118 protein-coding genes, 4 tRNA genes and 3 pseudogenes (1 of these 125 only partly in view) are annotated in these 112,863 nt (G+C 66.9%); 70 read left to right on the top strand and 55 right to left on the bottom strand.

The features are described 5' to 3' along the window. On the top strand, positions 1-313 hold the 3' end of the coding sequence (dxs, locus tag PGN37_RS13665; protein ID WP_335331563.1) for a 1-deoxy-D-xylulose-5-phosphate synthase. The gene continues 1,601 nt to the left of window position 1, outside the view; the window shows 313 of its 1,914 coding nt (coding positions 1,602-1,914); its start codon lies beyond the left edge, outside the window; the stop codon is at positions 311-313. A gap of 6 nt (positions 314-319) precedes the next feature. Here the strand turns inward: dxs and PGN37_RS13660 are convergent, their stop codons facing one another. Together PGN37_RS13660 and PGN37_RS13655 are read right to left on the bottom strand one after the other, a co-directional pair. Next, the gene (locus PGN37_RS13660; RefSeq protein ID WP_335331562.1) at positions 320-1,603 is read right to left on the bottom strand and encodes a ribonuclease D; all 1,284 of its coding nucleotides are present in this window, start codon (positions 1,601-1,603) and stop codon (positions 320-322) included. 6 nt (positions 1,604-1,609) lie between these two features. Beyond that, complete coding sequence (locus PGN37_RS13655) at positions 1,610-2,191, bottom strand: DUF3000 domain-containing protein (protein WP_335331561.1); 582 nt, start codon at positions 2,189-2,191, stop codon at positions 1,610-1,612. 85 nt (positions 2,192-2,276) lie between these two features. Between PGN37_RS13655 and hemE the strand changes: the two genes are divergently transcribed. The 5 genes from hemE to PGN37_RS13630 all read left to right on the top strand — a co-directional run bounded on the left by hemE (position 2,277) and on the right by PGN37_RS13630 (position 7,358). Then, a complete protein-coding gene (gene hemE / locus PGN37_RS13650; RefSeq protein WP_335331560.1) occupies positions 2,277-3,341 on the top strand; it encodes a uroporphyrinogen decarboxylase in 1,065 nt (354 codons plus the stop codon). Beyond that, entirely contained in the window at positions 3,338-4,678 is a 1,341-nt protein-coding gene (locus PGN37_RS13645; RefSeq protein WP_335331559.1) for a protoporphyrinogen oxidase, read from the top strand. The genes hemE and PGN37_RS13645 overlap by 4 nt, the downstream gene beginning before the upstream one ends. 22 nt (positions 4,679-4,700) lie before the next feature. Further along, positions 4,701-5,405 carry a hydrogen peroxide-dependent heme synthase gene (hemQ, locus tag PGN37_RS13640; RefSeq protein ID WP_335331558.1) on the top strand — a complete coding sequence of 235 codons (705 nt, stop codon included), beginning with the start codon at positions 4,701-4,703 and terminating at the stop codon, positions 5,403-5,405. A 185-nt stretch (positions 5,406-5,590) separates the two neighbouring features. Then, complete coding sequence (locus tag PGN37_RS13635) at positions 5,591-7,042, top strand: EAL domain-containing protein (protein WP_335331557.1); 1,452 nt, start codon at positions 5,591-5,593, stop codon at positions 7,040-7,042. Further along, positions 6,930-7,358 carry an EAL domain-containing protein gene (locus PGN37_RS13630; RefSeq protein ID WP_335331623.1) on the top strand — a complete coding sequence of 143 codons (429 nt, stop codon included), beginning with the start codon at positions 6,930-6,932 and terminating at the stop codon, positions 7,356-7,358. The genes PGN37_RS13635 and PGN37_RS13630 overlap by 113 nt, the downstream gene beginning before the upstream one ends. Here PGN37_RS13630 and msrB read toward each other — a convergent pair. Genes msrB through PGN37_RS13610 form a run of 4 tightly spaced genes read right to left on the bottom strand, consistent with a single transcriptional unit; the run spans position 7,352 to position 11,413 of the window. Beyond that, positions 7,352-7,762, bottom strand: a complete 411-nt coding sequence (gene msrB / locus PGN37_RS13625) for a peptide-methionine (R)-S-oxide reductase MsrB (RefSeq protein ID WP_335331556.1) — start codon at positions 7,760-7,762, stop codon at positions 7,352-7,354. The genes PGN37_RS13630 and msrB overlap by 7 nt on opposite strands. Before the next feature lie 9 nt (positions 7,763-7,771). Continuing rightward, the gene (aftC, locus tag PGN37_RS13620; RefSeq protein WP_335331555.1) at positions 7,772-9,028 is read right to left on the bottom strand and encodes an arabinofuranan 3-O-arabinosyltransferase; all 1,257 of its coding nucleotides are present in this window, start codon (positions 9,026-9,028) and stop codon (positions 7,772-7,774) included. 37 nt (positions 9,029-9,065) lie between these two features. After that, positions 9,066-10,616 carry an alpha/beta fold hydrolase gene (locus PGN37_RS13615; protein ID WP_335331554.1) on the bottom strand — a complete coding sequence of 517 codons (1,551 nt, stop codon included), beginning with the start codon at positions 10,614-10,616 and terminating at the stop codon, positions 9,066-9,068. Between the two features lie 23 nt (positions 10,617-10,639). After that, entirely contained in the window at positions 10,640-11,413 is a 774-nt protein-coding gene (locus PGN37_RS13610; RefSeq protein ID WP_335331553.1) for a pyrimidine reductase family protein, read from the bottom strand. 34 nt (positions 11,414-11,447) lie between these two features. Here PGN37_RS13610 and zapE point away from each other — a divergent pair, with 34 nt between their 5' ends. Further along, positions 11,448-12,509, top strand: a complete 1,062-nt coding sequence (gene zapE, locus PGN37_RS13605) for a cell division protein ZapE (RefSeq protein WP_335331552.1) — start codon at positions 11,448-11,450, stop codon at positions 12,507-12,509. On the opposite strand, the gene PGN37_RS13600 is transcribed toward zapE, so the two are convergent. The 4 genes and pseudogenes from PGN37_RS13600 to PGN37_RS13585 all read right to left on the bottom strand — a co-directional run bounded on the left by PGN37_RS13600 (position 12,485) and on the right by PGN37_RS13585 (position 14,809). Next, positions 12,485-13,021 (bottom strand): GNAT family N-acetyltransferase, encoded by a 537-nt coding sequence (locus PGN37_RS13600; RefSeq protein WP_335331551.1) that lies wholly within the window; start codon positions 13,019-13,021, stop codon positions 12,485-12,487. The two genes, zapE and PGN37_RS13600, sit on opposite strands and share 25 nt — an antisense overlap. Further along, positions 13,006-13,503 carry a hypothetical protein gene (locus tag PGN37_RS13595; RefSeq protein WP_335331550.1) on the bottom strand — a complete coding sequence of 166 codons (498 nt, stop codon included), beginning with the start codon at positions 13,501-13,503 and terminating at the stop codon, positions 13,006-13,008. Before PGN37_RS13595 ends, PGN37_RS13600 begins: the two co-directional genes overlap by 16 nt. Before the next feature lie 68 nt (positions 13,504-13,571). After that, positions 13,572-14,291 carry a Clp protease N-terminal domain-containing protein gene (locus PGN37_RS13590; protein WP_335331549.1) on the bottom strand — a complete coding sequence of 240 codons (720 nt, stop codon included), beginning with the start codon at positions 14,289-14,291 and terminating at the stop codon, positions 13,572-13,574. 31 nt (positions 14,292-14,322) lie between these two features. Next, positions 14,323-14,809 (bottom strand): annotated as a pseudogene (locus PGN37_RS13585) (SRPBCC family protein). 76 nt (positions 14,810-14,885) lie between these two features. Here PGN37_RS13585 and PGN37_RS13580 point away from each other — a divergent pair. Next, the gene (locus PGN37_RS13580) at positions 14,886-15,248 is read left to right on the top strand and encodes a helix-turn-helix transcriptional regulator (RefSeq protein ID WP_335331548.1); all 363 of its coding nucleotides are present in this window, start codon (positions 14,886-14,888) and stop codon (positions 15,246-15,248) included. Here the strand turns inward: PGN37_RS13580 and PGN37_RS13575 are convergent. The 4 genes from PGN37_RS13575 to PGN37_RS13560 form a co-directional block, all read right to left on the bottom strand. Further along, entirely contained in the window at positions 15,241-15,666 is a 426-nt protein-coding gene (locus tag PGN37_RS13575; protein WP_335331547.1) for a hypothetical protein, read from the bottom strand. The two genes, PGN37_RS13580 and PGN37_RS13575, sit on opposite strands and share 8 nt — an antisense overlap. Before the next feature lie 247 nt (positions 15,667-15,913). After that, positions 15,914-16,114, bottom strand: coding sequence for a three-helix bundle dimerization domain-containing protein (locus PGN37_RS13570; RefSeq protein ID WP_335331546.1), 201 nt, complete (start codon positions 16,112-16,114; stop codon positions 15,914-15,916). A 104-nt stretch (positions 16,115-16,218) separates the two neighbouring features. Continuing rightward, the gene (locus tag PGN37_RS13565; protein WP_442932930.1) at positions 16,219-16,512 is read right to left on the bottom strand and encodes a hypothetical protein; all 294 of its coding nucleotides are present in this window, start codon (positions 16,510-16,512) and stop codon (positions 16,219-16,221) included. 50 nt (positions 16,513-16,562) lie between these two features. Then, positions 16,563-16,808: a hypothetical protein gene (locus PGN37_RS13560; protein WP_335331544.1), complete on the bottom strand. Its 246-nt coding sequence runs from the start codon at positions 16,806-16,808 to the stop codon at positions 16,563-16,565. Positions 16,809-17,282: 474 nt separating this feature from the next. Between PGN37_RS13560 and PGN37_RS13555 the strand changes: the two genes are divergently transcribed. The 16 genes from PGN37_RS13555 to PGN37_RS13480 all read left to right on the top strand — a co-directional run bounded on the left by PGN37_RS13555 (position 17,283) and on the right by PGN37_RS13480 (position 29,300). After that, entirely contained in the window at positions 17,283-17,462 is a 180-nt protein-coding gene (locus PGN37_RS13555) for a hypothetical protein (protein WP_335331543.1), read from the top strand. Between the two features lie 183 nt (positions 17,463-17,645). Next, a complete protein-coding gene (locus PGN37_RS13550; protein WP_335331542.1) occupies positions 17,646-18,827 on the top strand; it encodes a tyrosine-type recombinase/integrase in 1,182 nt (393 codons plus the stop codon). Positions 18,828-19,033: 206 nt separating this feature from the next. After that, positions 19,034-19,282, top strand: coding sequence for an excisionase family DNA-binding protein (locus PGN37_RS13545; RefSeq protein ID WP_335331622.1), 249 nt, complete (start codon positions 19,034-19,036; stop codon positions 19,280-19,282). Continuing rightward, positions 19,282-19,563 (top strand): DUF6011 domain-containing protein, encoded by a 282-nt coding sequence (locus tag PGN37_RS13540; protein ID WP_335331541.1) that lies wholly within the window; start codon positions 19,282-19,284, stop codon positions 19,561-19,563. The genes PGN37_RS13545 and PGN37_RS13540 overlap by 1 nt, the downstream gene beginning before the upstream one ends. Further along, positions 19,560-20,303, top strand: a complete 744-nt coding sequence (locus tag PGN37_RS13535) for a bifunctional DNA primase/polymerase (protein WP_335331540.1) — start codon at positions 19,560-19,562, stop codon at positions 20,301-20,303. Before PGN37_RS13540 ends, PGN37_RS13535 begins: the two co-directional genes overlap by 4 nt. Next, positions 20,300-21,562 (top strand): DUF3631 domain-containing protein, encoded by a 1,263-nt coding sequence (locus tag PGN37_RS13530; RefSeq protein WP_335331539.1) that lies wholly within the window; start codon positions 20,300-20,302, stop codon positions 21,560-21,562. The genes PGN37_RS13535 and PGN37_RS13530 overlap by 4 nt, the downstream gene beginning before the upstream one ends. After that, positions 21,559-21,741 carry a hypothetical protein gene (locus tag PGN37_RS13525; RefSeq protein ID WP_335331538.1) on the top strand — a complete coding sequence of 61 codons (183 nt, stop codon included), beginning with the start codon at positions 21,559-21,561 and terminating at the stop codon, positions 21,739-21,741. Before PGN37_RS13530 ends, PGN37_RS13525 begins: the two co-directional genes overlap by 4 nt. Further along, positions 21,734-22,000: a hypothetical protein gene (locus tag PGN37_RS13520; RefSeq protein ID WP_335331537.1), complete on the top strand. Its 267-nt coding sequence runs from the start codon at positions 21,734-21,736 to the stop codon at positions 21,998-22,000. The genes PGN37_RS13525 and PGN37_RS13520 overlap by 8 nt, the downstream gene beginning before the upstream one ends. Beyond that, a complete protein-coding gene (locus tag PGN37_RS13515) occupies positions 21,997-22,272 on the top strand; it encodes a hypothetical protein (RefSeq protein WP_335331536.1) in 276 nt (91 codons plus the stop codon). The genes PGN37_RS13520 and PGN37_RS13515 overlap by 4 nt, the downstream gene beginning before the upstream one ends. A 151-nt stretch (positions 22,273-22,423) precedes the next feature. After that, positions 22,424-22,840 (top strand): helix-turn-helix domain-containing protein, encoded by a 417-nt coding sequence (locus tag PGN37_RS13510; RefSeq protein ID WP_335331535.1) that lies wholly within the window; start codon positions 22,424-22,426, stop codon positions 22,838-22,840. 16 nt (positions 22,841-22,856) lie between these two features. Then, positions 22,857-23,510 (top strand): hypothetical protein, encoded by a 654-nt coding sequence (locus PGN37_RS13505; protein ID WP_335331534.1) that lies wholly within the window; start codon positions 22,857-22,859, stop codon positions 23,508-23,510. Between the two features lie 503 nt (positions 23,511-24,013). After that, a complete protein-coding gene (locus PGN37_RS13500; protein ID WP_335331533.1) occupies positions 24,014-24,343 on the top strand; it encodes an HNH endonuclease in 330 nt (109 codons plus the stop codon). 12 nt (positions 24,344-24,355) lie between these two features. Further along, positions 24,356-24,616, top strand: a complete 261-nt coding sequence (locus PGN37_RS13495; RefSeq protein ID WP_335331532.1) for a hypothetical protein — start codon at positions 24,356-24,358, stop codon at positions 24,614-24,616. Between the two features lie 85 nt (positions 24,617-24,701). Then, positions 24,702-27,572, top strand: coding sequence for a tape measure protein (locus tag PGN37_RS13490; protein ID WP_335331531.1), 2,871 nt, complete (start codon positions 24,702-24,704; stop codon positions 27,570-27,572). Between the two features lie 533 nt (positions 27,573-28,105). Next, positions 28,106-28,540: a hypothetical protein gene (locus tag PGN37_RS13485; protein ID WP_335331530.1), complete on the top strand. Its 435-nt coding sequence runs from the start codon at positions 28,106-28,108 to the stop codon at positions 28,538-28,540. Next, on the top strand, positions 28,491-29,300 hold the full coding sequence (locus tag PGN37_RS13480; RefSeq protein WP_335331529.1) for a TIGR02391 family protein: 810 nt from the start codon (positions 28,491-28,493) through the stop codon (positions 29,298-29,300). The genes PGN37_RS13485 and PGN37_RS13480 overlap by 50 nt, the downstream gene beginning before the upstream one ends. A gap of 10 nt (positions 29,301-29,310) precedes the next feature. Here PGN37_RS13480 and PGN37_RS13475 read toward each other — a convergent pair whose 3' ends face one another. From PGN37_RS13475 to PGN37_RS13430, 11 genes are all read right to left on the bottom strand, one after another. Next, positions 29,311-29,982 carry a hypothetical protein gene (locus tag PGN37_RS13475; RefSeq protein WP_335331528.1) on the bottom strand — a complete coding sequence of 224 codons (672 nt, stop codon included), beginning with the start codon at positions 29,980-29,982 and terminating at the stop codon, positions 29,311-29,313. After that, positions 29,969-30,124, bottom strand: coding sequence for a hypothetical protein (locus PGN37_RS13470; protein WP_335331527.1), 156 nt, complete (start codon positions 30,122-30,124; stop codon positions 29,969-29,971). Before PGN37_RS13470 ends, PGN37_RS13475 begins: the two co-directional genes overlap by 14 nt. 20 nt (positions 30,125-30,144) lie before the next feature. Further along, on the bottom strand, positions 30,145-30,807 hold the full coding sequence (locus PGN37_RS13465; protein ID WP_335331526.1) for a hypothetical protein: 663 nt from the start codon (positions 30,805-30,807) through the stop codon (positions 30,145-30,147). Positions 30,808-30,809: 2 nt separating this feature from the next. Next, entirely contained in the window at positions 30,810-31,013 is a 204-nt protein-coding gene (locus tag PGN37_RS13460) for a helix-turn-helix transcriptional regulator (protein WP_335331525.1), read from the bottom strand. An 11-nt stretch (positions 31,014-31,024) separates the two neighbouring features. Then, on the bottom strand, positions 31,025-31,216 hold the full coding sequence (locus tag PGN37_RS27315; protein WP_442932922.1) for a helix-turn-helix domain-containing protein: 192 nt from the start codon (positions 31,214-31,216) through the stop codon (positions 31,025-31,027). A gap of 293 nt (positions 31,217-31,509) precedes the next feature. After that, positions 31,510-31,707 (bottom strand): hypothetical protein, encoded by a 198-nt coding sequence (locus PGN37_RS13455; protein WP_335331524.1) that lies wholly within the window; start codon positions 31,705-31,707, stop codon positions 31,510-31,512. After that, positions 31,704-32,204, bottom strand: coding sequence for a hypothetical protein (locus PGN37_RS13450; RefSeq protein ID WP_335331523.1), 501 nt, complete (start codon positions 32,202-32,204; stop codon positions 31,704-31,706). The genes PGN37_RS13455 and PGN37_RS13450 overlap by 4 nt, the downstream gene beginning before the upstream one ends. Before the next feature lie 342 nt (positions 32,205-32,546). After that, a tRNA-Val gene (locus PGN37_RS13445) sits at positions 32,547-32,621 on the bottom strand. Between the two features lie 14 nt (positions 32,622-32,635). Then, positions 32,636-32,706 (bottom strand) — tRNA-Cys (locus PGN37_RS13440). 28 nt (positions 32,707-32,734) lie between these two features. Continuing rightward, positions 32,735-32,807 (bottom strand) — tRNA-Gly (locus PGN37_RS13435). Between the two features lie 347 nt (positions 32,808-33,154). Then, on the bottom strand, positions 33,155-33,316 hold the full coding sequence (locus PGN37_RS13430; RefSeq protein ID WP_335331522.1) for a hypothetical protein: 162 nt from the start codon (positions 33,314-33,316) through the stop codon (positions 33,155-33,157). Between the two features lie 123 nt (positions 33,317-33,439). Between PGN37_RS13430 and PGN37_RS13425 the strand changes: the two genes are divergently transcribed. After that, positions 33,440-33,514 (top strand) — tRNA-Val (locus tag PGN37_RS13425). Positions 33,515-33,870: 356 nt separating this feature from the next. After that, entirely contained in the window at positions 33,871-36,516 is a 2,646-nt protein-coding gene (locus PGN37_RS13420) for a DUF4236 domain-containing protein (RefSeq protein WP_335331521.1), read from the top strand. 170 nt (positions 36,517-36,686) lie between these two features. On the opposite strand, the gene PGN37_RS13415 is transcribed toward PGN37_RS13420, so the two are convergent. Beyond that, entirely contained in the window at positions 36,687-36,965 is a 279-nt protein-coding gene (locus PGN37_RS13415; RefSeq protein ID WP_335331520.1) for a tyrosine-type recombinase/integrase, read from the bottom strand. Between PGN37_RS13415 and PGN37_RS13410 the strand changes: the two genes are divergently transcribed. Continuing rightward, positions 36,948-37,625: a FadR/GntR family transcriptional regulator gene (locus PGN37_RS13410; protein ID WP_335331519.1), complete on the top strand. Its 678-nt coding sequence runs from the start codon at positions 36,948-36,950 to the stop codon at positions 37,623-37,625. The two genes, PGN37_RS13415 and PGN37_RS13410, sit on opposite strands and share 18 nt — an antisense overlap. 31 nt (positions 37,626-37,656) lie before the next feature. Here the strand turns inward: PGN37_RS13410 and PGN37_RS13405 are convergent, their stop codons facing one another. After that, positions 37,657-38,130, bottom strand: coding sequence for a DinB family protein (locus PGN37_RS13405; RefSeq protein WP_335331518.1), 474 nt, complete (start codon positions 38,128-38,130; stop codon positions 37,657-37,659). 83 nt (positions 38,131-38,213) lie between these two features. After that, positions 38,214-39,521 (bottom strand): L,D-transpeptidase, encoded by a 1,308-nt coding sequence (locus PGN37_RS13400; RefSeq protein WP_442932929.1) that lies wholly within the window; start codon positions 39,519-39,521, stop codon positions 38,214-38,216. A 199-nt stretch (positions 39,522-39,720) separates the two neighbouring features. Between PGN37_RS13400 and PGN37_RS13395 the strand changes: the two genes are divergently transcribed. The 4 genes from PGN37_RS13395 (at position 39,721) to PGN37_RS13380 (ending at position 42,624) form a co-directional block, all read left to right on the top strand. After that, positions 39,721-39,966 (top strand): hypothetical protein, encoded by a 246-nt coding sequence (locus PGN37_RS13395; protein WP_048423115.1) that lies wholly within the window; start codon positions 39,721-39,723, stop codon positions 39,964-39,966. Between the two features lie 9 nt (positions 39,967-39,975). Further along, complete coding sequence (locus PGN37_RS13390; protein ID WP_335331516.1) at positions 39,976-41,211, top strand: cupin domain-containing protein; 1,236 nt, start codon at positions 39,976-39,978, stop codon at positions 41,209-41,211. Positions 41,212-41,215: 4 nt separating this feature from the next. Continuing rightward, complete coding sequence (locus tag PGN37_RS13385; protein WP_335331515.1) at positions 41,216-42,112, top strand: sucrase ferredoxin; 897 nt, start codon at positions 41,216-41,218, stop codon at positions 42,110-42,112. Positions 42,113-42,228: 116 nt separating this feature from the next. Continuing rightward, positions 42,229-42,624 (top strand): STAS domain-containing protein, encoded by a 396-nt coding sequence (locus tag PGN37_RS13380; protein WP_335331514.1) that lies wholly within the window; start codon positions 42,229-42,231, stop codon positions 42,622-42,624. A gap of 92 nt (positions 42,625-42,716) precedes the next feature. On the opposite strand, the gene PGN37_RS13375 is transcribed toward PGN37_RS13380, so the two are convergent. The 13 genes from PGN37_RS13375 to PGN37_RS13315 form a co-directional block, all read right to left on the bottom strand. Then, on the bottom strand, positions 42,717-43,511 hold the full coding sequence (locus tag PGN37_RS13375; protein WP_335331513.1) for a SigB/SigF/SigG family RNA polymerase sigma factor: 795 nt from the start codon (positions 43,509-43,511) through the stop codon (positions 42,717-42,719). A gap of 356 nt (positions 43,512-43,867) precedes the next feature. After that, positions 43,868-44,614, bottom strand: a complete 747-nt coding sequence (locus PGN37_RS13370; protein WP_335331512.1) for a GAF and ANTAR domain-containing protein — start codon at positions 44,612-44,614, stop codon at positions 43,868-43,870. Between the two features lie 92 nt (positions 44,615-44,706). After that, complete coding sequence (locus PGN37_RS13365; RefSeq protein ID WP_335331511.1) at positions 44,707-44,865, bottom strand: hypothetical protein; 159 nt, start codon at positions 44,863-44,865, stop codon at positions 44,707-44,709. A 25-nt stretch (positions 44,866-44,890) separates the two neighbouring features. Beyond that, a complete protein-coding gene (locus PGN37_RS13360; RefSeq protein WP_335331510.1) occupies positions 44,891-47,194 on the bottom strand; it encodes a putative bifunctional diguanylate cyclase/phosphodiesterase in 2,304 nt (767 codons plus the stop codon). An 86-nt stretch (positions 47,195-47,280) separates the two neighbouring features. Continuing rightward, the gene (locus PGN37_RS13355) at positions 47,281-48,399 is read right to left on the bottom strand and encodes a sulfate/molybdate ABC transporter ATP-binding protein (protein WP_335331509.1); all 1,119 of its coding nucleotides are present in this window, start codon (positions 48,397-48,399) and stop codon (positions 47,281-47,283) included. Beyond that, positions 48,396-49,211, bottom strand: coding sequence for an ABC transporter permease (locus tag PGN37_RS13350; protein ID WP_335331508.1), 816 nt, complete (start codon positions 49,209-49,211; stop codon positions 48,396-48,398). Before PGN37_RS13350 ends, PGN37_RS13355 begins: the two co-directional genes overlap by 4 nt. Then, complete coding sequence (gene modA, locus PGN37_RS13345; protein WP_335331507.1) at positions 49,208-49,954, bottom strand: molybdate ABC transporter substrate-binding protein; 747 nt, start codon at positions 49,952-49,954, stop codon at positions 49,208-49,210. Before modA ends, PGN37_RS13350 begins: the two co-directional genes overlap by 4 nt. Continuing rightward, positions 49,951-50,352 (bottom strand): TOBE domain-containing protein, encoded by a 402-nt coding sequence (locus PGN37_RS13340; RefSeq protein WP_335331506.1) that lies wholly within the window; start codon positions 50,350-50,352, stop codon positions 49,951-49,953. The genes modA and PGN37_RS13340 overlap by 4 nt, the downstream gene beginning before the upstream one ends. An 82-nt stretch (positions 50,353-50,434) precedes the next feature. Further along, complete coding sequence (locus PGN37_RS13335) at positions 50,435-51,694, bottom strand: DUF4032 domain-containing protein (RefSeq protein ID WP_335331505.1); 1,260 nt, start codon at positions 51,692-51,694, stop codon at positions 50,435-50,437. 20 nt (positions 51,695-51,714) lie between these two features. Continuing rightward, positions 51,715-52,914: an ABC transporter ATP-binding protein gene (locus PGN37_RS13330; RefSeq protein WP_335331504.1), complete on the bottom strand. Its 1,200-nt coding sequence runs from the start codon at positions 52,912-52,914 to the stop codon at positions 51,715-51,717. Between the two features lie 4 nt (positions 52,915-52,918). Then, entirely contained in the window at positions 52,919-53,746 is an 828-nt protein-coding gene (locus PGN37_RS13325) for a carbohydrate ABC transporter permease (protein ID WP_335331503.1), read from the bottom strand. After that, on the bottom strand, positions 53,743-54,675 hold the full coding sequence (locus tag PGN37_RS13320; RefSeq protein ID WP_335331502.1) for a carbohydrate ABC transporter permease: 933 nt from the start codon (positions 54,673-54,675) through the stop codon (positions 53,743-53,745). Before PGN37_RS13320 ends, PGN37_RS13325 begins: the two co-directional genes overlap by 4 nt. Next, on the bottom strand, positions 54,672-55,982 hold the full coding sequence (locus PGN37_RS13315) for an extracellular solute-binding protein (RefSeq protein WP_335331501.1): 1,311 nt from the start codon (positions 55,980-55,982) through the stop codon (positions 54,672-54,674). The genes PGN37_RS13320 and PGN37_RS13315 overlap by 4 nt, the downstream gene beginning before the upstream one ends. 218 nt (positions 55,983-56,200) lie before the next feature. On the opposite strand from PGN37_RS13315, the gene PGN37_RS13310 reads away from it, so the two are divergent. After that, positions 56,201-57,841, top strand: coding sequence for a glycoside hydrolase family 13 protein (locus tag PGN37_RS13310; RefSeq protein ID WP_335331500.1), 1,641 nt, complete (start codon positions 56,201-56,203; stop codon positions 57,839-57,841). Position 57,842: 1 nt separating this feature from the next. Here the strand turns inward: PGN37_RS13310 and dosR are convergent, their stop codons facing one another. The 4 genes from dosR to PGN37_RS13290 all read right to left on the bottom strand — a co-directional run bounded on the left by dosR (position 57,843) and on the right by PGN37_RS13290 (position 61,216). Continuing rightward, complete coding sequence (gene dosR / locus PGN37_RS13305; RefSeq protein WP_335331499.1) at positions 57,843-58,493, bottom strand: hypoxia response regulator transcription factor DosR/DevR; 651 nt, start codon at positions 58,491-58,493, stop codon at positions 57,843-57,845. A gap of 40 nt (positions 58,494-58,533) precedes the next feature. Continuing rightward, complete coding sequence (locus tag PGN37_RS13300; RefSeq protein WP_335331498.1) at positions 58,534-59,340, bottom strand: universal stress protein; 807 nt, start codon at positions 59,338-59,340, stop codon at positions 58,534-58,536. Then, positions 59,337-60,323, bottom strand: a complete 987-nt coding sequence (locus tag PGN37_RS13295) for an Acg family FMN-binding oxidoreductase (RefSeq protein ID WP_335331497.1) — start codon at positions 60,321-60,323, stop codon at positions 59,337-59,339. The genes PGN37_RS13300 and PGN37_RS13295 overlap by 4 nt, the downstream gene beginning before the upstream one ends. Before the next feature lie 725 nt (positions 60,324-61,048). Continuing rightward, entirely contained in the window at positions 61,049-61,216 is a 168-nt protein-coding gene (locus PGN37_RS13290) for a hypothetical protein (RefSeq protein WP_335331496.1), read from the bottom strand. A 107-nt stretch (positions 61,217-61,323) separates the two neighbouring features. Between PGN37_RS13290 and PGN37_RS13285 the strand changes: the two genes are divergently transcribed. Beyond that, the gene (locus tag PGN37_RS13285) at positions 61,324-61,614 is read left to right on the top strand and encodes a hypothetical protein (RefSeq protein WP_335331495.1); all 291 of its coding nucleotides are present in this window, start codon (positions 61,324-61,326) and stop codon (positions 61,612-61,614) included. Between the two features lie 1,628 nt (positions 61,615-63,242). Continuing rightward, positions 63,243-64,157, top strand: a complete 915-nt coding sequence (locus tag PGN37_RS13280; protein WP_335331494.1) for a hypothetical protein — start codon at positions 63,243-63,245, stop codon at positions 64,155-64,157. 160 nt (positions 64,158-64,317) lie between these two features. Here the strand turns inward: PGN37_RS13280 and PGN37_RS13275 are convergent, their stop codons facing one another. Both PGN37_RS13275 and PGN37_RS13270 read right to left on the bottom strand, forming a co-directional pair. Next, positions 64,318-65,049 carry a GAF and ANTAR domain-containing protein gene (locus PGN37_RS13275; RefSeq protein WP_442932921.1) on the bottom strand — a complete coding sequence of 244 codons (732 nt, stop codon included), beginning with the start codon at positions 65,047-65,049 and terminating at the stop codon, positions 64,318-64,320. 103 nt (positions 65,050-65,152) lie between these two features. Further along, entirely contained in the window at positions 65,153-65,650 is a 498-nt protein-coding gene (locus tag PGN37_RS13270; protein ID WP_335331493.1) for a DUF1990 family protein, read from the bottom strand. Between the two features lie 37 nt (positions 65,651-65,687). On the opposite strand from PGN37_RS13270, the gene PGN37_RS13265 reads away from it, so the two are divergent. From PGN37_RS13265 to pdxT, 12 genes and pseudogenes are all read left to right on the top strand, one after another. Continuing rightward, on the top strand, positions 65,688-66,539 hold the full coding sequence (locus tag PGN37_RS13265; RefSeq protein ID WP_335331492.1) for an aldo/keto reductase: 852 nt from the start codon (positions 65,688-65,690) through the stop codon (positions 66,537-66,539). Between the two features lie 21 nt (positions 66,540-66,560). Further along, positions 66,561-67,190, top strand: a complete 630-nt coding sequence (locus PGN37_RS13260) for a PaaI family thioesterase (RefSeq protein WP_335331491.1) — start codon at positions 66,561-66,563, stop codon at positions 67,188-67,190. Next, entirely contained in the window at positions 67,187-67,615 is a 429-nt protein-coding gene (locus PGN37_RS13255; protein WP_335331490.1) for a TIGR02611 family protein, read from the top strand. Before PGN37_RS13260 ends, PGN37_RS13255 begins: the two co-directional genes overlap by 4 nt. Positions 67,616-67,702: 87 nt before the next feature. Beyond that, positions 67,703-69,774, top strand: a pseudogene (thrS, locus tag PGN37_RS13250) (threonine--tRNA ligase). Position 69,775: 1 nt separating this feature from the next. After that, positions 69,776-70,327, top strand: a complete 552-nt coding sequence (locus PGN37_RS13245; protein WP_335331489.1) for an HIT family protein — start codon at positions 69,776-69,778, stop codon at positions 70,325-70,327. Beyond that, on the top strand, positions 70,324-70,995 hold the full coding sequence (pgsA, locus tag PGN37_RS13240; protein WP_335331488.1) for a phosphatidylinositol phosphate synthase: 672 nt from the start codon (positions 70,324-70,326) through the stop codon (positions 70,993-70,995). The genes PGN37_RS13245 and pgsA overlap by 4 nt, the downstream gene beginning before the upstream one ends. Continuing rightward, positions 70,992-71,900: a phosphatidylinositol mannoside acyltransferase gene (locus PGN37_RS13235; RefSeq protein WP_335331487.1), complete on the top strand. Its 909-nt coding sequence runs from the start codon at positions 70,992-70,994 to the stop codon at positions 71,898-71,900. Before pgsA ends, PGN37_RS13235 begins: the two co-directional genes overlap by 4 nt. Further along, a complete protein-coding gene (locus tag PGN37_RS13230; RefSeq protein ID WP_335331486.1) occupies positions 71,900-73,030 on the top strand; it encodes a glycosyltransferase family 4 protein in 1,131 nt (376 codons plus the stop codon). The genes PGN37_RS13235 and PGN37_RS13230 overlap by 1 nt, the downstream gene beginning before the upstream one ends. Before the next feature lie 19 nt (positions 73,031-73,049). Further along, the gene (locus PGN37_RS13225; RefSeq protein ID WP_335331620.1) at positions 73,050-74,075 is read left to right on the top strand and encodes an NUDIX hydrolase; all 1,026 of its coding nucleotides are present in this window, start codon (positions 73,050-73,052) and stop codon (positions 74,073-74,075) included. 71 nt (positions 74,076-74,146) lie between these two features. Continuing rightward, positions 74,147-75,055 (top strand): pyridoxal 5'-phosphate synthase lyase subunit PdxS, encoded by a 909-nt coding sequence (pdxS, locus tag PGN37_RS13220; protein ID WP_335331618.1) that lies wholly within the window; start codon positions 74,147-74,149, stop codon positions 75,053-75,055. A gap of 44 nt (positions 75,056-75,099) precedes the next feature. Beyond that, positions 75,100-75,948 carry an acyl-CoA thioesterase II gene (gene tesB / locus PGN37_RS13215; protein WP_335331485.1) on the top strand — a complete coding sequence of 283 codons (849 nt, stop codon included), beginning with the start codon at positions 75,100-75,102 and terminating at the stop codon, positions 75,946-75,948. Beyond that, a complete protein-coding gene (gene pdxT / locus PGN37_RS13210) occupies positions 75,945-76,532 on the top strand; it encodes a pyridoxal 5'-phosphate synthase glutaminase subunit PdxT (protein ID WP_335331484.1) in 588 nt (195 codons plus the stop codon). The genes tesB and pdxT overlap by 4 nt, the downstream gene beginning before the upstream one ends. A 48-nt stretch (positions 76,533-76,580) precedes the next feature. On the opposite strand, the gene PGN37_RS13205 is transcribed toward pdxT, so the two are convergent. The 3 genes from PGN37_RS13205 to PGN37_RS13195 all read right to left on the bottom strand — a co-directional run bounded on the left by PGN37_RS13205 (position 76,581) and on the right by PGN37_RS13195 (position 81,279). Continuing rightward, positions 76,581-78,242 (bottom strand): purine-cytosine permease family protein, encoded by a 1,662-nt coding sequence (locus PGN37_RS13205; RefSeq protein ID WP_335331483.1) that lies wholly within the window; start codon positions 78,240-78,242, stop codon positions 76,581-76,583. A 62-nt stretch (positions 78,243-78,304) separates the two neighbouring features. After that, complete coding sequence (locus PGN37_RS13200) at positions 78,305-79,516, bottom strand: acyl-CoA dehydrogenase family protein (protein WP_335331482.1); 1,212 nt, start codon at positions 79,514-79,516, stop codon at positions 78,305-78,307. An 11-nt stretch (positions 79,517-79,527) separates the two neighbouring features. Continuing rightward, positions 79,528-81,279, bottom strand: a complete 1,752-nt coding sequence (locus PGN37_RS13195) for a CocE/NonD family hydrolase (RefSeq protein ID WP_335331481.1) — start codon at positions 81,277-81,279, stop codon at positions 79,528-79,530. A gap of 62 nt (positions 81,280-81,341) precedes the next feature. Between PGN37_RS13195 and PGN37_RS13190 the strand changes: the two genes are divergently transcribed. From PGN37_RS13190 to PGN37_RS13145, 10 genes are all read left to right on the top strand, one after another. Then, a complete protein-coding gene (locus PGN37_RS13190) occupies positions 81,342-81,932 on the top strand; it encodes a TetR/AcrR family transcriptional regulator (protein ID WP_335331480.1) in 591 nt (196 codons plus the stop codon). A gap of 59 nt (positions 81,933-81,991) precedes the next feature. Next, a complete protein-coding gene (locus PGN37_RS13185) occupies positions 81,992-82,747 on the top strand; it encodes a YebC/PmpR family DNA-binding transcriptional regulator (RefSeq protein WP_335331479.1) in 756 nt (251 codons plus the stop codon). Between the two features lie 69 nt (positions 82,748-82,816). Continuing rightward, positions 82,817-83,956: an FAD-dependent oxidoreductase gene (locus tag PGN37_RS13180; protein ID WP_335331478.1), complete on the top strand. Its 1,140-nt coding sequence runs from the start codon at positions 82,817-82,819 to the stop codon at positions 83,954-83,956. A gap of 160 nt (positions 83,957-84,116) precedes the next feature. Beyond that, a complete protein-coding gene (locus PGN37_RS13175; protein ID WP_335331477.1) occupies positions 84,117-84,704 on the top strand; it encodes a cupin domain-containing protein in 588 nt (195 codons plus the stop codon). A 41-nt stretch (positions 84,705-84,745) separates the two neighbouring features. Continuing rightward, complete coding sequence (locus PGN37_RS13170; RefSeq protein WP_335331476.1) at positions 84,746-85,864, top strand: ABC transporter substrate-binding protein; 1,119 nt, start codon at positions 84,746-84,748, stop codon at positions 85,862-85,864. Between the two features lie 28 nt (positions 85,865-85,892). After that, on the top strand, positions 85,893-86,789 hold the full coding sequence (locus PGN37_RS13165; protein WP_335331475.1) for an ABC transporter permease: 897 nt from the start codon (positions 85,893-85,895) through the stop codon (positions 86,787-86,789). Continuing rightward, positions 86,786-87,586 carry an ABC transporter permease gene (locus PGN37_RS13160; protein ID WP_335331474.1) on the top strand — a complete coding sequence of 267 codons (801 nt, stop codon included), beginning with the start codon at positions 86,786-86,788 and terminating at the stop codon, positions 87,584-87,586. The genes PGN37_RS13165 and PGN37_RS13160 overlap by 4 nt, the downstream gene beginning before the upstream one ends. Then, positions 87,576-88,673, top strand: coding sequence for an ABC transporter ATP-binding protein (locus tag PGN37_RS13155; protein WP_335331473.1), 1,098 nt, complete (start codon positions 87,576-87,578; stop codon positions 88,671-88,673). The genes PGN37_RS13160 and PGN37_RS13155 overlap by 11 nt, the downstream gene beginning before the upstream one ends. Positions 88,674-88,700: 27 nt before the next feature. Next, complete coding sequence (locus PGN37_RS13150) at positions 88,701-90,119, top strand: NAD(P)/FAD-dependent oxidoreductase (RefSeq protein WP_335331472.1); 1,419 nt, start codon at positions 88,701-88,703, stop codon at positions 90,117-90,119. 25 nt (positions 90,120-90,144) lie between these two features. Continuing rightward, positions 90,145-90,513, top strand: coding sequence for a cupin domain-containing protein (locus tag PGN37_RS13145; protein WP_335331471.1), 369 nt, complete (start codon positions 90,145-90,147; stop codon positions 90,511-90,513). Here the strand turns inward: PGN37_RS13145 and PGN37_RS13140 are convergent. Then, entirely contained in the window at positions 90,494-91,342 is an 849-nt protein-coding gene (locus PGN37_RS13140) for an alpha/beta fold hydrolase (protein ID WP_335331470.1), read from the bottom strand. The genes PGN37_RS13145 and PGN37_RS13140 overlap by 20 nt on opposite strands. Before the next feature lie 63 nt (positions 91,343-91,405). On the opposite strand from PGN37_RS13140, the gene PGN37_RS13135 reads away from it, so the two are divergent. The 6 genes and pseudogenes from PGN37_RS13135 (at position 91,406) to PGN37_RS13110 (ending at position 95,463) form a co-directional block, all read left to right on the top strand. Beyond that, positions 91,406-92,002 carry a TetR/AcrR family transcriptional regulator gene (locus PGN37_RS13135; protein WP_335331469.1) on the top strand — a complete coding sequence of 199 codons (597 nt, stop codon included), beginning with the start codon at positions 91,406-91,408 and terminating at the stop codon, positions 92,000-92,002. A 71-nt stretch (positions 92,003-92,073) separates the two neighbouring features. Further along, positions 92,074-92,655: a crossover junction endodeoxyribonuclease RuvC gene (ruvC, locus tag PGN37_RS13130; RefSeq protein WP_335331468.1), complete on the top strand. Its 582-nt coding sequence runs from the start codon at positions 92,074-92,076 to the stop codon at positions 92,653-92,655. Further along, positions 92,652-93,239, top strand: a complete 588-nt coding sequence (gene ruvA, locus PGN37_RS13125; protein ID WP_335331467.1) for a Holliday junction branch migration protein RuvA — start codon at positions 92,652-92,654, stop codon at positions 93,237-93,239. Before ruvC ends, ruvA begins: the two co-directional genes overlap by 4 nt. Continuing rightward, positions 93,239-94,315, top strand: coding sequence for a Holliday junction branch migration DNA helicase RuvB (gene ruvB / locus PGN37_RS13120; RefSeq protein WP_335331466.1), 1,077 nt, complete (start codon positions 93,239-93,241; stop codon positions 94,313-94,315). Before ruvA ends, ruvB begins: the two co-directional genes overlap by 1 nt. Then, positions 94,312-94,699 (top strand): annotated as a pseudogene (locus tag PGN37_RS13115) (DUF1304 domain-containing protein). Before ruvB ends, PGN37_RS13115 begins: the two are co-directional and overlap by 4 nt. A gap of 80 nt (positions 94,700-94,779) precedes the next feature. Then, complete coding sequence (locus PGN37_RS13110; RefSeq protein ID WP_335331465.1) at positions 94,780-95,463, top strand: hypothetical protein; 684 nt, start codon at positions 94,780-94,782, stop codon at positions 95,461-95,463. Position 95,464: 1 nt separating this feature from the next. On the opposite strand, the gene car is transcribed toward PGN37_RS13110, so the two are convergent. Both car and gabT read right to left on the bottom strand, forming a co-directional pair. Further along, the gene (car, locus tag PGN37_RS13105; RefSeq protein WP_335331464.1) at positions 95,465-98,959 is read right to left on the bottom strand and encodes a carboxylic acid reductase; all 3,495 of its coding nucleotides are present in this window, start codon (positions 98,957-98,959) and stop codon (positions 95,465-95,467) included. A 216-nt stretch (positions 98,960-99,175) separates the two neighbouring features. Next, a complete protein-coding gene (gabT, locus tag PGN37_RS13100) occupies positions 99,176-100,519 on the bottom strand; it encodes a 4-aminobutyrate--2-oxoglutarate transaminase (RefSeq protein ID WP_335331463.1) in 1,344 nt (447 codons plus the stop codon). 284 nt (positions 100,520-100,803) lie between these two features. Between gabT and yajC the strand changes: the two genes are divergently transcribed. The 6 genes from yajC (at position 100,804) to PGN37_RS13070 (ending at position 109,025) form a co-directional block, all read left to right on the top strand. Continuing rightward, positions 100,804-101,157 carry a preprotein translocase subunit YajC gene (yajC, locus tag PGN37_RS13095; protein ID WP_335331462.1) on the top strand — a complete coding sequence of 118 codons (354 nt, stop codon included), beginning with the start codon at positions 100,804-100,806 and terminating at the stop codon, positions 101,155-101,157. 84 nt (positions 101,158-101,241) lie between these two features. Beyond that, the gene (gene secD, locus PGN37_RS13090) at positions 101,242-103,059 is read left to right on the top strand and encodes a protein translocase subunit SecD (protein WP_335331461.1); all 1,818 of its coding nucleotides are present in this window, start codon (positions 101,242-101,244) and stop codon (positions 103,057-103,059) included. A 3-nt stretch (positions 103,060-103,062) separates the two neighbouring features. Next, a complete protein-coding gene (gene secF / locus PGN37_RS13085; protein WP_335331460.1) occupies positions 103,063-104,364 on the top strand; it encodes a protein translocase subunit SecF in 1,302 nt (433 codons plus the stop codon). A gap of 15 nt (positions 104,365-104,379) precedes the next feature. Further along, complete coding sequence (locus PGN37_RS13080) at positions 104,380-106,056, top strand: ABC transporter substrate-binding protein (RefSeq protein WP_335331459.1); 1,677 nt, start codon at positions 104,380-104,382, stop codon at positions 106,054-106,056. After that, positions 106,038-106,586 (top strand): adenine phosphoribosyltransferase, encoded by a 549-nt coding sequence (locus tag PGN37_RS13075; RefSeq protein ID WP_335331458.1) that lies wholly within the window; start codon positions 106,038-106,040, stop codon positions 106,584-106,586. Before PGN37_RS13080 ends, PGN37_RS13075 begins: the two co-directional genes overlap by 19 nt. 39 nt (positions 106,587-106,625) lie before the next feature. Then, positions 106,626-109,025: a RelA/SpoT family protein gene (locus tag PGN37_RS13070; protein ID WP_442932920.1), complete on the top strand. Its 2,400-nt coding sequence runs from the start codon at positions 106,626-106,628 to the stop codon at positions 109,023-109,025. A gap of 2 nt (positions 109,026-109,027) precedes the next feature. Here PGN37_RS13070 and PGN37_RS13065 read toward each other — a convergent pair whose 3' ends face one another. Next, on the bottom strand, positions 109,028-109,921 hold the full coding sequence (locus PGN37_RS13065) for a peptidylprolyl isomerase (protein WP_335331457.1): 894 nt from the start codon (positions 109,919-109,921) through the stop codon (positions 109,028-109,030). A gap of 118 nt (positions 109,922-110,039) precedes the next feature. On the opposite strand from PGN37_RS13065, the gene PGN37_RS13060 reads away from it, so the two are divergent. Both PGN37_RS13060 and hisS read left to right on the top strand, forming a co-directional pair. Beyond that, entirely contained in the window at positions 110,040-110,750 is a 711-nt protein-coding gene (locus tag PGN37_RS13060) for an MBL fold metallo-hydrolase (RefSeq protein ID WP_335331456.1), read from the top strand. Continuing rightward, on the top strand, positions 110,747-112,015 hold the full coding sequence (hisS, locus tag PGN37_RS13055; protein ID WP_335331455.1) for a histidine--tRNA ligase: 1,269 nt from the start codon (positions 110,747-110,749) through the stop codon (positions 112,013-112,015). The genes PGN37_RS13060 and hisS overlap by 4 nt, the downstream gene beginning before the upstream one ends. A 308-nt stretch (positions 112,016-112,323) precedes the next feature. On the opposite strand, the gene PGN37_RS13050 is transcribed toward hisS, so the two are convergent. Next, a partial coding sequence (locus PGN37_RS13050) for an ATP-binding cassette domain-containing protein (protein ID WP_335331454.1) occupies positions 112,324-112,863 on the bottom strand: 540 nt, incomplete at its 5' end.

The raw sequence follows: 112,863 nt of genomic DNA, 5'->3' as shown, positions 1-112,863 counted from the left end.
CCGGTGGGTGCTGCCGGTGCCCGCGGTGCTCATCACGCTGGCCGCGCAGCACAAGCTCGTCGTCACGCTCGAGGACAACGGGGTGCACGGCGGTGTCGGTTCGGCGGTCTCGACGGCATTGCGTCGCGCGGAGATCGATGTGCCCTGCCGGGATGCCGCGCTGCCACAGCAGTTCTTCGCCCACGCCTCCCGCGGTGAGGTGCTCGCCGAAGTCGGCCTGACCGAGCGCAATCTGGCCCGCCAGATCACCGGCTGGGTCGCAGCACTGGGCACCGGGGTCGCGGAGAAGGAAGTCAGCCAGCACCTGGACTGACGAGAGTCAGTCGCTGGGCGCCGATTCCAAGGCCGCAGTCAGCACAGGTGTGGTCAGTTCGCGCTGCCAGCGTCGCGCTGACGTCGTGTCCAGAAACGCCTCCACCGCGGCGGTGGTGTCGTTCACGGCGACCCAGTCCCAGCACAGCCGGCGCACCGTGTCGGGTGCGAGGAGATTCTCCGGCGGCACGGAAACCTGTTGCGCCAGTTCGTTGATCGCGGCCCGCGCCGCTTCGAGCCGGGCGGCGGCCTCGGGCTTGCGGCGGGCCCACCGTGACGCCGGCGGGGGACCGCTGGACGGTTCCTGCGACGACGGCGGGTCGGCGGTGCGGGCCCGCGCCAACGCGTCGAGCCACACGCTCGCGCTGCGGCGTTGCCGGGCTCCGCCGAAAATCGGTAGCGCGGTGAGCTTTTCGACCGTGTCCGGATCTGCGGTGGCCGCGTTGACGATCGCGCTGTCGGGCAGGATTCGGCCCGGGGCGATGTCACGCCGTCGGGCGATCTGATCGCGGGTCAGCCACAGTTCCCGCACGGCGGCCAGCGCCCGCGGGTCGCGCACCTTGTGGATTCCCGAGGTGCGCCGCCAGCGGTCCCGCCGCGTCGGTGTGCTCTCCGCGATCCGCAGGTACTCGAATTCCTCTCTGGCCCAACCGTCTTTGCCCTCGGCGGTGAGCACGGCATCGATCGCGTCGCGCAACTCGATCAGCACCTCGACGTCGAGTGCGGCGTAGTTCAGCCACTCGTCGGGAAGGGGCCGCTTCGACCAGTCCGCTGCGCCGTGCCCCTTGGTCAGCGCCAGGCCCAGCAGCTGCTGCACCATCGAGGCGAGGTTCACCCGGTCGAGGTCGGCCAGACGCCCGGCCAGCTCGGTGTCGTACAGCGACGGCGGGCGCATGCCGATCTCGGCCAGGCAGGGTAGATCCTGATCTGCGGCGTGCAGAATCCACTGATCTTCCGAAAGTACCTGCGCCACAGGGGCGAGCACCTCGACGGAGTCACCGCCGTGGCTCACGGGGTCGATCAGCACGGTGCCCGCGCCGGCACGCCGGATCTGCACCAGGTAGGCACGGTTGGAGTACCGGAACCCCGACGCCCGCTCGGCGTCGACGGCGAACGCGCCGGAGCCGGATGCGAGAAGGTCTGCGGCGCGGGCGATTTCGCTGCGGCTCACGGAGATGTTCGGCACTCCGTCGCGGGGGACCAGCAGCGGCGTCGCGGAGATCTCAGGGGTCTCGACGTCGTCGGAGTGTTCGGCGTCCGGCGGGGAACCGCTGGTGTCGGGTTCGGCCATCGGAGATCAGGCGCGGGTGCGCGAACCCAGGTCGGTCACCCCGGCGGGCGGCAGGCCTGCGGCGTGTTCGAGCACCTCGCAGAACGCCTCGACGTGGGGTCCCAGTTCCAGATCGGTGGCGGTCCACGACGCGCGCAACTCCAGCTGGTGGGCTCGCGGTGGTCCGGAGATGTCGCCGTAGCGGACGGACGTGGTGGCGGTGACGGTGCCGCCGAGCGCGGTCAGGTGCTGCGCGCGCTCGGTCAGGGCGTCGACGAGCCAACTCCACGCCACCTCGGGGAGCAGCGGATCGACGGCCTCGGTGGAGTCCAGGTCGGCCTGGATGTAGGCGACCAGCCGCATCGTGCCGTCCCACGCGTCGGCGCCCTCGGGGTCGTGGAGCAGGATCAGCCGGCCGAACGCGTCGCCGTCGGAGCGCTCGGGCACGATCGCGGCTTCGGCGTGCTTGACCTCGGCGCCCAGTGCGTAACTGAAGGGGGCGAGGCGTTGCGGCGGCCGGATCGGGCCCAGCTCGATCTCCGGCCGCACGGTGGTGGCGTTCATCGCCGCCACCGCTTCACGGAATTGAGCCGGTTCGGCGGAGGTCACGCCGATCGACGGTAGTGCATTTTCACAGGTCTGTGCTCATGGCGCGCCGATTCGGGGCCGAGCAGGCATGGCAGCATGGGCATCGATGAACACGCGCCGCGAGCTGCCCGAATCGCCCTACCTGGCTGCCGTCGCCGGCCGCAAACCCCACCGCACGCCGGTGTGGATGATGCGGCAGGCCGGTCGGTCACTGCCCGAGTACCGAGCACTTCGGGCCAAGAACACCATGATGCAGGCCTGCTTCGACGCCGACCTGATCACCGAGATCACGCTGCAGCCGGTGCGTCGCCACGACGTCGACGCCGCAATCCTGTTCTCCGACATCGTCGTCCCGCTGCGCGCGGCCGGCATCGCGTTGGACATCGTGCCCGATGTGGGCCCGGTCATCGATCACCCGATTCGCACTCGGGCCGATGTCGGCGCCATCTCGGCGCTCGATCCCGATCAGGTGGCGCCGGTGGCGACCGCGGTGAGCCGGCTGACCGGTGAACTGGGGGAGGTGCCGCTGATCGGGTTCGCCGGAGCCCCCTTCACGCTGGCGTCCTATCTGGTGGAGGGCGGTCCGAGCCGCAACCACGAGCACACCAAGGCGATGATGCTGGGCGAGTCCGACACCTGGCACGCGCTGATGGAATCCCTGACCGAGGTCACGATCGCGTTCCTGCGCACCCAGATCGAGGCGGGCGTCGACGCGATCCAGGTGTTCGATTCCTGGGCGGGAACCCTGTCGCTGGCCGACTACCGCAGCTACGTGCTGCCCCACAGTGCCCGGGTGTTCGCCGCGCTGGCCGGCTACGGAGTGCCGATGACGCACTTCGGCGTCGGGACCGCGGAGTTGCTCGGCGCCATGTCGGAAGCCGTCGTCGGGCACGACGTTCCCGCGGTCGTCGGGGTGGACTGGCGGACGTCGCTGGCCGATGCCGCGGGGCGCGTGCAGCGCGGTGTCGCACTGCAGGGCAACCTCGATCCGGTGGTGCTGTTGGCGGGCATGCCGGTGGTCGAGCGGGCGGTGCGGGCCGTCGTCGAGGACGGGCGGCGCGCGGTGGACGCCGGAGCCGTCGGACACGTGTTCAACCTCGGTCATGGGGTCCTGCCGGCCACCGACCCTGCCGTCATCACCGAAGCTGTGGCGCTGGTGCACCAGCTGTGACAACGTATTGCGTTGTCGGCGGCGGCATTTCGGGTTTGGTGGCAGCCTATCGGCTGCGGGTGGCGGCCGGCCCGGATGCATCGATCACCGTGCTGGACCCGGCGGACCGGCTCGGCGGAGTGTTGCGCACCGAACGCATCGGCGGGCAGCCGATCGACGTCGGTGCCGAAGCGTTCGTCACTCGCCGCCCGGAGGTGCCCGCGCTGCTGGGGGAGCTGGGCCTGTCGGGCAAGCAGCTGACCACCACCGGGGTGCGTCCACTGATCTACAGCGAGGGGCGACTGCATCCGCTGCCTCAGCAGACCGTCAACGGCATCCCGACCCGGCCCGCCTCGCTGACCGGGCTGGTCGACGACGCCACGATCCGCTGGATGCTCGACGAGCCCCGCCGTCCGCTGTCCTGGACCCCCGGCGCCGACCCGACGGTGGCCGATCTGGTCGGCGACCGCTTCGGCGAACAGGTGGTGGTGCGATCGATCGACCCGCTGCTGGCCGGGGTGTATGCCGGTTCGGCCGCGACGATCGGGTTGCGTGCGGCCGCCCCCACCGTGGCAGCCGCACTCGACCGCGGAGCGCGCAGCCTCACCGAGGCCGTCACCGCCGCGTTGCCGCCGCCTACGCCGGGGTCGGTGTTCGGTGCGATCGACGGCGGCTACGCCGTGTTGATCGACGAGTTGGTGCGGCGTTCGCGACTCACGTGGGCGCAGGTCGCCGTCCGCGGCATCGCTCCGGCGAGCCACGGCTGGGAGGTGCTCGACGACGAGGGTGCGCGTTGGCCCGCCGATGCGGTGGTGCTGGCAGTGCCCGCGCCGCGGCTGCCGGCGCTGCTCGGCGATCTCGCTCCCCGCACGGCCGCGGCCGCCCGGCGCATCGAGGTGGCCTCGGCCGCGGTGGTCGCGCTGGCACTGCCGGGTGGCACTCCGCTGCCAGAGCAGTCAGGCGTGTTGGTCGCCGGCCGCAGCCGTCTGCACACCAAGGCGGTGACGCTGTCGTCACGCAAGTGGGGTCGCCGAGGCAGCGTCGAGATGGTCCGGCTGTCCTACGGCCGGTTCGGCGACGACCTGGCCCGGCGCACGGGCGACGACGACCTGCTGGCATGGGCCGAGCAGGATCTCGCGGCGCTGTTCGGCATCACGGTGACACCGGAGGACAGCACCGTGGTGCGCTGGCTCGACGCGATGCCGCAGTACGGTCCACGACATGCCGACCTGGTCGCCGAACTGCGCGGCGGGCTGCCGCCGGGGCTCGCCGTGGCTGGTGCTTATCTCGACGGCATCGGGGTGCCGGCCTGCGTGGCGGCCGCGACCCGGGCGGTGGCGGCCATCCTGACGCGATAGAGCCCCGTGGCACGATAGAGCGATGGCCAAGCTCGACTTCGACGCGATCAACTCCACCATCCGCTACCTGATGTTCTCGGTGTACGCCGTCAAACCTGGGGTGCTTGCCGACGGTGACGATGCGCGAGCGGCCGTCGTGGACGAGACCGAAGCGTTCCTCAAGCAGCAGGAGGACAACGGCGTCGTCGTGCGGGGGATCTACGACGTCGCCGGTATGCGGGCCGACGCCGACTTCATGATGTGGACCCACGCCGAGACGGTGGAGGCTCTGCAGGCGACCTACGCCGACTTCCGCCGCACCACCAGCTTGGGCCGCGCGTCGACCCCGGTGTGGAGCAATGTCGCGCTGCACCGGCCCGCCGAGTTCAACAAGAGCCATGTTCCGGCGTTCCTCGCCGGAGAGGAGCCGGGGGCCTACATCTGCGTCTATCCGTTCGTCCGCTCTCTGGAGTGGTACCTGCTGCCCGACGAGGAGCGCAGGCGGATGTTGGCCGAGCACGGCATGGCGGCGCGGGGCTACAAGGACGTGCGCGCCAACACCGTGCCGGCCTTCGCGCTGGGTGATTACGAGTGGCTTCTCGCGTTCGAAGCGCCCGAACTCCACCGCATCGTCGACCTGATGCGCGATCTGCGCGCCACCGACGCGCGCCGTCACGTCCGTGAGGAGACCCCGTTCTACACCGGGCCGCGCATTTCGGTCGAGCGTCTGGTCAACGCTCTGCCCTAGATTTTTGCTGGCAATGAAAATTTTTGTCGAGCTCATTCGATGCTTGCAAATTGTTGACAGCAGCGTAGAACGACGTCGTAGGGTCTTTAGACCCTTAATTGCCGAGAAAGTGCCGTCCTAGCAAACGACCAATTACTGCTGGGAATTGGTTTTGCTCGCCGCGCTCCATTGCTAACATTCCCTCCATGCCGAAAACCTGGGGGGTGGCGGCCGGCGCACTCGTCGTCGGCGGCGCCTACGGCGCTTGGCTCTGGTCCGGGCGGGGCGGGCCGGACCTCATCCGCGCCGTCGACGATGTCGGTCTGGCCGTTTTCGCGTTGATCGCCGCGGTCAGCGCCGTATGGGCGGCCGTCTCGTTGCGCGGTCCCGATCGAGCAGCGTGGGCCTTCATGGCGGCCGGATTGACGGGGTGGGCCGCCGGCGAGGTGGTGTGGAGTTACTACGACCTGGTGCTCGGTGAAGCTCCCGCACCGTCGTGGGCGGACGCCGGCTACATGTCGTTTCTCGCAGGAGCGGGGCTGTGCCTGATCGTCCTGCTGACCGCGGCGCCGCCCGGCACACAGCTGCGGGTGGTCATCGACGGTGTCATCGTCGCAGCCGCGATCTTCGGTGCCGCATGGGTCATTTGGTTGCAGACGGTGTACACCGCACAGCAGAGCGACGTGTTGGCGGTGGCCGTGGCGCTGGTCTATCCGGTGACCGATATCGCGTTGGTCACCATCGCGGGTCTGATGCTGTTGCGTACGCCTCACGCGCGGCGTCCGCAGATGGCGTTGCTGACCGTGGGTCTGATCGGCGTCTCGTTCTCCGATGTCGCTTTCGCCTACCTGACGGCAACGGCCACCTACGCCAACCAGCATCACCTGTCGGTCGGCTGGGCGACGGGCTTCCTGCTGATCGCCGGCGCGGCGGTGCGAGCCGCGCAGACCGGCTCCGTCGATGCCGGCGCGCAGCCGCCCGCGGTCTCGGGTTGGCTGCCGTACGTGCCGGTGCTGCTGTCGGCCGTGTTGTGCACGCCGGTGCTGATCGCCGGGTTGGGTCCGGTGTTCGTGGCCGTCGCCGTCATCGTGATCGCCGTGTTAATTCGGCAGTTCGTGATCCTCGGGGAGAACCGGCAGCTGCGTGCCGACCTCGCGGCGCGCCGTCGGGACGCGGGCCCGCCGCCGATCCTGGTGGAGCTCGAGCACGCCATCGATCACGGCGAACTGCGCGTCGTCTACCAGCCGCAATACGACCTCTTCACCGGCGAGATCATCGGCGCCGAGGCGCTCATCCGCTGGCCGCATCCTCGCCGCGGGCTGCTCAACCCCGACCAGTTCCTGCCGTTGGTGAACAGGTGCGACCTGATGACGTCACTGACCACCGCGGTGCTGGACCTGGCCCTCACCGATGCCGCGGCCTGGCACGCCAAGGGCTTCGAGATCCCCGTCGCGGTCAACGTCTTCGCGCCCGTCGTGAGCGACCCCCGCGCTCAGTGCCGGCATCGCCGAGGCGCTGCGCCGGCACGGGCTGGAACCCGAGGCACTGACCGTCGAGATCACCGAGGACAGGTTGCTCGCCGACATGCCGGGCACCCGAACGGCGCTGGATCGTCTGCGCGCAGCAGGGGTGCAGGTCGCGCTCGACGACTTCGGTAGCGGTTACTCGGCGTTGTGGTACCTGCGCGATTTCCCGGTGGACCAGGTCAAGCTGGACCGGGAGTTCATCGCGCCGATCCTGACGCACGGGCCGTCGGCGACCATCGTGCGCGCCGTGATCGAGATGACCCACGCGCTGGGACACACACCGGTGGCCGAGGGCGTCGAGAGCGCCGAGATCGCCGACCGGCTACGCCAGTTCGGCTGCCGGGTGGCGCAGGGCTTCCACTTCAGCAGGCCGATACCGAGTGCCGAGATGCTGGCTCTGCTCGAGGCGCAGCGTCGTGAACCGACGCTGACACCGGAGCCTCACTGATCGGTCGGCGCCAGCCGCAGCGAGATCGAGTTGATGCAGTACCGCTGATCCGTCGGGGTCGGGTAGCCCTCTCCTTCGAAGACGTGCCCAAGGTGGCTGTGGCAGTTCGCGCACAGCACCTCGACCCGGTGCATGCCCAGCGAGTCATCGGATCGCAGGACCACCGCGTCGGAATCCGCGGGGTCGAAGAACGACGGCCACCCGCAATGGGATTCGAACTTCTCGGTGCTGCGGAACAATTCGGCGCCGCACGCGCGGCACTGGTAGACGCCTTCGGTCGTGGTGTCGGTGTATTCGCCGGTGAAGGGACGTTCCGTGCCTGCGCGGCGCAGCACGGCGAACTCCTGAGGATTCAGCCGCTCCCGCCACTGGTCGTCGGTCAGCTGCAGCTTCGGACCTGTCATCTCACCAGGCTACTCAGCGGCCCGAGCGGCGGAGAGCAACCAGGGCGGGTCGATCCCGTCGGCCACCCGCCCGTCCCGCCGGGCGTCGAGGTAGCGGAAGAGCAGCACGCAGAACACCACGATCACCATGAGCGACCAGCCGTAGGTGATCTTGAGGTACTCCAGCGCGCGCCCGGTCGACGGAAGCTGCCACAGCAGCCAGCGGTCCATCGTCAGGAAGCCGTAGGTGGCCAGCCAGGCGACCCAGTTGCGCAATACCGAATTCGGCAGCACGACCGTCATCAAGAACGGGAACAGCGCAATCGAGTAGTAGCCCTGGCCGAGGGAGAGCACCAGCCACGAGGTGACCAGCAGGACGCCCGAGGACGTCAGCATCCAGAAGAACTGGTCCCGGGTGCGGTAGTACCGGTACAGCAGCCACAGCGCCGCCGCGCCGAGTGCGGCGAACAGGACGCGCAACGCGAGGATCAGCCACGTCGGTAGACCGAAATAGAGACCATTGCCCAGAATCGAGCTGTTGAAGTAGTCGCGGGTGGAGAAGATGTAGGGCACCGTGCGGGTCACGAAGTTCATGGGGTCCGAGATCAGCGGCCAGGCAGCGAGATTGAATGCGACCGGGATGGCGATCGCGGTGACCAGGACCCGCCACTGCCGGTTCAGTACCGGCAGCAGCAGAAGCGGCGCGAGCAGTGGTTTGACCACCAGCGTCAGGCCGATGCTCACCCCGGCCCACCATTCGTGGCTGCGGTTGCCGTCCAGCAGCCAGCGGAAGAAGAGCACCTCGAGCAGCAGCATGACACCGTTGATGTTTCCGAACACCAGCGTGTTGGTGACGGATTCGGTGCAGAACATCGCGAGCAGCAGTGCGGGCGCGGCGACCGAGCTCAACGTGAAGCCGAACAGGCGCAGTAGGAAGTAGCCGGCCAGGATGATCGCCACGGTGTTGAAGAAGATGAACCAGTTCCGCGATGCCACCTCGGGGATGTATCCGAAGGGCGCCATGATGAGCGTGCCGCCCGGCGGATACAGGTAGTGCGGATCGACGTAGTCGAAGTGCTCGTTGTAGATGTCCCAGCCGAACTTGAAGTTGATGACGGCGCGGTACACCGGGGCGAAGTCGTCGGTGATGTAGCGGTTGAACACCAGCACGTAGCTGCGGTGGATCACCGACAGGATCGCCAGAGGCCACAGAACCGAACGCAGAACGGAAGCGGCGGTGGGCGGGGAGGTGCGGGGCCTGAACGCTTTCACCACAAGATCACGCACGTCAGGCACCGTACCGTAGCGGCAGGTAGGGGTGTCGTCAGGCCGGGCAGTACGTGTCGGTGGCGGGCAGCGTGCCGGTGTCGAGGTAGCCGAGCACAGGGGGCAGCGCGCATGCCGAGTACACGGTGGCGCCGTGGCCGATGCCCTGCCAGATCACCCGCCGGTTGGTCGAACCGGCGTTGATCGCGGTCGCGGCGACGGCCGCGACACCCTCGTTGCCGACAACCGGATCGTTCTGCACGCCCAACAGCAGCGTCGGCGTGGTCAGGCCCTGCGGTTCCTTGGGTGCGGTGCCACTCGGCCAGTTCAGGCACTTCACCATGTCGAGGGCGCCGACGGTCCCGAACTGCGGATAGCGCTTGCCCCACTCGACGACGAGTTCGCGAACCCGGTCGGGGGTGGGCCGGTTCAACGCGTCGCTGCACGAGTTGACGAACTGCCCGTCGGTCTGGCGCAGGGTCTCGGCGGTGTTGATCAGGTTGTTGAGCCGGTTGGTGTCCCCGCCGTTGGCGTCGGCGATCGCCTGGGCGAGGTCGCGGCCCGCGTCCACGCGATTGCCCTGAGGGAACGCCAGCGCCGTGGCGATCGCGTCGGCGACCGCGGCCACCGACGCGCCACCGGGTCCGTTGCCGGCGCGGGCCGACGCCAGCAGCGTGTCGACGGCGCTCTTGGGATCGGGCAGCGGGCAGTTGCCGGCCGCACACTGACTGGCCCACGCGTCCAGCGCGGCCTGCTCACCCTTGACGCGCTGCTCGGTCGCCGCCTCGGCCGAGATACCCAGCGGCAGCGGCGAATCCAGGACCAGGCGGGCGACCTTGTTGGGGTGCGAACCGGCGTAGGCCAGTGCCACCTGCGCACCGTTGCCGACGCCGAGCAGCGCGAGCGCGGGCACGTCCCACGTGGTGCGCAGGCGCTCGAGGTCCTCGGCGGCATGGGCGTTGTCGTAGGCGGAGTCGCCGGGGGCGATCGTGTCGGTGCAGCTCATGGTCGCGGTCATCGTGATCGCGCCGAGGTTGGCGACCGGGTCGTCGCCCGACTGGAACTGGGCCTGCTCGAACATCTCCTGGCGGTCGAACACGTCGCGGCAGTCCAGCGCACCCGACATGCCGATGCCGCGACGATCGACCGCGACGACGGGATGTTTGGACAGCACGTCGGTGCCCGCGCCCGCCAGCCAGGCGGGGAGCTGCACTGAGGACGGCAGGTCGGAGCCGGTCGTCATCACCAACGGTCCCGCGTCGGCGGGCGTCTCGGCGGAGCGAGCGCGCACCACGCCGATGCTGACCGATCCGGTGGCCCCGGCGATCGGGTCCAGGTCGGCGTCGTAGCTCGCACAGTCGAGCGTGACTCCCGGGGGAGGTTCGACCGCGGCCGCGCTGAACACTCGCGACGTGCAGTCACGCCAGGAGAGCTCGTTCTTCGGTACCTCGATGGCCGGCGGCCCCGCCGGCTTCTCGCTGCTCGTCACCGCACCCTGCGGGGTCGCCCCCGAATCGGTGGCGTAGCGCGGGTTGGCGGCCAGCCCGGGGGAGCACGCGGTGAGCAACGACACCGTCACCGCAAGCACTGCCGGCACCGATCGACGCATGCCGACCACAGTACTGATGGCGCTCACCGATCCCCGGCGGCGCGGGCGTAGCGCAGGAACAGGTAGCCGGCGTCGTCGCTGAGGATCTGCTGCAGGCGCAGCGGGGTCTGGTCGTCGCCGTCTCCGGTGACGATGCGCCCGGCTGCCCCGCCGACGAGCACCGGCGCGACGGTCAGGCACAACTCGTCGAGCAGGTCGTCGGCGATCAGCCTGCCGAGGATTCCGGGGCCGCCTTCGGCGAGTACCCGGCCCAGGCCGCGGTCGGCGAGCACGCCCACCGCGCGTGACAGCTCCAGCGACTCGGGGTCCGATCCGGACACATCGATCACCTCGGCCAGATCGCCCAGCGTGCGCCGGGTCTCGGGTGCGGCGGCCGCGCTGGTGAACACGATCGGCGGCACCTCGGTGCGCTGGAAGACCGCGGCGTCGGGATCGACGGAGCCGGACCGGGTGAGCAACGCGATCGGGGCCACGGCGGCCTGCCCGCGGGCTTCGCGGGCCGCGCGCTGCTCGGCAGTCACGGACACCCCTGAATAGTCCTCGGCGCGCACTGTCGCGGCGCCGACGAGGATGACGTCGGCCAGTTCGCGCAACACCGAGAAGACGGCCTTGTCGCCGTCGCCGCCGAGACCCCCCGACGTGCCGCCGCTGGTCGCTCCGCCGTCGGCCGAGGCAATCATGTTGGCCCGCACCCACCGCTCGGCGGGGTAGGCGTACCGGGTGATCAGCTCGGCGCGGTCGATCGCGTCGGCCGTGCCGAGCACTGTGAACTGCGTCCCGTCCGCGTTATCGCCCATACGCAGAATCTCAGCACGCCGATAGGGTGCCTGCATGCACGGGTCCAGCACCAGCTCTCACCTCGAGTCCGGCGAGGTCGCGCACCTCACCGATCGGCACCCCAGCGTCACGCCGGAAAGGTTGGTCGCCCAGCTGGTTCCGCCGCCCACATTCGCCGACGTCAGCTTCGATACCTACCGGCCCGATCCCGGCGAGCCCACGCAGGCGGCCGCGGTGCAGACGTGCCGCCAATTCTGCGAGCAGGCGGTGCAGCGCCGCGCCGGCAAGAAGAAGCTCTTCGGCAAGCGTGAGGTGCTGCCCGGTGTCGGTGTGTATCTCGACGGCGGCTTCGGTGTCGGCAAAACCCACCTGCTCGCTTCGTCCTACTACGCGGTCGAGGGTCAGAAGGCGTTTGCGACCTTCGGCGAGTTGACTCAGCTGGCAGGCGTGTTCGGGTTCGTCGAGTGCATCGAGCTGCTCGCCGACTACACCCTGCTGTGCATCGACGAGTTCGAGCTCGACGACCCCGGCAACACCACGCTGATCTCGCGGCTGCTCTCCGCGCTGGTCGAGAAGGGGGTGTCGGTCGCGGCGACGTCGAACACGCTGCCCGAGCAGCTCGGTGAGGGCCGGTTCGCCGCACAGGATTTCCTGCGCGAGATCAACACGCTCGCAAAGATGTTCACGACGGTACGTATCGAGGGCCCGGACTACCGGCACCGCGATCTGCCGCCCGCACCCGAGCCGCTCAGCGATGCCGAGGTCACCGAGCGCGCCGGGGAGGTGGCGGGCGCGACGCTCGACGACTTCGACGCACTGTGCGCGCATCTCGCGACGATGCATCCGTCGCGCTACCTGACGTTGATCGAGGGTGTCACGGAGGTGTTCCTGACGGGCGTGCATCCGCTCGACGACCAGAACGTCGCGCTGCGGTTGGTGTCACTGACCGACCGGCTCTACGACGCCGGTGTCCCGGTGGTCGCGTCCGGCGCCAAGCTCGACACGGTGTTCAGCGAGGAGATGCTGGCCGGCGGCTTCCGCAAGAAGTATCTGCGGGCGACGTCGCGGTTGCTCGCGCTGACCGCTGCGGGTCAGACGGGGCGCACCATCACGTAGTCCGCTTCGATGTGGTCGCCGAGCCGAAATGTCTTGGTGCCGGTGACCTCGAAGCCACTCTTGCGGTAGAAGCGTTGTGCGCGAACGTTTTTCTGATTCACGCCCAGCCACATCGAGGCTGCTGTGTCCGCATGGTGCAGTGCGGCCGACATCAACGCCGCCGAGGCGCCGGCGCCGTGCGCGTCGGGCAGTACGTACATCTTCGAGAGTTCGACCGTCGGACGGACGGTCACCGCGGCGGCCACGTCGGGATCGTCGGGAACGCCGCCGATCAGCATGGCGTAACCGATGATCCGGTCGTCCTCGATCGCGGTGAGCACCTCCCGGTTGGGGTCGCTCAGGTACGCGGCGAAGCGTTCGGGGGTGAGGTTCTCGGCGACGAAGGCGGCCACGTCGTCAGGGGTGCACGACGGTGGGCAGGCCAGCGGGAAGGTGCGTGCCGCGATGGCGGCGAGTTCGTCGAGTCGGGCCGGGTCGGCCGCGGTGATGTGCAGGCTCAGGCGACGTTCCACTGGGCCAGGCGGATGCCGGTGATGCGGTCGAGCAGCACGACGTTCGAGACCAGATCGCGGTAGCAGTCCCACCACACGCCGCCGGTGAACGTGCGACCGACCTGAGCGTTCTGCATGCCGTACTGCAGCGCGTCGGGGGCGTCGCTGTTGCGGGGTTCGTACGCGTCGCCGGTGGGGGTCACGCCGCGGAACGCGTAGGTGATGCCCATCGCATAGGGGGTGGGCAGCTTCACCGGGGTGATCGTGACGTCGGCCCGGTACACCTGGTAACGCGGGGCCCGGGGCGGATAGCCGAAGCCGGGCGGAACCGGCGAGGGGTTGACGCCGAGGACAGCGACGTCGGCGACCAGGCCCTCGAATTCGACGCGCAACGTGTCGCCCAGCCGTCCGATCGGGATCACCGCGGCACCGGCGGGAGGCGCGAGGACGCTTCCCAGCATGGCAATCGTGGCGGCGAGCACGATGACGAGCCAGCGTCGCATGTCCGGTCCCCTCGTAGACGTCCTGGCATGATCGCACACCGGTCGAGGCCGTCGGCGGGATACGCCGCTCACGGTTGCGGGAAGGCCTCCAGGGCTGTGCGCAGGTCGCGTTCGAACCGCTCGACGTCGACGCCGAGTTGGTGCAGCACGCCGTCCTCGTCCTCGTCGTCGTAGAGCGCGAGCAGCAGGTGTTCGGTGCCGACGTAGTTGTGGCCGAGTCGCAGCGCCTGTCGGAACGTCAGCTCGAGGGCCTTCCTCGCGCGGGCGTCGAAGGGGATCAGGGCCGGCACCTCGTCGACGGCGTCGGGCAGGGTGATCGCGGTCGTGATGGTCCCTGCGTCGATGCCCTGATCGGCGAGCAGGCGGGCTGCGAGCCCCGACGGGTCGGCGGCGAGACCGAGCACGAGGTGGGCGGGACCGATCTCGGCGTTGCGGGCTGCATGGGCGCGGTTCTGCGCCTCGACGATCACGGCGCGGGCGCGGGGGGTGAAGCGTTGGAACCCGCTGTTCGGGTCCATCGCCGCGGCGTCGGTCGGGGTCTTGGGGACGAAGCGCTTCTGGGCGGCCTGCTTGGTGACGCCCATGCATCTGCCGATGTCGGTCCACGAGGCGCCCGATCGGCGTGCCTGGTCGACGAAGTGGCCGATTAGATGGTCGGCGACCTCGCCGAGCGCTTCGGCGGCCAGCACCGCGTCGGTCAGCTGGTCGAGCGGTTGATCGTGGACGTGGGTGATCGCGTCGATGAGGTCGTCGAGACGGACGGGGTGGCTGATGCGAACGTCGGTCATTCGTCAACCTTAGGTTGACGATAGGTTGGCGTCAACCCTGGGTTGACTGAGGGTATCCGCGCCGAACGGCTCGATCGAGGATGCCCAGCGTGCCCCGCAGTGCCAGTTCGGACACCACCGGGAAGATCTCGGCCTCGCGCCACTGCTGGTCGATCGCCGACCAGTCGTAGAACGAGGTGACCAGCGTGTCCCTCGCCGCTCGGCTCCAGGCGGTAGCCGTAGACGTGCCCGATCTGAGGCCGGATCTGTCCGAGGATGGTCCAGGCGATCAACCTGTCCTGCTCGAACTGCGTGATCTCGACCGTGACGTCGTAGCGGCCCATGGGGAAGTCGTTGAGGGCCTCACGGTCCATGTGCACGACGAAGGTGTCACCGACGGCGCGCACGGTGTCGCCGTCGGCGTCCTGCAACATCCCGGTGGCATCGATGGCGACGTGGCCTTGTGGATCGCAGAGCACAGCGAAGACTGCGTCGGGAGCTGCGGCGATGGTGCGAGACACTTCGATGCGGTCAGTCATGTGTCGATGGTGGCATGCAGTGGTGTGAATCACTCGGAAGTTTCGTTTTGGCGGAAGTCTGGGAACCCTTCCGAAGATGCGCCCTGACGAAAAGATCAAGACACAGCACCCACGAATGCTGCGCCGAGCTCTGGACTTCATCCACGACAACGCGCAGTACGACATCACGATCCGCGACATCTCCGCGGCAGCCGACGTGACACCGCGAGCGATCCAGTACGCATTTCGCGAGCATGTCGGCACCACGCCGCTGGAGTACCTGCGCCGGATCCGGCTGGAGCGGGCTCACCGCGAGCTAAAATCGGCGGACCCGGCCCGCGACACAGTGACCTCGATCGCCGGCCGCTGCGGGTTCACCCATCCCGGCCGATTCAGCAGTGCTTACAAGGAGATCTTCGGCACGGAGCCCAGTCGCACGCTCCGCAGCTCCGCTAGTTGATGGGTGTGAAGCCCTCGCGGTTGTAGATGCCGGCCAGCCAGCCTTGGGGGCCCATGCACACCAGTGGGCGTCCGTCAGCGGCCTGAGCGGCCGACTGCGGGTTGGGGCAGGGTGCTCCGATGTCCTGCACGCCCTTGAGGTCGTAGGTGATCTGCCAGAACCCGGTGTACACGGGCGGCCATTGGTTGGGGATCCACCGGCACTGCAACGCCTCGCCGCCGGGTCCGCGCCCGAATGTGAAGCGTTCCATGTTCGTGCAGGGCGCCGTCAGATGCGCGTCGTAGAGCATGCCGGGGACGTCGTTGGCGTAATGCCCCGGCTCGTCGAAGTAGATGGGACCCGGGTCGGCGGCGGCCACGGGTGCCGCGCCCAACGCGGCCAGGCCGATCAGCGTCGAAGCCGCCATCTCGCGAATCATGTCCCACCCTTTGGTCGCCCGTTGGTTGCTGGAGCGCCCACACTATCCGGTTGCGCCTCAGCGACGGAGGGTTTCGACTGCCCGGACACGATCTCGGCCCGCCACCTGAGGGGGGTTGGTGGCGGGCCGAGCGTATCGGGGTTGTCTCGTCAGAACGTGATGCGTATGACGCTAGAAGCCGAACCTGAGAGCGACCTTATAGCCATGTAGATCTCTGCTAGAAAATCGATAACGATCAGGGTGTCGGTCAGGAGCCGAACCGGCTCAACTCTGCCTTGGCGTTGCGCTCGACGAACAGCGGCACGAAGTCGCGGATGGGGCGCCCGGTGAATCGCGCGTACTCCTCGTGCACCACCGCGGCCACCCGATCTGGTGCCACGGATGTGTGGGCATCGGCCAGGCGCTGGGCGACCTGATCGATGATCTGCTGTTCACTCAACTCGATCACCGGCTCAGCTTCGTCCCGCGGACAACCCGACGTCAATCGACCCCTGACACTCGAAAGTGACTGTGCTGGGACAACGGCGTGGCCGTGTGGTGAACATCAAAAAGCTACTTCATCTTCAGCACCCAGGCGGGCGCCCAGTGGGTGACGGACTGCTTGTCTCCGCCGAAGTTGACGGGGTAGGTGATCAAACCCCACCAGCCGCCCTGTTCGCCGAGGCCCCAGCAGGAGAGTCGACCCTCGACGATGGTGTCCATCTGGAGTCCGTGGGGGTGGTACCGGCCGGCACTGTGGGGTTCGCGCGGGAACATCGCGACGAGGTCGACCAAAACGGCAACCGGCGGGTGCACCCTGCGGAACACCGTCCGCAGGGGCTGCCCGCCGTGGCCGATCTGTTGCAGACCCACCTTTCGATCATATGTTCGATCGAAGGGTCTGCAGAAGAGGGGCGTCAGCCCTGGTTGTTCGCCTTCGTGATGCCCGGCGTGAAGTTCGGGCCGCACGGCATCTTGATGCCGTGCTGTGAGCACAGCGCCACGCCGCCTTGCACGCCGTCGTAGCTCGCGGCCTTGGGGTAGGTGCCGGTCTGATCGACGCCGCTGGACGCTTGAGAAATGGCGGCACCGCTCAGGGAGGCGGTGAGCATGGCTGCTCCGGTGAGCAGTCCGGCGGTCGCGGCGATGAGGCGGTTCGGCATGTCGATCTCCTGGTCGATGGTGTCGGCCGGGCGAGCGGATGTCCCGGCAGGTGCTGGCGTCGATGATGTGCAGCCAACATGCGAGAAACCACCCTGATTGCCTGTCGATCCACTGACGGCCGCGACAGGCTTTGGGAAGTTCACAGCGGGGTGTCAGAAATCGTTGACATAGTGCCGCGCTGCGACCGGTAGCAACTGATATCGGTTTCAGTGGGTGGTGCGGTGCCTACGCCGCGTATCTCGTGTCAACCGTGCGTCAGCGCGTTGTTCCGTTGGCAAGAAACAGGGGAGCTAGGCCACGGCCAGCATTATGGCGAATCACCAGCAAATCCCTGCGCTGCGGTGACGCTGGCGCCACGATGGCGACGATGCCGGGAGTCCGGCACGAAGGGCGCCAATCATGACGGGTAATGCACGGGGAGCGGCTGTGGGCCCGACTGTGTCACGTTCAATGCGGGCGACGGGACGGCTGACATGCGGCTGCAGAACGGGACGTGGAGTGGGGTCACGTCGGAGGGGCTGGCGCTCGCGTTCGACGGCGCGACGATGTTCGGCATGATGTTCAAGCCTGAGACCAATCAGACGGTCGACGCCCATGTGATCAAGATCGGCACGTGGCCGATAGCGAAACATGGTGCGCGATACTGGGATTGAACCAGTTCAACAGGGTTGCTAGGATTGATGTGTTGACCAGCGCAAACAACGTTCTATCTGCTCTGATGCTGGTCAGTGTAGCGGAACCAAGCGGAACCTTGAAGAAGATTGTTACTGTTTCGTTCGCTCACAAGGAGTTCACGCAGGCATACTGAGTTCACGCACGGCAGAGAGGTCACCCGAGTGGCACGAGGAGTAGGTCGCAAGCCGCAGAAGCGTGGCGCATTCGGCACAGCGCACAAACTGCCCTCGGGCCGCTACCGCGCCCTATACCACGGCCCTGACGGCCGTCGGTACAAGGCCGACCGGACTTTCCTGACGGAAAAGGACGCCCGCGGATGGTTGTCCTTGCGTCAGGCGGAGATCATCGACCAGTCGTGGAAGCCGCCAGCCGCCCTCAACGCTGAAAGTGGACTCACACTTGCGGACTACGCCAACGCCTGGCTGCCGAAGCGCAAGGTGCGCGGCCGGCCGTTGAAGGACCGCACTCGCGAGCACTACCGCAAGCTGCTGGACGAGCACGTCCTGCCCGCCCTCGGCGCTATCCCTGTGGCATCGCTGTCAAAAGAGGACGTCGAGACGTGGTACGACGAAAAGCTCAGCGCTGACACCCCGACGCTGCGCGCCCATGCCTACGGTCTGTTATCCACGATCATGAACAGCGCCGTGGCGGACAAGAAAGCGGGCACCAATCCGTGCGTCATCCGCGGGGCGGGAACTGCGCGGCGCGTCCACAAGCCAAAGCCCGCATCGCTCGACGAGATCGAAACCATCACCAAAGCGATGCCCGAACGCCTTCAGGCCATGGTTCTGTTGGCGGCATGGGCGGCCCTGAGGTTTGGGGAGACTGTCGAGCTTCGCCGCTCCGATATCTCCATAGTCGAGGCCAAGGAGCCTGAGGACTCCTACGGCATCGTCCACGTCCAACGGGCGGTGGTCAGAACTGACGACGGTTTTAAGGTGACCACGCCAAAGTCCGAGGCCGGCGCCCGAGACGTCGAGATTCCTCCTCACCTGCTGCCGGTTATCAAAAATCACCTCGAGAAGTTCACTGGTTCCTCCGACGACTCTCTACTGTTCCCGGCCGCATCGGGGGAGCACCTGGCGCCAGCCACCCTGTATCGGCACTATTACAAGGCGCGCGCCGCTGCGAATCGAAAAGACCTGCGCTGGCACGATTTACGTCATTCGGGAGCGGTGCTGGCAGCAGCCACGGGCGCATCGTTGGCCGAGCTGATGGCGCGACTTGGGCACAGCACACCCGCCGCGGCCCTGCGCTATCAACATGCGGCGCAAGGGCGTGACCGACAGATCGCAAAACTACTGTCCGGCATCGCGACGACGAAAGACACGCCGAACAATTAAGTTCCGCGTGAAGCGGAGCGACGCGGAAACTGTGGTAGAACTGAACTACCAAAGACCTCCACGGGTCGGCGGGGCATCACGGACGGTTACGTCTTACGCGAGACGGTTTAAATTGCGGAACTGCCTGACGTCCAGCAGTGAGTACGCACCTCATGTGCGGGTTTCAAAACCCTGTCTCTCACTCACTGTTCTTGGAGCGTTACATCATGGCGAAAACGCCACGCGCAGAAGCGCATACTCTTTCCCGCACCTTCAACCGCGATGAGCGGCGTCAGCCCCGGCGCTACGCCACACTTGCTCAAGCAGCCGAATACCTCGGTGTAACCGACCGCACTATCCGTCAGATGATTGCCGACGGCAGACTCACCGGATACCGCAGCGGTGGCCGACTCGTTCGTATCGACCTGAACGAGCTTGACGACGCTATGGTCCCGTTCGGGGGCGGTGCCGCCTGATGACGAACAAAAGAAAACCGGCCCCCTGCCAGAAGGGCCGGCCATCTTCAACCACCACCAATGACACCCAGCATACCGTTCTGCACCGACTCTTCGGGCATGCGCCGCACGAGCCGCTGACACTTGAAGACCGCGACGACATCGACGTCATCGTGGCTGCCGTCGAACGCGGCTTCAGAATCGCGGTCCGGTGCCGCGTGTGCGGACACTGGTTGTCCAATCCGCGATCAGTGAAGGCGTTTGTCGGACCCCGCTGCGCGGCGAAGGTGGTGGCCGCATGATCACCGCTCAGCTAGAAACATTGCTCGCTCAGGGGTTTTCAGTCGGCCCGCTCGAAGGCAAGATTCCTCTCACGAAGCATGGCGTCCAGGATTTCACCCAGGATCGCGATGTCATCACGCGGTGGTCGCAGCAGTATCCGAACTGCAACTGGGGGATCACTCAGCCCGGGGTCATTTGCCTCGACGTTGACCCTCGACACGGTGGAACGGTCGCCGCGCTCCGGCTGCGCCCCGACGATCAGACGTTGACGATCAGGACGGGTGGCGGAGGCTGGCACTTCTACTTCCGGCATGCCGGTCCGACGCGGGGCAAGGTCTCAGAAGCTTCTGGGATCGACGTAAAGGCCGGCGGTCGTGGATATCTCGTTGCGCCAGGGTCTATCCACCCGGTCACCGGCGCGCCGTACTACATCCACCGTGACGGACCGATCGCAGCCCTTCCCGAACATCTGACACAGCGGGTGGAGCCGCTACGCCCGTCCACGCAACTGGTCACCGCCGTGACCAGTTCCGCCCGGGCAGTTGATCGCTGGGACGGTCTGGTTCGCTCGGTCTCCGAGGCTCAGGAAGGCAACCGGAACGGCATGCTGTTTTGGGCCGCCGCGAGAGCAGCCGCCGACAACGCGCCGGCATCCGTCTACTCGGCAATGGCCGCCGCCGCACACCAAATCGGCCTAGGTGTCAGCGAGATTCAACAGACTATCCAATCCGCACAGCGGCAAAGCCGAGGTGCCGCATGACGACGGATTCAGCCTCTCCGCCAACTGGTGCGCGGCTTCTCGATGACGTGGAATCGTTCCTCTCCCGCTTCGTTGCCTATCCCACCCCGCACGCCATCGTTGCTCACGTGTTGTGGATCGGCCACTGCTACTTCATGGACGCCTGGGAATCCACACCGCGCATCGCCTTCCTGTCCCCAGAACCGGGAAGCGGCAAATCGCGGGCCCTGGAAGTGATGGAACCGCTTGTGCCGCTACCGGTCCACGCCGTGAACACCACACCCGCGTACCTGTTCCGCAAGGTGTCCGACGAAGCGGGCAGGCCCACCATTCTCTACGACGAGATCGACACGGTATTCGGGCCCAAAGCCAAGGACAACGAAGACATCCGCGGAATGCTCAACGCCGGCCACCGGAAAGGCGCTACAGCCGGTCGCTGTGTTATGCGCGGGAAGGTTGTGGAAACCGAAGAGCTGCCTGCCTATTGCGCGGTCGCGCTCGCAGGGCTCGATGACCTGCCCGACACCATCATGACTCGAGCGGTCGTCGTGCGGATGCGTCGCCGCGCACCCGATGAACACATCGAACCGTGGCGGCACCGCATCAACGGAGCCGAGGCGTACGCCCTACGTGAACGACTGTCCGCATGGGCATTGAGTTCGACGGATCGGCTGACTGGAGATTTCTGGCCCGACATTCCCGAGCAGGTCACAGATAGAGACGCGGACGTGTGGGAAGCGCTCTTGGCTGTCGCAGACTTGGCTGGAGGAGAGTGGCCCGCGCGCGCTCGTGGGGCGGCTGTAGCACTTGTAGCGGCTTCTAAGGAGAGGGCCCCCAGTGTCGGGGTACTCCTCCTCAAGGACATCCGAGCTGCCTTTGCGGCTGCTGATCTTGATTCGTTAAGCACTGAACAACTACTTAACGAACTCAACCAGATGCAGGAATCGCCCTGGTCAACCATCCGACGCGGTGAACCGCTAGACGGGCGGGGACTTTCCCAACGTCTGGGTAAGTACGGCATCGGGTCGAAACTGCACGTAGGCGACCGAGGCATTCGCGGCTACACCCGGGCCCAGTTCGAGGACGCTTGGTCGCGGTACCTACCTGCCGAACGTGCTACATCCGCTACAAGCGCTACAAACGGAGCAGGTGTAGCGGATGTAGCAGATGTGTCCGCTCCCACGGGGCGGTTATGCACCTGCGGCGGCCCCCTCGTCCTAGACGAATCCCTCAAAACGGGGCAGTGCATGGAGTGCTACATGAGCGGCAGCGCCGCATGAAAGCGTCTCACCGACTCATCCTCAACGGCTACCGCGCCGCGGCGTCAGCCATGGCAGACGCCCGCAGTCTCCACGAAACACACGGCGCGACGGACAACGTTCTCATCGCCTACCGACTGGCAGCCCTCAAGATGGCCGCCGCACATCAACTCGACCGACAGGAAAACACCCATGCCTGATATCACGCCCGACTTCGAACTCATCGACGCACCCCGCCCCATCGGCAACAGCGAATTCCAGCGCGTCGTCGCTGACCATTTCGGCTATGTCGAGCCATATCTCGAAGAACTGGACAAGTGGTGCGCACTGCCGGTGCGTTTGGTGCACAACAGCGGCGCCGGTTGGCACCTCGAATTGGGTTGCTACGACTTGGACGCCGCCGACATCCATACCCTGCGTGCCGCGATTCGCGCCTATGACGACGCGGTGAGCCGATGAACCCGAACCGCGACTGGTGGGAATCACTGCCAGCCGAGCGCCGCGACAGCCTCAACCGCATCGCTCAAGGATCAATACTTGCCCTGGACGCCTACCCCTGGTCGAACGTCGAACTGATGGCCGAGTTGAACGCCTGGCAAGAACTCGAGACCGACGTCCTGACAGCACACATCGACTGGCTGACACGAACGAAGCACCGCTTCGAATCCCGCGGCATTCCTTGGACGACCGACCAACTCCTGCGCCGCGCACACGTATGGGAGCACGAATGACCACTAGCCATGTCCCAGACGGCATAGAAAGCTGCCGGCATTGCAGGGCTGCAGCGCCATATTCCGTTGGACCAGACGGCGAACACTACATCGAAGGACTGGACCACCAAATGGGCTGTCCCGATGCATGGCCCGAGGAGTGTCCGTTCTGATGATGGCGAACGACCCCACGCCAAGCCATTCCTTGGAGGCGCGTATTGCCCAGCGCATCACCACCGACGGTGACGCCATCGTGTCTCCCCGGATGGCAAGGTGGCTTGAGAAGCAGGCAGGTATGACCGCCGATCGTCGAATCAGATTGCGCAACAGCGACCCCGATGCCTACGTGGTGCTCGCAGCGCTGCATCTGTCCGCTTTGTGTTCCGAAAACGGAACGGAAACTGCTGTGAGACAGCGAAAAACGGAACAATCAGAGATATGGATGAGCACCAGCGAAGCAGCCGAAAACCTCGGCGTCACCGACCGCTGCATCCGCAAATGGTGCACAACCGGCCGACTCCACGCAGTCATGTCCGGTGGACGCTGGCTCATCAACCGCAACACCCTCGCACTCGAAGACATCGCATGACCAAAGGACAACAGCCATGAGCGACCTACACGACCTACACACCGAAGTCCAGGAATGCCGCAGCGAGGCAGCACGAATCACCGAAGACTTCACCCAACTCCACTCCCAGATCGAAGCAGACCCAAGCCTCACCCTCGAAGGCAAAAAAGAACGACTCGAACCCGCACACGCCGATGTCGTCGACCAAATCAGCGCACTCCACACCAGAGAAAAGACTGCGGTAAAAACTGTGAAGGAGCGGATCGAAAAGCGCCTCTTCGGCCTGTCCGCATCCGCCAGCAGCAACCCCGCCCACCTGGTCAGCTTCCGCGACGCCCAATCCCGCGCCCGCGAAATCAACGACCAAGACGACGCCAAAGAGGTCTACCAAGCCGCCGTCCGCAGCGACGACAAAGTCCTCGCCGCCGCAATCCTCGAGAAAGCTTTGGTGCGGGGCTGGACATCCATCAAGGATGACTTCCTCGAACGCAACAGCGGTACACGGCAAGACCTCGACGACCTCGCCGCGCTCGCTAAGTACACCGACAACAGCCTCATGAACTCCGTTCACTACATGCGGCCAAGCTTGAGCCTCCCGCACTCCGCCGGCATGCCGAACATCCCGCCCTTGCACTCGAGTAGCGAGCCCCGCGGCGCCCGCCCGCTCCGCGCGGGATTCGGAACCTGGTAGTCGGTTCCCCTATCAACGAAACCAGTGAAGGACGAACATGCTTGACGCGACACAGATCAACCGAGACCCCGACAAGTCACCCACCGCCATCGGCGAACGCATGGCGAAGCGCCGAAACACCGGCGCAACAGAGCCCGACAGCACAACGCCCCCCACGATGGTGCGACTTCACAATCCCAGGTCCGGCGTACAGGTCCTCGTCAGCGAAGCTAAAGCAGCCTGCCTGATCCGAGACGGTGCTTACCGCGAAGGCGAGCTACCGGCATGACCAGCGGCGTCGGCGTCAAACCCGACTTACTTCCTTTCGAGGGCAAGGCCTTCCACGACGGCGCTGCTGCAGCGGCACCCAGAAGCACCTGCGCCGGCGCCGTACACGCTGTCGTGTACCCCCTGGGCGGGGTGACCCCCGACCCCCCTCCCGCCGGGCTCTCAGGGCATAGGGGAGTGTGGGTGTGGCATACCCCTACCCCCCTCGAGGCCGGCAAGCTGCGGGGGTATTACTGATGCCGTTTTCATCGACCACGATCCAGAGGCGCCGTCGGGCCGAGGTCCGCCGGCGGGACGGGGATGCCCCGTGTGCTCTGCAGATCACTGCGGATTGTTGGGGCGTGGGTGGGGAGATCGACTATGACGCCAGGCCGCCACATCCACGCTCGTTTGAGGTGGACCACATCGTGAGTTCTGAAGAGGCTGCTCGGCTGGGCTGGACCTCCGAGGAGATTGATGCCTTGGACAATCTGGCGACGACGTGCCGGCAGTGCAACCGGCAGAAGTCGTCGGGTGGACTGGCCGTGCCGGTGCGGCCGACGTATCTGAATCCGCGGTTCGCGTGAGAGGTGGTCGTGATGGCGAAGTATGAATCGCTGATTGAGGCGATGGAGGCAAAGGACGATCTGGCGGAGGCGGAGATTCGGTATCGGCTGCTGGCGGAGACGTTCGAGGCGACGCCGAATCTTCGGGCGAATCTGAACCCGGCGTTGGAGCGGGCGAAGGTGGAGATCGTGCGGTTGCGGGCGATGGCAGCTAGCGACACAAAAACGCGAGACAGTGATGCCGGCAAGGTCGTCGCGTTCGACGCGAACCGCTTCCGTAAGGCGTCGTCGTGACCTGACGATCCGCGTGCACAACAACTGAATATCACCCCTCTTTAAGCGGCCCATCCACACCCGTTGTCTGAAAGGGGCTACGTGGATGGCGAAGGTCAAGGGCGTCGAGTTGGCGTCGGCATATGTGTCGCTCAGCGTGAATACGTCGGGCATCCCGGACCAAATCAAGAAGGCGTTGAACGCCGGCGGCTCTGGGGCGAAGGGCGCTGGCAACAAGGTCGGTAACGATTTCGCGTCCGGGTTCGGGCAGAACCTCGAAGCCGGTATGACGAAGGCGGCGAAGCTTGGGGTGACCGCCGCCGCCGGGGTCGCCACCGCCGCTGTGGGCGGGTTGTCCTACACCCTGTTCAAGGGGTTTGACCGTTACAAGTCCCTTGATGCCACCAATAAGCGTTTGCGGGCGATGGGTAAGAGCGGTGACCAGGTCAAAAGCATTATCGGGGATATTAATTCGGTGGTGGAAGGCACACCGATTTCCCTGGATGCGGCTGCTGCTTCTGCGACCCAGTTCCTCGCCGGCGGGGTCAGAGAAGGCAAGCAACTGCGCGGTGTTCTGACCTCTATTGCTGATGCTGCGGGCTTCTCGGGTCAGTCGTATGAGGATTTGGCGCTGATTTTCGGGCAGGTGATGAATAAGGGGAAGTTGCAGGCCGAGGAGATGCTGCAACTCAATGAACGCAACATCCCGGTCCAGCAGTGGCTGCAGAAAGAGTTGGGCGTTACTGGGCAGGAACTGCAGCGGATGTCGCAGAGCGGCCAGGTGTCGTTCCAGGACCTTGTTGATGCGGTCGAGTCGAATGCCCCCGGTATGGCGAAGGCTATGGGGGACACGGTCGATGGGGCGATTGGCAATATGCAGGCGGCCGTCGCGCGTGTCGGATCGAACTTCATCTCGGCGCTGTTCGGGGACCCGCTGTCGACGAGCGAGGGTCCGGGGGCTATGGCAGAAGCCATCAACAATGTCACCGGAAAGGTCAACCAGTTGGGTGGCTGGGTTCAGGCACACCAGGGCGATATCAGGGAGTTCTTCGAAGACGGCGTCGGCACCGTGAAGACGTTGGCTGAAGCTGTCGGTGATGTCGCTGGCTTCCTGAAGGAACACCCGAACCTGGTCAAGATTGCGGCGGCGTCGTTTGTCGCGTTCAAGGCCGCCAACGCGCTCGGCTCTGTCGCAGCACTAGCCACGAGCCTCCGCAACGTCGGCAAGGACTTGGACACGATGCCAAGCAAGGCCGACAAAGCCGCCAAAGGAATCAATCTCGCGTTCTCGCTCATTGTCGTTCCCGAAATCGGGAAGATGCTCAACGACGAAATCCAGCAATTCCTGGACGACAACTTTCCATCACTTGGTGATGCGAACCAGTCGTACACGCCTGACCAGTTGGGCAAGAGTGCCCGAGACTGGTTGGACAACAACATCTTGAACAGACCGGACCCCACGCGTCCTGTGGGTGTCAACGCCGCACCCGGAACGACGGGTCCGAACGCGTTGGACAGCAACTATTTCACTGGGACTCCGATGTCGGGACAGTCCGCTCGAGACTTCGCGCACGGCCAGATGATGCCGTACTGGCAGAGCAAGGGCTTGACCGTTGGCGACCATCAGGCCGACAAGTATGGGGAGCATCAGAACGGTGCGCTGGACATCATGGTGCCCAACCTCGCCGAGGGTCAGAGGGTCCTCAGCGAGGTGTTGAAGGACCCGAACGTGTATGGGGCCATCTTCGATAACAAAACCTACGGCTACGGGCACGGCCTGACTGCGAAGGACTATTCAGCGGGCCACACCGGCGACCCGACGCAGGACCATCAGGACCACGTCCACGTTTGGTACAAGCCCGGTGCCGGCGGGAATATCGCCCCGCCCACGGCGACCCCGCCGCCGCCCGGGGGTGCCGCGCCAGCTCCTGTTCCGGCCAAAGCCGCCCCCCGGAATCCGATTGAGGAGTGGCTTGCCGGTGTCCCGAAGTACGACGACGGCGGGCACTGGCCATCTGGCACTCTGGGGATGAACACCACCGGGAAGCCCGAATTCGTGCTGAGCCCCGAAGACATTGAGGCGCTCAAGAATCGAGGCATAGACCCGAATTCGTTGCAGCACGGCACAACCGGCGGCGCGCTCCCCGGGCCGCAGCAGCCGAATCCGTCGAACAGGACGGGTGGCTATATTCCTGCGACGGCGGGGAACACCGCTCCGGTCGGTCAGGGTGGTTTGTCGTCCATCCTTGGGCTGGGTGAGTCGTTCGCGAACAACGCTATCGACATGGCCGCCCAAGCCGGGTCGATGGGAGCTAACGCGTTCGCGCCCGGCTCTGGGGTTGCCATTCAGATGGGGGCGCAGGCAGGTAAGCGCCTGGTGCAGTACGGGTTTGACTTGGCCGGCATCTGGGGGGAAGCCCTTCCCGAGATTTTCATGCCGTTCGGTGTGCCCCGCTGGTTGGGGTCGACGGACCCGATGGCGTTTATGCCGCAGACGCCGGGGCAGCAGCCCGGTCAGCAGACACCTGGGAGTGCGGCGGCGCAGTCGATTCAGTCGTGGGCGCAGCCCGGTAATCCGGCGATGGCGAACGGCACCGGGCAGGAAGGCGCGCAGACTGCACTGTCGTTGGCCAAGCAGCAACCGTCGTACGGGCAGCCCCCCACCCATCCGGTGTCGACACCGCCGCCGCCGGTTGACCCGCTGAACCCGGCGACGTGGCTACAAGGGGCGGTCTTCGATAGCGGCGGCATGCTCCAGCCCGGCCAAATGGGAATCAACCTGTCCAACCGTCCCGAGGCGGTGTTCACCGGTCAGCAGTTCCGCGACATCTCCAAAATGGCCACAGGGTGGGAATCCGCCCCCTCCAGGCAGGGCGGCGACACGAACCATTTCTACGCTCAGGACGTGGACGGGATGTTCCGCGAATACCAGAAGAACCGCCGCCGTGAAGCACGCCAATACTCAGGTCGGCCCTAATGCCTCAACCCCGACCCATCGACATGAACCGGGCTGGCCGACTCATCCTCGCCTATCTCGACCGGCGACGCGATGACGCAGAGTCAGTCGTGGCCGAGGCCCTCAGTGAGGGCACTTTCCCGGAACTTTTTGACACCGTCAGCGGCGGGCTGTTGGGTCTTCTGCGTCTCTCTATCGGCGATGACAACATACGCCAATGGGCCAGCGACTGGGTACTCCACGCGAGGTTAACCGCCGCCGCCGAACATTCCGAAGACTAACCGGCAGAAATTGGTTAGAACTGCGCCTTGGAGATGCTCACGCCACTAGGCTCGTCGAAGCCGAGAACCGCGCGGCCGGGGGGCTGAGGCGGCAGAGGGGGATGCAGTAATGGTAAATAAGGACAACGCCGTCTCGTGGGCACGAAGCGGGTGGGCGCGGGCAAACACCGTCAAGGACGACCCGGCTGCGTCGCCGCGGGACAAGGAACTAGCCCTGGCCTTAGCTGAAATTGCCTACGCAGTAGTAGAACTCGGCGGAGGTAACCGATAAGCATGACCACTGACGCTGAATTAAGAAGCGACCTCATCGGACACGCCGGCAGAGACATTTCACACCCGCTGCTACTGGCAGTGAAGTCATTGACAAACTGGCCGGTCGACGAATTCGCGCTCGACCTGCGGGAACCGGACGACCAATGGGTGGCGTGGCTTCAAGGTGGTGCAGTTGGCTTCGTGTCAGGCAAAGGACCGTTTAACGATCCATCGGTATCAGGTGTCGTAAGGCCGTTACGAACAGTCCAGTCCGTCGTTGTCACGACTCGCTATGTAGATGACGGCGCGAGGTCGCAGATACATCGAGCTATTACGGTGACGTTCGAGGCCGGCGCAGACTTACAGATTGACCCAGGATCGTTCGTAGCTGATCATTTCCGCGACCATGCAGATGGTTTTGTCGCAGGTCTGCTGCGAGCTATCGCTGGCGTATGACCTCACCGGCATGACGAACGTGATGAATGGCCCAAGGGGGCCGGTGCCGCCAGAGCAATTGCGCGAACTGCCAACGGAAGCTATCGGGCTGATTCTGCTTCAGCAAATGGCCATAAGTCCGGAACAGGTCAACACCTACAACATCATGGTTGGTGCGGACTCGGGTTATCGGGGCGAGAAAGACGCTCAACACTTGGTAGGTCGTCTTTCCGACGCACTCGCGTGGATTGAAAGCCGCGGCCTCATCGGCCCTACAGGGTCGAGTGGTAATTGGCGGCGGCTGACAGCCCTGGGACGCGAACTGGCCGCCGACAGCGATGGCCATATGAAGAGACTTTTGGCCGCTGATCGACTGGCGGGGAAGTTGGACCAAGGGCTAGAAGCGAAAGTTCGACTGACGTTCGCATCGGGTGACTACGAGACAGCTGCATTTGCAGCCATGAAAGAGGTCGAAGTCGCAGTCCGGGCGGCAGGCAGGTTCGACAACTCGAAAATCGGTGTATCGCTTATGAGACAAGCGTTTGCGCCTGAGGAGGGACCCCTCAGCGATTCAACCGCTGAACGTGGCGAACGTGTGGCGACGATGGACCTGTTTGCCGGAGCAATAGGCGCGTTCAAGAACCCGTCTAGCCACCGCACCGTCAACTTTGAAGACCCCATTGAAGCTGCCGAAATCATCCAACTGGCTGATTTGTTGCTGAAAATCGTCCGGAGAGCAGAAGCGCGCAAGAAGCCGAAGCGCAAACCCCGGGCGAAATAGATCAACCCCTCTAGCCCTCTGGAAATTTGCCTGTCAACCAGTTAAAGGTGACATTTGCCCGGCCACCGTGATCAGCAAGTGCGGATTCGCGGAGGGAGTGAAGTACTCCCGTGCTGTCTCGGACCCAGTGCTCACCACTGGCATCGGTGAAGGCTAACGACGCATTCTCGAAGATTCCAGTTGCGATGTCGTTGCCGTCGTCGTCCAGAGGAGACCGGCACCGGGTGTAGAACTGCCGTCCGGGCGGGAGGAAACGGACGAACCGGTATACGGGTAGTGGCTGTTCGCTACCGCTTACGATGAATCGGAGTGTGACGACGACGTCGTAGACGACGGCGCCGGATGTGTTCAGCAGTGCAACCCATTCCGAGGGGCCGGCCGCGGTTCCGCCGGTTGCGTTTGGACCTCGCGGGTTCTCTACCCACGCCGTGACGGCGTCGGCTTGTCTCCGGTGATCACGCTGCTTACGGCTCAGGTACTCGCTGTATGCAACGCCTAGCGCGACAAAGACGGCCGCTGTAGTGCCTATAGCGGCAACCCAGCTGGGGACATCTCCCCATCTTGGTTGGTAGCCCAATGAGTAAGTCACTGCGACAGCTGCCGCAGAAACGAGCGTGACGACCGCGAGAGCGATTGCTGCCGGCGCGGCCTTTATGACGGCGCGGCGACTAATCACCGGCATCCGATGCCATCGAGCGGATGGCTTCGGCCAGGTGGGTCAACCCGTTCGCCAACTCCCGAGTGGAAGGGTTCTGAGTACTACGCGCCACGGCGCGGAACTCGTTGGCTGCGGTGGTGGCCCACTGGGCGGCAGTGTCATTCATGGCGGGCACGCTAGCCGCAGTCACTGACAGTCAGCGGACCCCTGCCGCCCGGCCGTTAATCGAACTCTTGAGCGGGTGAGGGGGCGGATGGTGAAGCGAATGAAGTACTGATGGTATTTCGGGTTCAGGACGCGCTCGGCCTCGTAGGTGATCAGACCCCGCTTGGCCAGTGCTTCAACCGTGGGACGGCAGTTCCGGTCGCTGTACTCAACCTCGCCTTCTTCTCGGACGCGCTCGAGCAGAGCCTGCTGCGGTTTGGTTAGGGGACGCATTCCGGCAATGGCGTCCGGTGGCTCCGCTGTCACGATCTTGAAGCCGCTAGGGAGCGGCGTCTTGTCCGGGAATTCGACCCGATCCTCCGGACGTGAGTAGTGGCGCTCCCTCGGATTTCGATGGTGATGTAGCCAGGAACGTCGCGTGAGGCCGCCGTACGGGTGCTCACCTGGTTCAGGTGTCGGCCTCTCAGGCACCCGGGGTGCGTTCCGATGCCGCGTGATCAAATCGACAACGTCTTCGTGCGTCATGCGCCATGTGCGCCCAATCTTGTAACCCGAGGCGCCACCGCTGGTCAGGCGTCGCTTCAGCCACAGCACAGGATTCTTGAGGTCTTGGGGAAGGACCATGGCTGCGACCTCTTCGAGGCTGTACGTCTTGATTGGCTCCGGTGCGCTTTGCGACGTCATCGTTAATCGCAGAACTGTTCGTTCTCCCAAAGTTCCACGTCAGACAAGCGATACCTCACGTGGCGGCCCATCTTGGCGAACCTCGGACCCTTCTTCTCCACCGCCCAATACGCCAGCGTGGACTTCTCGACCCGAAGACGTGCGGCCACCTCGTCACGGGTCAACCAGGGAGAGCGAGGAACGTCATGGTGAAAGTCGTTTGTCATCCGACCATTGTTCAGCGTGCGCTAGGTGGTTCGTATGGATTGCTTCGCAACCAAGCGTCGACATCCTCGGCCGTCAGCCGGTAACCCCGACCTGTCCGCAATGCGTACGCGACCAGATCACCGTCCATTACGGCTTGCCTGATCGTCCAGGTCGACACCCTGGCGTACTTGGCTGCATCCGCGGCCGTCAACCACGTCGTCATGACCATCATCTTGACCATGCCCGTTACAGCAGTGTGCCCCGGCACCGTATCGACGGCCGGGGCACACGCTGGAGAGAAATCGAGCCTAACTCGGACGCTGACGGGGTCTGTGCACCGAATTTCGCGAGTAGGCGGACAGCGCCACTACGTTGCCCCCAACGTGCCGACTCTCAACAATCGCCTCAAGCGTCTCCGCGAGAAGGCGCAACTCGCTCACATCGAACGTCGACGGCGGCACCGCGGCCACAGCGTTGAGAACGCGTCGCCGGAGCCCCTGGACGGCGGCTCTGTCGTCAGTCACCCTCGTCGGCACTGTCCGCACCCCCATCCTCGGCTTCCTCTTCTCGTTTGATCCGGTCGGCCGTCGTTTGCAGTAACTCCTCCATCTGCTCCAACTCGTCGATGGTGAAATCCTCCATGTAGGTGTTCTTGACGAGCCGGCCGACGCTATCCGTCAGCGTCTTCCGATACGCCTTGTTACTGCTGCTCATCGGTCGGCCGTCATCTCGCCAAGAGCAACGGCAGCCAACAACACATCGGCCACCTCAGTGGCCTCATCGAGAAACAGGCGCATCGTCGTGGCCTTCCAGTCCCCGTTCAACTCGTAGTTGAGCGAGATCGACACCATCAGATTCCGGTCGCCCACAAGATGCGTAGACACCCCAATCCACGCCGGGGCCAGCGTCCCCTCTTCGTGGTCGACCATGCCCCGGTAGCCGGCCACAGGGACTTTTACGAGGCGCGAGCGGTACACGCACGCGAAGGGTGAAGCGCCGATCATGTCTCTGGTGGGGTCTGACCACTCCGGGCGGGGCATCCCGATCACGGTGGACGCGTCGTCGCGGTGTTTGACGACGGCGTAGTGCTCTCCGAGTTTCTGCCAGTGCACCAGCTCGGCAGGGGGCGGGTCCAGCTCGACGGGCTGCATATCGGCGACTTCGATGTTGTCGGCGGAATCGGACGGAACGGTTGCGCTGTTTTTGCGCATGGGGGTAATCTCCCTGGTGGTAGTTCGGAATCCCCGCTGGTAACGGGGCGATAGATTTGAATGAGGGCGGTTCCCTGGCAGGGGAGCCGCCTTCAATCTTTTGAACCGTCAGGTGTTCGATTTCGAACACCTGACCGAGCGTGGAAGAACTTTCCACGCGGGGGCCCAAACACGAGTGAAGCCACCGACACGGTGATGTCGGTGGCTTCTGTTGGTGGGCCTCGTGGGCCGTGTGGTGGCATCGGTGCTAGCTGTCTTCCGTGTAGCTAGCCGCCCGATCGAACCAAGTTCACATGCAGTTCATGCGATGTGGTCTTTCGCACTCAACGTGCTGGTAGACCGTGGTGCGCGATACTGGGATTGAACCAGTGACCTCTTCCGTGTCAGGGAAGCGCTCTCCCGCTGAGCTAATCGCGCCGGGAACATCTCGGAGGTGGAGACGGGAATCGAACCCGTGTGCACGGCTTTGCAGGCCGTTGCCTCACCACTCGGCCACTCCACCGCTGGGCTTTGATGCCAGTGCACCTTCGAGCGGATGACGGGATTCGAACCCGCGACCCTCACCTTGGCAAGGTGATGCGCTACCAACTGCGCTACATCCGCGTGCCACGGTCGATTTCGTCGCCCGTTGCGATGCACGACGATAGTCCACGCAGTTGGGCGTACACAAATCCCCTCCCGTTCCCGTCGCGTCAGGCGTCAGAACAGGGTGTATCCCTGGCGCGCGAGGGTGAATCCGTGGCCGTCAGAGTTCGAGCACCGCATACCCGCGGGCTCGCTACGGCAACTCATCCCGCCACCGGCCTGGACTTCGCCGAAGGGCAACACCGCGCCTCCGCCGAAGGAGGTGCCGCCCGCGCAGACGAAAGACGCCGCGCCCGTAGGCCGTATCGAGATGCCTTGGCCGTAGCCGGTGACGTCCGGGCAGCCGACTGGACGCGGCGGGGTGATCAGTCGCGCTGGGTGATGTCGCACCGCAGCAGATCGTCGACGTGCATGCAGGCGATGGGGCCGCTGGGGGAGGTGAACCACAGGTCCTGAGCGGTCGCTGTCGGCGCGGCGGCCACCGAGACCGCGGCGATCGCCACCGCGGTCGTCAGAATCAGTCTCACCAGGGCGAAGCTGCCTGGGCAGATGCTGTGAAGTACCTGCGACCGTGGGAGTCGTATCCGGCGGATTCTCGGGTCCGTCAGCGCCCGTGTTAGTCTTCTGCCCCGTCCGGATCGTCGGATTTCGGTCTCGTAGCTCAGTGGGAGAGCGTCCGCCTCACACGCGGAAGGTCGCTGGTTCGAAACCAGCCGGGACCACCACCAAAATCGTGGGGTCAGAGATCGATCGCTGCCTCCACAGGGCATTTTAGAAGTCGCCGTTCGCCCGCAATGGGGCCAAATCGCTCGAAGGGGCAAACCGGTCGGTGATTTCTCGGCGCTGGTCGCCTCCGCTGCGTCGGTTGCTGCGGGCATTAGGTGCAGCGTCGGAATTTTGAGGTGGTCGGCATTGCGGGCTTCAGCTGTAAAGGATGTCTAGCAGCATCTGTTCGCTTACCGCAGGCCGGACGTTCGCAACCCGCGGATCTCGCGTTTGCCGCAATGTCTCCGCCTATTTGGACCGCGTGCGATAGCGTCATCGCGCGACAAACGGTTGCTGTCGTCGTCTGGGGGGACGAGTGGGCTTTTATCTTCGTAAGACCGTCAAGGCCGGACCATTCCGGTTCAATTTGAGTAATTCGGGGCTGGGTGTCAGTGCCGGGGTGCCTGGATTCCGCGTCGGTACAGGACCGCGCGGCAATTATGTGACCGTTGGCAGCAACGGCATCTACTACCGCGCGACGCTCGGCGGCGGTGGCGCTGTTCTGTCGAATGGTGCAAGCCACTCGCCAGGGAATCGACTGCCGGACTATCGGCCCAGTGGAATCGTCATGGAAGACACCACAGGGGCCGAAGTGCTGGCAATGGAGCCGACGGGCGGCGGCGATGTCGTTGACCAGCTCAACTCGGTATCGGGCCGGTTTCGGTTCGGATGGCCTGCGGCTATCGCCGTGTTCGTCTTGGGCTTGCTGGTTGGAATGCCTTGGGGCATCGCTGTTTGGGCGGTGCTCGCTCCTGCTTGCGCGTGGTTAATCATGTGGGAGCAGGCGCGCCGCAAAGTCGTCTTGTTCTATGACGTCAATGATGCCCCGGCGACCTGGTTTAGCTCGGTTGTCGACCAATGGGAGTGGCTTGCCGGCTCACAAAAACTGTGGCGAGAAGTGCAGACCGGTGCAGTCACGACGACTCAACAGTTCAAGACGAATGCGGGAGCCAGCAACGTAGTCAATCGAATAGTGGCGACTGCCAACATATCCGGCCCCTCCGAGCTCGCCACCAATATCGCGGTACCAACACTCACGGCCGGTAAGGCTGCACTGTACTTCTTGCCCGATCGCATCCTGGTTCGTGAAGGCAAGAGCTTCAGCGATGCCGCCTACTCGCATTTGAGCATCCGGCCGGGGCAAACACGGTTCATCGAAAACTCCGCGGCTCCCGGCGACGCGATTCAGGTTGACCACACCTGGCGCTACGTAAACGTTAGAGGTGGCCCCGACAGGCGGTACAAAGACAACCCGGTGCTGCCGATAATGCTGTACGGCACAATCGATCTTGCGAGCACGCAAGGTTTGCGTTGGGACCTTCAAATATCGCGAAAGGACGCGGCCGCACCCATCGCGAAGGTCTTGTCCTTCTCGCCAACTGTCGCCGCGCCAGTGATAGCCGCGCCTGCTGTTACGCCATCGCAACCGCCGAAGGAACGTAATGCAAACCCACCAGTGCCGCCTCAGCCGAAACCGAAGCCTGCCGCCGCAGCAAGCATCCAAACCAACTTGGGCGGGGGTCACCCGTTAAAGGGGGATGGCGGCGGATTTCTGCGAGCGCAGCTCACACGAATCTCGAACGGTCAGCCCGCAACAGAAGCCGTCTTTGCCGCTCTCGACATAGAAACGACCGGCCTCGACCCCGATGTGGACCGCATTGTCGAGGTTGGAATCGTGAAATTCACTGCCGACGGGACCGTGATCGACGAGTTCGCCACGCTGGTCAACAATCCGGGCTCAAGCGCTGGAGCCCGCGAGAAGCACGGAATTGACGACGCAGACCTCGCAGGCGCGCCGAGCGCCGAGCAGGCGCTGCGGGAGGCCTTTGCGTTCATAAGCGGAACAGTGCTTGTCGCGCACAAGCTCGATTTCGAGGACGGCTTTCTCGCCGCCGAGGCGCGGCGGGCACGCCTGTCTTTGCCACCCGTAGTTGGCATCTGCACCTGGCAGACATCGCGGCGCCAACTCGACGGTCGTGCATTTAGCCTGTTCGCGATGTACAAAACGGCGACGGGTAATTGGCATGACCACCAACACACGGCATTAGGCGACGCGCGAGCCGCGCGCGACGTGCTGCTCTGGTTATTGCGGACGACGCCGACGCCGCTGCATCTGACAACAACTCTCCCGGCTACAAAGCCGCCGCCCCATGCGCCGTGCCCGATCAGTTGTCGGCCTGTCCCCTTGACGAGGGCATCGATGGCGTCTCTGCTCGACTCGTTCCCCCAATCGCCGAACAACCGCGAAGGCGACGTCGTCGAGACCGAAAAGTATCTCTCGCTACTGGCCGAAGCCGTGGAGGATGGCCGCCTTACCTACGAAGAAGCAGATGCCCTTACACGCCAAGCTCGCCGCACGCGACTCACAGGGTCTCAATTGCGCGGGTTGCACCGACAGGGCTGGGATGAAGCTTTCGTTGACGTCAAGGAGACGAATTGGGCACTGCTGGAACCAGTCCGACGCCGAGAGATGTACTTACTCGCGGAGGCACTCGGCCTGCCAGATCTCGCCTACGAAGTAAACGAGGTCATTCAATCGTGCGCCGAGTCTGAACCTCCAGAAGAAGCCCGCTATCTCAGAGGGATTCGCATTGCGATCGTCGGCGACGGCGCCGAGATGAGGACGCTGCGCGGGCGCGCGGAGACGTACGGCGCAAAATTGGCGGTGAAAGTCACCAAGACGGTTCTGTGGCTAGCGACGGACACTCCGGACGCGACAGACTCGCGCCACACCTCGGCGCGCACTCTGGGCATACCCATAGTTGGTGCGGCCGAAGGTACTTTACGACTCAACGAGGCCATACGGGAGGCCGAGCTCAAAGCATTTGAGCGGCAACGACAAATCGACGAACACAATGCCCGCCGGAGACAACGAGAGATCGAAGACGATGCATACTGGCGGCCAACATGGCGCGCCAGCGAGCTGGACAAAGATCCTGAGTATGAGCCCTGGTACGACTAGGAGCGGCAATCGGCGAGACGTTGATTGCGAGATCGGTTAGTCGTGGTTGCCGAGAGCGTCTGGCCGATCCCGTTCTCCCTCGGCTGCGAGACATTCGGACGTGCCATCGGGCCGAACCACATCATTCGGCCCTCATCGTCGAGTCCGATTGTGGTGATTCCCCGCTGTCCCTAGATTTCGCGGTGGTTGGTTCGAGCAAGACTCTGGGCGATAGCTTCGGATAGTTCGTCCTCCCGGTCGTCACCCACAGCTCTACAGTTGCTTAGCCCGGGCCGGTCGTCGAGAGCATCCAAAGCGGAAGCGACGAAGTCGAGTTCGTCTTCGGAAAGATCGGCGTAAGCGTGCGCCGTCACGGTGATCGACGCGTGGCCCATCGTCTTCTGCAGGATTCGGAGATCAGCACCGGCACGACGAGCAAGCAAGGCATACGCATGGCGCAGATCGTGCACGCGCACCGCTCGCTTGCCGATGTAGTGAATGACAGAACAACATTTGGTCGACCGCTTCCAATTCTCCAGATCCAGCAGCGACCCGTTACGCGACATGACGGTAGGCGCGCCAGGGCTGCGTCCGGCGACGCGCTCACCAAAGATCTGAAGAAGCTGCTGAGGTATCGGAATGGACCTGTGACCGTCAGCACCTTCGGGTTGCCCTCGACGAGTTTGCCGCCGACTTGCGTGGTCGACCGACGTACGCGGATTCCCGACATCATCGAAGCCCGCGAAGCGCTGGAAGTGAAACTGGCCGGACTCGCCGCGCTCCGCCGGACCACCGAGGAGATGGCCGCCATCGACGCGGCGATCGCGCGAATGGACGAGGAGGTTCGCTCGGGCGATCGCGGTGTCGTCGGTGACGAGATGTTCCATGAGGCGATCACCGCCGCCGCGCACTCGTCACTCCTGGCCAAACTGATGCACGAGATCTCGGGCCTGGTTCGCGAGACGCGTATCGAATCGCTGTCCCAGCAGAACCGTCCGCGCGCCTCGCTCGAGGGTCACAAGCGAATCGCCGAAGCGGTGCGGCGGCAGGATTCCATCGAGGCAGCGCGCGCCATGGCCGATCACATCAGGATGGTGTCCGACGTCGCGCTGTTGCGCGCCGCTGAGTGACCGAGAGTTCGGGACCACTCGAACAGCCAGGTCAGCGCCCGGTGCTGCCGTCGATCAGTTCGCGCAGGATGTCGGCGTGACCGGCATGGCGCCCGGTCTCCTCGATCATGTGGGTGAGTGCCCACCGCACGCTGGGCGACTCCCGGCCGGGCACCGGGTCGGAAAGGTCCGTGTACGTGTCGAGCGCGGCGTTGGCCTGTTGCACCGTGGTCCGGTAGCGGTCGACAACGTCGGCCACGGAGTCCTGGGGATCGGCGCGAAACGTTGCCGGCCAGTCGGTCACGTTGTCGCCCAGGAAAATCCACCGTTCAACACAGGTGACGTGGTTGAGGAGACCGAGCAGATTCGTGCCTGAGGGCACCAGCGCCGTGCGCACCTGCGGCTCCGGGGCTCCGTCGACCTTGGCCGCCATCGAGGACCGCAGGTAGTCGAGAAACCCGCGCAGCGTCTCGGCCTCTCCGCCACCGGTTCGCGGTGGCGGGGTATCGCGTCGTCGGGTTGGCACCGAACCAGTCTGGCGCAGGTGTTCCGGCACGTCTGGCCCCCTTGCTGTTCAGGCAAGAGCCAGAAGCCGTGCGCAGCAGGCGGCTACTGCTTAAGCGCGCTGCCCTTCACCCACTCGGCCCACGGCAACGTCCAGTCACCGTTCTGATCGAGGCGCAGCGGCGGCCCGCCGGTGTTTCGCACCTCGACCACATCGCCCGGCTGGGCAAACGAATAGAACCACTGCGCGTTGTCGCTGTTCAGATTCAGGCAGCCGTGGCTGGTGTCGGTGTTGCCCTGCGCCCACACCGTCGAGTTCAGCTGATGGAGGTAGATCCCGTCCGAGCTGATCTTCGTCGCCCAGGGGATCGTCTCGCGATAGCCCAGCCGGCTGTTGACCGGCAGCCCGAACGTCGAGGAGTCCATGATCACCGGGTTGGCCTTGTCGATTACCGTGTAGACCCCGGGCGGTGTCCAGAACGACAGCGTGTTCCCGCCGATGGTCTCCGTGCCGCCCATCCCCATCGACGTCGGCATCGTGCGTACCAGCTTGCCGTTGTCGAACACGCTCACCTGTTTGGTGGTGTCGTCGGCGATCGAGACGTGCGCATCGCCGATCGCGAAGCTCACCTTCTGATCTTCGGCGCCGTACAGGTCGTCGCCCAGTTCGTCGCCGTAGATGTCGGCCTCGACGCTGACCTTGGTGCCCGGCGCGTAGTAGTGCTGAGGGCGCCAGTGCGCGGTCTGGTCGTCCACCCAGTACCAGCTGCCCTGCACGGGCGGATCGGTGCGCACCCGCAGCTGTCGCTCGGCGGCCGCCTTGTCGACGCTCTCGTCGAAGTGAGCCACGATCACCATTCCGACCCCGTAGGTGCCGCCGTCCTGAATCGGCGCATAGCCCACCGTGTTCAGGTACACCGACGTCTGCTCGCTCGGATCGACTGTGGTGAAGCTCGACGTCTGCCGGGTCGGCATGCCACCGGGGCCGTGTCCGATGATCGTCATCGTGTAGGTGCGGCCGTAGCCGAGCTGCACCGTCGGCTTCCACGCCTTTGCATCGGGGGTGAGCACCCCGGGGATCTCTTTGTCCGCGTCGTTGACCATCGAGACGCTGTCCAGCGTTCCGCTGACCGCCCCCACGAGCACCCTCGCGTCGGGCGTGACGTCCTCGGCTCCGGCAGCGGGCGTCACGAGAAGCCGTGCCGGCTCGGTCGGCGACGGGGGAGCGGGCGGTGCGAACGCGGAGGAGCTGCCGGCGGCCAGGGCCTGGCACCCGTCACCGCAGCGCTGCGAGCTCGACGAGACGATGCCGAACGCGGCGACCACCGCGAGCAGAGTCGCCAGGCAGGCAATGCGGGCACGACGATCAGACCTCAAGCGTTCTCCAGTGTTTGTCGGCGAATGGCCAGCCAGGCGATCCCACGTCGGATCGATGGCCCGATCTTACTGCGCGACCGACGCTTTGCGCGCAGCGCGCCCCGATCGTTACCGCCCGTGCCGCGCTCTGTGATCTCCGGTGCCCACCGCCGTGTTTGGTTCGTGATCAGGGCGGGCACCTCTGCCTCGCGCGGTAAGCTGCGGCTCATCGCAGCGGCGCGGAAAGGTGACGACAATGGCACTCGATGACGACGACATCACCACAGAATCCGGTGGCGAGGGGCCCGCTGACGGCGGCTCGAATCCCGGTGGTCACGACGGCGGCGCTGACGGCACCGCGGGTGGCGAAGGTCCGGCCGACGGCGGCTCGAACCCGGGCGGTCACGACGGCGGCGCTGACGGCACCGCGGGTGGCGAAGGTCCGGCTGACGGCGGCTCGAACCCGGGCGGTCACGACGGCGGCGCGGACGGCACCGCGTAGGACGTTTGCGTGCTGACTCGCTGCGTAGCAGTCGACACCGACGTCTTCGCGGCGCAGTACTGGGGTCGACGACCTCTTCTGAGTCGGTCCGACGCGCTACCCCGTGACTTCACCGACCTGCTGTCTCCGGCAGCGGTCGACGAGCTGATCTCCAGTCGCGGGGTACGCGCGCCGTTCCTTCGCATGGCCAAGGAAGGCTCCCTGCTCGCGCGGGAGTGTTACGTCGACGCCGCCGGTTTCGGCGCCGAAATGCCCGATCAGGTCGATTCCGCGCGGGTGCTCGGGCAACTCGCGGCCGGCGCCACGTTGGTTCTGCAGGGATTACACCGGCTGTGGCCCCCGTTGATCGACTTCGTCCGCGATGCCGTCGACGATCTCGGGCATCCCGTGCAAGCCAACGCGTACATCACTCCGCCCGGCAACCGCGGCTTCGACGCTCACTACGACGTGCACGATGTGTTCGTCCTGCAGGTCAGTGGCGCCAAACGCTGGATCGTCCACGAGCCCGTTCACTCCGATCCGCTGCCCAGTCAGCCCTGGACCGACCACCGCGACGCGATCGCCGCGCGTGTCACCGACGCCCCGGTGATCGACACGACGCTGACCGCGGGGGACGCGCTGTACCTGCCACGGGGCTGGCTGCACTCGGCGATCTCCGAAGACGCCACGTCGATCCACCTGACGATCGGGGTGTCGGCCATCACGGGCGTCGACGTGCTGAGGGCTCTGGTAGACACCCTGGCCGACACGGCTGAATTCCGCGCGTCGCTTCCGATGGGTCTCGACCCAGCCGATGCCGCCGAGACCGCCGCGCTGGCCGCCAAGGTCTTGGCCGTGCTCACGGCCACCGTCGGTGACCGCAGTGAAGAACTCAGCGACGGTGTCGCCGCCCGGTTGGCGCGCCGTCACGCCGACCGGACCCGACCAGTGTCCGTCGCTCCGCTGGCGACGCTCGACGCGTTACGCGGTGCGGACAGCGCGCGGGTGCAGTGGCGCCGCGGGCTGTGGGCCACGCTCGCCGAAGCCGGCGGGCGGGTCCGGCTCCAGCTTCCCGATCGCACGATCTCGTTCCCCGCCTTCTGCCGACCGGCGCTGGAAGCCGTGCTCTCGGGAACCGTTCTCGATGCGACCACGCTGCCCGGACTCGATGCCCACGACGCAGCGGTGCTGTTGCGCAGACTCCTGCGCGAAGCCGTCGTCGTCGCAGTTCTGGGTGACGGCGTTCTGGGTGACGGCGCCGGCTGACTCGATGGCCCCAGCCAAACGCGTGCCATGCAGCGATCAGTCGGTGCTGCGCGGCGATCCCATGTACGGCACGGCGAGCGCCGGCCATGCCTGGGCCCTGCTGGAGCTCAGCGGGGGGTGGGGGCCGTCCGCGTTCCTCAACTCGCCGTCGATCATCGACCCCGAACTCGGCCGCGCCGTCGCCCGTCGTTTCGAGGCGGCCGGTATGCGCGTCGCGGCGATCCGTCGGCCGGGACGCCGGGTGTCTCCGCCGCGGTGGCGCTGGTATCTGGGTTTCTCGGACGAGGGCGCCGAAGCGCTCTTCCAGGGTGAGGTGGCCGACCCGAGCGGCTACCTGGATATTGCGCTCGACGGTGGCGACGGGACCCGCTGCGCCGAGCCCGTCGTCGCCGTGTGCGCGCACGGCCGACACGACCAGTGCTGTGCCGTGCGCGGCCGAGGTGCGGTCGCGGCGATCGCCGCCCGGTATCCGGAAATCACGTGGGAGTGTTCGCATCTCGGGGGAGACCGGTTCGCGGCGACGATGCTGGTGCTGCCCGAGGGCCTGTGCTACGGCCGCATCGACGCCACTGACGCCGCCGGTCTCATCGACCGGTACTTCGCCGGCACCCTGGACAACCGGTTCTTGCGTGGCCGCACGTCACTTCCGCACGCCGTACAGGCCGCACAGTACTTCGCCCGAGACGAGTTCGGCGAAGAGCGCATTCACGCGCTCTCGCCACTGTCGGTCGACCATCGTGACGCCTCCATCCGAGTGGTGCTCGACGGGGCAGCCGGGCAGATCGACGTGGTGTTGATGGAGCACCTGTCCGAGCCGTTGATCTCGATGTGCCGGGCAACGGTCGCCGGTCGGGTCCGCACATTCTCGCTGGGGTCGATCAGCATGATCAGCTCGCAGTGACGCGCGCCTGAATTCTGTAAACGCGTATACACTGATCATGACGCGCCCCATCGTTTTGGTTCAGACTCAGCAGCCCGTGAGACGCAGCGCTCGTTGACCAGCGATCGGGAGTTGATATGTCGTCCATTCCGTCCATACCGGACCCTGCCGAGACGCCGTCGTCCCCGCCGGCTCCGTGCATCGTCACCGATTCCTGGCACGACACGGTGGTCGTCATCCGTTGCGTCGGCGACCTCGACATGCTGACCATCGGCGCACTCGACCGCCAGATCGACACAGCTCTGAAGAAGAAGCCGTCGGCGATGATCATCGATCTCAGTGCGGTGGACTTCCTGGCCTCGGTCGGGATGGGGTTGCTGGTCGACGCGCACGATCGATGCGGCGACGCAACGCAATTCACGGTGGTTGCCGACGGGCCGGCGACCAGCAGGCCGATGCGGATGATCGGTTTGGCTGACCTGTTCGCGCTGCACGCCACTCTCGAGGACGCGTTCGACGCCGTCAAGCGCTGAGCGGCTCCGCGAAAGCGCTTGACGCGCAGATCAATTGGTCGTGATACCGCAGTGACCTGCTACCGCGTTCGCGGTAGCAGGTCACTGGTCTGTCAACTGGCCTTCTCGCGGATGGTCGACAGAGCGCGTGCGAGCAGTCGAGACACGTGCATCTGAGACACCCCGATCTCGTCGGCGATCTGCGATTGCGTCTTGTTGTCGAAGAACCGCATCTTCAACACGAGGCGGTCCCGTTCCGGCAGGGCCGCGATGAGCGGACGCACGGTGTGAATGTCAACGACCTTCTGCAGGTTGGGATCTGGCGCACCAAGGGTTTCGATCATCGTCAACCCGTCACCCTCGGAGGTGATCTCCTGCTCCGTCGAGCGGGTGGAGTACGCATCGGCAGCGATCAGACCCTCGATGACCTGTTCGCGTTCGAGTCCGAGATACTCGGCCAACTCGCTGGGTGAGGGCGCTCGATTGAGCTGCTGGGTCAGCTCTGCCCGCGCGTTCTTGAGACGAATGTTGAGTTCCTTGAGCCGACGCGGGACCTTCAACGCCCACCCGTGGTCGCGAAAGTAGCGGCGCACTTCGCCCATCATCGTGGGCACGGCGAATGCGAGGAAGTCGTCGGCGGTGTCGATGTCGAAACGGTTCACCGCATTGAGCAGCCCGACGCGGGCCACCTGGACCAGATCGTCGTGGTTTTCGCCGCGCCCGCGAAATCGGCGGGCGATGTGGTCGGCCAGCGGGAGGCAACGCTCGATGATGGCCTCACGGCGGCGTTCCCAGCCTGCAGAGCCCTCGTCGAGGAGGGCCAGTTCTCGGAACATGTCGGCGACGTCGGCGTAACCGCCGGAATTGGTTCTACGACTCTGGGTAATGGGCTTTTCAAGAGTAGGCATGAGAAACCACGCCTTTCGTTCATGACGGGACGCGTCCGGTGTCCGGGGACGTCGAGACAACTCGCTGGCTTCTTCAGGCGAGCTGGGAACGTTGGGAGACCGGCGTCAGGTCTTACGGACCGCCGGCAAGCGATTGGCATGGGACCAACAGATCACGCCGGTTTCTCGACATGCGCTTACTGCGGTTAGATATGTCGCCGCTGTGCCAGGTTGCTTCCGGCTTGTTGTTGCCGCGGTGACATCACACGTTTAGCACGTACGTACGACAATACGGCGCGAGAAGCGAAGTGCAAGCCCATTCCTCTGAGAATGTCTGCCAAAGAGGCTCCGGCGCAGATCAGGCGGTCTGTGAGGATTTAGTGTTCGCCGACACCGGCCTCGATGACACGGTGGGCGATGTCGACGAGCTTGGTGTTGCTCTCCTGCGACAGCCGGCGCAGCAGCTCGAACGCCCGGACAGCGTCGATGCCGAAGCGTTCCATCAGAACGCCCTTGGCCTGGCCGATCAGGTCGCGGCTGGCCAGGGCGTTGCGGAACTGTTGCTCACGGCGCAACAGGTTCCAGGTCACGGTGGTGTGCGCCGCGAAGATCATCGCCTGCTCGAGTGATTCTCCGTCGAACACGCCGGGGGAGGGGGCGTAGAGGTTGAGCGCGGCCAGCCGGTTGCCGTCGTTGTGCAGACGCACCGAGAGGACGGACCGCACCGGGGTCCGCTCGATCGCGCTGCGCTGATATCGGGGCCAGCGGGTATCGGCCGTCAGATCGTCGATCTGAAGGACGTCGTCGTCCCACGCTGCCGACAGACAGGGCCCCTCCCGGTGCTCGTTCTGGATCTCGTCGAGAAGCGTGGCGTAAACGTCAGTGGCACCCAACGTGGTGACCGCGCGATCGGCGTCGACCAGAGACAGGCCGGCTGCGTGGGCACCGGGCACCCCGGCGACGGTGACCGCATTGACCTCGGTCAGCACGGAATCGACGTCGCCGACGCTGCGGCGCTGCACGTCGTCGATGCGCTGCAGCAATTCGTGGATCTGCTGTCGATCCGGCGACAGCTCGATGTCACCACCGTCGGTGCCGGACAGGGTGCTCCTTTCGTCGCTCATCCCACGTGCATACCCGTCGGCAACGGCCATCGGACACCCCGGCAGGTAAGCACTTCGTTTGGCGGCGCACCGTCCGGAACACGAAGCGGCGCTCAGCCGACCGTGTCGTGGGGAGCGACAGTGAACCTCAGCCCGTCGTCGGTCTCCTCGGGCTCGACCGGCGTCTCGCGCCCGCACACCGGGCAGGTCACCGCTTGGGCTGCGGGTTGGTCGTCCGGCGCATACCGCCCGGTTCCTTCGCACACGCTCATGGCGTGCGGGCTACCCGTTCAGGCGTCAGGCATGTGTGCCCGACGTCGCCTTCGCCACGATGTCGGCTGCCCCGACCGGCCTGCCGAACAGATAACCCTGGCCGATGTCGCAGGCGTGATGGCGCAGCCACTGGGCGGTCTGTTCGTCCTCGATCCCTTCGGCGACCACGGTGATCCCCAGGTCATGCGTCAGGTCGATCACCGCGCGGACCACAGCAGCCGCCCGGGCGTCGGTGGTGACCGGCGCGACGAAGTGACGATCGAGCTTCACCTCGTCGATCGGCAGATCACGCAGGTACGACAGTGACGAGTAGCCGCTGCCGAAGTCGTCGATCGCCACGCGGATGCCGCGGGCGCGCAGCCGCCCCAACACCGCGGTGACCGTCGTCATGTCACTGAGCACCACGTCCTCGGTGATCTCCACGGTCAGCAGATCGGCGTCCAGCCCTCGTTTGTCCAACGCATCGCAGAACAGTTCTGGGAGATCGGCCTCGTGCAGGCAGGGGGCGAACAGGTTGACCGCGACCGGCATACTCAGCCCCTTCGCACACCAGCGCGCGGCGTCGTCGAGGGCGAGGTCCACCACGATCCGGGTCACCCGCTGGATCAGCCCGCGCTCGCGAACCAGGCCGATGAACGCGTCGGGCAACAGTGTGCCCAACCGGGGATGTGGCCACCGCAGCAAGGCCTCCACCCCGACCATCTCGCCGGTCGCCAGAGAGATCTTCGGCTGGTAGACGGCCCCGAGCCCGTTGTGGTCGATGGCGTTGCGTAATTCGCCCAACAGCTGCAGCTCTGCGGCGCCACCCGTGCCCTGACGCCGCTCGGCCAGCTGTTCTGCCAGGTCACCGTCGGCGGCCAGCATGTCGGCGGTGAAGGTGTGCACGTCACGCGACCGGGCGCGTTTTGCCGCCTGCATGGCGATGACTGCACGTCGGTGCATGGTGTCGGGCACCAGATCAGGTTCACTCATGGACGCGACCGTGACTCCGATGCTGGGCCGGAGCAGGATGTCCTGCCCGTCGACACCGAACGGCACGTCGAACGCGGCGCTGACCTTCTGGGCCACCTCGTCGGACGCGTCGTAGGGCCCCTCGAGGAGGATCGCGAACTCGTCGCCGGCGATACGGGCCACAGTGTCACCGGGGCGCACCGTGTCCGACAGCCGGCGGCCTACGTCTACGAGCAACTTGTCGGCGGCATCGTGGCCGAGGTTCTCGTTGATCAGGCGGAAATCGTCGAGGTCGAGCGCGAGAACGGCAACGGAGCGGTCGATGCGCGCCCGCAGCATCATGGCGTGGGCCAGCCGCTCACCGAACATCGTCGGATTCGCCAGTCCGGTCAGCGGATCCTGCAGCGCGTGGTCCGCGGCGGCTTGCACCAGCCTGCGGTTCTCCCATGCCGAGACGGCTTGGCGCACACAGACCGATGCCATCAGAGCCGGGACCAGGAATCTCTCGAGGCCGTTCAAGAGGACGGCCGGCCCGATCGTCCCAGCCAGCAGGAGCGGAAGGAACGGCAGCCACACAGATGCTTTCGATGGCGACGGCAGTCCGGGCGCGCGAGGGGTCGGCCCTGCGCTGCTGATCACCGCCGCCGCGGCGAACAGTGCCGCTGCCCACGCCCACGCCGCATCGATCAGGTCGCCGGACCGGTAGGTGTCTTGGGCCACCATGCCCGCGTAGGCGCTGTCGGCGATCGCCATCACCGTGATGGCCCCGGTGAGCAGGCTGATCGCGACACGTTGACCGCCGGTGGAGCGCAGCAGCGTCACCACGGCGATGGTCAGCATCACGATGTCGGCGGCCGGGTAGAGGAAAGCGGCGACGACGGCGACCCGGTCGTCGCGGTACGCGTCGTAGACGTCGTGCAGCACCAGGATCCACGCCAGGAGGAACAGGCACAGGGTGACGGTGATGCTGTCGAGCACGATGCGCAGGTGTGACTGCCGCATGGGTTCGGCGACGAACTGGGTCATCGCGACGGTGGCCAGAGCAGCGAACACGAGATAGAAGGCGTCGGCGACGGAGGGGACCGGCACGTCCTGGCGCAGGATAACCTCGTAGACGAACCAGGTCGCATCTCCCGCGGTCCAGGCGAACAGAGCCGCAGCCATCAAGCCCCACGCGCGTCGAAGCCGTCCGAACGAGAATCGTGCGGCGAATCCCGTGCACGCGGTGGCATAAGCCAGCAGCGCCAGGTTGATCACATCGTCGGCGACGCGTACACCCGGTGCAGCCCGCCCCACGACGAGGAGCGCCGTGAGGACGAGAACCCCCGCCACCGGCGCGATGACCAGCGCGATCACCCGCCGGGGGTACCGGCCCATGTCCACAACGCTCCCATACCGCCTACTATTGCCCGCTCGACGTGCTTTGTCAGCAAATAGCGAAGGGCCGAACTCGGGTTGTGACGCTAGCGCACGTCGTCGCGGAGGTCGGGGGCGGCGCGCGGGGCACGAAGCGGAGCCGGGTGGATGCCGATTTCTTGTGCCTTCACGACGAAGAAGACGTCCTGCCCGGGCTCCAGACCCAGATCCAGCACCGCCGCGGGTGTGACATCGGCGGCGAGCCCGGGGCTGCCGTCGGGCAGATCGGCGCCCCGGATGCGGACCGCATCGCCGCGCAGCACCACGTCGGCGATGGTGGTCGGGATGACGTTGCGCGGGCTGGCTCGCGGAGGTTCGGCATGGACGGCGACCGCCGCCGGGGAGAACAGCGCGACGGCGGCGACCCCGGGCTGCGCGTCGCCGGTGCCTGCGAGTTCGAGTCCCCATGGCGTGCGCAGCGTTCCTCGGCCGGCGGCCCTGCCGGACACCAGGTTCACTCCCGCGATGCTGGCCGCGAAATCGCTGCGCGGAGCGGTCAGCACCGATCGCACAGCTCCGCGTTCGACGACACGACCGCCCTCGATGACCACCGCGGTGTCCGCGATAGCGAGCGCGTCGAGGACGTCGTGCGTGACGATCAGCGCGCTGCGGGATTCCTGTCGGAGCAGATCGCGCACCGTTCGTCGCAACGCCGCCGCTGCGCCGACATCCAGGGCCGCGAAAGGCTCGTCGAGCAGCAGGACTCGTGGTTCGGCAGCCAGCGCCCGCGCCAGCGCGACGCGTTGAGCCTGCCCGCCCGACAGCTGAGAAGGCCGGCGCTCGGCCAGGTGACCGGCGTCCACGGCGTCGAGCCAGTGGCGCGCCCGATCGGCTGCGGCCCGGCGGGACAGGCCGCGACACCGCGGCGCGTAGCCGACGTTGGCGGCCACGCTCAGATGCGGGAACAGCAGGGGCCGCTGGTCCAGCAGTGCGACCCCGCGCCGGTGCGCCGGCACGAAGACGCCCGCCTGCACGTCGGTGACGACGTGGTCGCCGATACGCACGTGGCCGGTGTCGAGCCGGACGAGACCGGCGATGGCCTGCATGACTGTGGATTTGCCCACGCCGTTCGGTCCGAGCACCGCCATCGCCTCGCCATCGGCGACCGCGATCTCGAGGTCGATTCCGCGCTGCGCGAGTGCCAGGCGGGCGTCCACACCGCTCATGGGAGGGACCCCGCTGATCGTCGCCCTGCCGTGACCACCACGATCACCGCCGCGACCGCGATGAGCAGAAGAGAGAGCGCCACCGCGGCGTCAGCGTCGGTCTCGCGCTGCAGGTAGATCTCCAGTGGAAGCGTCCTCGTCACTCCCTGCAGCGAGCCCGCGAACGTCAACGTCGCGCCGAACTCGCCCAACGATCTGGCGAATGCGAGCACCGCGCCTGAAACCAGACCCGGCAACACCAGCGGAATCGTCACGGTGCGCAGCGCCGTGGTGGGGCCGGCGCCCAGTGTGGCGGCCACCTGCTCGTAGCCCTGCCCGGCGGTGCGCAATGCGCCTTCGAGGCTGAGGACCAGAAACGGCAGCGAGACGAAGGTCTGTGCCAGCACCACCGCCGTGGTGGAGAACGCCACCCGCAGCCCGAGCACCTCGAGCTGATGGCCCAGCAGGCCCTGCCGGCCGAAGGTGTAGAGCAGCGCCAGTCCACCAACCACGGGCGGCAGCACCAGCGGCAGCAGGATCAGCGCGCGCACCACCGATCGACCGGGCAGGTGGCTGCGGGCCAGTGCGAGGGCCATCGGCGCGCCCAGCAGCACACACAGCGCAGTACTCGCCGCGGCGGTCTTGATGCTCAACAGCAGTGCAGCACGGGCGGATTCGGAGGTGATCAGGGGAATGAAGTGTGCCCAGTCGACCCGCGCGACGATCGCGAGCAGCGGAACGATCAGGAACGCGGCGCCGAGCAGTGCCGGGAAATAGATCCAGCCGGGGAGTCCGACGGGAACCGCACCTCCGGCCCGCCGCCGTCCGGTCACGGTGCCGCGAAGCCGGCCGCCGCCAACGTCTCACGCCCACGCGGACCGGTCACCAGATCCACGAATTGTTGTGCCGCCGAGCTGTTCTGCGCGCTGTTCAGCACCGCGATGGGATAGGTGTTGACAGCGCGAGAGGATTCGGGGAACGCGATGGCGTCGACCTTCGCGCCGGCGGAGCGTGCGTCGGTGGTGTAGACGAGTCCCGCGTCGGCCTGCCCCGAGGTGACCTTGCCGAGCACGTCGGTGACCGAGGATTCTTCGCTCACCGGGGTCAGCGTCACCCCGGTGATCTTCTCCAGCCGTTCGGCGGCTGCGCCGCACGGAACCTGCGGCGCGCACACGACCACCTGTGTTCCGCTGCGGGCGAGATCGGCGAAAGAGCCTATGCGCGAGGGATTCCCGGGTGGCGTCACGATCGTCAGATGGTTGGCCGCGAAATTCACGGGCTTGCCGGACACCAATCCGGCGGACTCGGCCTTGGTCATGTTGGTGGTGTCGGCCGAGGCGAACACGTCCGCCGTCGCCCCCTGGGTCAGCTGGGTCACCAGATCGGACGAGCCGGCGAAGCTGAACGTCACGGTGGTGCCGGGATGATCCTTTTCGAATGCCGTCCCCAGTTCGGTGAACACCGCCTTGAGGGAGGCAGCGGCGAACACGGTGATGCCCGTGTTCGTGGGGGGTGACGAGCAGCCGGCGACGGCCATCGCCGTCACGACCAGCGCGGCCGCCAGGACTCTTCTCATCGTTCCCCTGCCGTCTCGACGATCACCGTGGTGGCCTTCACCGCCGCGACGGCGACGACGCCCGGCTCCAGTCCCAGCTGGGTGACCGATTCCGTGCTCATCAGCGACACCACCGTGAACGGTCCGCACTGCAGTTGAACCTCGCTCATCACCCGGTCGGAGGTCACCTTGGTCACCAACCCGACGAAGCGGTTGCGTGCCGAGCTGGCCACACCGAACGGATCGGGGGGCGGAGTGGAGTGCCGGACGGCGAAGTCGGCGAGGTCGGCACCCGAGATCACCTTGCGCCCGGCGTCGTCCGACGTCGCGGCCAACGCGCCGCTGTCGATCCACCGGCGCACCGTGTCATCGCTGACGCCGAGCAACGTCGCGGCCTCTTTGATCCGGATCGCCGGCACGTGACTGCCTTTCGCAGATACGGACAGAGTGGCAGCATTGAACCACATCTGCGGATCGATGGCTCCATAGCCTCCGCAGAAGCTACTCGTCGTCGAGCACCGAGAACGGCTCGGTGGGGGTCTCGACAACGGCCAACTGCGCCGCCGACTCCGACGGCACGACCCTGCGGGCCAGGGCATGGAGCGCCCGCTCCGTGCCGACGTCCTGGCCGGCGCGTTCGGACAGCAGCCAGCGCACCTCGAGCAGATCGCAATACGCCTGTATCGGAGTACCGGTCCGTCCGACGGCGGCGTGCGCCCGGTGCATCGTCGGTGTCGCCACTTCCATCACCCAGAGTTGTCCTGCGGTGCGCTCGTCGACGTCGTGGCCGACCTCTCGGCACAGCTGGCCCTGGTAGGCGTGCAGATCACCGAGCAGGATGCGAGCCTGCCCCTCGCCGACGTCCAGGCCGGTGAGCCGCTGCAGCTGCGTGGCGTGATAGCGACGGTCACCCACGGCGACGTGCAGGCGCAGCTCGTCGGCGCCAGAGCTGACCGGTTGCAGGGACACCTCGTCGACCGCGAAGCCGAGCTCGTTGAGCTTGCGGATCGTGCCTTCCACCCGGTACCGGTCGGCGAAACCGAATGTCGGTGCGGCATGCAGCAATTCCCACAACTGCTCGTACCGCTCGCGGATCGCGAGTGCTTCGGCGATGAAGCCCGCCTGCAGCTCCGGTCGATCCAGCCGGGCGGCGACATCGAGCAGACCCGCGGCCACGTTCTCGACCGTGATGTCGATGTCCTGCATGCGCTGACCGTTCGACAGGCTCGAATGGACCTCGCTGGTCTCGGCGTCGACCAGGAACGCCTGCAGCACCTGTCCGTCGCGGGAGAACAGCGTGTTGGCCAGCGAGCAGTCACCCCAGAACACGCCGTGGCGGTGCAGCTCCACCAGCAGGGTGGCCATCGCGTCGAACAGCCGGGCCCGGTGTTTGGGTGCATCGGGCGGCAGACGCATGAACATCCTGCGGTACTGCCACGAACCGGTGAGGTAGCGGGTCAGCAGGATTGCGGTGTCGAAATCGGGTTGGAACACCAGCCCTGCGGGTCGGACAGCGTTGAGCCCCATGTCTTCCAACGTGCGCAGCACGTCGTATTCACGGCGCGCGATCCGCGGGGGCAATTCCTTCAGTGCCCACAGCTCACCGTCACACTCGACGAACCGGACCAGGTGCCGGCTGGGCCCCACCGGTAGATCGCGCAGCGGGACCTCCGGCGCGGCCCAGTCCGCCAGCGGCCGCTCCCACGGCAGCACGAGCAGCTCCGGGCAGGGAGCGCGCAGCCGCAGCTCAGGAGCGGCCATGGCCGGATTCGCTCGTCGGCTCAGCCGGCGGACGCCGCGTGCCGGCCACTGGATTGGCTTGCCCGCGTGAGGTTCTCGCCGCTCTGCGGATCGAACAGGTGCAGTCGTTCGGCGTCCAGCCACAGCGTGGCCTTGTCGCCGATGCGGACCCGGCTCAGCGGATCGAGTTCCACACACAGCTGGGTGCGCAGCTGCTCGCTGTCGAGGTCCTTGGCCAACTCCGCCAGCTGGTCCTTGATCTCGGGCGTCGCGTCGAAGGGCACGAAGGCGTACTGCTCATTGCCCAGCCACTCGACCATGTCGACCGTGACGTCGAACGTGACGCCGCGCGAACGCTTGTCGTCGTCGACGAACTCGGCGTCTTCGAACGCGCCCGGTCGAATCCCGGCGATGTAGAGCGTGCCGTCAGAAACCGCACCGCGCCATTCGTCGCGCAGCGGGATCGTCACGAACGGCAGCTCGAGCTGATCGCCGCGCACCCGCGCGGGCACGAAGTTCATCGGCGGGGAGCCGATGAAGCCGGCGACGAAGAGGTTCACCGGCTGGTCGTAGAGCTCACGCGGGCTGGCGACCTGCTGCAGCACACCCTTTTTCAGCACTGCAACCCGGTCGCCGAGCGTCATGGCCTCGGTCTGGTCGTGAGTGACGTAGACCGTCGTGACACCGAGTTTGCGCTGCAGACGCAGGATCTCGGTACGCATCTGGCCGCGCAGCTTCGCGTCGAGGTTCGACAGCGGCTCGTCGAACAGGAACGCATCGGCTTCCCTGACGATCGCCCGGCCCATCGCGACGCGCTGGCGCTGACCACCGGAGAGGTTCGCCGGCTTGCGGTCCAGGTGCTCGCCCAGTTCCAACGTCTTGGCAGCCTCATCCACCCGCTTGCGGATCTCGTCGTCGGACAGCTTGCCCGACAGCCGCAGCGGGAACGCGATGTTCTCGAACACGGTCAGATGCGGGTAGAGCGCGTAGTTCTGGAACACCATCGACAGGTTGCGATCTCGCGGCGCCTTGTCGTTGACCCGCTTGTCACCGATCATCATGTCGCCCGAGGAGATGTCCTCGAGTCCGACGATCATCCGCAACAGCGTGGACTTCCCGCACCCCGAGGGGCCGACCAGGATCATGAACTCGCCGTCGGCGATGTCGAGACTGACGTCGTTGACGGCCGGATAACCGTCGCCGTACTTCTTGACGATGTTGCGCATCGTGATTGCTGCCATGGGGTTATCCCTTCACTGCTCCGGATGTCAGGCCGGCGACGATGCGCCGCTGGAAGATGAGAACGAGGATGACGACGGGGATCGTGACGATCACCGACGCGGCCATGATGTAGGGGACCGGCGACTCGAAGTACGAGGCACCCTGGAAGAACGCCAGCGCCGCCGGCACCGTGCGGGCGCTGTCGGTCGAGGTCAGCGAGATCGCGAACAGGAAGTCGTTCCAGCAGAAGAAGAACGTCAGGATCGCGGTGGTGAAGACGCCCGGCGCGGCCAGCGGCACGATCACCTTGCGGAACGCCTGCCACTGGGTGGCGCCGTCCACCTGCGCGGCGTGTTCCATCTCCCAGGGAATCTGGCGGAAGAACGCCGACATCGTCCAGATGGACAGCGGCAGAGCGAACGTCAGGTACGGGATGATCAGACCGAGCCACGTGTCGTAGATGCCCAGCCCGCGCCACATGTCGAACAGCGGACCGACCAGCGCAGCCTGCGGGAACATCGCGATGCCCAGGGCCAGCGACAGCAGCACCTTCTTGCCGGGGAACTCCAGGCGCGCAATGGCATACGCGGCGAACATCGCGATGATCACCGAGATCACCGTTGCGATGATCGCGATGCCGATCGAGTTGATCAGCGCCCGCGTGAACAGCTCGTTGCTGAAGATCTGCGCGAAATTGTCCAGCGTGAACGTGCTCGGCAGGAATGACGGCTTGCCCGAGACGATGTCGGACGGCGGTTTGAACGCCAGGCTGATCATCCAGAGCATCGGCACGAAGCTGTAGATGACGATGACGATGCCGGCGATCGTCCACCATTTGGTGCTCTTGGTCACTGGTCACCCCTGACTTGCGACAGGTCGGTTTTGAAGACCTTGATGAAGATCCACGCGATCGCCACCACGGACAGGAACAGCAGCACCGAAACCGCCGACCCCATACCGAGATTCACCAGCGTCACGTTCTGCCGGTAAGCCAGGAAGGAGATGGTCTCGGTGTTGTTGGCGCCGGCGGTCATCACGTACGGGTTGTCGAAGATCCGCCACGCATCGAGAGTGCGGAACAGCAGCGCCACCATGATCGCCGCTTTCATGTTGGGCAGCGTCACCTTCCACAGACGCTGCCATGCGGTGGCGCCGTCGACCTTCGCAGCCTCCTGCATGTCCTCGGGTACCTGCACCAGCCCCGCGAGCAGCAGCAGCGAGATGAACGGCGTCGTCTTCCAGATCTCCGACAGGCAGATGACGAAGATGGCCGACCAGCGGTCGCCGAACCAGTCGAAATCCGTGAGGTTCAACCACTGGTTGACAAAGCCCGAGTCGATCGCGAACGCATAGCGCCAGATGAACGCCGAGACCACGGTGACGATGCCGTAGGGGATCAGGATCGCGGTGCGCAGCGGCCCGCGCCCCCGCACGATGCGCAGCATGACGAACGCGAACCAGAAGCCCAGCACGAGTTCGACTGCGACCGTGACGACGGTGATCGCGAGCGTGGTGACGAAGTCGTTCCACCACACCGGGTCTGTGAGGATCACCCCGTAGTTGGACAGGCCGACGAAGCTGCGACCTTCCGGGTCGGTCAGTCGGAAGTTGTAGAGCGACAACACCAGTGCGTACCCGAGCGGGTAGGCGGTGACCAGGAGCATGACGATGTAGGACGGCAAGGTCAGGTAGAGGCCGAGCCGACGTTCACCTTTGGCGCGCTCGCTGACCGACGGTTGGCCCGGCTCTTTCTGCAGCGGCGGATCGTGGAGCGTCGTCACAGCAGGCGCCTGCCCGCGAGCACGTCAGCCATGAATTGGTCTGTCCTTTCCGGGGTGTCGGCATTCACCGAGGCCGGCGGATGCCATGTCTGCTGGATCGCGCCGGAGATGTCGGTGTAGAAGGGGGTCGGTGGCCGAGGGCCGCCGTCGCCGATCGATTCGCGGATCAGGTCGGCGTTGGCGTACTCCTCGCGGATCTTCGGATCGTCATACGACGCGGCGTACGGCGACGGCTCGCTCTCGTCGAGCATGTACTTGGTGGCCTTCGGTTCGGCGTTGATGCACTCGACCAGAGCCACCGCCTGATCGGGATGCTTGGTGTAGGCGCCGACGCCGAGGTTGGCACCCCCCAGCGGCGGGGCGCTGGGCTTGTCGGCCGCCACCCGCGGGTAGCGGGCCCAGCCGATGTCATCGACGACAGACTGGGCGAGCGTGCCCTCCTCGGCGGCGCTGCGCGCCGCGGCCAGCACGTAGGGCCAGTTCACCATGAACATGCCCTGATCGGACTGGAAGTTGGCGCGTGCCTGTTCCTCCGAGGCGTTCGACAGATCGGTGGGGGCGGCGGGGGAGCGTCCGAGTGTGCCGACGATCTCGGCAGCCTTCTCGCCGGCCGGGCTGGCCAGCGACGGCTTGGCGTTGCGGCCGGCCTCCACGTCCTCGAGTAGGGCGCCGCCGCCGGAGAGCACCAGCGCATTGATCAACACGGTGTAGCCCTCGTAGCGCTGCGCCTGAACGGCGACCTTTTTCTGTTGTCCGACAGCCGCTTTGATCATCTCGTCCCACGTGAACGAGGGGCTCGTCGGGTCGACGCCGGCTGCGGCAGCCGCCGATTTGCGGTACCAAAGCAGCTGGGCGTTGGACTTGTAGGGCGCGCCGAAGAGTTTGTCCTCCCACATCCCGGTCTTCACCGGGGCGGGCAGCATCCCCGCGGTCAGCCGCTGCGTCTCCTCGGGCGTGTAGGGCCGCAGGAAATTTGCGTTGGCGAACTCCGCGGTGAACACGACGTCCATGCTGACCAGATCGATCGAGGTGTCCCCGGCGGCGAGGCGGCGCACCATCTGCTCCCGCTGCGCGGTCGCCGTCGAGGGCAGGGATTCGATGCGCACGCGGTAGGCGCCGCCCGAGGCGGCTTCGCACTCCTGGGCGCGCGCGGCAGAGCCGCCGTTGTCGGGAAGGATGTACCACGTCAGGGTCGGAGGCCCACCGTCGCTGCCGCATCCGGACAACAGCGTGGCGGCGAGCAGAGGCGCGCTTGCCAGCGCGATTGCCCGACGTCGTCGCCCGCGGGCGAACTGAATTCGTTTCATCTCGTCCTCGTCTATGACGTCGCGGTTCCGATGAAGGCCCACGACCAGCACATTCGGTACAGCGACGAGTGTGTCACAGTTCACAGGAACTCCTGCGCTGTGGTCTCGTATCGGCGCGGCATGCGTCGGCGGTGAGGGCGCGGCCCCGCTTCAGGTGTCGTGACGTCTCTGCGTTCACTACCGTGGACGCACGTCCACACGTGTCGAAAAGGAGTGCCGTGGCCCGCGCCGAGTCCCCGTGGTGGCAGACCGCCGTCGTGTACCAGGTCTACATCCGCAGCTTCGCCGACGGCAACGGCGACGGCGTCGGCGACGTCGCAGGTCTGAGGAGTCGGCTGCCGTACCTCGCGCAGTTGGGCGTCGACGCGATCTGGATCAACCCCTGGTATCCGTCGCCGATGGCCGACGCCGGCTACGACGTCGCCGACTATCGCAACATCGAACCCGCCTACGGCACCCTGGCCGACGCGCAAGCCTTGATCGCCGAAGCGCACGATCAGGGCATCCGGGTGCTGCTCGACATCGTGCCCAACCACACCTCAGACCACCACGCCTGGTTCCGGGCTGCGGTGGCCGACGAACCGGGCGCGCGTCAGCGCTACCACTTCCGGTCCGGCCGCGGCCCCGACGGTGCTCAGCCACCGAACAACTGGCAGAGCGTGTTCGGTGGGCCGGCGTGGACCCGGCTTCCGGACGGGCAGTGGTACCTCCATTTGTTCGCGCCCGGTCAGCCGGACCTCAATTGGGACAACCCCGAGGTGCGAACCGAATTCGAAGACATCCTGGCGTTCTGGTTCGACCGGGGCGTGGACGGCTTCCGCATCGATGTGGCGCACGGCATGGTCAAAGGCGATGGTCTGCCCGACACCGCCGATCCCGACGATGCGGCGCAAAGTCTGGTGCAGTCGCGCGAGGGGCATCCTGCCTGGGACCAGGACGGCGTGCACGAGATCTACCGCGGGTGGCGGGCAGTGGCGCAGCGCTACACGCCCGAGCGCATCTTCATCGCCGAGGCGTGGGTGCCGAGCAACGAACGGTTGGCCCGCTATCTACGACCCGACGAGCTGCACACGGCATTTCAGTTCGACTTCCTGCGTGCCCCGTGGCGCGCCGAGGTACTGCGCACCGTCGTCGACGATGCGATCAGCGCGGCCGCCACGGTGGGTGCGCCGCCGACGTGGGTGCTGTCCAACCACGACGTCACCCGCACCGTCACCCGGTTCTCGCGCTCTCAACCCGAGCATCTGATCGAAACGGATTGGGAGCGGGGTCGATGGGCCGACGAGGATCCCGACCACGTGATCGGCCGGCGTCGCGCCCGTGCCGCGGCGCTGGTGCAACTCGCACTGCCCGGGACGGCGTACATCTACCAGGGCGAGGAACTCGCGCTCGAGGAGATCGAGGACCTCCCCGACGAGGTGCGTCAGGACCCGACATGGGTGCAGTCCGGATTCACCGACGTCGGCCGCGACGGGTGTCGAATCCCGTTGCCGTGGACGGCGACTGACGTGCCCTATGGCTTTGCCGCAGATTCCACCGCGGTCACGTGGCTGCCGCAACCCGGGCACTGGGCCGAGCACAGCGTGGAGGCGCAGGACCGCGACACCGAGTCGACGCTGAACCTCTACCGACGCGCCCTCGGTCTGCGCGCGCAGATGTGGCACGACGCAGGCGATCTCAAATGGCTGACCACGCCCGCCGGGGTCTTCGCCTTCGAACGCGGGGCTGCGCAATGCTGGGTCAACACGGGTGACGTCGAGGTGCCGCTGCCTGAGTCGGGGTCGGTGGTGCTGGCCTCGGCGGAGGGTGTGCAGACGGCTCTGCCACCGGATACCGCCGTCTGGCTGCGTTCGGGCTGACCTATCTCGGCGGATCGTTGGCACTTTGCTGGGCGAGTTTGGAGATGAACACCGCCGCTTGTGTGCGCCTCTCCATGCCGAGTTTGGCCAGCAGCCGTGACACATAGTTCTTGATCGTCTTCTCGGCCAGGAACATTCGGGCCGCGATCTGGCGGTTGGTCAGCCCTTCGCCGAGAAGATCGAGCAGCACCCGCTCCTGATCGGTGAGTCCCGAGAGGGGATCGTTGGCGCGCCCGCCGCCGCGGACCGTCGCCATCAACGCGGCTGCGGCGCGGTTGTCCAGCAGCGACCGTCCGGCTCCGACGTCTTTGATGGCCTGGGCGAGCTCCATGCCCTTGATGTCCTTGACCACGTACCCGCTGGCGCCGGCGAGGATCGCGTCGAGCATCGCCTCGTCGGACGTGTACGAGGTCAGCATCAGGCAGCGCAGATTCGGCATGGCGGACAGCAGATCGCGACACAATTCGATGCCGTTGCCGTCGGGTAGTCGAACGTCGAGCACGGCGACATCGGGTTGCGCGGCCGGGATCCGCGCCAACGCCTCCGACACCGAGCCGGCCTCACCGATCACGTCGAGTTCGCCGTCGGTGCCGAGGAGTTCGATCAGGCCGCGACGCACCACCTCGTGGTCGTCGACCAGGAAGACCTTCACCTTGGTCGCGGAGCCGTCGTTCAGCGGTCAGCCCTCCGGGTCACAGTGCGGTCTGCGGATCGCAGATCAGGATGGAACAGTCGGTGTCACGCAGGGCGGCGTTGCCGGCTGCGCCCAGGAGTTCTGTCAGGCCACCCCGGCGCGCGCGGCTGGTCACCATCAGCGCGACGTCGTCGGCGTTGGCCGCCACATAGCCGAGGGCGTCGGAGTCGCAGCTGACCGACCTGATGTCGAGTTGTGGATATCTGCGTCGTGATTCGGCGAGACGGCGCTCCCACTGTGTGTGGGTGTCCGCCGTGCGGGGCGAGGTTGCGACGATCCGCAGCGGGGCATTGCGACGCCGCGCCTCTTCCAGCCCCCGGTCGAGCAGCAGACCGGCCGTGCAACGCTCAGGCAGTTCGACGATGACGGAGCGTCGCTTTCGGCCGTGCACTCGGTGAGAGCGCACGACGGCGACCGGGCACTGCGCGCCGGCCGAAAGCGCTGCCGCGGTGGAGCCGATTCGGCCGTGGGTCGAATGCTGCAGTCCCCGCGCCCCGACGCAGAGCATCAGTGCCGAGCGCGACGCGCGCAGCAGGGTCTCCACGGGACGCCCCTGCAGGATGCTGGTCTCGATGCCGACGTGCCGCCCGGTCGATTCGACAGCGTTCGCAACGTCTTTCACGGCCGTGCGCGCGCACGCCAGTCGTTGTGCCTGAGCATCTGGGTCAGTCGGATCGACGGCGTAGATCAGGTGCAGGGGGACGCCGCGATGCTCGGCTTCGTCGATGGCCCACAGCGCGGCGTCCAGCGCGGCGGCAGACCCGTCGACGCCCACCACCACCGCCGGGGTCTTCACGGTGATCACGGCGACTCCCGGTAGAGGTGCAGCACGTCGTGGACATCTCGTCGTGGCGTCGGCGGCGGCGGTGATTCGAGCACAGGTGCCCGGCCGATGCGGACCAGTGCCTGCGGAATCGCGTCACCGCCGATCAACGACGCCACGACATCTCGTCCGCTCTCGAACTCGGTCACGTGCGTGACGATGCACGTCGCCAGTCCCGACATCGTCGCATCGAGAACAATCGCCGAAAGGGCCTCGCCGCAACGCAATACGCTGTCGGGGGAGTCGTCGACGGAGGACACGACGAGAATGTGTGCGCGGTCTTCCGCCACCTCGGTACGCCGTTCCGCCCGGTTGGTGACGGGAAAGTTGCGTCCGACCGCGACACGGTCGCTTTCCGGCGCGGAAATCAGCGCACTCGCGGGAATTCCGGCATCGGATGCGAAAGTGTCTGTCCACCAATTGAGTTCGGAGTGGTACCGCGTGTCGAACATTCGCACGGCATCGGTCAGATGGGAGAGCTCCGCCACGGTCGCTCGGTGCTGATCGGCGATGACGTCGAGACGGACGGCGTCGGCGTGTTCAGAGGCCTTGACGAGGTGGTCGGCGGCGTGGGGAGGTTCGAGAAATGCCAGGCGGTCGGTGCGGCGCGCCATGATGGCGTCGGCGCGGCGTCGTTGTTCGACGCTGGCCGAGTGTGCTGCGACCAGCTCGATGCTGGCGAGGTGCTGCAGGTTTTCCGGATCCGGGAAGCGAGTGACCTCTCCGTGCCATCCCGCTGCTGCGATGGCGACCCGGAAATGGTCCAGTGCGGCTCCGCAACTCAGCAGGGCTTGGCGTCCGGTGTGGTCGGCCGCCTCGGCGCGGCGGGACGGATCGAGATACAGGTCGACGGTGCTCCCGGTCAGCGTCCAGCGCCACGGCTGCGTGTTGTGGAACGACGGCGCCCGGCACGCCACCTGCAACGCATCGACGACCGGCTCGTATCCGATCTGCTGCGTGGTCATCGCACCTCCATGTCCTCTGATGTCAGACTGCGCGGTGCGGGGCGCCCGGGACAGGGCCAATGGTCCCTATCCGGTGTGACGTGTCCCTCGCGATCCTCAGCAACGCCGACGTGAACGCCAGACTCTGATCTGCTCATTAGCGCAGCCGCTCGGTCGGCCTCAGCGGGCGGCGCAGCGGCATATGACGACCAAAAGCGAGTCCGCGCGCGAAAAGTGCACTGGCGCAACGATGGCAGTCGGGTTTGCGAGACGGGTGTGGTCCGGACTCCGAATGGGCCCCTCCGACGGCGTTCACCGGTGCGTCAAAACTCACAGCGCCTTCGGAGGTTGGCATGTCGGGACGTGGCCAATTCGAATAACCCCAGCTCACCGCGACGCGATCGCAACGGGATTGCTTCTCCTTGGCAACGGTTGCGTAACGCCGGATTTGTCGCGTCGGCGATTTCCGAAATTGTCGGTTCAGTAAGCCCAGTAACTGATCGGAATTGCAGCACGACGCAGAAGGACTGGGAGCGCATGTCACGGACCAAGAAGGGCATCGTCGTCGTCATGATGGGCAGCGCGGGGATGTTCTTGAGCGCGCCGCTGTTGACGCCGCTTGCCGCCGCCGAGCCCGGCCGGGGTGGCGTGCCGTGCGTCGGCATCCTCCAGCAAATCGCGAGTCGGCCGGCCGACATTCCGCAGGCACTGCAGAACGCCGCATCGTCGCTCACCGCCGGTCCGGGTCAGCCCACTCCGCCCGTCGTCGTGCCGCCGGCCAGTTCGTCGTCGGCGGGACGGCCGCCGACACCGCCGCGGCCGCCGGCGTCGGTGTCCACCTCGTCGTCCGGTGTCACGCCGCCCGCACCGGGAACTCCCGGGGTTCCGGTGGCCGTGCCGAGTGGAGCCGGCACGCCTCCTGTTCCGCCGGTACCTCCGAGCGGTGCGGTGACGCCCGTCGCGGGTGTGACGCCGCCGTCGCCGCCTGTGCCGGGGGCGCCTGTCGCGACACCACTTGTCAATGCGGGCCCGCCGTTGCCGGGCGTTCCCGGTGCGCCGATCGTCGGTGACGCCGGGACGGCCCTGCCGCCGGTTCCGGGTGTTCCTGGTGCGCCGGTGGGTGTTCCGGTGGGTGCTGGTGTGCCGCCGGTTCCGGGTGTTCCTGGTGCGCCGGTGGGTGTTCCGGTGGGTGCTGGTGCTCCGCCGGTTCCGGGTGTTCCTGGTGCGCCGGTCATTGGTGAGGCAGGTGTCGTGCCGCCAGCCGGCATGCCTGGCGTCGGTGCGCCGGTTGAGGGTGCCGGCGGTGCCGTGACTCCTGGCTCCGGAGGTGCTCCGGGTGCACCAATTGGTTCTGCCGCAGGCAATCCCGCGCCGCCGGCACCCGGTGTGCCGGGTGCTCCGGTTGTTGGTGAGTCGGGTGTGGTGGCGCCTCCTGCGCCGGGTGTGCCTGCGGTGCCGGTGGGTTCGTCGGTGGAGGGTGTGACGCCGCCTGCGCCGGGTGTGCCGGGTGCTCCGGTTGTTGGTGAGTCGGGTGTGGTGGCGCCTCCGGCTCCGGGTGTGCCGGCGGTTCCGGTGGGTTCGTCGGTGGAGGGTGTGACGCCGCCTGCGCCGGGTGTGCCGGGTGCTCCGGTGGTTGGTGAGTCGGGTGTGGTGGCGCCTCCTGCGCCGGGTGTGCCTGCGGTGCCGGTGGGTTCGTCGGTGGAGGGTGTGACGCCGCCTGTTCCGGGTGTGCCGGGTGCTCCGGTTGTTGGTGAGTCGGGTGTGGTGACGCCTCCGGCTCCGGGTGTGCCTGCGACTCCGGTCGCCAGCTCGGTCGAAACGTTCTCCCCGCCTGCACCTCCGACTCCCGCGACGCCGTCATCTAGTTCGGTCGAGACCTTCTCGCCCCCGGCTCCTCCCGCGCCTGCCGTTCCGGCGGGTTCGTCGGTGGAGATTGCGACGCCTCCGGCTCCGGGTGTGCCTGCGGTTCCGGCGGGTTCGTCGGTGGAGATTGCGACGCCTCCGGCTCCGGGTGTGCCTGCGGTTCCGGCGGGTTCGTCGGTGGAGATTGCGACGCCTCCGGCTCCGGGTGTGCCTGCGGTTCCGGCGGGTTCGTCGGTGGAGATTGCGACGCCTCCGGCTCCGGGTGTGCCTGCGGTTCCGGCGGGTTCGTCGGTGGAGATTGCGACGCCGCCTGTTCCGGGTGTGCCGGGTGCTCCGATTGTTGGTGAGTCGGGTGTGGTGACGCCTCCGGCTCCGGGTGTGCCTGCGGTTCCGGCGGGTTCGTCGGTGGAGATCGCGACGCCGCCTGTTCCGGGTGTGCCGGGTGCTCCGATTGTTGGTGAGTCGGGTGTGGTGACGCCTCCGGCTCCGGGTGTGCCTGCGGTTCCGGCGGGTTCGTCGGTGGAGATTGCGACGCCGCCTGTTCCGGGTGTGCCGGGTGCTCCGATTGTTGGTGAGTCGGGTGTGGTGACGCCTCCGGCTCCGGGTGTGCCTGCGGTTCCGGCGGGTTCGTCGGTGGAGATCGCGACGCCGCCTGTTCCGGGTGTGCCGGGTGCTCCGATTGTTGGTGAGTCGGGTGTGGTGACGCCTCCGGCTCCGGGTGTGCCTGCGGTTCCGGCGGGTTCGTCGGTGGAGATCGCGACGCCGCCTGTTCCGGGTGTGCCGGGTGCTCCGGTGGTGGGTGAGGCTGGTTTGGTGACGCCGCATGTTCCGGGTGTGCCGGGTGCTCCGGTGGTGGGTGAGGCTGGTTTGGTGACGCCGCCTGCTCCGGGCGCACCGGGAGCTCCGGTTGTTGGTTCAGGTGGCGCGGTCGGTCCCGGTGTCCCAGGCGCTCCTGGCGCCCCCGTCAGCGCTGCTGCAGGTACGCCTGGTCCGGGTGCTCCCGGCGCCCCCGGTGCTCCGGTCTTCGGGGACGCGGGTGCGGTGTCGCCTCCGGTTCCGGGTGGTCCGGGTGGTGGGGTGACGGTTCCTGCGGGTGCGGTGTCGCCTCCGGGTCCGGGTGGTCCGGGTGGTGGGGTGACGGTGCCTGCGGGTGCGGTGTCGCCTCCGGTTCCGGGTGGTCCGGGTGGTGGGGTGACGGTGCCTGCGGGTGCGGTGTCGCCTCCGGTTCCGGGTGGTCCGGGTGGTGGGGTGACGGTGCCTGCGGGTGCGGTGTCGCCTCCGGTTCCGGGTGGTCCGGGTGGTGGGGTGACGGTGCCTGCGGGTGCGGTGTCGCCTCCGGTTCCGGGTGGTCCGGGTGGTGGGGTGACGGTGCCTGCGGGTGCGGTGTCGCCTCCGGTTCCGGGTGGTCCGGGTGGTGGGGTGACGGTGCCTGCGGGTGCGGTGTCGCCTCCGGTTCCGGGTGGTCCCGGTGGCGCGGTGACGGTTCCTGCAGCGGCTGCAACGCCGCCGGTGCCGCCGACCCCGCCGTCGTCGGTGAGCATCAACAACGGTGGTCCGTCGTCACCGGTTCCGGGCGCTCCGGGCAACTCGCTGACGGTTCGCGATCTGCTGACCCCGCCTGGGGTGCTGCGCACCGTGCAGGACGCCGCATCGTCGGTAGCCGGAGTTCTGCCTCCGCCGCCGGCGCCTGCGCCCGGAATGCCTGCCGCCGTGTCGATTTCGGGTCCCCCCGTCCCGGATGGGGTCACCCCGCTGCTCGCCACGGGCGTCTCCAACCTGATTTCGCCGTCCCCGCTGAATCTCCCGTCGATCCCGGGTCTGCCGGTGCCGCTGCCCAACGAGATCCCGGTGCCCTCCGATCTGCTCTGCGTCGGCACGGACTGGTCGGCATCGCAGGGAGGCGGGGCAGCACACGCTCCCGCCGCCGATTCCGACGTGACGCGGGCACCTGTCGCCGGCGCTGACCGTCGGGACCGCTGGGAAGGTCGGTAGATCGTCAGGGCCTGGCTGAGTCGAAGCTCAGCCAGGCCGGAAAGCGAGCAGCCGTGGAGGCTCGGCTGATGTCGAAACGAGGGACACGCCGTTCCCTTGCAGTGACCACGACGACGGAAACAGGTGACCGCTGGCAGTCGGTGCGCGAGTCGACAGCCCCTTAAGGCTGGCGGTCCTTCTGCTCGTTTTCGGCCAGCGCCCCGGTAACCAGATCGGTGGCGACCTGGATCAGTGGCACATTGGAATCCTGAGACAGCTTGCGCAGCACGTCGAAGGCCTGCACCGCGTTGACCCGATAGCGCTCCATGATCATGCCCTTGGCCTGCCCGATCATGTCGCGGCTGGACAGCGCCTTCTTGAACTGTTCTTCCCGGCGGGCCGAATTCCAGGCAACCGACGAATGCGCGGCGAAGATCATCCCGATGGTTCGCGAGTCAGCCGTGAACACGTTGGGCTCTTCGGAGTAGACGTTGAGCGCTCCGAGCGTCTCATCGGCGATGAACAGCTGGAACGCCATGATCGACCGGATGGGGGTTTCCGCCAGCGCATCGCGTCGGTAGTTCGGAAACCGCGTATCGGTCTCGAGGTCGGCTACGTGCACCGTCTGCTCGTCCCAGGCAGCCGTCAGGCACGGGCCTTCGTGATAGCGCTGCTGGATCTTGTCGAGCAGCAATGGCCAGTGCGAGGTCGCTGCCGGCGTCTCGATCTGGCGAGCGTTGCGGGTCAGCGTGATACCTGCGTACTGCGCACCCGGGATCTCGGCGGCCGCATGTTCAGCCAGTTCAGCGACCACCGTGTCCGCGTCAGCATCGGGCCTGTTGTGCAGACCTCGCACCAATTCCGCCACACGCAGATGCGCTGCGTCCACGTCAACCTGTGCTTCCACCGCCACCGTCCAAACTCTTACGTCAATTCGGCATCAATCTACCGCTGACCTTTGGAAATCACCTGGGCATGCCATTGCCACTTGTGTGACCGTTCCGCCTCGGGCTTGCTCAGAGCGCCTTGAGGTATCGGGCCGCGATCAGTTTCTGCATGAGCGAAGTCGCCGGAGCCCCGAGGCGGCTCCACCACGTAGCAGGCCGGGAGAAGGCGGCGACCTCGGCGATCACCTGGTCTGTGCTGCTGTCATAGCGCACCAGGAACAGCTCCTCGCCACGGACCGCGTGTCCGGGGAGGGTGCCGTAGGCGAATCCGCGTCGGTCCGGTTCGTCGACGACGTACACGACGCGGCAAGGGGCGACCACCGGGCCCAGGTGCCCGAGCACGTCCGTCCCCACGTGGGCCGTCGGCGTCGTCGCCTCGACGCGCAGCCCAGCACCCCGCAACATGCCGAAACGCATGCCTGCCGCGGATGCTGCTTCGAATCGTTCACGGCCGCTGCCAATGACCGACGTCCTACGGAGGAACCGATAACCCGGTGGCGGTGAGCCGGCGGTTGCGCCCACATCGGGATAGGTCAGCGGCAGACCGGCCAGATCGCTCAACTTCACCGGTTGAGCTTCGCATCGCGGGCGTAGCGTCGGTGCGGTGACTACGACGACACTGACCCTGGGCACCGATCTCACCGTGAATCGCCTGGCCTTCGGCGCGATGCGCCTGACCGGCAAGGGCGTGTGGGGTCCGCCCGCAGACCGCGACGAATGCCTGCGCGTGCTGCGTCGGGCCGTGGAACTCGGCGTGAACTTCATCGACACCGCGAACTCGTACGGCCCTTACATCTCGGAAGAGCTCATTCGGGAAGCGCTGCACCCCTACGACGGCGTCGTCATCGCCACCAAGGCGGGGCTGCTGCGCACCGGTCCCGATCAGTGGCCCGTGCTCGGATACCCGGCGTATCTGCGCCAGGAGTGCGAGATGAGTCTGCGCCGCCTCGGTGTGGACAGCATCGACCTGTTTCAGCTGCACCGCATCGACGACAAGTTCCCGGCCGAGGACCAGGTGGGGGAGCTGTTGGCACTGCAGCAGGAGGGCAAGATCCGCCACATCGGGCTGTCGGAGATCGGCGTCGAGCAACTCGAGGCCGCGCAGAAGGTGGCGCCGATCGTCTCGGTGCAGAACATGTACAACCTGACGACCCGGGGCGCTGAACCCCTCGTCGATGCCTGCGAAGCTCAGGGCATCGCGTTCATTCCGTGGTTCCCGCTGGCGGCAGGCCCGTTGGCAGCTGCCGACGGGCCGCTGCAACGCATCGCCGCCGAACACGGCGCGACACCCTCACAGTTGGCGTTGGCGTGGCTGCTCAAGCGGTCGCCGATCATGCTGCCCATCCCCGGGACGTCGAAGGTGGCCCACCTCGAGGAGAACGTGGCGGCCGGCGAGATCGAGCTCAGTGACGACGAGTTCGAAACGCTGAGCAAAGCCGGTGCCGCCCAGAGCTGACACCTCCAATACGGTGAGCGGGTGAGCGCCCCCGAATCCGCCGACGTCGCGTCCGGCGGCGGCTTCAATCCGCCGCGGCCCACGACCCGTGGCGGCCCCGACTACGGACGGTTCGTCGAGGCGGTACGCACGCTGCAAGACCACGCGCGCGCCGCCGACGCACCTGATGACGTCGTCACCGCCGCAGCGGACCTCATCGAGCAAGCCTCCGAGCTGCTCGCCCCGTTCGACGCCGACGAGTGGACGTCACCGTCGGGACGTCGGATGGACCTGCCCAACCGGGGCAACATCCTGAACGTGCCCGTCGACCTCCACGTCACCGACGACGAGCGCATCGGCGGGACCGCCCACTTCCGGCGCTATCACCTGGGTCGCAACCGGGCTGCCCACGGCGGCACGATCGCCCATCTCTTCGATTCGCTGCTCGGCTTCACGGCTGCGAAGTTGGGCAAGAGCCGGGCCCAACGCACCGCATTCCTGCACGTCGATTACCGCAAGATCGTGCCGGTGAACAAGGTGTTGCGGGTCGATGCCGGCATCGACGAGATCGTGGATCGCAAGATCTTCGTCTCGGGCCGGCTGCTCGACGGCGACCAGGTGCTCGCCGAAGCGCACTCGCTGTTCGTCAAGCTCAAGCCGGGGCAGCCATGACCGACGGCAAACGCAACGCCTTCACGCGGCGCTGGGCCCGGTGGCGTGACCGGCTGCGGGAACGGCCCGCTGCGGATCTGACCTACCGCATCGTGGTCGGCGCGGTCGGCCTGGCCGTGTTCGCGGTCGGCATCATCGCGATCCCGTATCCCGGACCCGGCTGGGCGATCGTGTTCATCGGGCTCGGCATCCTGGCCACCGAGTTCGACTGGGCTCGCCGCCTCCTGGCGTGGGTGCGCGAGCGCTACGACAAGGTCATGGAGTGGTTCAAGAACCAGGGGCTCTGGGTCAAGATCCTGGGCGTCGTGTTCACCGCCGCCGTCGTCGTCGGCACGCTGTGGCTGCTCGGGGCGCTCAACTTCGCGGCCCGGCTGGTCGGAATCGAGTGGCCCTGGCTGCAAAGCCCTATTGGTATCGGGTCCTGAGGTCCCGCACCGATAGCATGGTCGCGGTCGCCGAGCCTGTTCGGTCGACCGCGCTGCAGAACTGCACCAACGTTGGGAGAACCCCTCATGACCGCGCCCGCTCGCCCCGCACCAGCCGCCCCGATCCGGGTCGCTGCCGGGACGACCGCCGCTGCGGCGGTGCGTGAGGCCGGGCTGCCGTCCCGGGGTGCGCCCGACGCCATCGTCGTGGTCCGCGACGCCGACGGGCGCCTGCGTGACCTGTCCTGGATTCCTGACACGGACGTCGACGTCGTCCCGGTGGCGGCCGACACCGAGGACGGGCGCAGCGTCATCCGGCATTCGGCAGCGCACGTGCTGGCGCAAGCGGTCCAGGACATGTTCCCCGACGCCAAGCTGGGCATCGGTCCGCCGATCACCGATGGCTTCTACTACGACTTCGACGTGGCCGAACCGTTCACACCCCCGAAGACCTCGATGCGCTCGAGAAGAAGATGCGCAAGATCGTCAAAGACGGTCAGCTCTTCGAGCGCCGCGTCTACGAGTCCAAGGACCAGGCCCGCGCCGAGCTGGCCGGCGAGCCGTACAAACTCGAGCTGATCGACGACAAGTCCGGCGCCGACGACCCCGAGGTCATGGAGGTCGGAGGCGACGAGCTGACCGCCTACGACAACCTCAATCCCCGCACCCGCGAGCGGGTCTGGGGCGACCTGTGCCGCGGCCCGCACATTCCCACCACCCGCTACATCCCAGCGTTCAAGCTGACTCGTAGCTCGGCGGCGTACTGGCGCGGCGATCAGGCCAACGCCAGCCTGCAGCGCGTCTACGGCACCGCGTGGGAGTCGCAGGAGGCGCTCGACCGGCACCTGGAGCTGATCGAAGAGGCGCAGCGGCGCGACCACCGCAAGCTCGGCGTCGAGCTGGACCTGTTCAGCTTCCCCGACGAATTGGGTTCCGGCCTACCGGTTTTCCATCCCAAGGGTGGCATCGTGCGGCGCGAACTGGAGGAGTACTCGCGGCGCAAGCACATCGAGGCCGGCTACGAATTCGTCAACACCCCGCACATCACCAAGGAACAGCTCTACATCACCTCCGGTCACCTGGAGTGGTACGCCGACGGCATGTTCCCGCCGATGCACATCGACGCGGAGTTCAACGAGGACGGCTCGGTCCGCAAGCCGGGGCAGAACTACTACCTCAAACCGATGAACTGCCCGATGCACCACCTGATCTATCGGGCGCGGGGACGGTCCTACCGGGAACTTCCGTTGCGGCTCTTCGAATTCGGGAGTGTCTACCGCTACGAGAAGTCCGGCGTGATCCACGGGCTTACCCGGGTTCGGGGGATGACGCAGGACGACGCGCACATCTACTGCACCCGTGAAGAGATGCGCGACGAGCTGGCCCGGCTGCTGCAGTTCGTGCTGGATCTGCTCGCCGACTACGGCCTCGACGACTTCTACCTCGAGCTGTCCACCAAGGACCCGGAGAAGTTCGTCGGCTCCGACGAGATTTGGGAAGAGGCCACCGAGACGCTGCGCGAGGTGGCGGAATCCTCGGGCCTGCAACTGGTTCCGGACCCCGGTGGCGCCGCGTTCTACGGGCCCAAGATCTCGGTGCAGGTGCGCGATGCGCTCGGCCGGAGCTGGCAGATGTCGACCATTCAGCTCGACTTCAACATGCCGGATCGGTTCGAACTCGAGTACACCGCCGCCGACGGCACCCGCAAGCGGCCGGTGTTGATCCACCGGGCTTTGTTCGGCTCGATCGAGCGGTTCTTCGGCATCCTCACCGAGCATTTCGCCGGCGCCTTCCCGGCGTGGCTGGCGCCGGTGCAGGTGGTGGGGATTCCCGTCGCCGACGGTCATGTCGACTACCTGCTCGACGTGGCTGCCGACCTGAAGAAGCACGGGATCCGCGCCGAGGTCGACACCAGCGACGACCGGATGGCCAAGAAGATCGTCAACCACACCAATCAGCGAGTGCCTTTCATGCTGCTCGCGGGTGATCGTGACGTGGAGGCCGGCGCGGTGAGCTTCCGGTTCGGCGACCGCACGCAGATCAACGGTGTCGGACGCGAGGCGGCTGTCCAGACCATCGTCGACTGGGTGAGGCGACGCGAGAACAGCGCTCCGACAGCAGAACTCGTAACCGTCGACGCGCAGGCAGGCGAGGGGTGACGTGGACTCGGACGACACGATCGTAGACCGCGGGGTAGGTGAACCCGACCGTTTGCAGCGGTTGTGGACGCCCCACCGGATGAACTACATCGTCGACGCCGTGAAGCCGGGAGGGTCGGCGGCGTCGTCCGAGCCGTTCACCGACATCCCCAACATGTCCGACGAGGACGGCCTGGTGGTCGCGCGCGGCGAGCTGGTCTACGCGGTGCTTAACCTCTACCCGTACAACCCCGGACACCTGATGGTGGTGCCCTATCGGCGGGTCGCGGAACTGGAAAACCTGACCGTCGACGAAAGCGCCGAGCTGATGGCGTTCACGCAGAAGGCGATTCGCGTGATGAAGGCGGTGTCGCGGCCTCACGGGTTCAACGTCGGGCTCAACCTCGGCACGTCGGCGGGTGGCTCGCTGTCGGAGCACCTGCACATGCATGTGGTGCCCCGCTGGGGCGGTGACGCGAACTTCATCACGGTCATCGGGGATTCGAAGGTCATCCCGCAGCTGCTGCGCGACACCCGTCAGCTGCTGGCCGGCGAGTGGGACCGCCAGCCGTGAGCGATTTCTACCTGATGACCCGGGCGGCGTATGCCAAGCTGTCGCGGCCCGCGGCCAAAGGTGCGCTGCGCCTGGGGCTCACCCCCGACAGCGTCACCATCCTCGGCACGGCCGGATCGGTGCTCGGCGCGTTGACGCTCTTTCCGATGGGTCAGCTCTGGTGGGGCGCGTTCACGGTGTTCGTGTTCGTGCTCGCCGACATGCTCGACGGGGCGATGGCCCGGGAGAGCGGCGGTGGCAGGCGCTTCGGCGCGGTGCTCGACGCGACCTGTGACCGCATCAGCGACGGCGCGATCTTCTGCGGATTGCTCTGGTGGGCGGCGTTCGGGTTGCAGAGCACCGGACTCGCGGTCGCCACCATGATCTGTCTGGTGTCTTCCCAGGTGATCTCGTACATCAAGGCCAGGGCGGAGGCGAGCGGCCTCACCGGCGACGGCGGGCTCATCGAGCGTCCCGAGCGGCTCGTGATCGTCCTCGCCGGAGCCGGGCTGTCCGGGCTGCCGTTCCTGCCGCTGCACTGGCTGCTGCCAGTGGCCATGTGGGTGCTGGCGGTGACCAGTGTGCTCACTGTTGGACAGCGGCTACACAGCGTGCGCGTCTCGCCGGGCGCGATGGATCCCCTCACCCAGGCCGACACGGCCGAGAAGCCCGAGACCCCCGAACCATGATGATTCCGTACGGGGACCACCTCAGCGACTGGGGCTACGCCGCGGGCTGGCGGCTGGTGCGCGCAGCGCCAGAGATCGTGGCTCGCAACGCTTTCGGCGCAGGCGCCCGGTACGCCGCCCGTGGCGGCGGACCCGATCAGCTGCGAAAGAACCTCGCGCGGGTCATCGGCACCGCACCACGCGACGTGCCCGACGAGCTGATGCACGCCTCGCTGGCGTCCTACGCCCGGTATTGGCGAGAGGCGTTCCGGCTGCCGTCGATGGACCACGACGAGTTGGGGCGCCAGTTGGACGTCCTCGACATCGGCATGGCGTTCGATGCGCTGAAGGAGAGGGGTCGCGGAGCCATTCTCGCGTTGCCGCACAGCGGCAATTGGGACATGGCCGGGGTGTGGCTGGCGCAGAACTTCGGAACGTTCGCCACCGTCGCCGAACGTCTGAAACCGGAATCGCTGTACAACCGCTTCCTCGCCTACCGGGAAAGCCTGGGATTCACGGTGATTCCGTCCTCGGGTGGGGAACGGCCACCGTTCGACGTGCTGTCGGACTGGTTGACCGACAACGGGATCGTGTGCCTGATGTCCGATCGCGACCTCAGCCGGCGCGGCGTGGAGGTGGACTTCTTCGGTGAACCCACGCGCCTGCCCGCCGGACCGGCGAAACTCGCAATCACCACCGGAGCCGCGCTGTTCCCGGCGCACTGCTGGTTCGACGGCGACGGGTGGGGCACCAAGATCTACCCCGAGATCGACACCTCGTCGGGCGATGTCACCGTCATCACCCAGGCGCTGGCCGACCGGTTCGCCGACAACATCGCCACCTATCCCGCCGACTGGCACATGATGCAACCGCAATGGCTGGCCGACCTCTCCGAAGAGCGCAGGGCGAGGCTGGAGGCGCCCTGATGCGCATCGGGATGGTCTGCCCGTACAGCTTCGACGTCCCCGGCGGCGTGCAGTCCCACATCCTGCAGCTTGCGGAGGTCATGCACGCGGCGGGCCATGAGGTCAGCGTGCTCGCGCCCGCCTCGCCCGACGCCGAGACGTCGCTGCCCGACTACGTGGTCTCCGGCGGCAAGGCCATCCCGATTCCGTACAACGGGTCGGTGGCGCGGCTGCGTTTCGGACCGGCGACGCACCGCAAGGTGAAGAAATGGCTGCAGCAGGGCGATTTCGACGTGTTGCACCTGCATGAGCCCAACGCGCCCAGCCTGTCCATGCTGGCCCTCAACATCGCCGAGGGTCCGATCGTGGCGACCTTCCACACGTCGACGACGAAGTCGCTGACGTTGTCGGTGTTCGAGCCGATCCTGCGGCCGATGCACGAGAAGATCGTGGGGCGCATCGCGGTCTCGGACCTGGCCCGCCGGTGGCAGATGGAGGCGCTGGGCAGCGACGCGGTCGAGATTCCCAACGGCGTCGACGTCGCGTCGTTCGCCACCGCGCCGATGCTCGAGGGCTACCCGCGCCCGGGTCGCTCGATCCTGTTCCTCGGTCGCTTCGACGAGCCGCGCAAGGGCATGTCGGTGCTGATGGGCGCGCTGCCCGCCGTCGTGCGCCGCTTCCCTGACATCGAGGTGCTCGTGGTGGGGCGCGGTGACGAGGCGGAGCTGCGTGAGACAGCAGGCCCTCTGGCCGGGCACCTGCGGTTCCTCGGCCAGGTCGACGACAAGCAGAAGGCCGCGGCGATGCGCAGCGCCGACGTGTACTGCGCGCCCAACACCGGTGGCGAGAGTTTCGGCATCGTGCTGGTCGAGGCGATGGCCGCAGGCACCGCGGTGGTGGCCAGTGACCTCGATGCGTTCCGCCGGGTGCTCGACGACGGCCGCGGCGGCCGGCTGGTGGCCGTGGACGACTCCGCCGAGCTGGCTGCCGGTCTGATCGAGGTGCTGGCCGACGACGCACGTCGGGCCCGCTACATCGAATGCGCCACCGAGCTCGTGCAGCGCTACGACTGGTCGGTGGTGGCACTGCAGATCATGCGGGTCTACGAGACGGTGGCCGGCTCCGGCGTGAAGGTGCGGGTCGCAGGGTGAGTCGACCGTGATTCCGTGGATGACCGCGGTGGTGATCGCGCTGTTGGTCGCCGCGGTCGCGCTGATCGCGCTGTGGGCCTATCAGACCGCCCACCGCCTCGACCGCCTGCACGTGCGGTACGACCTGTCTTGGCAGGCGCTCGACGGCGCGCTGGCCCGCCGAGCCGTGGTGGCCCGCGCGGTCGCCGTCGACGCGTATGGCGTCGGTCCGGACGGCAAGAAACTGGCCGCCCTGGCCGACGCTGCCGAACGGGCTCCCCGGTCTGCCCGCGAGGCCGCCGAGAACGAGCTCTCGGCAGCGTTGGCCCGCGTCGATCCCGCCTCGTTGCCGCGCCCCCTGGTGGCCGAACTCGCCGACGCCGAAGCGCGGGTGCTGTTGGCCCGGCGGTTCCACAACGACGCGGTCCGCGACACGCTGGCGCTGCGGGAACGCCCCGCGGTCCGTGCGCTGCGGCTGGGTGGCACCGCGGCGATGCCCGGGTATTTCGAGATCTCCGAGGGCGGAGAAGTGTCGACGCGTGAGGCTGCCCCGCCGACGGCGCGCAGGTCGGCCAGGGTGCTGCTGCTCGACGACGACGGCGCCGTGCTGCTGCTGTGCGGATCGGACCCGCAGAGCGAGGCCCAGCCCGTGCCGCGTTGGTGGTTCACCATCGGCGGCGCGGTGCAGGCGGGGGAGTCGCTGGCGCAGACGGCCGCCCGGGAACTCGAGGAGGAAACAGGCCTGCGGGTGAACCCCGGGGACCTGATCGGACCGGCATGGCGGCGTGACGCGACGATCGAATTCAACGGAGCGGTGATGCGCAGCGAGGAGATGTACTTCGTCCATCGCACCGCACGCTTCGAGCCGGCCGATGGCGGCCGGTCGGGTCTGGAACAGACCTACATCCATGGCCACCGGTGGTGCGATGCGACAATCATCCGCGAACTGGTTGCCGGTGGTGAGGCGGTCTATCCGCGTCAGCTCGCCGACCTGCTCGACGAGGCGCAAGCGCTGGCCGACCGGCCTGAGTTCGACGACCGGCAGCCGGTGCGCCTCATCCGCTGAGCTGCGGATCGAATTGGTTTGCCGCCGCATTTACACTGAATCGGCAGCGATTGAAGGAGTTGACAGTGGAAATCGAAGGCGCCCAGAGCAACGGCAGTCCGGCCCGCGGAACCGCGCGGGTGAAGCGGGGCATGGCGGAGATGCTCAAGGGTGGCGTGATCATGGACGTCGTCACCCCTGAGCAGGCCCGCATCGCCGAGGGTGCCGGCGCCGTCGCGGTGATGGCGCTCGAGCGCGTCCCGGCCGACATCCGCGCCCAGGGCGGGGTGTCGCGGATGAGCGATCCCGACATGATCGAGGGCATCATCTCCGCGGTCACCATCCCGGTGATGGCCAAGGCCCGCATCGGACATTTCGTCGAGGCGCAGATCCTGCAGAGCCTCGGTGTCGACTATGTCGACGAGTCGGAGGTGCTGACTCCGGCCGACTACGCCAACCACATCGACAAGTGGAAGTTCACCGTGCCGTTCGTGTGCGGTGCCACCAATCTGGGCGAGGCGCTGCGGCGGATCACCGAGGGCGCGGCGATGATTCGTTCCAAGGGTGAGGCCGGCACCGGCGACGTATCCAACGCGACCACGCACATGCGCAAGATCGGCGGCGAGATCCGTCGGTTGACGTCGCTGTCGGAGGACGAATTGTATGTCGCGGCAAAGGAATTGCAGGCGCCCTACGATCTGGTGGTCGAGGTGGCGCGGGCGGGCAAGCTGCCGGTGACGCTTTTCACCGCCGGCGGCATCGCGACCCCGGCCGATGCGGCGATGATGATGCAGCTCGGTGCCGAGGGCGTGTTCGTCGGGTCGGGCATCTTCAAGTCCGGCAATCCCGAAGAGCGCGGCGCCGCGATCGTCAAGGCCACCACCTTCTACGACGACCCCGACGTACTGGCCAAGGTGTCGCGTGGGCTGGGTGAGGCGATGGTCGGCATCAACGTCGACGACATCCCGGTGCCCCACCGGCTCGCCGAGCGAGGCTGGTAGGAACACGCGATGAGCGCTTGCGCGAAGAGCGGACGGCACTAGCTGTGGCGATCGAAGAAATCCTCGACCTGGAGCAGATCGAGGTCAACATCTACCGCGGCGGTGTGTTCAGCCCCGAATCGGGCTTCCTGCAGCGCACCTTCGGCGGCCACGTCGCCGGCCAATCGCTGGTCTCGGCGGTCCGCACCGTCGACCCGAAGTTCCAGGTGCACTCGCTGCACGGCTACTTCCTGCGTGCGGGCGACGCCCGATCGCCCACGGTGTACACCGTGGAGCGGCTGCGTGACGGCGGCTCGTTCGTCACGCGACGGGTCGCCGCGATCCAGCACGGCGAGACGATCTTCTCGATGTCGGCCTCGTTCCAGACCGACCAGAGCGGCATCGAGCACCAGGATGCGATGCCGACCGCTCCGCCGCCCGACAACATCCCCGACTTCAAGTCGGCCAGCAGGGTGTTCGATGACGCCAGCTTCCGCCAGTTCGACGAATGGGACGTGCGGATCGTCCCGCGTGATCAGCTGAACTTGTTGCCCAACAAGGCATCTCAGCAGCAAGTGTGGTTCCAGCATCGGGATCCGCTGCCCGACGATCCGGTGCTGCACATCTGCGCGCTCGCCTACATGAGCGACCTCACGCTGCTGGGCTCGGCGCAGGTGAACTATCCCGACGAGCGCCAGCATCTGCAGGTCGCCTCGCTCGACCACGCGATGTGGTTCATGCGCCCGTTCCGCGCCGACGAATGGCTGCTCTACGACCAGTCCTCGCCGTCGGCGTGCGGCGGGCGTTCGCTCACCCAGGGCAAGATCTTCAACCAGTACGGCGAGATGGTGGCCGCGGTCATGCAGGAGGGCCTGACCCGCTACCCGCGTAACTTCACCCCGTCGAGCACGTGAGCGGGCCCCGGGTCGGGGTGCTGGCGCTGCAGGGGGACACCCGCGAACACCTCGCGGCGCTGCGCGAAGCCGGCGCCGATGCCTCCACGGTGCGCCGGGCTGACGAGTTGGCGCGGGTCGACGGTCTGGTGATTCCCGGCGGGGAGTCGACGGCGATGAGCCACCTGTTGCGCGAATTCGACCTGCTCGAGCCGCTGCGGGCCCGGCTGTGTGAAGGCATGCCGGCCTATGGATCGTGCGCCGGCATGATCCTGCTGGCTGCCGAGATCGCCGACGCGGGGGTGCCCGGACGTGAGGCGCTGCCGTTGCACGGCATCGATATCACCGTGCGGCGCAACGCCTTCGGTCGCCAGGTCGATTCGTTCGAAGAGGACATCGCGTTCCAGGGCCTGGACGGCACGGTGCACGCGGTGTTCATCCGGGCGCCGTGGGTGGAGCGGGTCGGTGACGGGGTGGAGGTACTCGCCACCGCGGCGGGCCACCCGGTCGCGGTGCGGCAGGGCCGGACACTCGCGACGGCGTTCCACCCGGAGGTCACCGGCGACCGACGCGTCCACAAACTCTTCGTCGACTCTTTCTCCTAGCGATTTCGGCGTGGTTGTCGTCGCTCAGCGACGACAACCACGCCGAAATCACGCCTGAGCCGGCAGCACGTGGTCGGCAACCTTGTCGGTCGACAGGCACAGCGAACAGACGAACGCGTCGTGCGTCTGGCACTTCGCCATGTCGGGCCGCTCGAAATCGTGATGGCACACATGGCATTTGAGGTGCTCGCCGGACGGGTTGCCGAGCTCGTCGTACATGGGGAGGTCGATACCGTCCTCGGTGCGGCGTAGGTAGTACTTGCCCTTGGTGGCCACCGCCAAGATCGGGGGCAGCACGAGCGCGAGACCGATCGCCACCAACGGTGAGTAGGGCCGGATCGCTTCGCCCAGAACGCCGAAGAACGCCAGGATCGAGACGCCCGCGGCGATCAGCATCGATCCGAAGCCGACCGGGTTGATCGCGTACAGCATGCCTCTGCGGAACTCCGGCGCCTGCGGGGAGATCTTCAGCAGGTACTTATTGATGACGATGTCCGACGCCACCACGACGACCCACGCCATACCGCAGTTGGCGTAGAACCCGAGGATGGTGTTGAGGAAGTCGAACATGTTGGCTTCCATCAGGATCAGCGCGATCAGCAGGTTGAAGCCGAGGAACACGAGCCGACCGGGATAGCGCTTGGTGACGCGGGTGAACGAGTTGGTCCACGCCAGCGAGCCGGAGTAGGCGTTCGTCACGTTGATCTTGATCTGGCTGATCACGACCAGCACGACGGCCAGGGTCATCGCCAGCCAGCCGGGCAGGAAGTTCTCGTAGATCTCCAGGAACTGGTGCACGGGCTGGTTGGCCACGCCGGCGCTGCCGGCGACGTTCGCGATCAGATAGACCGCGAGGAACAACCCCACGATCTGTTTGATCGCGCCGAAGAAGACCCAGCCCGGGCCGGCGAGGATCATCCACGTCCACCAACTGCGCTTGTTCTCCGGTGTTTTCGGCGGCATGAAGCGCAGGTAGTCGATCTGCTCGGCGATCTGCGCGATCAGGGACAGGCAGACGCCCGCGGCCAGCAGCGTGTAGCCGAGGTCGAAGCCGCCCTTGCCTTCTTCGCCCTGATAGGCGAAGAACTGGCCGACCGACTCGGGATGGCTGACCACGAGGTAGACGAACGGTGCGACCATCAGGACGAGCCAGAGCGGCGTCGTCCACACCTGAAGTGTGGACAGCACTTTCATGCCGTAGATGACGAGCGGGAAGATGATCAACGTCGATGCCGCGTACCCGAGCCACAGCGGTATGCCCAGGCCGAGTTCGAGGCCCTGGGCCATGATCGAGCCTTCGAGGGCGAAGAAGATGAACGTGAACGTCGCCATGATGACGTTGGTGACGACGGAGCCGTAGTAGCCGAATCCGCTTCCGCGGGTGATCAGGTCGAGATCCATGTTGTAGCGCGCGGCGTAGTACGCGAGCGGAAAGCCCGTCAGGAAGATCACGACGGCGAAGATGAGGATGCCCCACAGCGCGTTCGTCGTCCCGTAGGAGATGCCGATGTTGGCGCCGATCGCGAAGTCGGCCAGGTAGGCGATACCGCCGAGGGCGGAGATGCCGACGACACCCGTGGACCACTTGCGGTAGCTGCGGGGAGCGAAGCGCAGCGTGTAGTCCTCGAGTGTTTCCTTGGTGGCTGTCAGACGGTCGAGGTCGGCATCTGGTGCGCCGGCGCGCACCTCATCGCCGATTTCCTGAGTCATTCGGCAAAGCTAGGACTGCGCTGTTTCGGCGACGTTTCGCCCGTGTTAGCGCTTCCTGTGACTCAGCGTATGGGCAGCCCGGTGATCGCGCGTGCCATCACCAGACGCTGGATCTCGCTGGTGCCCTCGAAGATCGTGAAGATCTTGGCGTCGCGGTGCATCCGCTCCACCGGGTATTCGCGGGTGTAGCCGTTGCCACCCAGGATCTGGATCGCCTCGTCGGTGACATAGACGGCGGTTTCGCTGGCCACCAGCTTGGCCATCGAGCCTTCGGCGGACTCGAAGGCCTTGCCGTTGCGGGCCATCCAGCCGGCGCGGTAGACCAGCAGACGCGCGGCGTCGATGCGGGCCTTCATGTCGGCCAATTTGAAGGCCACAGCTTGGAATTCGCCGATCTTGCGGCCGAACTGCTCGCGCTCGGTGGCGTAGTCGCGGGCGTATTCGTAGGCCGCACGTGCCACGCCGACGGCCATGGCCCCGACGGTCGGGCGGGTGCGTTCGAAGGTCGCCATCGCTGCTTGGCCCGCGGCCTTCTTGCCGTCGCGGACCTTGGCGATGCGGGCGTCGAACTTCTCCTTGCCGCCCACGATCAGCCGGCCGGGGATGCGGACGTCGTCGAGCACCACTTCGGCGGTGTGCGAGGCGCGGATGCCGTGCTTGAGGAACTTCTGGCCCTGGCTCAGCCCCTTGGTGCCGGGCGGGATGATGAACGACGCCTGGCCCCTGGTGCCGAGTTCCGGGTGGACCGAGGCGACGACGACGTGCACATTGGCGATGCCGCCGTTGGTGGCCCATGTCTTGGTGCCGTTGAGCACCCACTCGTCGGTGGCCTCGTCGTAGCGGGCGCGGGTCAGGATCGAGCCGACGTCGGAGCCGGCGTTGGGCTCGGACGAGCAGAACGCCGCGACCTTCGGATCGTCGACGGAGCCGAACATCTGCGGCACCCATTCGCCGACCTGGTCGGGGGTTCCGTTCGCGGCGACGGACGCCGCGGCCAGTCCGGTGCCGAGGATGGACAGCGCGATACCGGCGTCACCCCAGAACAATTCCTCGAACGCGACGATCATGCCGAGTCCGCTCGGCTCGGCGGCCTGCTCGGCGAAGAATTCCACGGAATAGAGGCCCACCTTGGCGGCCTCCTGGATGATCGGCCACGGGGTTTGCTCGCGCTCGTCCCACTCCGATGCAGCGGGGCGGACGACGTCATTGGCAAACTCGTGGACCCACTTCTGCACGTCGAGCAGGTCCGAGGACAACTCCAGCGAGAACGTCATGCAACAGAACCTTACTCCGGAGTAAGATCATCGACCAGAGGCTGTGTCCCAGCTAACACGGGGATGAGCAGCCGAGATGCGGAGTGAACGGTGTTGAGGCTGCTGGTGCCGACGCTGGCGTGCCGGAAGTTCATGATCGCCGGGGCTTGGGGGTCCTGATCGTCGCTGGTGAGGACCAGCTCGAGGCGGTGGCCCGCCGCGAATCGTCGGGCGTTGGCCACCAACGGAATCCGGTAAGCGATGACGACCCCGACGGGCACTGCCACCGCGTGATCGCAGGGCAACACGGGCGCTCCGTCACCGCTCTGCGTCTCGTCGACGGTGCGCAGACTGGCGCGCAACCATCCGGCGGTCACCTCGGTGATCTCTCCGTCGGGTGCGACGTCTCTCAGTGTGGCCAGCCAGGCCGTGTCGGCCGCGGTCGCCGAGGCGTGCAGTCGCAGCTCGATGTGACCGACGACGTCGAGCGGCGCGGAGAGGGGGTCCGAGGTCCACGTCAGGATCGCCGGCGGGTCGATCGGACTCGCGGCAGCGCGGTTGAGGCCGGCGCCGAGCGTCAGGTACTCCCTGGAGCCGGGTTCGCCCTCGTCCTCGGACAGCACACCGTCGGCGCGCAGCGCCCATTCTTGCCGTCGGGCGGCCGGGGGCCAGGTGTCGCTGGCGTGCCACCCGTCGGCGCCCGGCACGACGTAGCGCACGGCGGGGCCGTCCATGATGCCGGTGTCAGCGCCTTTGAGCCAGTGGTCGTACCAGGCCAGCGCCTCGGTGTGCAGACTTTCCCACGGCCAGGTCAGGCCGTACCGGCCCAGCATGGCCATCCTGACATTCGGGTTGTGCTGCAACGCTTTCCACGACGTGAACGTCGAGGGTAGGTGCAGCGGCACGTTCTCCCAGTCGCAACCGAGATAGACGGGGATGTCGATGTCGCTCATCAGTGGCAGCAGGTTGCGCTCCTGCCACCAGTCGTCCCGCAGGGGGTGTTTGACCATCGTGTCGAGCCACAGGTCGTCCCAGGGGTGTGGTTGGTGGGGGAGCTTGAGCAGTTGGCGCATCATCGTGACGGCGGCCTCGCCGTTCATCGTCGCGAACTTCGCGTGCACCTGCGGGAGGTTCAGGGCGCGGCGGGCCACGGCCAGCACCGGGTTGCGCCGCCAGAACGCATCGCTGCGCGCCGATGTCAGCCCCATCATCGCCAGGAACGGCGTGATGAACGACGAACTGGTGAGGCCGTGGTGGGACGCCGCCTCGTAGAGGTCGGCCGTTGCCGCGACGGGGAAGATCGCCCGCAGATGCGGCGGCCGCTCGACGGCGGCCTCGAGTTGGGTCATCGCGAAGTAACTGATGCCGATCATGCCGACGTTGCCGTCGCACCAGGGTTGCGCGGCGGCCCACTCGACCAGGTCGTACATGTCGCGCCGCTCCTGGGCGTCCATGAAACCGAACACCCCGCCTGAACCGCCCGTGCCGCGCACGTTGGCGATGACGTGGACGTAGCCGCGGGGCACCCAGAAGTCCGTGGCGCCCGCCTCGATGAAGCCGGCCGGCGCGCCGAGATCCTGCATCTGTCGCGGGTACGGCGACGCGGCGACCAGGGCGGGGAAGCGTCCGTCCTCTTGGGGGAGGTGCACATCGGCGATCAGGTCGACGCCGTCCCGCATGGTGACCCGCTGGTTGATCAGGTGCTCGATGGCGAATCGCGGCCGGCTCAGGTTGCGATAGTCATGCCCGGTGTCCTGCGGTCCGTTGAGCCGCCGTTCGGTCATAGTTTCACGGTATGGTGAAACTAGTCTCAACGCAACGAGAAACTTCCGGATATGATTCCCGCGTGTCGACCGTCCCGGGCCCGCGCGACGAACGCGGCGTGCTGGCCGCCCGCATCCTGTCGGCCGCACGGGAAGCGTTCGCCGACAAGGGATATGCCGGCACGACGGTGCGTGCGGTTGCGCGGGCCGCGGGCGTGGATCCGGCGCTGGTGTACCACTACTTCGGATCCAAGGACGCGCTGTTGGACGCCGCGACCGATCCGCCGCAGCGCTGGCTGGAAAGTGTGGCCGCGACGTGGGCGACGCCGGTCGACCGGCTGGGGGAGGCGCTGGTCCGCCTGATGCTCGACGCGTGGGCCGACGACGAGATCGGCCCCGTACTGCGGGCGATCCTGCAGACGGCAGCCCATGAGGCGACCACGCGCGAGAAGTTGCGCCGCGTGGTGGAGAGCAGCCTGTTGGGGGTGTCGCGGCTCGGCGCCGACGACGCCGACCGGCTGAGGCGCAGTGGCCTCATCTCCTCGCAGCTCATGGGTCTGGCGATGGTCCGCTACGTGTGGCGCATCGAACCGGTGGCGTCGATGGCCGACGGCGCGCTGGTCGCCGCGGTTGCACCGACGCTGCAGCGCTACATCGAGCACGACCTGGTGTGACGGGCACGTAGACTGACCAATCGGACTTCGACGTAGTCGGTGAAAGAGGTAGCGAGCAGATGAGCGGCCATTCCAAGTGGGCCACCACAAAGCACAAGAAGGCCGTGATCGATGCGCGTCGCGGCAAGAACTTCGCCAAGCTGATCAAGAACATCGAGGTCGCGGCGCGGACCGGCGGCGGCGATCCGGCCGGCAACCCCACCCTCTACGACGCCATCCAGAAGGCCAAGAAGAACTCGGTACCCAACGACAACATCGAGCGCGCCCGCAAGCGCGGCGCGGGTGAAGAAGCCGGCGGTGCTGACTGGCAGACCATCACCTACGAGGGCTACGGCCCCAACGGTGTCGCCGTGCTGGTCGAGTGCCTGACCGACAACCGCAACCGGGCCGCCGGCGAGGTGCGCGTCGCGATGACCCGCAACGGCGGCAACATGGCCGACCCGGGATCGGTGTCCTACCTGTTCACCCGCAAGGGTGTGGTCTCGCTCGAGAAGAACGCGCTGACCGAGGACGACGTGTTGGCCGCAGTGCTCGACGCGGGCGCAGAAGACGTCAACGACCTCGGTGACAGCTTCGAGATCATCTCCGAGCCCACCGATCTCGTCGCCGTGCGGACGGCGCTGCAGGACGCGGGCATCGACTACGAGTCTGCCGAGGCCACGTTCCAGCCGTCGGTGAGCGTCCCGGTCGACCTCGAGGGTGCCCGCAAGGTGCTCAAGCTCGTCGACGCACTCGAGGACAGCGACGACGTGCAGGACGTCTACACCAACGTCGACATCCCCGACGACGTCGCGGCCGCGCTCGACGAGGAGTGACCGACCGCGCCGGCGATCGCCCGTGACCGTACCGTCTGGACGGTTGGGCATCGTCGGAGAGGTTCGCGGATGAAGTGCGTCGTCGTGGGTGCCGGCGCCTGGGGTCTCCCGGCCGCGGCCGAGCTGTCCAGGCGCGGCCATCGGGTCACGTTGGTCGACCGGCACGGGGTGGCGAACCGGCTCTCCTCGTCGGTGGGACCCACTCGTCTGTGGCGGCTCGCCGATCCCGAGCCGGCGCGCGTCCGGCTCGCGGTCCGCGGTGTCGAGGCCATGCGCAGGCTCGCGGCCCGTTCCGGTGTGGCGGTCTTCCTCGAGCGCGGACTCCTGTGGCGCGACGATGTCTCACTGCCCGCGCTGACCGCCACGATGCAGGCACTCGACGTCGAACACACCCTTGTGGCGGCGGCCGAGGTGGCGCGCTTCTTTCCGGCGCTGCGCAGCGACGGCCGATCGGCGGTGTGGCAACCCGAAGCGGGGGTGGTCCTGGCGGCCGAGTCGCTCAGGGCGCAGCGTCAACTCTTCGAAAAAGGTAATGAGTCAACATTTTTGACGCGATCGGTGGCGTCGGTGGAGCCGGATGCGCGGGTCGTGCTCGACGACGGGACGGTGCTGGAGGCCGACGCGGTCGTCGTCGCACCCGGTCCCGGTGCCGGTGCCCTCCTCGGTGGACTCGGCATCGATCTCGTTCTGCACCCCTACCTCGAGCAGGTGGTGCACTTCGGCGAGCGCGAGCGGCCGGATGCTGCCGACGACTTACCGTGCCTCTTCGACGGTCCCTCCCACGAGCGTCCGGGCATCTATGCGATGCCGACTCCGGGCGTCGGTTACAAGGTCGGTCTGGACCGCCCGTTGCGCGACTACGTCGACAGTGACGACGACCGGACCCCGGACCCGGGCCGGACCGAGACCATCCGGCAACGTGTCGCCGTGGACATCGGCGCGGTGACACCGACCGTGCTGGACGCCCAGGTCTGCTCGTGGACCGATTCGCCGGACGGGCGGTTCGTGGTCGACAGGCTGGACGGGGGAGTCGTCATCGCCTGCGGCGATTCCGGTGAGGGGTTCAAATACTCGGCGTTGATGGGTGAGGTGCTGGCCGACCTCGCCGAGGGGCGCACGCCCGACGACGATGTCGCCGCCTTCTCGTCGGCCCGCTTCGCCGGCGGAATGCCCCTACGTCAAGGACCCCACGCACTCGGCCGGCACTGACTTCCGGCCAGCCACGTGCTCCACGTCACACCTGACCTGCGAGTGTGATCTACGTCTTGCGATTTGCGCGTTGGCTTCCTAAGGTTGACCGTCAATACGAACAACTTGTTCGCTGACACGCATTGTTGCGTTCTATGACGGGAAACGGAACTTTTGTCTCGTGAACTCACCCGCTGATCCCGGCCTGACACAGGCTGATGCGCCGGATGCCGCAGTCGGCGGCCGTATCCGCCAGTTCCGGCTGGCGCGACAGCTGACGCTGCGCGACCTGGCTGACCGCGCCCGGATCTCGGCCGGCTTTCTCAGTCAGGTCGAACGGGGCCAGGTCAATGCCAGCGTGGGCACGTTGCGCCGGCTGTCCGAGGAACTCGGCGTCACGCTTCCGGACTTGTTCACCGACGAAGAGGTCGGCGAACTGCGCATCCTGCGCAAGGCCGATCGGCCCGTGATCGAGGTCTCCGACTTGAGCGCCAAGTACCTGCTCTCGCAGAAGCCGCTGCGCAACCTCGAGTTGTACGCCGGCGAGATGGCTGCCGGGGCCAGTGCGGGCGAGGCGTACGTCCACGGTGATGCACAAGAGATCCTCATCGTCATCGCCGGCAGCCCGACTCTGGAGCTCGACGGCAGAACCTACGTGCTGCACACCGGTGACAGCGCCGAATACCGCACCTCGACTCCGCACACCCTGCACAACCACAGTGACGCCCCGGCCGAAGTGCTGTGGATCGTCAGTCCGCCAACCAACTGAACGCCCTGCGACAACGACGTCGCCGACAGAAGGAGATCCGCATGGCCTCAACAACTTTCGTCAAGCGCCTGCCCGCAGTGCTGGCCACCGGTGTGCTGCTCACCGCGTGTTCGGGCGGACCGGGACCCGGCGCGGACGTCGACCTGGGTAGCGGTCCGCCTCAGGCCGGCGTGGTGAAGAAGGACGCGCTCAAAGGCGTGACACTCACCTTCGTGTCGTACGGCGGCATCTTCCAGGACGGCCAGACGCAGGCGGCGATCGACCCCTTCGCCAAGGAGTCGGGCGCACGGGTGCTGCAGGACGGGCCCACCGAGACCGCCAAGATCAAGACCCAGGTCGAGTCCGGAAACGTGACATGGGACGTCGTCGACTCGACCAACGTCACCACCGCCCAGCACTGTGGCGACCTGTTCATGCCGATCGACACCAGCATCGTCGACGTCAGCAAGATCCCGCCCGGCGCCAAGACCGACGAGTGCTCGGTGCCCGCGATGGGCTACGGCTTGATCGTCGTCTACAACAAGGACAAGTACGGCGCCAACCCACCCAAGTCGTGGGCCGATTTCTACGACACGACCAAGTTCCCCGGGAAGCGGGCCATCGAGGGCATCGCGGGTGAACTGGACATGGGCGTCCTCGAGGGCGCTCTGCTCGCCGACGGCGTCGCACCCGAGAAGATGTATCCGCTGGACGCGCCGCGGGCCCTTGCGAAGATGGCGTCGATCCGTCCCGACATCGTGTTCTGGAACAGCGGGGCCCACTCGCAGCAGCTCATCGAGGCCGGCCAGGTCGACATGGCGTTGGTGTGGAGTGGTCGTGCGTACTCGGCCGTGAAGAACGGTGCGCCGTTCGTGCCGATGTGGAATCAGTGGATGCCGGAGGCCGACACGATCACGGTGCCCAAGGGAGCGAAGAACCCCAAAGCGTCGATGGCGCTGATCAACTACTACCTGGGCGCAGAGCAGCAGGCCAAGCTGTCGGAGCTGACGTCCTACAGCCCGATCAACGTCGACGCGAAACCGCAGCTCGACGAGCTGGCCAAGAGTTACCTCACCACCACCCCGGAGCGGGCGAAGGATCGCTTCCCGCTCGATGTCGCCTGGTGGTCGAAGAACAATGATGCGATGAACAGCGCGTACTCGGATTGGCTTGCCAAATAAGGATTGTCGAGCGAGGACTGGGTAGACGATGACCGTAGTCGACGTTTTCGCCGGAGGCGCCGCACCACCGCGGTCGCGGGCCGAGTCGGAAGGGGTCAAACGGCGCCGCCGTGGCGCCTACGCCCTGCTGAGCCCGTCGGTGATCCTGGTGGTCGGCGTGTTCGTGGCGCCGCTCGCGGTCATGCTGTGGCGTGCGTTCACCGATCCGACGGCGGGCGTGGAGAACTTCGTCTGGTACGTCGGCGACCCCGTTCAGCGCGCGGTCCTGCTGCGGACGTTCACCACAGGTCTCGAGGTGACGGTCATCTGTCTGGTGCTGGGTTATCCGTATGCCTACGCGATGGTGTCGTTCGGACCCAAGGTGCGTGCCGCACTCACCATGCTGGTGCTGGTCCCGTTCTGGACCAGCCTGATGGTGCGCACCTTCGCGTGGGTGATCCTGTTGCAGGACAACGGCCCCGCCCACGCGGTGCTCCGCCTGATAGGGCTCGGAGATGTCCAACTCATCCGCACCAACCTCGGCGTGGTGATCGGAATGAGCCAGATTCTGTTGCCGTTCATGGTGTTGCCGCTCTATGCGGTGATGTCGGGAATCGACCGACGCCTGATCCTCGCATCGTCGAGTCTGGGCGCGCGGCCCCTGACGTCCTTCGTCCGCGTCTGGGCACCGTTGACGATGCCGGGCGTGGGTGCCGGAGCGCTGATGGTCTTCATCAGCAGCCTCGGTTTCTACGTCACGCCGGCGCTGCTCGGGTCGCCGGACAACGCATTGATCAGCCAGCAGATCTACGTGCAGGTGAACAGCCTTCTGCAGTGGGGCAGGGGTGCCGCGATGGGCGTCGTACTCCTCCTGCTGACCTTCCTCGTCCTCGCGGTGCTCATGGTCGTCATGCGCCGCGCCTCTCGCCAGGAGAAGTCCTCGTGAGCCGGCACAGCGGAAAGTTCTGGCGCGCTGTCCTGGTCGTGTTCTGCGCGGCGGTCGCCGTGTGGCTGGTGGCGCCGTCGCTGGTCGTCATTCCGTTGAGCTTCACCGACCGGCCGACGTTCACCTTCCCCCCGACCGGGTGGTCCACGCAGTGGTACACCAACTTCTTCACCGACCCATCGTGGCTGTGGGCGCTGGAGGCCAGCATCCGTGTCGGTCTGCTGGTGGCCGTGGTCGCGACGATCTGCGGTACCGCTGCGGCGGTGGCGTTCAGCCGCACGCGCTTCTTCGGCGACCAGGGACTGCGGGCAGTCCTGTTGTCTCCGATGATCGTTCCGGTGATCGTCGTGTCGATCGGCATCTACGCGATCTATCTGCGGCTCAACCTGCTGGGTACGACGTTGGGTTTCGTCGTCGCTCACAGCGTGCTGGCGCTGCCGTTCGTCATCATCCCGGTCTCTGCCAGCCTCGCCGGCTTCGACCGGCGCCTCGAAGACGCCGCGTCGGTGTGCGGTGCGGGCCGCTGGACGACGTTCCGCACCGTCACGCTGCCGCAGGTGGCGCCGGGTGTGCTGTCCGGTGCGCTGTTCGCGTTCGCGACCAGCTTCGACGAGGTCGTGCTGTCGCTGTTCATCCAGAGCCCGTACCTCCAGACGCTGCCGGTCCGGATGTACGCGTCGGTGACTCGCGACACCGACCCGACGATCGCCGCGGCGGCCACTGTCATCCTCGCCCTGACCACGGTCTTGACCGTCGTCGCCGGCGTCTATTCGAGCAGGAGGAATCGTGTCCGCTGACACCGCCACCCCGCACGGCGCATCGATCACGTTGCGGCGCTTGACCAAGCGCTACGGCTCGGTGACCGCCGTCGACGCCATCGACCTCGACGCTCGGCCGGGCGAGTTCCTCACCCTGCTCGGACCCAGCGGATCGGGCAAGACCACCACGCTCAACATGATCGCCGGTTTCGTCGACGTCACCGACGGCGACCTACAGATCGACGGCAGGCCTGTTGCAGACCTGCCGCCCTACCGCCGCAACATCGGCATGGTGTTCCAGCACTACGCCCTGTTCCCGCACATGACCGTGACGGGGAACGTCGAATACCCGTTGCGTCAGCGCAAGATCGGCAAGGCCGAACGCGGCGCCAAGGTGGCTGCGGCGCTGCGGACCGTCGGCCTGCAGGACTACGGCAAGCGCATGCCCAAGGAACTGTCGGGCGGTCAGCAGCAGCGCGTCGCGCTCGCCCGGGCCATGGTCTACGAACCGAGCGTGCTGCTGATGGACGAGCCGCTCGGGGCGCTCGACAAGAAGCTGCGCGACTCTTTGCAATTGGAGATCAAGCGCATCCACGGTGAACTCGGCACGACGTTCGTCTACGTCACCCACGACCAGGACGAGGCGCTGGTGCTGTCGGACCGCATCGCGGTCTTCAACAACGCGCGCATCGAACAGATCGGCACCCCGAGCGAACTGTACGAGCGTCCCAAGAGCGTGTTCGTCGCGCGCTTCCTCGGGGAGTCGTCGTTGTTCCACGGCACGGTGGGCGATCCGCGGACCGTCGACGTCGGCGGCCGTCGCGTGGTGGCCGGGCGTGGCGACGCCGACGCTGGTGCGGCCGTCGCGGTCGTCGTACGCCCCGAGCGCATCCGGATCGTCGTCGACGCCGGTGAGCCGCCGGCCGGAAACGCCGTGCCGGGCACGGTGATACAGCACATCTATCTCGGCAACTCGCGCAAGGTGGAGGTCCGGTTGCCGGACGACACCGTTGTGCTGGTGCGGGAGAGCGCGGGCAGCATCACCCGCGCGGAACCGGGACACGACGTCTGGTTGACGTTCGACCCCGACAACGCGGCGATCCTGCCCGCCGACACCACGAACTGAGCATCACCCGAACAACAGGAGCACACCATGTCATCCGCAGGTCACACGCCGGGCAGTCTCGCCAACGACTTCGTCAACGGCAGTGTGTCGTACTGGTATCGCGCCGCGGGGTTCCCGCAATCCCGTGCGCCGCTGCCCGGTTCGCTCGAAGTCGACGTCTGCATCGTGGGAGCGGGCCTGACCGGACTCTGGTCGGCGTACTACCTCAAACGTGAACAGCCTGATCTGCGCATCGCCATCGTGGAGAAGGAATTCGCCGGATTCGGAGCATCCGGGCGCAACGGCGGGTGGTTGTCGGCCGAGTTGGCCGGTTCCCGTGAGGCTTATGCGTCGACACACGGGCACGATGGTGTCGTCACCCTGATGCGTGCCATGCGCGCGGCGGTCGACGAGGTCATCACCGTGACGGAGGCCGAGGGAATCGATGCCGACATCGTCAAGGATGGATTGCTGCACGTCGCGCGTAATCCGGCGCAGATGGGCCGGCTGCGCGAGTCGCTCGACTACGAGGCCCGCTGGGGTGCTGGCCCCGAGGACTGCGTCGTGTTGACCGGCGAGGAGTCGGACAAGCGCATCCGGGTGGAGAAGGCGGTGGGCGCACTGTTCAGCCCGCACTGCGCGCGGGTGCAACCCGCCAAACTGGTGCAGGGGCTGGCCCGCGTCGTGGAGGCGATGGGTGTCGCGATCTACGAGCAGACCGAGGTGACCCGGATCGAGGACCGGCGCGCGGTGACCAAGCGCGGCGTCGTGCGCGCGCCGGTGATCCTGCGCTGTCTCGAGGGATTCACCGCGACGATGCCGGGTCAGCGCCGCGAGTGGCTGCCGATGAACTCGTCGATGATCGTCACCGAACCCCTGCCCGAGGATGTCCTGAAGGACGTGGGTTGGGACGGCGCGGAACTGCTCGGCGATTTCGCACACGGATACATGTACGCCCAGCGCACCGCCGACAACCGGATCGCCCTCGGCGGCCGAGGAATTCCGTACCGGTTCGCCTCCACACTCGACAACCGTGGAACCACGCAGCAATGGACCGTCGACGCGTTGACGGCGCTGCTGCGCGACATGTTCCCTGCGGCGAGTCAGGTTCCGATCACGCACGCGTGGTGCGGGGTGCTCGGGGTGCCCCGCGACTGGACGGCCACCGTCGACTTCGACCGGGCAACCGGTTTCGGCACCGCCGGCGGCTACGTCGGCAGCGGCCTCACGACCACCAACCTGGCCGGGCACACCCTCGCCGATCTGGTGCTCGAACGGGACACCGAGCTGACGCGGTTGCCCTGGGTCGGCCGGCGCGTGCGCAAGTGGGAGCCCGAACCGTTGCGGTGGCTCGGCGTGCAGACGATGTATGCGCTCTACCGCAACGCCGACCGCCGAGAGGCGGCCAACGGACTCTCGAAGACCAGTGGATTGGCGCGGTTGGCCAACAAGATCACCGGCCGCTGAGCGCCGACGACGACAGGACGACACGATGACCACACAGCACGTCGACGCCGATTCGCACCTGCGCCACGCCAATGCGATGACCGCGGAACTCCCTCTGCCCCAGGCCAAGCCAACCAGCTTGACCAACCAGTTCGAATCCACGCTCAACATCTGGTCGGGCGACACCACGCACGCCGGCGTGTGGGAATGCGGCCCTGGCGAATTCACCGCCGACCGGTCCGCCGACACCGAGGTGTGCCATATCCTCTCCGGCTCGGGAACAGTCGTCGGCGAGGACGGGACGAGCGCGGACATCGGTCCCGGTTCGCTGCTGGTGCTGCCCAGGGGATGGCGCGGGACGTGGCGCATCACCGAGACGGTTCGCAAGACCTACGTCATCGTCGGTTCGCGGTAGCTCCCAGGAACGCGCCGATCGCGGCCGCGGTGCGCTCGGGTTGGTCGAGCATCACCAGGACGTAGGCGTCGTCGACGAACTCCAGCCGGCCCTGGGGGAGCAGCTCGGTGAGCCGGTGCGCATGCTCGACGGGCATCACCGGGTTGTCCGACCACAGCACCAGCGCGGGCCGGTCGAAGGAAGCCAGCTGGTTCGTCGCCTCGATCAGCGCAGGCTTGTCGAAACGGGTTCGGCAATATTTGACGAGATCGCGGCGAATGGCCTTGTCCGCCAGTCCATGTGCTGTCCAGGCATCGACGATCCGCTGTGGCAGTGGGTGTTTGGCCATCATGCCGAACATCAGGTACTGCCGTCGGAGCCATCCGATACGCAGCTGCCGCATCGCGAGCGCGACGGTGCCGGGCGTACGGCTGGCCAGCCACGCCACCTTGCCCGGCCACCCTGGCGGAAAGTTGTCGAAGGCCTCCGACGGGCAGATGACGAGGCGGTCGATCCTCTGATCGCGTCCGGCAGCCGTGAGGAGCAGCGGCCCACCCCAGTCGCTGACGACAAGCGTGACGTCGGTCAGGTCGAGCGCCTCGAGGATGTCGGCGACGATCGCGACCATGCCCGGCATGGTCAGGTCGGCGTTCGGATGCATCGGGATCCGGTGGCCGCCCATCGGCAGGACCGGCAGAAGGTACCGGCAGTGCCTCGGCAGGTGGGGGAGCGCCAGGTCCCACTGCGCGTCGTTCATCAGGAGGCCGTGCAGGAGCACGACGGGCGCGCCGTGCGGGTCACCCTCCTCCCGGACCTCGACGGGACCTGCGTGGGTAGTGACGGTCAGCATCACGCCTCCATTAGAATGACCATTCTAGAACGTGTGCTCTAGCATGGCACCCGGGAGGTGACGATGGCAAGGTCCACCAGAGAATCGATCCTGACCGCGGCAGCCGAACTGATGCGCCACCGCGGCTATGCCGGGGTCGCGATGAAAGACATCGCAGAGGCGTCGGGGGCGCCGATCGGATCGCTCTACCACCACTTCCGCGACGGGAAGGTGCAGATCGCGCGGGAGGCGCTGCTCAACGCCGGGGCGGCCTACGGCTTGTTGATCCCGACAATCGTCGACGCCTACACCGATCTCGGGGACGCCGTCGACGGGGTGTTCCGGCAGGCCGCCGAGGACATGGCGGCCACCGGCTTCGCAAACATGTGCCCGGTGGCGAGTGTCGCCGCCGAGATCGCCGACACCGTCGAGCCCCTCCGACAGGTCACCGGGGACATCTTCGACAGTTGGATCACCGGCGGCGCCGCCTACTTCGTGCACCGCGGCCTCGACCAGGCCCAGGCTCGTGATGTCACGATCGCTCTGATCGGCGCCCTGGAGGGGGCGTTCGTGCTCGGCCGGACCCTGAGGTCGACGGAGCCGCTGCTCGCGGCCGGGCGGGCCCTGGCCCCGCAGTACCGGGGCGTCGCGCTCGCGATGGCGTCTCGCAGTCGGATCTGACGCGTGTCCCTGCCGCCCTCGGTCGGTACCCGACGCTAAGCTCTCGAACAAATGTTCTGTAGGAGGCTCGCGTGCGCGTGATGGGTGTCGACCCCGGGCTGACCCGGTGCGGGTTGTCGGTGATCCAGAGCGGGCGTGGCCGGCAGGTGATCGCGCTCGACGTGGACGTCGTGCGCACCCCCGCCGACCATCCGCTGGCGCACCGCCTGCTCGCGATCAGCGACGCCGTCGAGCATTGGCTGGACACCCACACCCCCGATGTCATCGCGATCGAGCGGGTGTTCTCCAACCAGAACGCCAACACCGCGATGGGCACCGCGCAGGCGGGCGGGGTGGTCGCCCTGGCCGCCGCCCGGCGGGACATCGACGTGCATTTCCACACCCCCAGCGAGGTGAAGGCCGCCGTCACCGGCAACGGCCGGGCCGACAAGGCCCAGGTCACCGAGATGGTCACGAGAATCCTTGCGCTGCAGCAGAAGCCGACCCCGGCGGACGCGGCTGATGCGCTGGCCCTTGCGATCTGTCACTGCTGGCGCGCGCCGATGATCGCCCGCATGGCCGAGGCGGAGGCGATGGCCGCCGAGCAACGCCGCAGATATCAGGCCACCCTCAAGGCCGCCAAGATGTCCAAGATGTCGAAGAGCGCGCGATGATCGCCTCGGTGCGCGGTGAGGTCATCGACATCGCTCTCGATCACGTCGTGATCGAGGCGGGCGGCGTCGGGTACAAGGTGATGGCGACACCGTCGACGCTGGCGACGTTGCGGCGCGGCACCGAGGCGCGGCTGATCACCGCGATGATCGTTCGCGAGGACTCCCAGACCCTCTATGGCTTCGCCGACTCCGATGCCCGGGACCTGTTCCTGACGCTGCTCGGGGTGTCGGGTATCGGGCCGAGCATCGCACTGGGTGCGCTGGCCATGTACGACGGCCCGACGCTGCGAGCCGCCATCGGCGACGGCGACCTCACCGCGTTGGTCCGAATTCCCAAGGTGGGCAAGAAGACTGCCGAGCTACTGGTGCTCACGTTGCGCGACAAGGTCGGCGCGTCCACCTCGTCGGGTCTGACCGCTGCGGGTGGGCGCGGTATCCGCGGTCCCGTCGTCGAGGCGCTCGTCGGTCTCGGCTTCGCCCAGAAGCAGGCCGAGGAGGCCACCGACAAGGTGCTCGCCAACGATCCCGAGGCCACCACCTCCGGTGCGCTGCGGGCGGCCCTGTCGATGCTGGGGAAGAAGTGATGGGCCGGTTCGCGGGAGACCAGGACGGTCCGGCCGACGACGTCGACGAGCGGGAGGTGTCCCCGGCGCTGACGGTCGGCGAGGGAGATATCGACGCGAGCCTGCGGCCGCGCTCGCTCGGCGAGTTCATCGGCCAGCCCCGCGTTCGCGAGCAGTTGCAGCTGGTCCTGGAGGGCGCCAAGAACCGCGGCGGCACGCCCGACCACATCCTGCTGTCCGGGCCGCCGGGGCTCGGCAAGACGTCGCTGGCGATGATCATCGCGGCCGAGTTGGGCTCGTCGCTGCGTCTCACGTCGGGTCCGGCGCTGGAGCGCGCCGGTGACCTGGCGGCGATGCTGTCCAATCTCGTGGAGCACGACGTGCTCTTCATCGACGAGATCCACCGCATCGCTCGCCCCGCGGAGGAAATGCTGTACCTCGCGATGGAGGACTTCCGCGTCGACGTCGTCGTCGGCAAAGGGCCAGGCGCGACGTCGATTCCGTTGGAAGTGGCGCCCTTCACGCTGGTCGGCGCCACCACCCGGTCCGGTGCGCTGACGGGACCGTTGCGCGACCGGTTCGGCTTCACCGCGCACATGGACTTCTACGAGCCCGCGGAACTGGAGCGGGTGCTGGCCCGCTCGGCGGGCATCCTCGGCATCGAATTGGGAGCCGACGCCGGCGCCGAGATCGCGCGCCGGTCCCGCGGCACGCCGCGCATCGCGAACCGGCTGCTGCGCCGCGTCCGCGACTACGCCGAAGTGCGCGCCGACGGTGTCATCACCCGCGACATCGCCAAATACGCCCTCGAGGTCTACGACGTCGACGAACTCGGGCTGGATCGGCTGGACCGTGCCGTGCTCTCTGCGCTGACCCGAAGCTTCGGCGGTGGGCCGGTCGGCGTGTCGACTCTCGCGGTGGCGGTGGGGGAGGAAGCTACGACCGTGGAAGAAGTGTGTGAACCGTTTCTCGTGCGGGCGGGCATGATCGCGCGGACCCCGCGTGGTCGCGTCGCCACCCGACTGGCATGGACCCACCTGGGCATGACGCCACCCAGCGGGGCGGGTGCGCTCGGCCAGGCGGGGTTGTTCGAATGACCGCCGCAGCGCTGGTCGTCGCGGCGCTCGCCGCGGTCCTGCACGTCTACATCTTCGTGATGGAGTCGGTGACGTGGACGTCGCCGCGCACCCGCGCGGTGTTCGGGATGAGCGAGGAGGAGGCACAGACCACACGCCTGCTCGCGCTGAATCAGGGCTTCTACAACCTGTTCCTAGCGATCGTGACGGTGGCGGGCATCGTGGCCACGGCGACGGGCGCCGATGCCGTCGGTGCGGCGCTGCTCTATGCCGGGCTGGGGTCCATGCTCGCCGCGGCGGTCGTGCTGGTCGCCTCCGCGCGGGACAAGGCCCGCGCCGCGGTGATGCAGGGGGACGTTGCCGCTGGTCGCGATCGTGCTCCTGCTGCTGGCCTCAACCCTGTAACGATCGATTCCCGCCTCGGTTACCGCCGGTGGGGCGGGGGTACTCCTGTGCGCACGTCGGGCACGTCACAAGGAGGCATCATGATCGGAACCCAGCGCCCAGATCGACCGCGCGGCGGTCGGATGACCATTCCGCGTAGCCGCGGCGCCGCCAGCGGTCTGCTGCTCGTCCTGCTCGGCCTGTGGGGCGCGCTCGTCCCGTTCATCGGGCCGAACTTCGACTTCGCCTTCACCCCGGATCAAGCGTGGACCTGGACCACGGGCCGGGGGTGGCTCGAGGTGCTTCCCGGGCTGGTGACGGTGCTCGGCGGTCTGGTGCTGCTGACCTCCCGCAATCGCGCTACCGCCGTCCTCGGCAGCTGGCTCAGTGTGGCCGGTGGCGCGTGGTTCGTGATCGGCCGGGCGCTGGCAGGCCCGCTAGGCCTCGGCGACGCCGGCGCACCGGTCGCCGACACCGAGACCAAGCGGGTGTGGCTGGACCTCAGCTACTTCTACGGCCTCGGCGCGGTGATCATCTTCCTCGGCGCGCTGGCGCTGGGGCGGGTGTCGGTCCGCAGCGTCCGCGACGTCGAGTACGCCAGCCGTCCTGTCGCCGTCGACGCTCCCGCCCACACCGGTCCGATGCCGGTGACCGACCGGACGGCAGCCACCCCGGTGGGCGCGCAGCCCACCGAGGTGGTCGATCCGCAGGAGCGGGCACCGCGGCGCGGTCTGCGCGGCCGCCTGTTCGGCGGACGGCGCGACCGCAACCTGGTGCACCACTAGCTCAGAGCAGTCCCAACAGCTCCAGGTCGGTGATGTACTTGACGATCACCTCTCGAGTGACGTGCGGGATGTCCTTGTCGGGCCCGATCTTGGCCTCCTGCACCGCCGTCCGGAACCGGTCGGTGGGTGCGATGGAGCCCGGGATCGGGATCTCCGGCCGCTGGTAGTTGTGCAGCAGCGGCAGCAGTGATGCCTGCCGCTTGCGCTCGGGCAGGGCGTTGATCGCCGCGGTGAAGCGGGCGAGCCAGGTGGCGTAGTCACCCACCCGGCGCACCGGGTAGTCCGCCTCGATCAACCAGTCGACGAACTGGTCGAGGCCGATGCCGTCGTCGTACGGGTTCATCACGTGGTAGGTCTCGAACCCGCTGTCCGACTCGCGTGCCACCGCGGCGCCCAGCGTCGAGATCGCCTCGGCGATGAACTCGACAGGCAGCCCGTCGTAGTGGGCGCGCGGCCGCTGACCATCGGCGTCGAGTTGGTAGAACGACTCCGGAGCGACCCCCGTCGCGACGAGGCTGAACATCAACCGGGTGAACATGTCCGGAAGGTTCAGCTGACCGGCGTAGGTGGTGTCGGCCAGGATCATGTCGCAGCGGAACACCGAGACCGGCAGCCCGCACAGGTCGTGCGCCTCGCGCAGCAGGACCTCGCCGGCCCACTTGCTGTTCGAGTAGCCGTTGGCGTAGCTGTCGTCGACCTTGCGCACTGCGCTGATCTCGCGGATGTCGCCGTCCTCGACGAACCTGCCCGGCTCGATCCCGGCGCCCACCCCGATCGTCGAGGTGTAGGCGAACGGCTTCTGGCGGGTGGTGAGGGCGAGGCGGATCAGCTCGGCGGTGCCGACGGCGTTGGGGCCGAACAGCTCGCTGTAGGGCAGGACGTGGTTGACCAGCGCGGCCGGGTCGACGATGAGGTCGACGGTGTCGGCGAGGCGCTGCCACACCTGCGGGTCGAGGCCCAGATCGGCTTCACCCTTGTCGCCGGCCAGCACCTCGAGGTGATCGGCGGCCAGTGAAAGGTAGTGCTCGAGGAGCGCGGAATCGCCGCTGTCGAACGTCGCGTCGAGGCGGGCCCGCGCGGCGTCGTCGTCCTTGGCGCGGACCAAGCAGATGACCTTCCCGTCGACGAGGTCCATCCGCTCCAGCCAGTCCAGGGCCAGGTAGCGGCCCAGGAATCCGGTGGCGCCGGTCAGCAGCACCGTACGAACCTCGGCGCTCGGCCCCGGCAAAGAGGTTGCCGCTGCGAGGGTTTCGGCGTCGATGAACTTGTCCAGGGTCAGATCACTGGCACGCGCTTCGGTGGCACCCGCGCCGTGAACGGCGGTGAAGGTGGGTCGCTTGGCGCCCGGCTGCCGCTGCGTCTCGATGTAGGCCGCCAGGGAAGCGAGATCGGTGGCCGGGCTGACGATCACACCGACCGGAACCTCGACGTCGAAAATGTCACGCAGCAGGTTGCCGAACGTCAACGCCGACAACGAATCTCCACCCAGATCGGTGAAGTGGGCATCGGGCTGCACATCGGTGGCCGCAGTGCCGAGCAGGGCGGCCGCAGCGCGGCCGACGGTCTCGAGCACCGGCCGGTTCGCGCCTTCGGCGCGCAGTGTGCGCATCTCGTCGGCCTGACCCTCCGCCAATTCGGCGTACAGGGCTTCCAGTTGCTCGCCGTAGTGCTCCTTGAGCCTCGGCCGGGCCAGCTTGCGGATACCGGTCAGCAGACCGTTCTCGAGGGTGAACGGGGTCTCCTCGATCAGGAAGTCGCGGGGGATCTCGTAGGACTGCAGATCGGCCGCGCGGGCGACGTCCTGTAGAGACTCGGCGATCAGCGCCTTCGCGTCGTCGCGGGCCAGGACGTCCTCGGTCGGCACGACCACGGCCAGCAGGTAGGAGCGGGCACTGTTGCCGTACACGTAGATCTGCCGGATCCGCGGGCTGTCGCCGAACACCGCTTCGAGCTTGGAGACGGCGACGAATTCACCCTGCGAGAGCTTCTGCACGTTGTTGCGGCGGTCGAGGTAGACGACCTGGTCGGGTCCGGTCTCGGCGACCACGTCGCCGGTGCGGTAGTAGCCGTCGGGGTCGAACATCTCGGCGGTGATCTCGGGCCGCTTGTAGTAGCCGGGGAACAGCGTCTCGGACTTGACCAGCAGCTCGCCGCGCGGGTGGGGGCGGTCGGTGGTGAAGTAGCCGAGGTCGGGGACGTCGACGAGCTTGTAGTCGATCACCGGCGGACGCTGGATCTGTCCGTCGACGAAGACGGCGCCGGCCTCGGTGGAGCCGTAGCCGTCGGTCAGGTGCAGGTCGAGGAAGTTTTCGACGAAGGCCCGCATCTCGGGCGACAGCGGCGCGGAGCCGGTCATCGCCATCACGTAGCGGCCACCGATGAGGCTGCGGCGCAGATCGGCGTAGACGTCGTCGAGGCCGTCGGGACGGCGATCGGTTTCCTTGGCGACCTCGGCGGCGATGGTGTCCCAGATACGCGGAACGAAGGTCAGCTGGGTCGGGCGAACCAGCGCGAGGTCTTCCAGGAATGTCGAGAGATCGCTGCGCGCAGCGAAATACGCGGTACCGCCGGCGCCGAGAGTGCCGTAGAGCAACCCGCGGCCCATCATGTGGCTCATCGGCATGAAGTTCAGCGTGATCGACGGCGTCGACTGCTCTCCGCCCCACGTCGAGCGGCCCGACCGGCGCCACGCATTGGCGACCAGCCGCTCCGGGTACATCGCGCCCTTCGGCGCACCGGTGCTGCCCGAGGTGTAGATCAGCAGGAGCAGCGGATCGGCTTCGGGTGAGGTGAACGGTTGTGCCGCAGGCAAAGTCGCGCCGTGGGCCAGGACCTCGGCGAGCGTGACGACCTCGACGGAGCGACCGGCATCGGCGAGACGGGTGCGCGCGTCGGCGACGGCGTCGCGGTGGTCGTCGACCTCGGCGCGGTGATCGAAGACGATGAGGCGGCCCACGGAGGCGGCGTCGCGGACGAGGTCGACGGCGTCGGCGAGATGGTCGACCGACGCGGCGAACACGACGGGTTCGGTCTCGGCGACGATCGGGCGCAGGGTGGCCTCGGGTGCGCTGGTCTGCAGCGGCACCGACACGGCGCCGGCCAGCGCGAGTGTCGTGTCGATCACGGCGTAGTCGACGCTGGTGAAGCCCAGGACGGCGACGCGGTCGCCGGGGCTCACGTCGGTCAGCGCGGCGAGCAGCTGGTGGATACGCGTCGACAGTTCGGCGTAGGTGATGGTGTCGAAGTGCGGGAGGAGCTCGGCCTCGGTGCGTCCGGTCTGCGGGTCGGTGACCAGGTCGACGGCGCGTTGGCCGAGGGCGGGGCGGTCGGCGTAGCCGTCGAGCGCGGTGGCGATGATGTCCGGTAGACGCAGTTCGGGGCGGTCCAGGGTTTCGGCGACTGTGTCGTCGGGCACGGCCGCGGCGAACTCAGGATCGGTGGCCAGCAGGTCGTCGATGCGGCGGGCGAGTCGTTCTTCACGGGTATCAGTCGGCATCAGTAATCCTTTGAGAACACGTTGTTGGTGAGGGGCGCATTCGCGCGTCCACCAGAAAACTACGTTAGTAAAACTAAGCGTATTCCGACAAAGACCACTTTTCGGCTGTCAGGTTGCTGTGAATCGCCGCAGCGGAGCGCAAAGCCGCTCCGCCGCAGCTGATTACGTGGCCAGCGTCACAGTGTGGAGCCGTGCGCTGTTAGCCAGTGAGGCCGATCACATGTCGCGCAGCAGCAATTCAAGAACGTCGAGGGCCTCGTTGAGCAACTCGTCGCTGATCGTCAGCGGCGGAAGGAAGCGCAGCACGTTGCCGAACGTGCCGCACGTCAGAACGATGACGCCGGCCTGGTGTGCTGCCGTGCTGAGCTTCTTGGTCAGCTCTGCATCCGGCTCGAGCGTGCCGGACTTGACCAGTTCCACGGCGATCATGGCGCCGCGCCCGCGGACGTCGCCGATGCGGTCGTCCTCGGCCTGGAGTCGGCCGAGCCGGTCCTTCATCAGCGATTCGATCTCTCGGGCGCGCGCCACGAGCCCGTCGTCCTCGATGGTGGCGATCGTGGCCAGCGCGGCCGCGCACGCCACCGGGTTGCCGCCGTAGGTGCCGCCCAGGCCACCGACGTGGGGAGCGTCCATGATCTCGGTGCGGCCGGTCACCGCCGACAGCGGCATCCCCCCGGCGATGCCCTTGGCCGTCACGATCAGGTCGGGCACGATGCCCTCGTGCTCGCAGGCGAACATCGCGCCGGTGCGCGCGAACCCGGTCTGCACCTCGTCGGCGATGAACACCACACCGTTGTCCCGGCACCACTGCAGCAGCGTGGGCAGGAAACCCTCGGCGGGCACGATGAATCCGCCCTCGCCCTGGATCGGTTCGATGATCACCGCGGCGAGGTTGGCGGCGCCCACCTGCTTGTCCATCATCGTGATGGCGCGGCGCGCGGCGAGCTCACCGTCGGTGGCGAGCTCCTTGCCGCCGAACTCCGCGTCGCGGAACGGATAGGACAGCGGAGCGCGGTAGATCTCCGGGGCGAACGGGCCGAAGCCGTGCTTATAGGGCATCGACTTGGCGGTCAGCGCCATCGTGAGGTTGGTCCGTCCGTGGTAGGCGTGGTCGAACGACACGACGGCCTGCCTGCCCGTGTAGGTGCGGGCGATCTTGACGGCGTTCTCGACGGCTTCCGAGCCGGAGTTGAACAGGGCCGAGCGCTTGTCGCCGTCCCCTGGGGTGAGGCGGTTCAGCGCCTCGGCCACCGCCACGTATCCCTCGTACGGGGTCACCATGAAACAGGTGTGCGTGAACTGGGCGGCCTGGTCGCGCACGGCCTCGACCACCCGTGGCGACGCGTTGCCCACGGTCGTGACGGCGATGCCCGAGCCCATGTCGATGAGGCGGTTCCCGTCGACGTCTTCGACGATCCCGCCGAAGGCACGGACTGCGTAGACGGGCATGGTGTTACCGATGCCGCTGGCCACTGCCGCCGTCTTGCGCGCGATCAACTCTTGCGAGCGCGGGCCGGGGATAGCGGTGGCGAGGTGCCGGCTCTGTTCGAGAACGCTCAACTCAAGGACCTCCTGATGCGATGGGCCGCTGACCTTGCGAGCCTAGTCGGTCCCCCTCCCGATCCGTCGAGAACCGGGGGTCGATACACCGGGTTCGGTGGCAGACGGCGATCTCGACGACTGATTCCGTCGGTCCGAGCGGCCGTTCGGCGGGGGAAGGCGGGCGTCGCGGCCGCAATGGCACACTGGTCAACGAATTTAATTCATGAATGCGGTCCCCCGACGGGTTCGACAGGGGCCGCCGAGAAAACAGACCGCAACGAAACAGAAGAGACACTGCTGCCATGGACCTGTTCGTCTTCCTGCCTCTGCTCATCATCATGGGCGCCTTCATGTACTTCGCGTCCCGGCGCCAGAAGAAGGCGATGCAGGCCACCATCGACCTGCACAACTCTCTGACCGTCGGCGACGAGGTGCACACCACCTCAGGCCTGCGCGGGCGGATCACCGGCATCTCCGACGACGAGGTGGACCTGGAGATCGCGCCGGGTGTGGTCACCACCTGGATGAAGCTCGCGGTGCGCGATCGCATCACCGACGACGCCGACGAGCTCGACGCCGCCGAGGACTTCCCGGTCGAGCCGGCCTCCGGTGCGACCGAGCTGAGCGACCGGCCGAACACCAAGACTGACAGCTGACGTAACAGCAGCGGCACGTACCCTTTGCGGGTCACCGCGCCGTCGCGGTACCTGACGACCTGACCCCGAGGAGACTGTAGAGACGTGGCATCGTCTTCGACGCCGGTGCATGCTGCCCGCTACCTGGCCCTGTTCCTGGCATTGCTGATCGGTGCCTACCTGTTGGTGTTCCTCACCGGCGACAAGAAGGCCGAGCCCAAGCTCGGTATCGACCTGCAGGGTGGCACGCGTGTGACGCTGACCGCCCGCACCCCGGACGGCTCACCGCCCTCGCGCGACGCGCTCAATCAGGCACAGCAGATCATCAGTGCCCGTGTCGACGGACTGGGTGTGTCCGGGTCCGAGGTGATCATCGACGGCCAGAACCTCGTGATCACCGTTCCGGGCAACGACACCAGCGAAGCGCGCAACCTGGGTCAGACGGCGCGCCTCTACATCCGCCCCGTGATCCACGCGATCCCCGCCGCCGGGCAGGGGGCGCCCGAGCAGGCGGGGCCGGGCGGTGCTCCTGCAGGCGCACCGGGTGCGCCCCCCGGCGCTGTTCCGGGTCTGCCGCCGGGTGCGGCCGTGCCCGGCCTGCCGCCAGGTGCAGGTGGGGCTCCCGGCGCCCCCGACGCCGACATCCCCGGGTTGCCGCCGCTGGAGCCGCAGGCGCCCGCGCCGGCTCCGCAGCCGCGTCCGTTCCCTCAGCAGCCGGCGCCGAGCCCGAGCCCGAGCCCGGCACCGAATCCAGCACAGCCGACGACCTCGCCCGCCCCGGGTGCGCCCCCCGCACCGGGCGGCAAGAACGTGCCGCTGGCGCAGCGCATCCAGGACGAGAAGCGGCTGCGGCAGAGCTCCGAGCAGGCCATCCAGATCCTCGCGCTGCAGTTCCAGGCGACGCGCTGCGGTGACGACGACGTGCTGGCCGGCAACGACGACCCGAACCTGCCGTTGGTGACCTGCTCGCAGGACGGCAAAGAGGTCTACCTGCTGGACAAGTCGATCATCAGCGGCGAGGGCATCGCGAATGCCACCTCCGGGCTGGATCAGCAGCGCGGCGAGTACGTCGTCGACGTCGAGTTCAAGAGCGATGCCGCCAAGACGTGGGCGGACTTCACCGCCGCCAACGTCGGCACGCAGACCGCGTTCGTGCTCGACTCCAAGGTGGTCAGCGCGCCCGTCATCAACGAGGCGATCCCCGGCGGACGCACCCAGATCACCGGCCAGTTCACCGCAGACTCCGCACGCGAACTCGCCAACGTGCTGAAGTACGGCTCGCTGCCGCTGTCGTTCGAGTCCTCCGAGGCCGAGACGGTGTCGGCCACGCTGGGCTTGTCGTCGCTACGGGCCGGTCTGATCGCCGGCGCGGTGGGGTTGGTGGCGGTGCTGCTGTACTCGCTGCTCTACTACCGGGTGCTCGGCGCGCTGGTGGCGCTGTCGCTGGTGGCCTCAGGCGCGATGGTGTTCGCGATCCTGGTGCTGTTGGGCAGGTACATCGGTTACACGCTCGACCTGGCCGGTATCGCGGGTCTGATCATCGGTATCGGTACGACGGCCGACTCGTTCGTGGTGTTCTTCGAACGTATCAAGGACGAGATCCGCGAGGGCAGATCGTTCCGGTCGGCGGTGCCACGAGGCTGGACGCGTGCCCGCAAGACGATCATGTCGGGCAACGCGGTGACGTTCCTGGCCGCGGCGGTGCTGTACTTCCTCGCCGTCGGCCAGGTGAAGGGCTTCGCGTTCACGCTGGGCCTGACGACGATCCTCGACGTCGTCGTCGTGTTCCTGGTGACGTGGCCGCTGCTGTACTTCGCGTCCAAGTCGCCGACAATGGCCAAGCCGTCGCTGAACGGGCTGGGAGCTGTTCAGCAGATCGCGCGCGAACGCCGAGCGGCCGCACACGCGGCGGGACGGGGATAACGCATGGCACGCAGTAGTTCACATCGGCGCGACGGTGCCGTCGAATCGACCGCGGTGGAGGCGCCCGACCTGGAGGCCAGTGGCGCCGACGCGCCCAAGCACGGCTTCTTCGTCCGCCTCTACACGGGCACCGGCGCTTTCGAGGTCATCGGGCGCCGCAAGCTGTGGTACGCGGTCAGCGGGATCATCGTCGCGATCGCGCTCGCGGCGATCGTGTTGCGCGGCTTCACCTTCGGCATCGACTTCGAGGGCGGCACCAAGGTGTCGTTCCCGCGCGGTGACGGGCAGGCCACCACAGCCCAGGTCGAGACGGTGTTCAACAACGCCATCGGCAAGCCGCCGGAGTCGGTGGTCGTCGTCGGCAGCGGCAACTCCGCGACGTTCCAGATCCGGTCGGAGACGCTGAACAACGACGAGACCGAGAAGCTGCGCGACGCGCTGTTCGACCAGTTCCAGCCGAAGGGGTCTGACGGGCAACCGAGCAAGCAGGTCATCAGCGACTCGGCGGTCTCCGAGACGTGGGGCGGGCAGATCACCCAGAAGGCATTGCTCGCCCTCGTGGTGTTCCTGGTGTTGGCCGCCATCTACATCACGGTGCGCTACGAGAGATACATGGCAGCCGCCGCGCTGCTGACCCTGGTGTTCGACCTGCTGGTCACCGCCGGGGTGTACGCGCTCGTCGGGTTCGAGGTCACGCCCGCCACCGTGATCGGTCTGCTGACGATCCTCGGCTTCTCGCTCTACGACACGGTCATCGTGTTCGACAAGGTCGAGGAGAACACCGAAGGCTTCGAGCACACCACCCGCCGGACATTCGCCGAGCAAGCGAACCTCGCGGTCAACCAGACGTTCATGCGGTCGATCAACACCAGCTTGATCTCGGTGCTGCCGATCATCGCGCTGATGGTGATCGCGGTGTGGCTGCTGGGCGTCGGCACGCTGATGGACCTGGCGCTGGTCCAGCTGGTCGGCGTGATCGTGGGTACCTACTCGTCGATCTTCTTCGCGACACCGTTGCTGGTCAGCCTGCGTGAGCGCACCGACCTGGTCAGCAAGCACACGCGCCGGGTGCTCAATCGCCGCAAGACCGTCGCTGCGAAGGCTGGTGCCGGGGACGCTGGTGCCGGGGAAGGGGTGTTCGACGACGAGGCCGATGTGCCCACGTCGGACCCCGAGCCCGCGCGGGTCGTCACCACCCCGGCGGGGCCGCCGCCGGACAAGCCCGCCCCGGGGGCCCGACCGATCCGGCCGACCTCGAGCCGGACGGGCCGGCCGTCGGGTAAGCGAAGCACCGGAAAGCGCTAGGGAGCGGTAGGTCCGATGGCCCACCGCACCCGTGCGCGTGCCCGTGTCAGTGTCACCTCGGCTGCAGTCGCCGCTGTGTTCGCCGTGGTCGGGGCGCTCGGTCTGTCGTCGTGCTCGTCGGGGACAGCGGACGCGATCGACTACGCGATCGACGGCACGCTCTCGACCTACAACACCGCGACCGTCACCGGCGCAGCCTCCGGCGGCCCGCAGGCGTTCGCCCGGGTGCTGACCGGCTTCAACTACCACGGACCCGACGGCCAGATCGTCGGCGACCACGACTTCGGCACCATCGCGGTCGTGGGACGCAGCCCGCTGGTTCTCGACTACGAGATCAAGCCGGCGGCCGTCTACTCCGACGGCAAGCCGATCACCTGCGACGACATGGTGCTGGCATGGGCAGCGCAGTCGGGCCGTTTCCCGACCTTCGACGCCGCCAGCCGCGCCGGCTACACCGACATCGCGACGGTCGACTGCACGCCCGGGCAGAAGAAGGCCCGCGTCAGCTTTGCCCAGGATCGGGCGTTCACCGACTACGGGCAGTTGTTCTCGGCGACCTCGCTGATGCCCTCGCACGTGATCTCCGACGAGCTCGGGCTCGGCGACGGTGGGGTGACCAAGGCCCTTCTCGGCAACGACGGCCCGGCGGTCGAGCGGATCGCGCAGGTGTGGAACACCATCTGGAATCTGACTCCGGATCTGGATCTCAAGCGATTCCCGTCGTCGGGGCCCTACCGCATCGACTCCGTCACCGGTGACGGAGCGGTGGTGCTGGTGGCCAACGACAAGTGGTGGGGCACAAAACCCGTCACCGCCAAGATCACCGTGTGGCCGCGCCGATCGGACCTGCAGGACCGGGTCAACGAGGGCGCCTACGACGTCGTCGACATCGCGGCCGGGTCCGCGGGCAGCCTGAACCTGCCCGACGACTACACCCGCTCGGACTCGGCGTCGGCGGGCGTCGAACAGCTGATCTTCTCTCCGCAGGGCCCGCTGGCCGCGGTACCCGCGCGGCGCGCGGTCGCCCTGTGCACACCGCGCGACGTCATCGCCCGCAACGCGTCGGTGCCGCCCGCCAACTCGCGGCTGAACGCCGCGGCCGAGGACGCGTACTCCGGTGCCGAAGCCACGCCGCAGGTCAACGACTTCGCGGTGGGCAATCCCGACGCCGCGCGCGCCTCGCTGGGCAACCAGCCGTTGACAGTGCGCATCGGATACCAGTCGCCGAATGCCCGGCTGGCCGCTGCCGTCGGCGCGATGGCGAAAGCGTGCGCGCCGGCGGGCATCACCGTGCAGGACGCCGCGGGGGAGGATGTGGGCCCACAGTCCTTGCGCGACAACAGCATCGACGTGTTGATCGCCAGCACCGGCGGAGCCACGGGCAGCGGATCGACAGGCTCCTCGGCAATGGACGCCTACACCCTGCACAGCGGGGACGGAAACAACCTCCCGCGGTACGCCAACGAACGCATCGACGGCATCATCTCGACGCTGGCGGTGACCTCCGACCCCAAGGAGATCGCCCGGTTGCTCGCCGAGGCCGGCCCGATCCTGTGGGGCGACATGCCCACGTTGCCGCTGTACCGTCAGCAGCGCACGCTGCTCACGTCGACGAAGATGTATGCGGTGAGCGCCAATCCGACGCGCTGGGGCGCGGGATGGAACATGGACCGATGGAAGCTGAGCCAGTGAGTCAGACGCGTGAAGTCGGCCAGGTGATCTCCTCGCTGCTGCGCGAGGTGCCTGACTTCCCGGAGCCCGGCGTGCTGTTCAAGGACCTGACGCCGGTGCTTGCCGACGCCGAGGGTCTGGCCGAGGTCACCGCCGCGATGGTCGACATCGCCCGCGGGGCCGACCTGGTGGCCGGTGTCGACGCCCGGGGGTTCTTGCTCGGCGGCGCCGTGGCGATCTCCCTCGGCATCGGCGTGCTCGCGGTCCGCAAGGGCGGCAAGCTGCCGCCGCCGGTGATCAGTGAGACCTACACCCTCGAATACGGCACCGCCACGCTCGAGGTGCCCGCCGACGGCGTCGAGCTGGCCGGCCGCACCATCGTGGTGATCGACGACGTGCTGGCGACCGGGGGAACACTGGCGGCCACGCATCAGTTACTCACCGCAGCGGGGGCAACGGTCAGCGGAGCGATCGTGATGCTCGAACTGTCGGCCTTGGGCGGCCGGTCAGTGCTGGAACCCTTGCCGGTCACGGCTCTGCACACCGTGTAACCGGATATCCTGCCAACAGCAGCGTCAGCGGAGGTGAGCATGGCCAACGAGATCCAGGCAGATCCGCGCGCGAACCAGGCTGTGCAGACCCCCCCGCAGACCCCACCGCAGACCCCGCCCCTGCCGGCCGGGCCCGAGACCCAGCCGATGGAGCTGCCCCGGACCGAGGCGGCCAAGGCGACCAGCGCGTCGCGGCGGGTGCGGGCCCGTCTCGCCCGCCGGATGACCTCCCAGCGCAGCGCCGTGAACCCGGTGCTCGAACCGCTGGTGTCGGTGCACCGGGAGATCTATCCCAAAGCCGACCTGACCCTGCTGCAGAAGGCCTACGAGGTCGCCGAGCAGCGGCACGCCGACCAGCTGCGCAAGTCGGGTGATCCGTACATCACCCATCCACTCGCGGTGGCCAACATCCTGGCCGAGCTCGGTATGGACACCACCACGCTGATCGCGGCGCTGCTGCACGACACCGTCGAGGACACCGGCTACACCCTGGAGGCGTTGACCGCCGAGTTCGGCGCGGAGGTCGGCCACCTCGTCGACGGCGTGACCAAGCTGGACAAGGTGGCGCTGGGCACCGCGGCCGAGGGCGAGACGATCCGCAAGATGATCATCGCGATGGCACGTGATCCCCGCGTGCTGGTGATCAAGGTCGCCGACCGGCTGCACAACATGCGCACCATGCGCTTCCTGCCGCCGGAGAAGCAGGCGCGCAAGGCTCGCGAGACACTGGAAGTCATTGCGCCCCTTGCGCATCGGCTCGGTATGGCGACGGTCAAGTGGGAGCTCGAGGACCTGTCGTTCGCGATCCTGCACCCCAAGAAGTACGAGGAGATCGTACGGCTGGTCGCCGACCGGGCGCCGTCGCGCGACACCTATCTGGCCAAGGTGCGAGCCGAGATCACGGCCACGCTGAACGCGTCGAAGATCAACGCCGTCGTCGAGGGCAGGCCCAAGCACTACTGGTCGATCTACCAGAAGATGATCGTCAAGGGCCGCGACTTCGACGACATCCACGACCTGGTCGGCGTCCGGATCCTGTGCGACGAGGTGCGTGACTGCTACGCCGCCGTCGGCGTGGTGCACTCGCTGTGGCAGCCGATCGCCGGACGGTTCAAGGACTACATCGCCCAGCCCCGCTTCGGGGTGTACCAGTCGTTGCACACCACGGTCGTCGGCCCAGAGGGCAAGCCGCTGGAGGTGCAGATCCGCACCACCGACATGCACAAGACCGCCGAGTACGGCATCGCGGCGCACTGGCGGTACAAGGAAGCCAAGGGGCGCAACGGAGTTCCAGCCAGCCACACCGCCACCGAGATCGACGACATGGCATGGATGCGGCAGCTTCTCGACTGGCAGCGGGAAGCCGCCGACCCCGGTGAGTTCCTGGAGTCGCTGCGCTACGACCTCGCGGTGCAGGAGATCTTCGTGTTCACCCCGAAGGGCGACGTCATCACGCTGCCCACCGGGTCCACGCCCGTCGACTTCGCGTACGCCGTGCACACCGAGGTGGGGCATCGCTGCATCGGCGCCCGGGTCAATGGCCGGCTCGTCGCGCTCGAGCGCAAGCTCGAGAACGGGGAAGTGGTCGAGGTCTTCACGTCCAAGGCCGCCAACGCCGGGCCCTCGCGGGACTGGCAGACCTTCGTCGTGTCCCCGCGCGCCAAGGCCAAGATCCGGCAGTGGTTCGCTAAGGAACGTCGCGAAGAGGCACTGGAATCAGGCAAGGACGCGATCGCACGCGAGGTGCGCCGCGGTGGACTTCCGTTGCAGCGCTTGATGAATGCCGAGACCATGGCGGCGCTGGCACGCGAACTGCGCTACCTCGACGTCTCCGCGCTCTACACCGCGGTCGGTGAGGGCCACGTCTCGGCCCGCCACGTCGTGCAGCGGTTGGTCGCCCAGATCGGCGGCGACGACGAGGCGGCAGACGAGCTGGCCGAACGCTCGACCCCGGCGACCATGCCGGTGCGGCAGCGCACGAGCGACGACGTCGGCGTGGCGGTTCCGGGCGCACCCGGCGTGCTGTGCAAACTCGCCAAGTGCTGCACGCCGGTGCCGGGCGACATCATCATGGGTTTCGTCACCCGCGGCGGCGGCGTCAGTGTGCACCGCACCGACTGCACGAACGCCTCGTCGCTGGAACAGCAGTCCGAGCGGATCATCGACGTCCAGTGGGCGCCGTCCCCGTCGTCGGTGTTCCTGGTCGCCATCCAGGTCGAGGCGCTCGACCGGCACCGGCTGCTGTCCGACGTGACGCGGGTGCTCGCCGACGAGAAGGTGAACATCCTGTCCGCGTCGGTGACGACGTCCAACGACCGGGTCGCGATCAGCCGGTTCACCTTCGAGATGGGCGACCCGAAGCACCTGGGGCACGTGCTCAACGTGGTCCGCAACGTGGAGGGCGTCTACGACGTCTACCGCGTCACCTCAGCTGCCTAGCTTCAGTCCAGCTGGAGCTTCTTGATCGTGACGTCGAGCTTGGGTGCGCCGTCCTCGCCGCCGTCCTTGGTGCCGGCCGCGGCGATCTTGTCCAGCGTCGCCAGACCGGTCTGGTCGATCGTGCCGAACACGGTGTAGTTGGGCGGCAGCGTCGAATCCTTGTAGACCAGGAAGAACTGGCTGCCGTTGGTGCCCGGCCCGGCGTTGGCCATCGCGAGCGTGCCGCGCGGGTAGAGCACCGGCTGCTGCAGCTTCGGATCGTCGGGCTGGTACTGGTCGGTCGGGTACTCGTTGGCGAACTGGTAGCCCGGTCCGCCGGTGCCCTGGCCGGTCGGATCGCCGCACTGCAGCACGGCCAGGCCTTCACTGGTGGTCAGCCGGTGGCAGGGGGTGTTGTCGAAGAAGCCCTTGTTGGCGAGGCTGGCGAAGCTGTTGACCGTGCACGGCGACTTCGCGTTGTCGAGCTGCAGGCCCAGGTTGCCCTGGTTGGTCTCCATGCTGGCGCTGACCTGGGCCGGGTCCGTAGGCACCTTGCCCGAGCGGGGTGCCTCGACGGGCTTGCTGGCGGGCTCCGGGGACTTGGGATACTCGCAGTTGCCGCCCAGGCCCTCGGGCGCGGCGAACGGGGGCAGCGCGCCTGGCTTGCCCGGCTCCGGCGCATCCAGCGGAGATGCCGCCTCAGAGGTCGACGTGCTGCTCGGCGACGCGGTCGGGGTGCCACTGTCGCGGTTGGTCAGGACGATGGTCGCCACGACGGCGGCGATCACGACGACCGCTGCGACGGCCGAGCCGATGATCGTGTACATGCGGCGCTTGCGGTCCCGCTCGGCGCGGCGTTCGAGTTGGCGCTCGAGCTTGCGCTTGGCGGCGGCTCGCCGTTGTTCGTTCGTCGGCACGGGCCGGGTCCTCCTCGGGGTCGATCAGGTCGGCACCGAGTGTGCCAGGGGGACCTGAGACGGCCTCTGTGACCCCTCGTGAACTGCGCGGCGACCTCGACATGGGAAGCTTTACGGCGTGTTGATCACCGGATTCCCCGCCGGGGTCCTGGCATGCAACTGCTACGTGCTGGCGCCCAAGCAGGGTGCCGACGCGATCGTCGTCGACCCCGGCCAGCGTGCCATGGGTCCGTTGCGGCGCATCTTGGACGAGAACCGGCTCACCCCCGCGGCGGTTCTGCTCACCCACGGGCACATCGACCACATGTGGTCGGCGCAGAAGGTTGCCGATACCTACGGCTGCCCCACCTACATCCACCCGGCCGATCGGTACATGCTGAACGACCCCGTGAAGGCACTCGGGCAGGGCTTCGCGATCGGACTGGCGTCCCTCGCGGTCGGGGCCTGGTTCCGGGAGCCGCGCCAGGTGGTCGAACTCGACCGTGACGGCGACAAACTGGATCTCGGCGGCATCACGGTGGCCATCGATCACACCCCCGGCCACACGAAGGGTTCGGTGACCTTCCGCGTGGAGGCGGGGCCTGGCGATGAGCGCTTGCGCGAAGAGCAATCGTTCCAGCAGCTGGCCTTCACCGGTGACACCCTGTTCAAGCAGTCGGTGGGCCGCACCGATCTGCCCGGGGGCAGCGGCCGTGACCTGCTGACCTCGATCGTGACAAAACTGTTGGTGCTCGACGACGACACGCTGGTATTACCAGGGCATGGCGAGCGCACCACCATCGGCGCCGAGCGCCGCACCAACCCGTTCCTCGAAGGTTTGACGACGTGACCGACTTCAAGGCGCCCAAGGGCGTCCCCGATTACTTCCCACCCGATTCCGCGGAGTTCGTCGCGGTGCGCGCCGGGCTGCTCGGCGCCGCACGTCGCGCCGGGTACGGCGACATCGAGCTGCCGATCTTCGAGGACACCGCGCTGTTCGCCCGCGGTGTGGGGGAGTCCACCGACGTCGTCTCCAAGGAGATGTACACCTTCGCCGACCGCGGGGAGCGCTCGGTGACGCTGCGTCCCGAGGGCACGGCGGGCGTCATGCGCGCGGTGATCGAGCACGGCCTCGACCGCGGCCAGCTGCCGGTGAAGCTGTGTTACGCGGGCCCGTTCTTCCGGTACGAGCGGCCGCAGGCGGGCCGCTATCGGCAGCTGCAGCAGGTCGGGGTGGAGGCGATCGGCGTCGACGATCCGGCGCTCGACGCCGAGGTGATCGCGGTGGCCGACGCGGGGTTCCGTTCGCTGGGGCTCGACGGGTTCCGGCTCGAACTCACCTCGCTCGGCGACGAGACCTGCCGTCCGCAGTACCGAGAGTTGTTGCAACAGTTCCTGTTCGGGCTCGATCTCGACGAGGAGACGCGCCGCCGGGCGGAGATCAACCCGCTGCGGGTGCTCGACGACAAGCGCCCGCACGTCAAGGAGATGACCGCTGACGCGCCGCTGATGCTCGATCATCTCTCGGAGGTGGCCAAGGCCCACTTCGAGACAGTGCTGGCGCATCTGGATGCTCTCGGCGTGCCGTACGTGATCAATCCGCGGATGGTGCGCGGGCTGGATTACTACACGAAGACGACGTTCGAGTTCGTCCACGACGGCCTGGGTGCTCAATCCGGGATCGGCGGCGGCGGCCGTTACGACGGGTTGATGAGCCAGCTGGGCGGCCGCGACCTGTCGGGCATCGGCTTCGGGTTGGGTGTGGACCGCGCGCTGCTGGCGTTGCGCGCCGAGGGCAAGACGGCCGGCGAGACCGCACGTGTCGACGTGTACGCGGTGCCGATGGGTGCCGAGGCCAAGGTGCGGCTCGCGGTGTTGGCGGCGCAGCTGCGTGCCGCGGGGGTGCGGGTCGATGTGGCTTACGGGGATCGCAGTCTCAAGGCCGCGATGAAGGGTGCTGACCGTTCGGGTGCCTCGATCGCGCTGGTCGCGGGGGAGCGTGACCTGGAGGCGGGCACGGTCGGGGTGAAGACCCTGACGACGGGCGAGCAGGTCGACATTCCGGTCGATCAGGTGGTCGAGCACGTGGTCGCCCACGTCCTGCGCCCCCTCTAGTCCCCCCGCGAGCGGGCGTGTTTGCAGGCAACACGCCACGCAAAACCGCAACTACGCGCACGCTCGTCACCATCGAGGGCGGTGCACTGCGTCATTCAGCATCCGGTCGATCACCCCGACGCCGCCGCCGAAGAGGTTGCCCCGCTTGCGAATTCGCACGCTGGCCGGGCGTCTCCGCGACCAGCTTCGGTGAGCTGGAGGTCCACTGCAACCGCCGCTCGAACCGCACCTGATCCAGCGGCGAGCGTGCGTGTTGTCGCCGAAATCGGCGGCGTGTCGGCTGCAGACACGCTCCCTCGCGGGAAAAGTCAGATGGCCATGGCGGCGCGCACGTCGGCTTCGGAGGCCGAGCCGCCCGTGCCGCTCGAGGTGATCCGGCCGGCCTCGAGGATGTAGTAGCGCTGTGAGGACTCCAACGCGAACCCGATGTGCTGCTCGACCAGCAGCACGCCCAGATCCCCGCGGGCGGTCAACGCGGTGATGGCCGCCTCGATCTCGGCGACCACCGACGGCTGGATGCCTTCGGTGGGCTCGTCGAGGATCAGGCACTTCGGCGACGTGATGAGCGCGCGGGCGATCGCGAGCTGTTGCCGCTGGCCGCCGGAGAGCAGGCCTGCGCGCCGGGTCAGCAGCTCCTTGAGCGCGGGGAACAGGTCGAGTTGCTCGTCGATCAACGCCTTGCCGTTCTTGCGCCCGTCGGCCACCACCTGCAGGTTCTCCGCGGTGGTCAGCTGACCGAACGACTGCTGCCCCTGCGGCACGTAGGCCAATCCGCGTGCCACGCGAGCGCTGGGCCGCAGCTTGGTGATGTCCTCCCCGTCGAAACGCACTGTGCCGCTGGAGCATTT

The sequence above is a fragment of the Mycobacterium kyogaense genome, assembly GCF_036946525.1.
Taxonomy (GTDB): Bacteria; Actinomycetota; Actinomycetes; order Mycobacteriales; family Mycobacteriaceae; genus Mycobacterium; species Mycobacterium kyogaense_A.
Note: the sequence above shows the minus strand (reverse complement) of the source record. Positions and strands in the feature narration are given on the sequence as shown.

Excerpts from the sequence above, each read along its gene's own strand:
- ruvA (WP_335331467.1), top strand. The coding sequence starts at position 92,652 with ATGATCGCCTCGGTGCGCGGTGAGGTCATCGACATCGCTCTCGATCAC.
- PGN37_RS13465 (WP_335331526.1), bottom strand. The coding sequence starts at position 30,807 with ATGACGTCGCAAAGCGCACCGGAGCCAATCAAGACGTACAGCCTCGAA.
- hemQ (WP_335331558.1), top strand. The coding sequence starts at position 4,701 with ATGGCCAAGCTCGACTTCGACGCGATCAACTCCACCATCCGCTACCTG.
- PGN37_RS13195 (WP_335331481.1), bottom strand. The coding sequence starts at position 81,279 with ATGACCGAACGGCGGCTCAACGGACCGCAGGACACCGGGCATGACTAT.
- msrB (WP_335331556.1), bottom strand. The coding sequence starts at position 7,762 with ATGACAGGTCCGAAGCTGCAGCTGACCGACGACCAGTGGCGGGAGCGG.
- PGN37_RS13110 (WP_335331465.1), top strand. The coding sequence starts at position 94,780 with ATGATCGGAACCCAGCGCCCAGATCGACCGCGCGGCGGTCGGATGACC.
- PGN37_RS13540 (WP_335331541.1), top strand. The coding sequence starts at position 19,282 with ATGACGAACAAAAGAAAACCGGCCCCCTGCCAGAAGGGCCGGCCATCT.
- PGN37_RS13150 (WP_335331472.1), top strand. The coding sequence starts at position 88,701 with ATGTCATCCGCAGGTCACACGCCGGGCAGTCTCGCCAACGACTTCGTC.
- modA (WP_335331507.1), bottom strand. The coding sequence starts at position 49,954 with ATGAGAAGAGTCCTGGCGGCCGCGCTGGTCGTGACGGCGATGGCCGTC.
- PGN37_RS13140 (WP_335331470.1), bottom strand. The coding sequence starts at position 91,342 with ATGCTGACCGTCACTACCCACGCAGGTCCCGTCGAGGTCCGGGAGGAG.
- PGN37_RS13575 (WP_335331547.1), bottom strand. The coding sequence starts at position 15,666 with ATGATTCGCGAGATGGCGGCTTCGACGCTGATCGGCCTGGCCGCGTTG.
- secF (WP_335331460.1), top strand. The coding sequence starts at position 103,063 with ATGGCACGCAGTAGTTCACATCGGCGCGACGGTGCCGTCGAATCGACC.
- PGN37_RS13525 (WP_335331538.1), top strand. The coding sequence starts at position 21,559 with ATGAAAGCGTCTCACCGACTCATCCTCAACGGCTACCGCGCCGCGGCG.
- PGN37_RS13360 (WP_335331510.1), bottom strand. The coding sequence starts at position 47,194 with ATGGGCCGGTACCCCCGGCGGGTGATCGCGCTGGTCATCGCGCCGGTG.
- PGN37_RS13235 (WP_335331487.1), top strand. The coding sequence starts at position 70,992 with ATGATGATTCCGTACGGGGACCACCTCAGCGACTGGGGCTACGCCGCG.
- PGN37_RS13455 (WP_335331524.1), bottom strand. The coding sequence starts at position 31,707 with ATGAGCAGCAGTAACAAGGCGTATCGGAAGACGCTGACGGATAGCGTC.
- PGN37_RS13460 (WP_335331525.1), bottom strand. The coding sequence starts at position 31,013 with ATGACAAACGACTTTCACCATGACGTTCCTCGCTCTCCCTGGTTGACC.
- PGN37_RS13295 (WP_335331497.1), bottom strand. The coding sequence starts at position 60,323 with ATGACCACGCAGCAGATCGGATACGAGCCGGTCGTCGATGCGTTGCAG.
- PGN37_RS13500 (WP_335331533.1), top strand. The coding sequence starts at position 24,014 with ATGCCGTTTTCATCGACCACGATCCAGAGGCGCCGTCGGGCCGAGGTC.
- PGN37_RS13580 (WP_335331548.1), top strand. The coding sequence starts at position 14,886 with ATGCGCCCTGACGAAAAGATCAAGACACAGCACCCACGAATGCTGCGC.
- PGN37_RS13370 (WP_335331512.1), bottom strand. The coding sequence starts at position 44,614 with ATGAGCGACGAAAGGAGCACCCTGTCCGGCACCGACGGTGGTGACATC.
- PGN37_RS13635 (WP_335331557.1), top strand. The coding sequence starts at position 5,591 with ATGCCGAAAACCTGGGGGGTGGCGGCCGGCGCACTCGTCGTCGGCGGC.
- PGN37_RS13530 (WP_335331539.1), top strand. The coding sequence starts at position 20,300 with ATGACGACGGATTCAGCCTCTCCGCCAACTGGTGCGCGGCTTCTCGAT.
- PGN37_RS13475 (WP_335331528.1), bottom strand. The coding sequence starts at position 29,982 with ATGCCGGTGATTAGTCGCCGCGCCGTCATAAAGGCCGCGCCGGCAGCA.
- PGN37_RS13660 (WP_335331562.1), bottom strand. The coding sequence starts at position 1,603 with ATGGCCGAACCCGACACCAGCGGTTCCCCGCCGGACGCCGAACACTCC.
- PGN37_RS13205 (WP_335331483.1), bottom strand. The coding sequence starts at position 78,242 with ATGACTCAGGAAATCGGCGATGAGGTGCGCGCCGGCGCACCAGATGCC.
- PGN37_RS13535 (WP_335331540.1), top strand. The coding sequence starts at position 19,560 with ATGATCACCGCTCAGCTAGAAACATTGCTCGCTCAGGGGTTTTCAGTC.
- PGN37_RS13185 (WP_335331479.1), top strand. The coding sequence starts at position 81,992 with ATGAGCGGCCATTCCAAGTGGGCCACCACAAAGCACAAGAAGGCCGTG.
- PGN37_RS13080 (WP_335331459.1), top strand. The coding sequence starts at position 104,380 with ATGGCCCACCGCACCCGTGCGCGTGCCCGTGTCAGTGTCACCTCGGCT.
- PGN37_RS13385 (WP_335331515.1), top strand. The coding sequence starts at position 41,216 with ATGGCCCCAGCCAAACGCGTGCCATGCAGCGATCAGTCGGTGCTGCGC.
- hemE (WP_335331560.1), top strand. The coding sequence starts at position 2,277 with ATGAACACGCGCCGCGAGCTGCCCGAATCGCCCTACCTGGCTGCCGTC.
- PGN37_RS13490 (WP_335331531.1), top strand. The coding sequence starts at position 24,702 with ATGGCGAAGGTCAAGGGCGTCGAGTTGGCGTCGGCATATGTGTCGCTC.
- PGN37_RS13380 (WP_335331514.1), top strand. The coding sequence starts at position 42,229 with ATGTCGTCCATTCCGTCCATACCGGACCCTGCCGAGACGCCGTCGTCC.
- zapE (WP_335331552.1), top strand. The coding sequence starts at position 11,448 with ATGCACGGGTCCAGCACCAGCTCTCACCTCGAGTCCGGCGAGGTCGCG.
- PGN37_RS13255 (WP_335331490.1), top strand. The coding sequence starts at position 67,187 with ATGACCGACGGCAAACGCAACGCCTTCACGCGGCGCTGGGCCCGGTGG.
- PGN37_RS13410 (WP_335331519.1), top strand. The coding sequence starts at position 36,948 with ATGGCGCAGATCGTGCACGCGCACCGCTCGCTTGCCGATGTAGTGAAT.
- PGN37_RS13610 (WP_335331553.1), bottom strand. The coding sequence starts at position 11,413 with ATGGGCGATAACGCGGACGGGACGCAGTTCACAGTGCTCGGCACGGCC.
- PGN37_RS13515 (WP_335331536.1), top strand. The coding sequence starts at position 21,997 with ATGAACCCGAACCGCGACTGGTGGGAATCACTGCCAGCCGAGCGCCGC.
- yajC (WP_335331462.1), top strand. The coding sequence starts at position 100,804 with ATGGACCTGTTCGTCTTCCTGCCTCTGCTCATCATCATGGGCGCCTTC.
- PGN37_RS13180 (WP_335331478.1), top strand. The coding sequence starts at position 82,817 with ATGAAGTGCGTCGTCGTGGGTGCCGGCGCCTGGGGTCTCCCGGCCGCG.
- PGN37_RS13075 (WP_335331458.1), top strand. The coding sequence starts at position 106,038 with ATGGAAGCTGAGCCAGTGAGTCAGACGCGTGAAGTCGGCCAGGTGATC.
- PGN37_RS13510 (WP_335331535.1), top strand. The coding sequence starts at position 22,424 with ATGATGGCGAACGACCCCACGCCAAGCCATTCCTTGGAGGCGCGTATT.
- PGN37_RS13355 (WP_335331509.1), bottom strand. The coding sequence starts at position 48,399 with ATGAGCGGTGTGGACGCCCGCCTGGCACTCGCGCAGCGCGGAATCGAC.
- PGN37_RS13505 (WP_335331534.1), top strand. The coding sequence starts at position 22,857 with ATGAGCGACCTACACGACCTACACACCGAAGTCCAGGAATGCCGCAGC.
- PGN37_RS13485 (WP_335331530.1), top strand. The coding sequence starts at position 28,106 with ATGACCACTGACGCTGAATTAAGAAGCGACCTCATCGGACACGCCGGC.
- PGN37_RS13145 (WP_335331471.1), top strand. The coding sequence starts at position 90,145 with ATGACCACACAGCACGTCGACGCCGATTCGCACCTGCGCCACGCCAAT.
- PGN37_RS13590 (WP_335331549.1), bottom strand. The coding sequence starts at position 14,291 with ATGACCGACGTTCGCATCAGCCACCCCGTCCGTCTCGACGACCTCATC.
- PGN37_RS13225 (WP_335331620.1), top strand. The coding sequence starts at position 73,050 with ATGACCGCGGTGGTGATCGCGCTGTTGGTCGCCGCGGTCGCGCTGATC.
- PGN37_RS13135 (WP_335331469.1), top strand. The coding sequence starts at position 91,406 with ATGGCAAGGTCCACCAGAGAATCGATCCTGACCGCGGCAGCCGAACTG.
- PGN37_RS13595 (WP_335331550.1), bottom strand. The coding sequence starts at position 13,503 with ATGCGACGCTGGCTCGTCATCGTGCTCGCCGCCACGATTGCCATGCTG.
- ruvB (WP_335331466.1), top strand. The coding sequence starts at position 93,239 with ATGGGCCGGTTCGCGGGAGACCAGGACGGTCCGGCCGACGACGTCGAC.
- PGN37_RS13480 (WP_335331529.1), top strand. The coding sequence starts at position 28,491 with ATGCAGATGGTTTTGTCGCAGGTCTGCTGCGAGCTATCGCTGGCGTAT.
- PGN37_RS27315 (WP_442932922.1), bottom strand. The coding sequence starts at position 31,216 with ATGACGACGTGGTTGACGGCCGCGGATGCAGCCAAGTACGCCAGGGTG.
- PGN37_RS13230 (WP_335331486.1), top strand. The coding sequence starts at position 71,900 with ATGCGCATCGGGATGGTCTGCCCGTACAGCTTCGACGTCCCCGGCGGC.
- PGN37_RS13285 (WP_335331495.1), top strand. The coding sequence starts at position 61,324 with ATGCGGGCCCGCCGTTGCCGGGCGTTCCCGGTGCGCCGATCGTCGGTG.
- PGN37_RS13545 (WP_335331622.1), top strand. The coding sequence starts at position 19,034 with ATGGCGAAAACGCCACGCGCAGAAGCGCATACTCTTTCCCGCACCTTC.
- PGN37_RS13200 (WP_335331482.1), bottom strand. The coding sequence starts at position 79,516 with ATGACGTTCTCGCTGGAGTTGTCCTCGGACCTGCTCGACGTGCAGAAG.
- PGN37_RS13450 (WP_335331523.1), bottom strand. The coding sequence starts at position 32,204 with ATGCGCAAAAACAGCGCAACCGTTCCGTCCGATTCCGCCGACAACATC.
- PGN37_RS13555 (WP_335331543.1), top strand. The coding sequence starts at position 17,283 with ATGCGGCTGCAGAACGGGACGTGGAGTGGGGTCACGTCGGAGGGGCTG.
- PGN37_RS13615 (WP_335331554.1), bottom strand. The coding sequence starts at position 10,616 with ATGCGTCGATCGGTGCCGGCAGTGCTTGCGGTGACGGTGTCGTTGCTC.
- PGN37_RS13495 (WP_335331532.1), top strand. The coding sequence starts at position 24,356 with ATGGCGAAGTATGAATCGCTGATTGAGGCGATGGAGGCAAAGGACGAT.
- PGN37_RS13375 (WP_335331513.1), bottom strand. The coding sequence starts at position 43,511 with ATGCCTACTCTTGAAAAGCCCATTACCCAGAGTCGTAGAACCAATTCC.
- car (WP_335331464.1), bottom strand. The coding sequence starts at position 98,959 with ATGCCGACTGATACCCGTGAAGAACGACTCGCCCGCCGCATCGACGAC.
- PGN37_RS13170 (WP_335331476.1), top strand. The coding sequence starts at position 84,746 with ATGGCCTCAACAACTTTCGTCAAGCGCCTGCCCGCAGTGCTGGCCACC.
- PGN37_RS13335 (WP_335331505.1), bottom strand. The coding sequence starts at position 51,694 with ATGGCCGCTCCTGAGCTGCGGCTGCGCGCTCCCTGCCCGGAGCTGCTC.
- PGN37_RS13165 (WP_335331475.1), top strand. The coding sequence starts at position 85,893 with ATGACCGTAGTCGACGTTTTCGCCGGAGGCGCCGCACCACCGCGGTCG.
- PGN37_RS13470 (WP_335331527.1), bottom strand. The coding sequence starts at position 30,124 with ATGAATGACACTGCCGCCCAGTGGGCCACCACCGCAGCCAACGAGTTC.
- PGN37_RS13315 (WP_335331501.1), bottom strand. The coding sequence starts at position 55,982 with ATGAAACGAATTCAGTTCGCCCGCGGGCGACGACGTCGGGCAATCGCG.
- PGN37_RS13560 (WP_335331544.1), bottom strand. The coding sequence starts at position 16,808 with ATGCCGAACCGCCTCATCGCCGCGACCGCCGGACTGCTCACCGGAGCA.
- PGN37_RS13070 (WP_442932920.1), top strand. The coding sequence starts at position 106,626 with ATGGCCAACGAGATCCAGGCAGATCCGCGCGCGAACCAGGCTGTGCAG.
- PGN37_RS13365 (WP_335331511.1), bottom strand. The coding sequence starts at position 44,865 with ATGAGCGTGTGCGAAGGAACCGGGCGGTATGCGCCGGACGACCAACCC.
- PGN37_RS13520 (WP_335331537.1), top strand. The coding sequence starts at position 21,734 with ATGCCTGATATCACGCCCGACTTCGAACTCATCGACGCACCCCGCCCC.
- PGN37_RS13395 (WP_048423115.1), top strand. The coding sequence starts at position 39,721 with ATGGCACTCGATGACGACGACATCACCACAGAATCCGGTGGCGAGGGG.
- PGN37_RS13330 (WP_335331504.1), bottom strand. The coding sequence starts at position 52,914 with ATGGCAGCAATCACGATGCGCAACATCGTCAAGAAGTACGGCGACGGT.